At 64.4% G+C, this 111152-nt stretch carries 109 protein-coding genes, 5 tRNA genes and 1 pseudogene (2 of these 115 only partly in view); 43 read left to right on the top strand and 72 right to left on the bottom strand.

Annotated features, from left to right (window positions below; all coding sequences use genetic code 11):
* Together CIT39_RS17205 and CIT39_RS17200 are read left to right on the top strand one after the other, a co-directional pair.
* Positions 1-95, top strand: the 3' portion of a protein-coding gene (locus CIT39_RS17205; RefSeq protein WP_094974186.1) for a bifunctional 2-C-methyl-D-erythritol 4-phosphate cytidylyltransferase/2-C-methyl-D-erythritol 2,4-cyclodiphosphate synthase. It extends 1087 nt beyond the left edge of the window; 95 of the gene's 1182 nt are visible here — the last part of the coding sequence; its start codon lies off the left edge, out of view; its stop codon occupies positions 93-95.
* A 4-nt stretch (positions 96-99) separates the two neighbouring features.
* The gene (locus tag CIT39_RS17200; protein WP_094974187.1) at positions 100-711 is read left to right on the top strand and encodes a CinA family protein; all 612 of its coding nucleotides are present in this window, start codon (positions 100-102) and stop codon (positions 709-711) included.
* A gap of 5 nt (positions 712-716) precedes the next feature.
* Here CIT39_RS17200 and CIT39_RS17195 read toward each other — a convergent pair whose 3' ends face one another.
* On the bottom strand, positions 717-1496 hold the full coding sequence (locus CIT39_RS17195; RefSeq protein WP_094974188.1) for a mechanosensitive ion channel family protein: 780 nt from the start codon (positions 1494-1496) through the stop codon (positions 717-719).
* Between the two features lie 940 nt (positions 1497-2436).
* Between CIT39_RS17195 and CIT39_RS17190 the strand changes: the two genes are divergently transcribed.
* From CIT39_RS17190 to CIT39_RS17165, 6 genes are read left to right on the top strand one after another with little or no spacing between them, the layout of a single operon-like run.
* A complete protein-coding gene (locus CIT39_RS17190) occupies positions 2437-3144 on the top strand; it encodes a c-type cytochrome (protein ID WP_094974189.1) in 708 nt (235 codons plus the stop codon).
* Positions 3145-3155: 11 nt separating this feature from the next.
* The gene (locus CIT39_RS17185; protein WP_414645250.1) at positions 3156-4406 is read left to right on the top strand and encodes a c-type cytochrome; all 1251 of its coding nucleotides are present in this window, start codon (positions 3156-3158) and stop codon (positions 4404-4406) included.
* A 9-nt stretch (positions 4407-4415) separates the two neighbouring features.
* The gene (locus tag CIT39_RS17180) at positions 4416-4592 is read left to right on the top strand and encodes a hypothetical protein (RefSeq protein ID WP_162848654.1); all 177 of its coding nucleotides are present in this window, start codon (positions 4416-4418) and stop codon (positions 4590-4592) included.
* Positions 4589-5155 (top strand): cupredoxin domain-containing protein, encoded by a 567-nt coding sequence (locus CIT39_RS17175; RefSeq protein WP_094974191.1) that lies wholly within the window; start codon positions 4589-4591, stop codon positions 5153-5155. Before CIT39_RS17180 ends, CIT39_RS17175 begins: the two co-directional genes overlap by 4 nt.
* Positions 5142-6764 (top strand): b(o/a)3-type cytochrome-c oxidase subunit 1, encoded by a 1623-nt coding sequence (locus tag CIT39_RS17170; RefSeq protein WP_094974192.1) that lies wholly within the window; start codon positions 5142-5144, stop codon positions 6762-6764. Before CIT39_RS17175 ends, CIT39_RS17170 begins: the two co-directional genes overlap by 14 nt.
* Entirely contained in the window at positions 6764-7579 is an 816-nt protein-coding gene (locus tag CIT39_RS17165) for a c-type cytochrome (RefSeq protein ID WP_162308542.1), read from the top strand. The genes CIT39_RS17170 and CIT39_RS17165 overlap by 1 nt, the downstream gene beginning before the upstream one ends.
* A 162-nt stretch (positions 7580-7741) precedes the next feature.
* On the opposite strand, the gene CIT39_RS17160 is transcribed toward CIT39_RS17165, so the two are convergent.
* Together CIT39_RS17160 and lipA are read right to left on the bottom strand one after the other, a co-directional pair.
* Positions 7742-8212, bottom strand: a complete 471-nt coding sequence (locus CIT39_RS17160; RefSeq protein ID WP_094974194.1) for a type II toxin-antitoxin system RatA family toxin — start codon at positions 8210-8212, stop codon at positions 7742-7744.
* Positions 8213-8230: 18 nt separating this feature from the next.
* A complete protein-coding gene (lipA, locus tag CIT39_RS17155) occupies positions 8231-9187 on the bottom strand; it encodes a lipoyl synthase (protein ID WP_094974195.1) in 957 nt (318 codons plus the stop codon).
* A gap of 130 nt (positions 9188-9317) precedes the next feature.
* On the opposite strand from lipA, the gene CIT39_RS17150 reads away from it, so the two are divergent.
* Entirely contained in the window at positions 9318-9920 is a 603-nt protein-coding gene (locus CIT39_RS17150) for a DNA-3-methyladenine glycosylase (protein ID WP_094974196.1), read from the top strand.
* A gap of 2 nt (positions 9921-9922) precedes the next feature.
* Here CIT39_RS17150 and CIT39_RS17145 read toward each other — a convergent pair whose 3' ends face one another.
* The 12 genes from CIT39_RS17145 to CIT39_RS17090 form a co-directional block, all read right to left on the bottom strand.
* Positions 9923-12799 (bottom strand): valine--tRNA ligase, encoded by a 2877-nt coding sequence (locus CIT39_RS17145; protein WP_094974197.1) that lies wholly within the window; start codon positions 12797-12799, stop codon positions 9923-9925.
* 124 nt (positions 12800-12923) lie between these two features.
* Complete coding sequence (locus CIT39_RS17140; RefSeq protein ID WP_162308541.1) at positions 12924-13694, bottom strand: PopZ family protein; 771 nt, start codon at positions 13692-13694, stop codon at positions 12924-12926.
* A 303-nt stretch (positions 13695-13997) separates the two neighbouring features.
* The gene (locus tag CIT39_RS17135) at positions 13998-15383 is read right to left on the bottom strand and encodes a TolC family outer membrane protein (RefSeq protein ID WP_094974199.1); all 1386 of its coding nucleotides are present in this window, start codon (positions 15381-15383) and stop codon (positions 13998-14000) included.
* A gap of 206 nt (positions 15384-15589) precedes the next feature.
* Positions 15590-16252, bottom strand: coding sequence for a protein-L-isoaspartate O-methyltransferase family protein (locus CIT39_RS17130; RefSeq protein WP_094974200.1), 663 nt, complete (start codon positions 16250-16252; stop codon positions 15590-15592).
* Positions 16253-16388: 136 nt separating this feature from the next.
* Positions 16389-16562, bottom strand: coding sequence for a hypothetical protein (locus CIT39_RS17125; RefSeq protein ID WP_094974201.1), 174 nt, complete (start codon positions 16560-16562; stop codon positions 16389-16391).
* A gap of 217 nt (positions 16563-16779) precedes the next feature.
* Positions 16780-16854 (bottom strand) — tRNA-Asn (locus CIT39_RS17120).
* A 247-nt stretch (positions 16855-17101) separates the two neighbouring features.
* The gene (locus CIT39_RS17115; protein ID WP_094974202.1) at positions 17102-17485 is read right to left on the bottom strand and encodes a RidA family protein; all 384 of its coding nucleotides are present in this window, start codon (positions 17483-17485) and stop codon (positions 17102-17104) included.
* Between the two features lie 14 nt (positions 17486-17499).
* On the bottom strand, positions 17500-19833 hold the full coding sequence (locus tag CIT39_RS17110; RefSeq protein ID WP_162308899.1) for an acetamidase/formamidase family protein: 2334 nt from the start codon (positions 19831-19833) through the stop codon (positions 17500-17502).
* A gap of 134 nt (positions 19834-19967) precedes the next feature.
* Positions 19968-21209, bottom strand: a complete 1242-nt coding sequence (locus tag CIT39_RS17105) for an acetamidase/formamidase family protein (protein WP_094974204.1) — start codon at positions 21207-21209, stop codon at positions 19968-19970.
* A 58-nt stretch (positions 21210-21267) separates the two neighbouring features.
* Positions 21268-22890, bottom strand: a complete 1623-nt coding sequence (locus CIT39_RS17100; RefSeq protein ID WP_094974205.1) for an amino acid ABC transporter permease/ATP-binding protein — start codon at positions 22888-22890, stop codon at positions 21268-21270.
* A 194-nt stretch (positions 22891-23084) separates the two neighbouring features.
* A complete protein-coding gene (locus CIT39_RS17095; RefSeq protein WP_094974206.1) occupies positions 23085-24002 on the bottom strand; it encodes an ABC transporter substrate-binding protein in 918 nt (305 codons plus the stop codon).
* Positions 24003-24408: 406 nt separating this feature from the next.
* A complete protein-coding gene (locus tag CIT39_RS17090) occupies positions 24409-24669 on the bottom strand; it encodes a hypothetical protein (RefSeq protein WP_094974207.1) in 261 nt (86 codons plus the stop codon).
* Between the two features lie 260 nt (positions 24670-24929).
* Between CIT39_RS17090 and CIT39_RS17085 the strand changes: the two genes are divergently transcribed.
* Positions 24930-25139: a hypothetical protein gene (locus CIT39_RS17085; protein ID WP_094974208.1), complete on the top strand. Its 210-nt coding sequence runs from the start codon at positions 24930-24932 to the stop codon at positions 25137-25139.
* A gap of 81 nt (positions 25140-25220) precedes the next feature.
* Here the strand turns inward: CIT39_RS17085 and CIT39_RS17080 are convergent, their stop codons facing one another.
* The 9 genes from CIT39_RS17080 to CIT39_RS17040 all read right to left on the bottom strand — a co-directional run bounded on the left by CIT39_RS17080 (position 25221) and on the right by CIT39_RS17040 (position 36900).
* Complete coding sequence (locus tag CIT39_RS17080) at positions 25221-25367, bottom strand: hypothetical protein (RefSeq protein WP_162848653.1); 147 nt, start codon at positions 25365-25367, stop codon at positions 25221-25223.
* Between the two features lie 188 nt (positions 25368-25555).
* Positions 25556-25629, bottom strand: a tRNA-Cys gene (locus tag CIT39_RS17075).
* Between the two features lie 314 nt (positions 25630-25943).
* On the bottom strand, positions 25944-26273 hold the full coding sequence (locus tag CIT39_RS17070) for a hypothetical protein (protein WP_244607598.1): 330 nt from the start codon (positions 26271-26273) through the stop codon (positions 25944-25946).
* Between the two features lie 176 nt (positions 26274-26449).
* On the bottom strand, positions 26450-27181 hold the full coding sequence (locus CIT39_RS17065; protein WP_094974210.1) for a tRNA-uridine aminocarboxypropyltransferase: 732 nt from the start codon (positions 27179-27181) through the stop codon (positions 26450-26452).
* Positions 27182-27218: 37 nt separating this feature from the next.
* A complete protein-coding gene (locus CIT39_RS17060; protein WP_094974211.1) occupies positions 27219-30323 on the bottom strand; it encodes an efflux RND transporter permease subunit in 3105 nt (1034 codons plus the stop codon).
* Entirely contained in the window at positions 30323-33472 is a 3150-nt protein-coding gene (locus CIT39_RS17055) for an efflux RND transporter permease subunit (protein WP_094974212.1), read from the bottom strand. Before CIT39_RS17055 ends, CIT39_RS17060 begins: the two co-directional genes overlap by 1 nt.
* Positions 33473-33515: 43 nt before the next feature.
* Positions 33516-34913 (bottom strand): efflux RND transporter periplasmic adaptor subunit, encoded by a 1398-nt coding sequence (locus tag CIT39_RS17050; RefSeq protein WP_094974213.1) that lies wholly within the window; start codon positions 34911-34913, stop codon positions 33516-33518.
* Positions 34903-36390: an efflux transporter outer membrane subunit gene (locus CIT39_RS17045; RefSeq protein WP_094974214.1), complete on the bottom strand. Its 1488-nt coding sequence runs from the start codon at positions 36388-36390 to the stop codon at positions 34903-34905. Before CIT39_RS17045 ends, CIT39_RS17050 begins: the two co-directional genes overlap by 11 nt.
* Before the next feature lie 234 nt (positions 36391-36624).
* Positions 36625-36900 (bottom strand): hypothetical protein, encoded by a 276-nt coding sequence (locus tag CIT39_RS17040; protein WP_140479576.1) that lies wholly within the window; start codon positions 36898-36900, stop codon positions 36625-36627.
* 213 nt (positions 36901-37113) lie between these two features.
* Here CIT39_RS17040 and CIT39_RS17035 point away from each other — a divergent pair, with 213 nt between their 5' ends.
* A complete protein-coding gene (locus tag CIT39_RS17035; RefSeq protein ID WP_094974215.1) occupies positions 37114-38148 on the top strand; it encodes a cysteine synthase A in 1035 nt (344 codons plus the stop codon).
* 31 nt (positions 38149-38179) lie between these two features.
* Here the strand turns inward: CIT39_RS17035 and CIT39_RS17030 are convergent, their stop codons facing one another.
* The 8 genes from CIT39_RS17030 to CIT39_RS16995 form a co-directional block, all read right to left on the bottom strand.
* The gene (locus tag CIT39_RS17030) at positions 38180-38608 is read right to left on the bottom strand and encodes a DUF805 domain-containing protein (protein WP_181955157.1); all 429 of its coding nucleotides are present in this window, start codon (positions 38606-38608) and stop codon (positions 38180-38182) included.
* 136 nt (positions 38609-38744) lie between these two features.
* The gene (locus CIT39_RS17025) at positions 38745-40985 is read right to left on the bottom strand and encodes an O-linked N-acetylglucosamine transferase, SPINDLY family protein (protein ID WP_162308540.1); all 2241 of its coding nucleotides are present in this window, start codon (positions 40983-40985) and stop codon (positions 38745-38747) included.
* Between the two features lie 113 nt (positions 40986-41098).
* A complete protein-coding gene (locus CIT39_RS17020; protein WP_162308539.1) occupies positions 41099-43372 on the bottom strand; it encodes an O-linked N-acetylglucosamine transferase, SPINDLY family protein in 2274 nt (757 codons plus the stop codon).
* Between the two features lie 116 nt (positions 43373-43488).
* A complete protein-coding gene (locus CIT39_RS17015; protein ID WP_162308538.1) occupies positions 43489-45729 on the bottom strand; it encodes an O-linked N-acetylglucosamine transferase, SPINDLY family protein in 2241 nt (746 codons plus the stop codon).
* A 100-nt stretch (positions 45730-45829) separates the two neighbouring features.
* Positions 45830-46567, bottom strand: coding sequence for an amino acid ABC transporter ATP-binding protein (locus CIT39_RS17010; RefSeq protein ID WP_094974216.1), 738 nt, complete (start codon positions 46565-46567; stop codon positions 45830-45832).
* Positions 46568-46578: 11 nt separating this feature from the next.
* Entirely contained in the window at positions 46579-48099 is a 1521-nt protein-coding gene (locus CIT39_RS17005) for an amino acid ABC transporter permease (protein ID WP_094974217.1), read from the bottom strand.
* Positions 48096-49301, bottom strand: a complete 1206-nt coding sequence (locus CIT39_RS17000; RefSeq protein ID WP_094974218.1) for an amino acid ABC transporter permease — start codon at positions 49299-49301, stop codon at positions 48096-48098. The genes CIT39_RS17005 and CIT39_RS17000 overlap by 4 nt, the downstream gene beginning before the upstream one ends.
* A gap of 25 nt (positions 49302-49326) precedes the next feature.
* On the bottom strand, positions 49327-50343 hold the full coding sequence (locus CIT39_RS16995; protein WP_094974219.1) for an amino acid ABC transporter substrate-binding protein: 1017 nt from the start codon (positions 50341-50343) through the stop codon (positions 49327-49329).
* A gap of 389 nt (positions 50344-50732) precedes the next feature.
* Here CIT39_RS16995 and metC point away from each other — a divergent pair, with 389 nt between their 5' ends.
* Positions 50733-51917, top strand: a complete 1185-nt coding sequence (gene metC / locus CIT39_RS16990) for a cystathionine beta-lyase (protein WP_094974220.1) — start codon at positions 50733-50735, stop codon at positions 51915-51917.
* A 155-nt stretch (positions 51918-52072) separates the two neighbouring features.
* On the top strand, positions 52073-53764 hold the full coding sequence (locus CIT39_RS16985; protein ID WP_094974221.1) for a Na/Pi cotransporter family protein: 1692 nt from the start codon (positions 52073-52075) through the stop codon (positions 53762-53764).
* Between the two features lie 45 nt (positions 53765-53809).
* Here CIT39_RS16985 and CIT39_RS16980 read toward each other — a convergent pair whose 3' ends face one another.
* From CIT39_RS16980 to CIT39_RS16945, 8 genes are all read right to left on the bottom strand, one after another.
* Positions 53810-54670, bottom strand: coding sequence for a DMT family transporter (locus tag CIT39_RS16980; RefSeq protein ID WP_094974222.1), 861 nt, complete (start codon positions 54668-54670; stop codon positions 53810-53812).
* Between the two features lie 69 nt (positions 54671-54739).
* Positions 54740-55276 carry a TetR/AcrR family transcriptional regulator gene (locus tag CIT39_RS16975; RefSeq protein ID WP_244607597.1) on the bottom strand — a complete coding sequence of 179 codons (537 nt, stop codon included), beginning with the start codon at positions 55274-55276 and terminating at the stop codon, positions 54740-54742.
* A gap of 172 nt (positions 55277-55448) precedes the next feature.
* The gene (locus CIT39_RS16970; protein ID WP_094974224.1) at positions 55449-55787 is read right to left on the bottom strand and encodes a lipid-A-disaccharide synthase N-terminal domain-containing protein; all 339 of its coding nucleotides are present in this window, start codon (positions 55785-55787) and stop codon (positions 55449-55451) included.
* A complete protein-coding gene (locus CIT39_RS16965) occupies positions 55784-56542 on the bottom strand; it encodes a glycosyltransferase family 2 protein (protein WP_094974225.1) in 759 nt (252 codons plus the stop codon). Before CIT39_RS16965 ends, CIT39_RS16970 begins: the two co-directional genes overlap by 4 nt.
* A gap of 43 nt (positions 56543-56585) precedes the next feature.
* Positions 56586-57431, bottom strand: coding sequence for a phosphatase PAP2 family protein (locus CIT39_RS16960; RefSeq protein ID WP_094974226.1), 846 nt, complete (start codon positions 57429-57431; stop codon positions 56586-56588).
* 1 nt (position 57432) lies between these two features.
* Complete coding sequence (locus tag CIT39_RS16955; RefSeq protein ID WP_094974227.1) at positions 57433-59175, bottom strand: ArnT family glycosyltransferase; 1743 nt, start codon at positions 59173-59175, stop codon at positions 57433-57435.
* A 50-nt stretch (positions 59176-59225) separates the two neighbouring features.
* Positions 59226-61337, bottom strand: coding sequence for a penicillin-binding protein 1C (pbpC, locus tag CIT39_RS16950; protein ID WP_094974228.1), 2112 nt, complete (start codon positions 61335-61337; stop codon positions 59226-59228).
* A gap of 99 nt (positions 61338-61436) precedes the next feature.
* Positions 61437-66641, bottom strand: coding sequence for an alpha-2-macroglobulin family protein (locus tag CIT39_RS16945; RefSeq protein WP_094974229.1), 5205 nt, complete (start codon positions 66639-66641; stop codon positions 61437-61439).
* 405 nt (positions 66642-67046) lie between these two features.
* On the opposite strand from CIT39_RS16945, the gene CIT39_RS16940 reads away from it, so the two are divergent.
* Positions 67047-67123: transfer RNA gene (locus tag CIT39_RS16940), tRNA-Arg, on the top strand.
* Between the two features lie 141 nt (positions 67124-67264).
* Positions 67265-67492 (top strand): hypothetical protein, encoded by a 228-nt coding sequence (locus CIT39_RS16935; RefSeq protein ID WP_244607596.1) that lies wholly within the window; start codon positions 67265-67267, stop codon positions 67490-67492.
* A gap of 33 nt (positions 67493-67525) precedes the next feature.
* Here CIT39_RS16935 and CIT39_RS16930 read toward each other — a convergent pair whose 3' ends face one another.
* A complete protein-coding gene (locus CIT39_RS16930; protein WP_094974231.1) occupies positions 67526-68812 on the bottom strand; it encodes a hypothetical protein in 1287 nt (428 codons plus the stop codon).
* Between the two features lie 116 nt (positions 68813-68928).
* Between CIT39_RS16930 and CIT39_RS16925 the strand changes: the two genes are divergently transcribed.
* Complete coding sequence (locus tag CIT39_RS16925; RefSeq protein WP_018323146.1) at positions 68929-69156, top strand: DUF2171 domain-containing protein; 228 nt, start codon at positions 68929-68931, stop codon at positions 69154-69156.
* A gap of 134 nt (positions 69157-69290) precedes the next feature.
* Here CIT39_RS16925 and CIT39_RS16920 read toward each other — a convergent pair whose 3' ends face one another.
* Complete coding sequence (locus CIT39_RS16920; RefSeq protein ID WP_094974232.1) at positions 69291-69509, bottom strand: hypothetical protein; 219 nt, start codon at positions 69507-69509, stop codon at positions 69291-69293.
* Positions 69510-70201: 692 nt separating this feature from the next.
* On the opposite strand from CIT39_RS16920, the gene CIT39_RS16915 reads away from it, so the two are divergent.
* The gene (locus tag CIT39_RS16915) at positions 70202-70375 is read left to right on the top strand and encodes a hypothetical protein (RefSeq protein WP_155526023.1); all 174 of its coding nucleotides are present in this window, start codon (positions 70202-70204) and stop codon (positions 70373-70375) included.
* A 344-nt stretch (positions 70376-70719) separates the two neighbouring features.
* Here the strand turns inward: CIT39_RS16915 and CIT39_RS16910 are convergent, their stop codons facing one another.
* From CIT39_RS16910 to CIT39_RS16900, 3 genes are all read right to left on the bottom strand, one after another.
* The gene (locus CIT39_RS16910; protein ID WP_162308537.1) at positions 70720-71487 is read right to left on the bottom strand and encodes a hypothetical protein; all 768 of its coding nucleotides are present in this window, start codon (positions 71485-71487) and stop codon (positions 70720-70722) included.
* 175 nt (positions 71488-71662) lie between these two features.
* Positions 71663-71905: a hypothetical protein gene (locus CIT39_RS16905; protein WP_094974235.1), complete on the bottom strand. Its 243-nt coding sequence runs from the start codon at positions 71903-71905 to the stop codon at positions 71663-71665.
* A 79-nt stretch (positions 71906-71984) separates the two neighbouring features.
* Complete coding sequence (locus CIT39_RS16900; RefSeq protein WP_094974236.1) at positions 71985-72221, bottom strand: hypothetical protein; 237 nt, start codon at positions 72219-72221, stop codon at positions 71985-71987.
* A gap of 266 nt (positions 72222-72487) precedes the next feature.
* Between CIT39_RS16900 and CIT39_RS16895 the strand changes: the two genes are divergently transcribed.
* Positions 72488-72835, top strand: coding sequence for a DUF6481 family protein (locus tag CIT39_RS16895; protein WP_094974237.1), 348 nt, complete (start codon positions 72488-72490; stop codon positions 72833-72835).
* Between the two features lie 137 nt (positions 72836-72972).
* Here the strand turns inward: CIT39_RS16895 and CIT39_RS16890 are convergent, their stop codons facing one another.
* Positions 72973-73215: a pentapeptide MXKDX repeat protein gene (locus CIT39_RS16890; protein WP_094974238.1), complete on the bottom strand. Its 243-nt coding sequence runs from the start codon at positions 73213-73215 to the stop codon at positions 72973-72975.
* Between the two features lie 335 nt (positions 73216-73550).
* Here CIT39_RS16890 and CIT39_RS16885 point away from each other — a divergent pair, with 335 nt between their 5' ends.
* The 3 genes from CIT39_RS16885 to CIT39_RS16875 are packed head-to-tail and all read left to right on the top strand — an operon-like array spanning position 73551 to position 76479.
* Positions 73551-74573: a TRAP transporter substrate-binding protein gene (locus CIT39_RS16885; protein ID WP_094974239.1), complete on the top strand. Its 1023-nt coding sequence runs from the start codon at positions 73551-73553 to the stop codon at positions 74571-74573.
* Positions 74570-75124: a TRAP transporter small permease gene (locus tag CIT39_RS16880; protein WP_094974240.1), complete on the top strand. Its 555-nt coding sequence runs from the start codon at positions 74570-74572 to the stop codon at positions 75122-75124. Before CIT39_RS16885 ends, CIT39_RS16880 begins: the two co-directional genes overlap by 4 nt.
* Positions 75121-76479: a TRAP transporter large permease gene (locus CIT39_RS16875; protein WP_094974241.1), complete on the top strand. Its 1359-nt coding sequence runs from the start codon at positions 75121-75123 to the stop codon at positions 76477-76479. The genes CIT39_RS16880 and CIT39_RS16875 overlap by 4 nt, the downstream gene beginning before the upstream one ends.
* Positions 76480-76497: 18 nt before the next feature.
* On the opposite strand, the gene CIT39_RS16870 is transcribed toward CIT39_RS16875, so the two are convergent.
* From CIT39_RS16870 to CIT39_RS16855, 4 genes are read right to left on the bottom strand one after another with little or no spacing between them, the layout of a single operon-like run.
* Positions 76498-77409, bottom strand: coding sequence for a hydroxymethylglutaryl-CoA lyase (locus CIT39_RS16870; RefSeq protein WP_094974242.1), 912 nt, complete (start codon positions 77407-77409; stop codon positions 76498-76500).
* 15 nt (positions 77410-77424) lie between these two features.
* Entirely contained in the window at positions 77425-79428 is a 2004-nt protein-coding gene (locus CIT39_RS16865) for an acetyl/propionyl/methylcrotonyl-CoA carboxylase subunit alpha (protein ID WP_162308536.1), read from the bottom strand.
* A 4-nt stretch (positions 79429-79432) separates the two neighbouring features.
* On the bottom strand, positions 79433-81037 hold the full coding sequence (locus tag CIT39_RS16860; protein ID WP_094974244.1) for a carboxyl transferase domain-containing protein: 1605 nt from the start codon (positions 81035-81037) through the stop codon (positions 79433-79435).
* Between the two features lie 24 nt (positions 81038-81061).
* On the bottom strand, positions 81062-82234 hold the full coding sequence (locus CIT39_RS16855) for an isovaleryl-CoA dehydrogenase (protein ID WP_162308535.1): 1173 nt from the start codon (positions 82232-82234) through the stop codon (positions 81062-81064).
* Between the two features lie 120 nt (positions 82235-82354).
* Here CIT39_RS16855 and CIT39_RS16850 point away from each other — a divergent pair, with 120 nt between their 5' ends.
* The gene (locus tag CIT39_RS16850; RefSeq protein WP_094974245.1) at positions 82355-83383 is read left to right on the top strand and encodes an AraC family transcriptional regulator; all 1029 of its coding nucleotides are present in this window, start codon (positions 82355-82357) and stop codon (positions 83381-83383) included.
* 98 nt (positions 83384-83481) lie between these two features.
* On the opposite strand, the gene CIT39_RS16845 is transcribed toward CIT39_RS16850, so the two are convergent.
* The 4 genes from CIT39_RS16845 to CIT39_RS16830 all read right to left on the bottom strand — a co-directional run bounded on the left by CIT39_RS16845 (position 83482) and on the right by CIT39_RS16830 (position 85314).
* A complete protein-coding gene (locus tag CIT39_RS16845; protein ID WP_094974246.1) occupies positions 83482-83778 on the bottom strand; it encodes a DUF3551 domain-containing protein in 297 nt (98 codons plus the stop codon).
* Between the two features lie 217 nt (positions 83779-83995).
* Entirely contained in the window at positions 83996-84487 is a 492-nt protein-coding gene (locus CIT39_RS16840; protein ID WP_094974247.1) for an Lrp/AsnC family transcriptional regulator, read from the bottom strand.
* A gap of 187 nt (positions 84488-84674) precedes the next feature.
* Entirely contained in the window at positions 84675-84905 is a 231-nt protein-coding gene (locus CIT39_RS16835; RefSeq protein ID WP_244607595.1) for a hypothetical protein, read from the bottom strand.
* Between the two features lie 103 nt (positions 84906-85008).
* Positions 85009-85314: an ETC complex I subunit gene (locus tag CIT39_RS16830; RefSeq protein ID WP_094974248.1), complete on the bottom strand. Its 306-nt coding sequence runs from the start codon at positions 85312-85314 to the stop codon at positions 85009-85011.
* A 253-nt stretch (positions 85315-85567) separates the two neighbouring features.
* Between CIT39_RS16830 and CIT39_RS16825 the strand changes: the two genes are divergently transcribed.
* Together CIT39_RS16825 and CIT39_RS16820 are read left to right on the top strand one after the other, a co-directional pair.
* A complete protein-coding gene (locus tag CIT39_RS16825; protein ID WP_094974249.1) occupies positions 85568-86743 on the top strand; it encodes an OpgC domain-containing protein in 1176 nt (391 codons plus the stop codon).
* A 168-nt stretch (positions 86744-86911) separates the two neighbouring features.
* Positions 86912-87310 (top strand): translational machinery protein, encoded by a 399-nt coding sequence (locus CIT39_RS16820; RefSeq protein ID WP_162308534.1) that lies wholly within the window; start codon positions 86912-86914, stop codon positions 87308-87310.
* Between the two features lie 88 nt (positions 87311-87398).
* On the opposite strand, the gene CIT39_RS16815 is transcribed toward CIT39_RS16820, so the two are convergent.
* Entirely contained in the window at positions 87399-87593 is a 195-nt protein-coding gene (locus CIT39_RS16815; protein ID WP_094974251.1) for a hypothetical protein, read from the bottom strand.
* 429 nt (positions 87594-88022) lie between these two features.
* On the opposite strand from CIT39_RS16815, the gene CIT39_RS16810 reads away from it, so the two are divergent.
* The gene (locus tag CIT39_RS16810; RefSeq protein ID WP_155526022.1) at positions 88023-88163 is read left to right on the top strand and encodes a hypothetical protein; all 141 of its coding nucleotides are present in this window, start codon (positions 88023-88025) and stop codon (positions 88161-88163) included.
* A gap of 88 nt (positions 88164-88251) precedes the next feature.
* Here the strand turns inward: CIT39_RS16810 and CIT39_RS16805 are convergent, their stop codons facing one another.
* The 5 genes from CIT39_RS16805 to CIT39_RS16785 form a co-directional block, all read right to left on the bottom strand.
* On the bottom strand, positions 88252-88626 hold the full coding sequence (locus CIT39_RS16805; protein WP_094974261.1) for a hypothetical protein: 375 nt from the start codon (positions 88624-88626) through the stop codon (positions 88252-88254).
* 201 nt (positions 88627-88827) lie between these two features.
* Positions 88828-88904, bottom strand: a tRNA-Pro gene (locus CIT39_RS16800).
* Between the two features lie 62 nt (positions 88905-88966).
* On the bottom strand, positions 88967-89452 hold the full coding sequence (locus tag CIT39_RS16795; protein WP_094974252.1) for a DUF192 domain-containing protein: 486 nt from the start codon (positions 89450-89452) through the stop codon (positions 88967-88969).
* Positions 89453-89587: 135 nt separating this feature from the next.
* A complete protein-coding gene (locus CIT39_RS16790; protein ID WP_162308533.1) occupies positions 89588-90250 on the bottom strand; it encodes a cold-shock protein in 663 nt (220 codons plus the stop codon).
* Between the two features lie 198 nt (positions 90251-90448).
* The gene (locus tag CIT39_RS16785) at positions 90449-91210 is read right to left on the bottom strand and encodes an SIR2 family NAD-dependent protein deacylase (RefSeq protein ID WP_162308532.1); all 762 of its coding nucleotides are present in this window, start codon (positions 91208-91210) and stop codon (positions 90449-90451) included.
* Between the two features lie 239 nt (positions 91211-91449).
* Between CIT39_RS16785 and CIT39_RS16780 the strand changes: the two genes are divergently transcribed.
* Positions 91450-91614: a hypothetical protein gene (locus CIT39_RS16780; RefSeq protein ID WP_162848652.1), complete on the top strand. Its 165-nt coding sequence runs from the start codon at positions 91450-91452 to the stop codon at positions 91612-91614.
* Between the two features lie 68 nt (positions 91615-91682).
* Here CIT39_RS16780 and CIT39_RS16775 read toward each other — a convergent pair whose 3' ends face one another.
* On the bottom strand, positions 91683-91973 hold the full coding sequence (locus CIT39_RS16775) for a hypothetical protein (protein WP_094974263.1): 291 nt from the start codon (positions 91971-91973) through the stop codon (positions 91683-91685).
* Positions 91974-92014: 41 nt separating this feature from the next.
* Here CIT39_RS16775 and CIT39_RS16770 point away from each other — a divergent pair, with 41 nt between their 5' ends.
* Entirely contained in the window at positions 92015-92485 is a 471-nt protein-coding gene (locus CIT39_RS16770; protein WP_244607594.1) for a hypothetical protein, read from the top strand.
* 88 nt (positions 92486-92573) lie between these two features.
* Complete coding sequence (locus CIT39_RS16765; protein WP_256471481.1) at positions 92574-92699, top strand: hypothetical protein; 126 nt, start codon at positions 92574-92576, stop codon at positions 92697-92699.
* A gap of 15 nt (positions 92700-92714) precedes the next feature.
* On the opposite strand, the gene CIT39_RS16760 is transcribed toward CIT39_RS16765, so the two are convergent.
* The 4 genes from CIT39_RS16760 to CIT39_RS16745 all read right to left on the bottom strand — a co-directional run bounded on the left by CIT39_RS16760 (position 92715) and on the right by CIT39_RS16745 (position 94831).
* Complete coding sequence (locus CIT39_RS16760) at positions 92715-92912, bottom strand: hypothetical protein (RefSeq protein ID WP_094974265.1); 198 nt, start codon at positions 92910-92912, stop codon at positions 92715-92717.
* A 321-nt stretch (positions 92913-93233) separates the two neighbouring features.
* The gene (locus CIT39_RS16755; RefSeq protein ID WP_162848651.1) at positions 93234-93380 is read right to left on the bottom strand and encodes a hypothetical protein; all 147 of its coding nucleotides are present in this window, start codon (positions 93378-93380) and stop codon (positions 93234-93236) included.
* 558 nt (positions 93381-93938) lie between these two features.
* Complete coding sequence (locus CIT39_RS16750; RefSeq protein ID WP_162848650.1) at positions 93939-94076, bottom strand: hypothetical protein; 138 nt, start codon at positions 94074-94076, stop codon at positions 93939-93941.
* A gap of 458 nt (positions 94077-94534) precedes the next feature.
* Positions 94535-94831, bottom strand: a complete 297-nt coding sequence (locus CIT39_RS16745; RefSeq protein ID WP_094896974.1) for an HU family DNA-binding protein — start codon at positions 94829-94831, stop codon at positions 94535-94537.
* A gap of 350 nt (positions 94832-95181) precedes the next feature.
* Here CIT39_RS16745 and CIT39_RS16740 point away from each other — a divergent pair, with 350 nt between their 5' ends.
* From CIT39_RS16740 to CIT39_RS16730, 3 genes are all read left to right on the top strand, one after another.
* A complete protein-coding gene (locus CIT39_RS16740) occupies positions 95182-95673 on the top strand; it encodes a hypothetical protein (RefSeq protein ID WP_094974267.1) in 492 nt (163 codons plus the stop codon).
* 112 nt (positions 95674-95785) lie between these two features.
* Positions 95786-96088: a hypothetical protein gene (locus CIT39_RS16735; RefSeq protein WP_094974268.1), complete on the top strand. Its 303-nt coding sequence runs from the start codon at positions 95786-95788 to the stop codon at positions 96086-96088.
* 238 nt (positions 96089-96326) lie between these two features.
* Positions 96327-96599 (top strand): hypothetical protein, encoded by a 273-nt coding sequence (locus CIT39_RS16730; protein WP_094974269.1) that lies wholly within the window; start codon positions 96327-96329, stop codon positions 96597-96599.
* A 176-nt stretch (positions 96600-96775) separates the two neighbouring features.
* Here CIT39_RS16730 and CIT39_RS16725 read toward each other — a convergent pair whose 3' ends face one another.
* Both CIT39_RS16725 and CIT39_RS16720 read right to left on the bottom strand, forming a co-directional pair.
* A complete protein-coding gene (locus tag CIT39_RS16725) occupies positions 96776-96940 on the bottom strand; it encodes a hypothetical protein (RefSeq protein ID WP_155526021.1) in 165 nt (54 codons plus the stop codon).
* Between the two features lie 104 nt (positions 96941-97044).
* Positions 97045-97323 carry a hypothetical protein gene (locus tag CIT39_RS16720; RefSeq protein ID WP_140479522.1) on the bottom strand — a complete coding sequence of 93 codons (279 nt, stop codon included), beginning with the start codon at positions 97321-97323 and terminating at the stop codon, positions 97045-97047.
* Between the two features lie 70 nt (positions 97324-97393).
* Here CIT39_RS16720 and CIT39_RS16715 point away from each other — a divergent pair, with 70 nt between their 5' ends.
* The 4 genes and pseudogenes from CIT39_RS16715 (at position 97394) to CIT39_RS16700 (ending at position 100547) form a co-directional block, all read left to right on the top strand.
* On the top strand, positions 97394-97702 hold the full coding sequence (locus tag CIT39_RS16715; protein WP_094974270.1) for a type II toxin-antitoxin system RelB/DinJ family antitoxin: 309 nt from the start codon (positions 97394-97396) through the stop codon (positions 97700-97702).
* Positions 97699-97991, top strand: a pseudogene (locus tag CIT39_RS16710) (type II toxin-antitoxin system RelE/ParE family toxin). Before CIT39_RS16715 ends, CIT39_RS16710 begins: the two are co-directional and overlap by 4 nt.
* Before the next feature lie 1161 nt (positions 97992-99152).
* Positions 99153-99605, top strand: coding sequence for a VOC family protein (locus CIT39_RS16705; RefSeq protein ID WP_094974271.1), 453 nt, complete (start codon positions 99153-99155; stop codon positions 99603-99605).
* 303 nt (positions 99606-99908) lie between these two features.
* The gene (locus CIT39_RS16700) at positions 99909-100547 is read left to right on the top strand and encodes a glutathione S-transferase family protein (protein WP_094974725.1); all 639 of its coding nucleotides are present in this window, start codon (positions 99909-99911) and stop codon (positions 100545-100547) included.
* Positions 100548-100674: 127 nt separating this feature from the next.
* Here the strand turns inward: CIT39_RS16700 and CIT39_RS16695 are convergent, their stop codons facing one another.
* From CIT39_RS16695 to CIT39_RS16685, 3 genes are read right to left on the bottom strand one after another with little or no spacing between them, the layout of a single operon-like run.
* Positions 100675-100842 (bottom strand): hypothetical protein, encoded by a 168-nt coding sequence (locus CIT39_RS16695; protein ID WP_094974272.1) that lies wholly within the window; start codon positions 100840-100842, stop codon positions 100675-100677.
* Positions 100843-100847: 5 nt separating this feature from the next.
* Positions 100848-101093 carry a hypothetical protein gene (locus CIT39_RS16690; RefSeq protein WP_094974273.1) on the bottom strand — a complete coding sequence of 82 codons (246 nt, stop codon included), beginning with the start codon at positions 101091-101093 and terminating at the stop codon, positions 100848-100850.
* A gap of 56 nt (positions 101094-101149) precedes the next feature.
* A complete protein-coding gene (locus CIT39_RS16685; RefSeq protein ID WP_094974274.1) occupies positions 101150-101404 on the bottom strand; it encodes a PilZ domain-containing protein in 255 nt (84 codons plus the stop codon).
* Positions 101405-101625: 221 nt separating this feature from the next.
* Here CIT39_RS16685 and CIT39_RS16680 point away from each other — a divergent pair.
* A tRNA-Glu gene (locus CIT39_RS16680) sits at positions 101626-101700 on the top strand.
* 18 nt (positions 101701-101718) lie between these two features.
* On the opposite strand, the gene CIT39_RS16675 is transcribed toward CIT39_RS16680, so the two are convergent.
* Complete coding sequence (locus CIT39_RS16675) at positions 101719-103383, bottom strand: hypothetical protein (RefSeq protein ID WP_148667317.1); 1665 nt, start codon at positions 103381-103383, stop codon at positions 101719-101721.
* 5 nt (positions 103384-103388) lie between these two features.
* Positions 103389-104840 carry a glycosyltransferase gene (locus CIT39_RS16670; RefSeq protein ID WP_094974276.1) on the bottom strand — a complete coding sequence of 484 codons (1452 nt, stop codon included), beginning with the start codon at positions 104838-104840 and terminating at the stop codon, positions 103389-103391.
* A 386-nt stretch (positions 104841-105226) separates the two neighbouring features.
* Between CIT39_RS16670 and CIT39_RS16665 the strand changes: the two genes are divergently transcribed.
* The 7 genes from CIT39_RS16665 to CIT39_RS16635 all read left to right on the top strand — a co-directional run.
* Complete coding sequence (locus tag CIT39_RS16665) at positions 105227-105901, top strand: hypothetical protein (RefSeq protein ID WP_162308531.1); 675 nt, start codon at positions 105227-105229, stop codon at positions 105899-105901.
* A 222-nt stretch (positions 105902-106123) separates the two neighbouring features.
* Positions 106124-106750 (top strand): PilZ domain-containing protein, encoded by a 627-nt coding sequence (locus tag CIT39_RS16660; protein WP_094974277.1) that lies wholly within the window; start codon positions 106124-106126, stop codon positions 106748-106750.
* A 122-nt stretch (positions 106751-106872) separates the two neighbouring features.
* On the top strand, positions 106873-107880 hold the full coding sequence (locus tag CIT39_RS16655; protein WP_094974278.1) for an acyl-CoA desaturase: 1008 nt from the start codon (positions 106873-106875) through the stop codon (positions 107878-107880).
* Between the two features lie 137 nt (positions 107881-108017).
* Positions 108018-108281, top strand: a complete 264-nt coding sequence (locus CIT39_RS16650) for a hypothetical protein (protein ID WP_162308530.1) — start codon at positions 108018-108020, stop codon at positions 108279-108281.
* Positions 108282-108776: 495 nt separating this feature from the next.
* Positions 108777-109817, top strand: coding sequence for a PrsW family intramembrane metalloprotease (locus tag CIT39_RS16645; protein WP_094974279.1), 1041 nt, complete (start codon positions 108777-108779; stop codon positions 109815-109817).
* 69 nt (positions 109818-109886) lie between these two features.
* Entirely contained in the window at positions 109887-110465 is a 579-nt protein-coding gene (locus tag CIT39_RS16640) for an HdeD family acid-resistance protein (protein WP_094974280.1), read from the top strand.
* A gap of 233 nt (positions 110466-110698) precedes the next feature.
* A protein-coding gene (locus CIT39_RS16635) for a 3-deoxy-7-phosphoheptulonate synthase (protein WP_094974281.1) crosses the window boundary here: on the top strand, positions 110699-111152 show its beginning. It continues 632 nt past the right edge of the window; only the first 454 of its 1086 coding nucleotides appear in the window; it begins with the start codon at positions 110699-110701; the stop codon falls past the right edge of the window.

The raw sequence follows: 111152 nt of genomic DNA, 5'->3' as shown, positions 1-111152 counted from the left end.
AGGCGACCACCAGCGAGCGGCTCGGCTTCACCGGCCGCGAGGAAGGCATCGCCGCCACCGCCAGCGCCACCATCCGCCTGCCCTGGAGCGCGTAAGGCCATGGCCGGCAGCGACGCACGTGCCCTCTCCCGCTCGCTGCTCGACCTCTGCCGGATGCGCAAGCTGACGATCGCCACGGCTGAATCCTGCACCGGCGGCCTCGTCGCGGGCGCGCTGACCGACATCCCCGGATCGTCTGACGTGATCGACCGTGGCTTCGTCACCTATTCCAACGATGCCAAGCGCGCGATGCTCGGGGTCGAAGCCGGCACGCTTGCCAATTTCGGCGCCGTCAGCAAGGAGACCGCGACCGCGATGGCGGTCGGTGCGCTGGAGCGCGCCGATGTCGATCTCGCCGTTGCCATCACCGGCATTGCCGGCCCGGGCGGCGCGACGCCCGGCAAGCCGGTCGGTCTCGTGCACTTCGCCGCCGCGGCGCGCGACGGCCGCATCATCCACCGCGAGCACCGGTTTGGTGCGATCGGCCGCAGCGCCGTACGTGCCCGCTCGGTGGTCGAGGCGCTGCGCATGCTGATGGATCTGGCCCGCGGCCCGCAGGCGCAGGCCAAGCCGAAACGCGCCGCCGCAGTAACCCGCCTGCGCCCACGCGTGACCCGCTCGCCCCGCCGGCATGTCGCCAAACGACGGCCCCCGCGCGCGCCGCGCGGTTGAGCGCCTCAGGCTGCCGCCAACAGCGCGCTCGCGTGGTCGAGCACGCACTGCTTGACCGCAGCGGCCTCAGAGGGTTTCGCCTTCGCGCTGACGGTCAATTCCAGGATCGGCGCCGCGGGATTGCCGACATCGAGGACCTTCGTGACGGAGACGCTCGGTTGCGCCTGAGCGTCGATGCGGGAATCGTTGCGCAGCTCCCTCAGAATGCGATCCGCGAGCGCATTGGCCGCACTGGCCGGGACGGGAAACGCCACCTTGACCTCGCCCGTGCCGGGATAGACGCTGTGATTGACGATCGCCGCGCCCCACACCTGTCCGTTCGGCAACAGGATCTGCGTGTTGTCGGCCGCGACCAGTTCGGTCATGAACAGCGACAACGACCTCACCTTGCCGGCCTTGCCGGCCACCTCGACATCGTCACCGATGCGGAAGGGCCGGAACAGCAGCAGCATCACGCCTGCGGCGAGATTGGAGAGCGTGCCCTGTAGCGCCAGACCGATGGCGAGCGATGTCGCGCCCAGCACGGCAACCAGGCTCGCGGTCTGGATGCCGAACAGCTGAAGCACGGCGATGCCGACCACCGCCAGCACGCCGTAACGGACGAGGCTGCCCACGAACAGCGTCACCAGCGGGTCGACGCGGTGCGTGACGCTCAACAGGCGCGTGACGAAGCGCTGCATGGCGCCGGAAAGATACCAGCCGACGGCGAGCAGGAGGATCGCGTAAAGCGCGTTCAAGCCATACAGGACGAGCGAGGCCTTCAGCGTGTCGAAATTGATGGTCATGGCGGCTCCAACCCGGACGACCCGTTGCAAACTCGCTGCGGCGCGAATTGATCCCGAAGGGAACACGGTCCCCCAGGGCGGATTAGCGCGGCGTAGTCCGCCACATCTCCCTTCGCGGCGAACAGTGGCGGATACGCCTTCGGCTCATCCGCCCCACGGCCACAACTCCTTGTGTTGCTCATCGGGCAAAACACGCCAGCCGTAGGGCAAGACACCGGCGCAAAAATATTCGCCTTTACAGAAATTCGGCTTTATCGCATTATGCCGCCACCTCACCCCGGTCAGAGGGGCGTATCGCGATCGTCACGAAACGTGGGGTGAGCCGTGGTGGACGCTCGTCACATCGGCGCGAAAGGCATCGCAGGGCGGGCAACCGTGAGCGACAGCCAATCGCGCACACGACCGGTGTGATCTGCGTACGGCAAAACCGTGTCGTCCTGACGCCCGGGGTCTGTGCGTCAAGTCTTGCGGTGATGTGTGTTGCCCGACCGGGTGCGCATGTCAGCGATCTGCAAGGCGACGGGGGCAATAGTGCATCGCTCCCCGGGGAGAGCTCGGCATAAGCCGTAAACCCACTGCGCAGGGAAGGCCGGGTTGTCCTGGCTACACCTGTATGCCGCTGTGCAGCTTCTTGTCACGCAGGATTCGCACAGTGGACCGCGGGTGCCAGCCGGCACCCGGTCTTCCCTGCGCCCTCTGACAAAAGAGGGTGCCGAGATGAAGCAAGACTCGGACGGAACCTGTCGCGAGACTGCAGGGTTATGCCCAGTTTTCCAAAAAGCACGCAAGTTTGTCGAATTCGATCGAAATCGCAACGCACACGGCGCGACCAAATGCCTTCGCTCGTGTCCGATCTTGCGCGAGAATATATTGGCGCAATAATGCCGCTCTACGTTGTGATCCGGAATCAACCGGACCAGCCCAGTGGAGGGCGACGAAATTGTTCGCTCGCGCCGCGACTTCAGTCGCCGTGATCATCACCTTGGCCGCCCTTGATGGTGCGGCCGCACAAACGGCGAGCCAGCCGCCTGATACGATGGCGGCACGGGTCGAGGCCTGCACACCCTGTCACGGCAACAAGGGCGAAGGCACCAGCGACGTCTATTTCCCGCGGCTTGCCGGCAAGCCGGCCGGCTATCTCTACAACCAGTTGCTCGCTTTTCGCAGCGGCCGCCGCAAATACCCGCCGATGAACTATCTGCTGGAGTTTCTGCCTGATCCCTATCTCGAGGCGATGGCGGAATATTTCGCCGGCGAGCATCCGCCGCTGCCGCAGCCGGCTCCGAGCGAGGTCAGCAAGGACGTGCTGGCGCTGGGCGAGCAGCTCGCCACCAGCGGCGATGCCGGCCGCAACATTCCGGCCTGCGTCAGCTGTCACGGCCCGGGACTCGCAGGCATGCAACCCGGCATCCCCGGTCTGCTCGGCTTGCGCGCCAATTACATCAGCGCCCAGCTCGGCGCTTGGCGCTACGGCACCCGCACGGCGAAGTCGCCCGACTGCATGCAGCTTGTCGCCGGCCATCTGACCGAGGCCGACGTCACCGCAGTCGCAGCCTGGCTTGCGACACGCCCGGCCCCCGCAAACCCTGCTCCCGTCCCGAAAGGCACCTACGCGCTGCCGTTCGGCTGCGGCAGCCAGCCCAACTGACGAGGCGGATGATGGGCTTGAAACTGCCGATCGGTCTCCTTGTTCTTGCCGCGTTCACGACGGCTGCGCAGGCGCAGGACAAGACCTCGAATAATGCCAACGACATCATCGCGCGCGGCGAATATCTGGCGCGAGCCGGCGACTGCACGGCGTGCCACACCGCGCCGGAGGGCCGCCTGTTCGCCGGCGGCCGTGCCATGCCGACGCCATTCGGTACGCTCTACACCTCCAACATCACGCCGGACCCGGACACTGGAATCGGCAAGTGGAGCGCCGACGATTTCTACAAGACCATGCACAGCGGCCGCTTTCCGGACGGCGGGCTGATCTATCCGGCGATGCCGTTTGCGTCCTACACCAAGGTCACGCGCGCCGACAGCGACGCGATCTACGCCTATCTGCGCGTGATCGCCCCGGTGAGCCAGAAGAACAAGCCGCACGAGCTGCGCTTTCCCTACGACAACCGGCAGCTCATCCTGGGATGGCGCACGCTGTTCTTCAGCGAGGGCGAGTTCAAGCCCGATCCGAAGAAATCGGCGGAATGGAATCGCGGCGCTTATCTGGTCGAAGGCCTCGGCCATTGCGGCATGTGCCATTCGCCAATCAACGCGCTCGGCGGCACCTCGCAATCGGATGCCTTCAAGGGCGGCCTGATCCCGATGCAGAACTGGTACGCGCCCTCGCTCACGTCGAACCGGGAGGCCGGGCTCGGCGACTGGAGCATCAAGGACATCACCGACCTGCTCCAGACCGGCGTCTCCATGCGCGGCGTGGTCTACGGCCCGATGGCCGAGGTCGTGCACAACAGCCTGCAATATCTCAACGACGAGGACACGCGCGCCATGGCAGTGTACCTCAAGGGCATCGCCGAGGGTTCGTCGCCGCCGGCGGCAGCTACAGCGCTGCCGACTACCGAAAGCAGCCTGCTGATCAGTCTCGGCAAGACCGTCTACGACAAGCATTGCGCGAGCTGTCATGGCACGCAGGGCGAAGGCAAGCCGCCGCACTGGCCGCCGCTCGCCAACAACCAGTCGATCGAGATGCAGTCGGCGGTCAACCCGATCCGCATGGTGCTCAATGGCGGCTATCCGCCGGGCACCAAGGGCAACCCGATGCCCTACGGCATGCCGCCGTTCGCAGGTCTGTTGTCCGACAACGAGATCGCCGCCGTCGTCTCCTACATCCGCACTGCCTGGGGAAATCGCGGCACGCCGGTCTCGGCGCGCGAGGCCAACGAGCTGCGCTCCGCACCGCTGAACTGAGAGGCCCGCATGTTCAACTCCGATCCGCCGACCAGCCCGGCGACAGCCGACCAGGCCGTCGAGGAGGTCGTCGCGCAGGGCCCGTCCGGTGCGATCGTGCTCGCCGGCATCGCCACGGCCTGCGTGGTCGCGATGTGGTTCGCCTTTTATCTGTTCGTGTTCCTGCCGCGCGGATCGCTGCAATGAGCACAGGGGAAACGCATCACGCCAGCGCCGAGGTCGCGGCCCGGGTCGAGCGGCGCTGGGCCACCATCGCCGTGATCATCGTCGTGATGATGGCGGGGCTCGCGGCCTTCGCCGGCATCCATCGCGCGACCATGCCGCAGCCGCGCGTCGAGACCATCGACCCGTCGCGCATTCATCTCTCGGGCGAGTTCGTCGAGAGCAATCTCGGCAGTGTGCTCGAGGCCAACGGCACCGTGACCGTGCGCGCGATCGGCCAGCAATATTCCTTCACGCCGGCCTGCATCGTGGTTCCCGCCGACACGCCGATCACGCTGCGGGCCACCAGCGCCGACGTCGTGCATGGCATCCTGATCCAGGCCACCAACGTCAACACCATGCTGGTGCCGGGCTATATCTCCGAGCAGCTGATGCGCTTCACCAGGACCGGCGACTATCTGATGCCCTGCCAGGAGTTTTGCAGCTTCGGCCATGAGGGCATGTGGGGCAAGGTCAAGGTGATCGACAAGGCCGAATTCGCCGATCGCGCGAAGGGTGGCGGGAGGCTGAGCTGTGTTGGTCAATAGGAAGCTCATCCTCGCCCATTTCTGGCTGGCCTTCGCCGTATTCGGCATCGCGCTCACGCTCGGCGCCTGGCAGATGTTCATCCGCAGCCCGATCGGCACCTGGCTGTCCAATCCCGAGCTCTATTACCGGTCGCTGACCGCGCACGGCACGGTGATGGGCTACGTCTTCCCGACGCTGGTCGCGATGGGCTTCGGCTACGCCATCAGTGAAGCCGCGCTGCAGCAGCGCCTGGTCGGCGTGCGCTGGGCCTGGACCGGCTTCTGGTTGATCGTGATCGGCAGCATCATGGCGGTGATCCCGATCGCGCTCGGCCGCGCCTCGGTGCTCTACACGTTTTACCCGCCGCTGATCGGTAACGTTTTCTATTATCTCGGCGTCGTCCTAGTCGTGGTCGGCTCGTGGATCTGGGTCGCGCTGATGTCGGTCAATCTGCGCGTCTGGCGCAAGGCCCATCCCGGCGCCCCGGTGCCGCTCGCCATGTTCGCCAATGTTGCGGGTTCGTACTTGTGGGCATGGACCGCGGTCGGCGCCGCGCTCGAGCTGCTGCTGCAGATCATTCCCGTCGCGGCCGGCCTGAAAAGCACTATCGATGCCGGCCTCGCCCGGGTGTTCTTCTCCTGGACGCTGCACGCCATCGTCTATTTCTGGCTGATGCCGACCTACATCGCCTATTACACCATCGTGCCGCGCGCGATCGGCGGCCGGGTCTATTCCGACAGCATGGCGCGGATCTCCTTCATCCTGTTCCTGGTGGTAGCGATGCCGATCGGCATGCATCACACCTTCGCCGACCCGCAGGTCGGTGCCGGCTTCAAGTTCATCCATTCCGCCTTCACGGCACTGGTCGCGCTGCCGACGCTGCTGACTGTGTTCACGATCTGCGCCTCGGTCGAGATCGCGGCGCGGCTGCGCGGCGGCCGCGGCATGTTCGGCTGGATCAGGGCCCTGCCCTGGGACAATCCGATGATGCTGGCGCTGGCGTTCTCGTTCGTCATGCTCGGCTTTGGCGGCGCCGGTGGCCTCATCAACATGAGCTATCAGCTCGATGCGTCGATCCACAACACGCAGTGGATCACCGGCCACTTCCACCTGATCTTCGGCGGCGCCATCGTGATCATGTATTTCGCCATCGCCTATGATCTGTGGCCGCACTTGACGGGACGCGAGCTGATCGATGTCAGGCTGATCCGGACCCAGCTCTGGCTGTGGTTCATCGGCATGATCGTCACGACGTTCCCGTGGCACTGGGTCGGCATTCTGGGCATGCCGCGCCGCATGGCCTATTTCGACTTCGGCGATCCCGCGATCGCGCCGCAGGCACTCTCCGTCACCCTGTCGGCGATCGGCGGCTTCATCCTGCTGGCGTCGGGCATCATGTTCATCGTCATCCTGGCGCGTGGCATGCGTACGTCCAAGATTGACGCCGGTCCCTACCGCTTCGCGCTGGCCGTGCATCAGCCGGCGACCGTGCCGGTCGCGCTCAACACCCACGCGCTGTGGGTCGCGTTGATGATCGGTCTCACGCTGACCAATTACGGCTATCCGATCCTGAATCTGGCGCTGAGTTCGGGCACCTCGGTGCCGGCCGTCTATGTGGGAGCGCAGTGATGAGCACGCGCGACCTCTTCACCCTCCGCAACGGCCATTTCAGGATTGGCGTCGGCATCACCGCCGCGATCCTGATCGTGACGGCGATTGCGGGCTTCATCGTGCTGCCCTTCGCGCAGCCCTGGGTGCAATTCGCTAATGTCTGGGACGCGATCTGCAGTGCCGCCGGCGTGCCGCAGCGGGCGGCCAGTGTGACGGCGCCCGAACAGGCAAAACGATTGTCGGAGGTCGTGCTGACCTCGAATACGTTGTCGCGCCCGAGCCAGGAAGCGATTGGCCGCGGCGCGACGCTGGCGCAGCGCTGCGCGATCTGTCATGGCCCGACCGGCGTCAGCCGCGCGGACTCGCCCAATCTCGCCGGCCAATATGCGGCCGTGATCTACAAACAGCTGCACGATTTCCGCTCCGGCGCACGCACCAATGCCGTGATGTCGCCGTTCGCGGTCAACCTGACCGACGAGGAGATCGCCGATCTCTCCAACTATTACGCCTATCTGCCGCGGCTTCCGGCCTATCATCCGACACCGCAACTGCCGAAGCCCAACATCGTCATCTACGGCGCGCCGATGCGTGGCATCGCCCCCTGCGGCGCCTGCCATGGCAGCCTCGACAACAAGACTGGCAGCCCGTGGTTGGAAGGGCAATCCGAGGCCTACATGAAGGCTCAGCTCCACGCCTTCGCCTCCGGTGAACGGCGCAACGACATCAGCCAGCAGATGCGCAACATCGCGCGCGCAATGACGCCGCAGGAGATCGAGGCGGCCGCGGCGTATTATGCCTCGCAGCCGCCGGACGTGGTGAAGGCGGTGGATTGAAGTGGGGAGCTCGTGCCGCGGACGCAGCGCAGCGCTCCTTCAACGGTGCGCTGCAGAGCCGGGGCCCATCCATCCAGGCGAGGAGACTGCGGCCATGGGCCCCGGCTCTGCGCAGCAACACTCCGCGTTGCACCGCGTCCGGGACACGAGAGTTGCCACTGGTTACGACGACGCCAGCTTTGGCCGCCCGTAAATCGCGTCCGCCCGCTTTTCGAACGCGGTCGAGAACCGCGCGAAGGCGGCATCGAACATCGAGCCCATCAGCAGCGCCAGCATGCGGCTCTTGAACTCGTAGGCGAGGTAGAACCCGACGTCGCAGACGCCCTCGCCCTTGGGCTCGAACGTCCAGCGATTCTCGAGATTGCTGAACGGACCTTGCAGATATTCGACCAGGATCGTCAGGTTGGCACGGTCGAGGCTCACGCGGCTGGTGAAGGATTCCCTGACCAGCTTGAACGACACCGTCATGTCGGCGACCAGCACCTCGGTGCCGTCGGGCTTCGCCATGCGCTGGCGCACCTTCAGCGCGCTGCACAGCGGCACGAATTCCGGATAGCGCTCGACGTCGGCGACCAGATCGAACATCTCGGAGGCGCTGTGATTGACACGGCGCTTGCTCGAAAATTTGGGCATGGTGACTCAGATGGCGGTTCAGCGGGCGCTGGCGGCCCGCGCGGCCTTCAGTCTCGCAAAATCCTCGCCGGCATGATGCGACGAGCGCGTGAGCGGGCTCGCCGACACCATCAGGAATCCCTTGGTATAGGCGACCTTTTCGTAGGAGGCGAACTCGTCCGGCGGCACGTAGCGCATCACGGCGTGGTGCTTGCGGGTCGGTTGCAGATACTGGCCGATGGTGAGGAAATCGACGTCGGCCGAGCGCAGATCGTCCATCACCTGCTGCACCTCGTGGCGCTCCTCGCCGAGGCCGACCATGATGCCGGACTTGGTGAAGATGGTGGGATCGAGCTCCTTGACCCGCTGCAACAGCCGGATCGAATGGAAATAGCGCGCGCCCGGCCGCACCGTCAGATAGCGCGACGGCACGGTCTCGAGATTGTGGTTGAAGACGTCGGGCTTGGCGGCAACGACCACCTCGAGCGCCCCCTCCTTGCGCAGGAAGTCGGGCGTCAGGATCTCGATCGTGGTCGAGGGGCACGCGGTGCGGATTGCGCGGATGGTCTCGGCAAAATGCTCGGCGCCGCCATCGGCGAGATCGTCGCGGTCGACAGAAGTGATGACCACGTGGGCAAGGCCGAGCTTGGCCACGGCCTCCGCGACGTTCCGCGGCTCGGCCGCATCCAGCGCGTTCGGCAGGCCGGTCTTGACGTTGCAGAAGGCGCAGGCCCGGGTGCAGGTGTCACCCATGATCATAAAGGTTGCGTGCTTTTTGTCCCAGCACTCGCCGATATTCGGGCAGCCCGCCTCCTCGCACACCGTGTGCAGGCCGTTCGACCGGACGATATTGCGGGTGTCGGCATAACCGCGGGTGTTGGGCGCGCGCACGCGAATCCAGTCCGGCTTCGGCGGCGAAGCGGAGTCGGGACGATTCACCTTTTCAGGGTGACGCGGGCGCAGCGGGTTCGTGATGGTATCGACAATAACGACCATGGTCTGTCCGGTCTGTTCAGGTCCTACCTAGTCTGTCTGCCTGCCTGCCGCAACCCGGCTCGCGCCGCTTCAGGGAACATGGCAGATATGGGCAATATCCTGCTCTGTTCTCAAGCGATTCTCACCTCGAATGGCTCCAGTATCGAAGACTTCCACACCACGGCTCGGCAAGGTCCTGAAGCGAGCCTTTTTCGATCGCGACGTCCGCGAGGTCGCGCCGGACCTGATCGGTGCGACCATGCTGGTAGACGGCGTCGGCGGCCTCATCGTCGAGGTCGAGGCCTATCATCATACCGAACCGGCGGCGCATTCCTTCAACGGGCCGACGCCGCGGAACCAGATCATGTTCGGCCCGCCCGGCTATGCCTATGTCTACCGCTCCTACGGCATCCATTGGTGCGTCAACTTCGTTTGCGAGGAGGCTGGCTCAGCGGCCGCCGTGCTGATCCGCGCGCTGGAGCCGACACATGGCTTGGCGGCGATGCGCCGCCGCCGCCATCTCCAGGATGTGCACGCGCTGTGCTCGGGCCCGGGCAAGCTGACCGAGGCGCTCGGCATCACCATCGCCCACAACACCCTGCCCCTCGATCGACCGCCGATCGCGCTGCATGCGCGGACGGAAGACGTCGAGGTGGTGGCCGGCATCCGGATCGGCATCACCAAGGCGATCGAGCTGCCCTGGCGCTATGGCGTCAGGGGCTCGAAGTTTCTGAGCAAGCCGTTTCCGAAATAGGCTTACGAGGCCTGCTTCAGCCGCTCCAGCGCCTCGAGCAGCTTGGCCTTGCGGGCCATCGCGGCCTCACGCTTTTCGCGCTCCTCCTCGACGACCTCCTCGGCCGCGTTGGCGACGAATTTCTCGTTCGCAAGCTTGGACTCGGCGCGCTTGATATCGGCGTCGGCCTTGCCGATCTCCTTGTCGAGACGCGTGCGCTCGGCGGCGACGTCGATCACGCCCTTGAGCGGCAGCGAGGCGACTTCGCCACGCACGAGCAGCTGAACGGCTCCGTCGGGAGCGTGGTCGGCGAACGAGATGTCCGACAACCGGGCCATGCGCTTGACGACATCGGTCCAGCGCGGCGCGCGCTCCCTGGTTTCAGTCGAGGCGCCCACCAGCACCAGCGCTGTCAGCGTCGCCGGCGGGATGTTCATCTCGGCGCGCACCGAGCGGATCTGCGTCACGAGGTCGATCACCCAGCCGATCTCGGCTTCCGCCTTGGGATCGCTGAAGTCGGCATGGTCGAAGATCGGCAGCACCCAGGCCGGCGAGACGAGCGGATCGGTCGCCCCTGTCGTCGCAGCCAGCATCGCAAGCTGCTCGGGCGTCGGAGCGGCCGGTTTCAGCGGCCATTGCGCCAGCGCGAGCAGGCCGTCGCGCTTCGCTGTGACTTCCCACAGCTCTTCGGTGATGAAGGGCATGAAAGGATGCAGCAGCTTCAGGATCTCGTCGCGCGCCCAGGCGACCATGGCGCGGGTCTCGTCCTTGGCCGGGCTGTCGGGGCCGAGCAGCACGGGTTTTGCGAGCTCGACATACCAGTCGCAATAGACGTTCCAGACGAAGCGGTAGATCGCGCCTGCCGCGTCGTTGAAGCGATAGGCTTCGATGGCCTCGGTCACCTCGCGCGTGGTGTGCGCGCTCTCATGCGCGATCCAGCGGTTCAGCGTCTCCTTGGCCTTCGCCGGCTCGAAACCGTCGGGCACGGCGCAATGGTTCATCTCGGCGAAGCGCGACGCATTCCACAGCTTGGTCGCGAAATTGCGGTAGCCCTCGACACGGCTGGTGGCGAGCTTGATGTCGCGCCCCTGCGCCGCCATCGCGGCCAGCGTGAAGCGCAGCGCGTCCGCGCCGTATTCGTCGATCAGGTTGAGCGGATCGATGACGTTGCCCTTCGACTTCGACATCTTGGCGCCCTTCTCGTCGCGGACGAGGGCGTGGATGTAGATGGTCGAGAACGGCACCTCCTTCATGAAGTGCAGGCCCATCATCATCATGCGGGCGACCCAGAAGAAGATGATATCGAAGCCGGTCACCAGCGCATTGGTCGGATAATAGCGCTGCACCTCGGGCGCGTCCGCGGGCCAGCCGAGCGTCGAGAATGGCCACAGCGCCGAAGAGAACCAAGTGTCGAGCACGTCCTCGTCGCGGGTGATGAAGCCTTCGCGCTTGTTGCGGTCGAGCGCCATCTCACGGCCCTGCTCGGCCGTGATGACTTCCTGCTCGACGTAATAGCCGAGCGCGTGGCTGACGGCCTCCTCCTCGGTCTCGGCGACGAACACCTTGCCGTCCGGACCGTACCAGGCCGGGATCTGGTGGCCCCACCAGAGCTGGCGCGAGATGCACCAGGGCTGGATGTTCTCCATCCACTCGAAATAGGTTTTTTCCCAGTTTTTCGGCACGAAATTCGTCTCGCCCGAACGCACCGCCGCGATCGCGGGCTTTGCCAGCGTCTTGGCATCGACATACCATTGGTCGGTCAGGTACGGCTCGATCACGCTGTTGGAGCGGTCGCCGTGCGGCACCATGTGGGTGTGCGGCTCGATCCGCTCGACGAAGCCGAACGATTCCAGCCGCTCGACGATACGCTTGCGCGCGACGAAGCGGTCGACCTTGTGGAATTCCTCGGCGAACTGCGCAGCACCTTCCGGCAGGTCGCGCAGATAGTCCTCGTTGTCGACGAGATCGAGACAACCTTCCCGGTCGATCACGCTGATGCGGGCGAGGCCGTGGCGATTGCCGACCTCGAAATCGTTGAAGTCGTGCGCCGGCGTGATCTTGACCGCGCCCGAGCCCTTTTCCGGATCGGAATAGTCGTCTGCGACGATCGCAATCTTGCGGCCGACCAGCGGCAGGATCACGTTTTTGCCGACCAGCTTCAGATAGCGCTCGTCCTCCGGATGCACGGCAACGCCGGTATCGCCGAGCATGGTCTCGGGGCGCGTGGTGGCGACGACGATGAAGCTCGAGGGATCCTCGGGGCTGAATGTTTTGCCTTCGATAGGGTAGCGCAGATACCAGAGGTGGCCCTTGACCTCGGTCTGCTGCACTTCGAGATCCGAGATCGCGGTGAGCAGCTTGGTGTCCCAGTTCACCAGCCGCTTGTCCTTGTAGATCAGGCCGTCACGGTGCAGCTCGACGAACACCTTGACGACGGCCTTCGAGAGGCCCTCGTCCATGGTGAAGCGCTCGCGAGACCAGTCGCAGGAGGCGCCGAGCCGCTTGAGCTGGTTGATGATGGTGTCGCCGCTCTCGGCCTTCCACTGCCAGACCCGCTCCAGAAACTTCTCGCGGCCCATCTCGCGGCGGCCGGGCTGCTGGCGCTCCATCAGCTGCCGCTCGACCACCATCTGGGTGGCGATGCCGGCATGGTCGGTGCCGGGCTGCCACAGCACGTCACGCCCGCGCATGCGCTCGAACCGGCACAGGATGTCCTGCAGCGTGTTGTTGAGGGCATGGCCCATGTGCAGCGAGCCCGTCACGTTCGGCGGCGGGATCACGATGGTAAAGGGCACGGCATCGCGGCGGTCGGGACGGCCGGCCTTGAACGCAAGGCTGTCCTCCCACACCACGGACATGCGGGCTTCGATATCGGCGGGCTGGTAATTTTTCTCGATCATGGGCGCTAGAAAGCCGCGTGCGCGGGTCAAGTCAACGGGAAGCTCAGCGGCAGCGGCTTTCCGGCCCGATCCGCAGGCCGAATATGCCGCAGGAGCAGGGCTTTATCGGGGCCGCAGGGCCGTGTCAGCGGCCGCCGCGCGAGACCCGCTCAATTTCGGCCTTCACGATGCGTTCAACCATGCCCGGCAGATTGTCGTCGAGCCAGGATTTCAGCATCGGACGCAGCATCTCCTTGACCAGATCCTCCAGCGTCCGCGCATTGCTGCTGAGCACCGTATGGGCCAGGGAATTGAAGGCGGATTCGACCGCCGAGACCGTCGATTGCGCCAGGATCGGCTGCTGCGGCGGCACCGGGGGCGCGTCGAAGTCCACCGGCGCGTAGGACGGCGGCGGCGTCGGGCGCGGCGGCGATTCGGCGAATTCGAGATCGTCGCGCGGCTCGACCTTGCGGAAGCTCGGCGGCGGCGGAGGCGGCGTCGGGTCCATCGCCATCTCGTCGGTCAGTTCGAGCACGTCGGCCTCAGGCTCCGGCTCAGGCTCAGGCTCGGGTTCCGGCGCGCGGACCTCGGGCGCAGGCGTGGCCGCGTCAAGCCCTGCCAGCAGCGCGTCGATATCGTCCTGGTTGTTTGACGCATCCGCCGCAGGGGCAGCTGGCGGAGGCGGAGCAGGCTTTGCGGCGGGGGCTGGTGCGAGCTTCTCGGCGGCCGGTTTGGCGGCTGCGACCTTGGACGGCGGAATGTCGTTCATGACCTGCGGCTTTGGCGCAGCCGCGGCCGGCGCTGGCTTGGCGGCTTCTGCCGGCGGCGGCTTGGCTTCATCGTCGGCAATGATGCGCCGGATCGAGGCCAGAATCTCCTCCATCGAGGGTTCTGTGACCTTTGCAGGCTGCGTCATCTCCGACTCCACATCATCAACGCCCTCGCATGCGTTGTTTTACACCAAGCACGACGGGATTGGCCGGTTCCGGATGGGTGGCCCGACATTTTCGTCGCGGCAGCCCGACTTGTCCCCAGATCACGGCTCAACGTACAGCGGTGCGCCCCTGCCCCCGGTACTCAAGCTTTACGCACGCAGCATCAATGCGAGCCGAATCGACCCGCATCGTCTTGCCAAGGCTATGTCAGGGAATTTGACGATTGCAAGCAAAGCGCTGGTCGGCCTCGTCTCATCGCGAGGCCGACCGGACGCCTACGGGTGTTAGCGCCCGTCAGGCGTACGCACGCCGGCCCAGCTGTCGCGGACCTGCTGGTAGTGAACGCTCGGATCGTAAATCGTGGTCGCAAGGCCCAGGACCTGCGGCGCCAGACGGCCGACGGCAGCCAGCACCTGATAGGAAGCGACGACGCGGTCGTGCTGCGCGGTCACCAGCGCGACGCGCGCATTGACCAGCGCCTGCTGCGCGTTGAGCACGTCGAGCGTGGTGCGCTGACCGGCCTTGGCCTCTTCACGAACGCCGTTCAGCGCGATCTCGGACGCCGTCACCTGCGCCTGCGCCGACTGCACCTGCGCCTTGCCGGCCTGCAACGACCCCCACCACTGCACCACGGTCGCACGGGTCTGGTCGCGCGTGGTTTCGAGGTTGAGACGCTGCTGCGCCAGGTTTTCCTTGGACTGGCGGATCAACGCATATTCTGAGCCGCCCTGATAGATCGGCACCGAAAGCTGAGCAGTCGCGGCGGCGTTGAAGGATCGCAACTGAATGATGGACTGTTCGTTGGCCTGCGTGGCCGATGCCTGGATCGTAAGCGTTGGCAGCAACGCACCTTCGGCGACCTTGACCTGCAAATAGTTGACGTCGATGCCGTACATGGCGGCGGTGACGTTGGGATGCTCAATCAAGCCGAGCTCCACTGCGGCGGCGAGCGACGGGGGCAGGAAACGATCGACCGGCGAGCCTGGCGCAAGGTTTGTCGGCTCATTGCCGATGATGCGGCGATAAGTGGCACGGGTCGTGTTGAGATTCGCTTCAGCAGTCAGCGCCTGCGTCCTGCCGGCTGCCAGCTGTGCTTCCGATTGTGCGACGTCGGTGCGCGTCACTTCGCCGACATTGAAGCGGTCACGAGTCTGCTTGAGCGTCTGCTCGAGCACCCGAACGTTGCTGCGCTGGACTTCGAGCGTGGCCGAGTCGCGCAGATAGTCCATGTAAGTCGTGGCGGCTTGGAGAAGGACGCTTTGATCGAGGCTGCGCAGCGCTTCGCGCGAGCCGGACACCTGACTCTCCGCGGCGCGTGTCCGGTTGGCAGTCTGGTTACCGTTGTAGAGCGTCTGGGAAGCGGTGATTCCAACGCTGCGAGGCATGGTGGTTCCATGGATCGCGTTGGTACCCACGCCACTCTGGAGGTCCTGATATTGATAGCCACCGCTCGCCGTGAGCGAGGCCCGGGGCCGATAGCCGGACAGGGCCTGAGGCACGTTTTCGTCGGTCGAGCGCACTTGGGCGCGCTGTGCGTTGAGCTGCGGATTGTTCTGATAGGCGCGCACCAGCGCGGACTCGATCGTATCCGCCAAGGCAGGCGTCGGCCCGGCAAGCGCGAGCAGCAGGACCGAAACCGCAGCTCCGGTGAAGAGCTTCACCCCATGCATCCCAAAATTTCCGTTCATTCTAGCGCCCGGCTCGTGCCCGCGAGCTGGGTTACCATCTACCGAGTGGAGTCGTTGCCCCGCCGCAACATAGGATGCGAATCGGCGCGACGGAACTACCTCAGCGTAGTTCCCGGTGGAAACTCTTAACGTGCAGCATCCCGGCCACACTTCTGATTCAGAACGGGATTTTAACGGGCTTTGGGCCGTCAGAAGACGAAGGCGGCAGCCCGTGCCAGCCCGGGAAGGACCGGGGCGGCGGCGTCGAACAGGGCCCGATGGCCGAATTCGCCGTGGGTATGGGTCACGATCATCGCCCGCGGCGGCCTGGATTCGGCGGACACCCCCACCAGACGCCCGCCCTCCTTCAGCTGCCCGAGCAGCGCTTCCGGCGTCACCTCAGTCGCGCCATTGAGGATGATCACGTCGTAGGGAGCGGCGGACGGATCGCCTTCGGCGCAGGCCGCGGCCTTACAGGTGACGTTGGCAAGGTTCAGCGCAGCCAGGGCGGCCTTGGCCTTCGCAGCCAAAGCCGAATCGCATTCGGTCGCGGTCACCTGCCGCGCGAGCTTGGCGGTCAGTGCGGCGAGGTAGCCCGTGGCGCAGCCGACCACCAGCACGTTGTCGCCCTCGCCGATCTCGGCGGCCTGGAGCAGCTTGCCGGTCAACTGCGGCTTGATCAGGAAGCGCTTGGCTTCGCCCTCGCTCACATCGAGGTCGAGATCGAGATAGGCAAGCGCCTGCCGGTCGGCCGGCACAAAGGCCTCGCGCGGAACCACGAGCATGGCATCGAGAACACGACGATCTGTGACGTCATTGGTGCGCACCTGGCCATCGACCATTTTAAGGCGCGCGGTCGAGAAACCGGACATTTGCGGACCCTGCAAGGCGGACGACGCCGCGGACGAAATTCGCGGCATCTTTGGAGCATGCACGGCCAAAACGCAACACGGCCGTTAGCCTGCGGGACTAGGCTTCGGCTTCTTATCGCCTCGGGGGCGGGCGGGATTATTCGATCGCTACCGCCAGGCGACCGATCAGGGCGGCGACCTCGTCCAGCCGTGCCGAATCGGGCGTCTCGACCGCTCGCGCCAGACAGGCCAGGCATTCGTCGTCGCTCAGCTCGGGAATCTCGGCCGGAAGAATCGAGGGGGCCATATGGTCGACCTGGACGTCTGGCATGGGAATCAGCTCCGTTAAGATCCGGCTATCGCGAAGCTCGATTTCAATTGAGTCGATTTGGCGCCGTCCGCATGGCGTGACGGGGCCACTCCACAACACATCTGCTTGAATGCGATTCCCGGCCGCGATCGCGCAAAGCGTCGTTCAGAAGGCACGGCAACGAGATCGCGCATCGCGCGAGGGCGCAACCGTAAACTGTTGAATGTGCGGTAGAATTTGGCTCCCCGGGCTGGATTCGAACCAGCGACCATCCGATTAACAGTCGGATGCTCTACCGCTGAGCTACCGAGGAAAAGGCGAACCAGTCGTTCGCGCGCGGCTGCGTATAACAAAGCCGCTTGCGCTTGCAAAGGACGAATTCGTCATCATCCGCAACGCGCCGGAGGGAGGTTGGGATGCTCCCTCCTCCGGACCATCCCGGCCGAGGGCTACTCCGCGAGGAACGAGGTCGTCTTGGTGCCGGGATCGTAGCGCAGCCGCAGCGCGGTCATCTTGCAGAGGTTGCGGATCGCGCTTCGCTAATCCACCCCACGCTGCTATCACGACCGCCGACAGACCAGATCGATCTCGATCAATGCGTCATACGCCAAGCCAGTGACACCGACGCAGGTCCGGGCTGGCAGGCGGTCCGGCGGAAAGTACGTGCGGTAGGTCTCGTTCATCGCCGCATAATCTTCCTTGAAACGCGTCAGATAGATCCGCGTCATCACGACGTGCTCGAGGCCGAGATCGAGGCCTGCCAAGACGATCTTCAAGTTCTCCATCACTGCGCGGGTCTGCGCGACGATGCCCTCGGGCAACTCGCCCGGCGCTTGCGGCGTGTCCGGCATCTGGCCGGTGACGAAGACGAAGCCATCGGTCTCCACGGCGTGGCTGAAGGGTGCGACCGGCTTTGGGCCGCCGCTGATCATGTGGAATTTCACCAAAAATGTCCTTGTTAAGGTGCGTCCTGAAACAGGCGCTTGCTGAGGATGGCGTGCACGCCCCAATTGCCGTCGACGACTTGCGTGACGCCGAAATCGACGGCGGCCGACATCAGCGCGATCGCCTCGTCCTCGCTGAGGCCTTTGACGTTCATCAGGAAGCGCCGCATCTTCCGGAATGCGTCCTTCATGGCGAGATCGAGCGACGACTTCGCGTAGACCTCGCTCTGCCCCTGGGCGCCGAACTCCGCGAGGTAGTTCGGATGGCTGAAGCCGGTCAGCACCCAATCGGTTGCAGTCTCGATGAGGGGATAAGACAGATCGGCGAAGGGCTGTCCGGCGAGATCGGCCTTCTTGTGCAGGATCACCTCGAAGGTGCCGGTCATCGAGCATTCGATCGCGGTGCCGCTGAGTTCGCCGTCGCCCTGGGTGGCATGGGGATCGCCGACCGACAACAGCGCGCCGGGAACCGAAACCGGAAGATAGACCGTCGCCCCCTTCCCCAGCCGCCAATTGTCGAGATTGCCGCCGAAATAGGAGGGTGGCACGGAGTCGATGAAATCCACCTCGCGCGGGGCCACCGCGATCACGCCGAAATGCGGCCGCAAGGGAATCTTGATCCCATCGAGCACGGCATGCCGGCGCTTCACCGTGCCGGGCGCCACGGGAACTCCGGGATAATCATAGGCCGCGTGCACCACCCCGAACGGATCGGTTTGCGGTTCCCAGCGGTAGGAATAGAGCGCGCGGGCGTGCGGCGCGTCGATGTCGTCGAAGATCTCATAGATCGTCACGACCTCGCGCGGCTTCGGACCCGCGAGAAACTCGTTGTAGTGATATCCCCACCAAGCTGCGACGGAGGAGCCGAACACGCGGCCTGAATGTTTGGGATGACGGCTCGCGCGCGGCACCATGTCGAGAATCCGCACCTCCAGCACGTCGCCGGGCTGGGCGTCCTTCACTGCCACGGGACCGGTGCAGATGTGCACGCCAAAGCCTTCGCCAGCGCCGCGTCCGAACACGCTGGCATCCATCGGACCCGCGCCGCGGCGATCCACGTTCTTCCTGGCCTTAGTCCAGCCGAACACGCTTTCAGCGGCGACATCGCCCGCGATCATCAACTCGGGGTCGTCGGAGGCGTGCTGGGTCAGCGTCTCGATGGTGACGGTATCGCCCGAGGCGATCTCGAGTTGCGGCTGCAGCGAGCGGCTGAAATAGCCCCAGTGAACACGGTTGGCTTCGATCGGGAGATGATGGTGCTTGCGACCCTCAGCTCTCGGCTCGTCGAAGTCGGCGAGGCAGACATTGCTGCGCGCCTCCGTCCCCGTCTGATGCGCGCGGAGCTGTGCCAGCGCGTCCTGCGGCCAGCCGCGCTGACCGATGATTCCGTGCTGTGCCGTCGCGCGCTCCGCCTCCTGCTGGCGAAACTCGCGCGGCGGCAGGCCGAAGCGATGGCGGAAGGCGCGGCTGAAATGCGCGGAGTCGCCAAAGCCGTAGGCGTAGGCGATCTCCGAGATCGAACGATGCGCCTCGGTCGGATTGGACAGGTCGGCCCAGGCGCGCTGAAGCCGCCGCTCGCGAACGTAGTGGGTGAAATTGTCGCCGACCGTCTCGAACAGTTTCTGCAAATAGCGTTCGGAAATGCCCTCGGCTTGCGCCACGCGGGCCGGCACCAGATCGGGATCGTCGAGGCGACGCTCGATGATCTGGCAGATCCGGTGCAGCAGCGCAGACTGCGCCGCGCTTGATCCGGGATCGGAGGTCGACGCCGCCAGCTGATGCGCGAGCGTCAGGAGAAGATCGACGAGCGACTGCGCGAGCGAATTCCATTCGGCGTCACTCAGCGTGTCGAGCGTGCGCGCGGCCGCGTCCAGCAGGCGCGAGAACACGTCGGCAAAGCCGGTGGTCGGCACGACCCGGGCCTCGCCGAGCCGCGGCTTGCCCGAAAGGCGCCCGTGCAGTGCTTCGGACGTCACCGACAGCACGATGGCGCGCATGTCGCGCTGGAACACGATGCTCCAATCGCCGCTGCGCGGCAGCAGCACGAGGTGGCCGACGGGAACGATACGATGACTGCCGGCGCTTTTCAGCACCATGCCGTCCTCGACCGGCATCAGAGCGATGGGCAGGTCCTCGTTCGCTCGCGAGAGCGGACCAACGCTCTGCGCGCCCGCAGCCATGCGCGTCAATGCGACGCCTGCGGCGTGCCGGTGCGAGGCGGTCGCGTGTCCGTCGAACAGGCCGTGACCACCCGCGGGTTGCAGGCCGACCGCAGCCAGCACGTCCCGCCAGGCATCGGGCCGGTCGTCTTGCGCGTAGGACTCGCTCGTGAACGGGCGGAAGCTCATCGGATCGACCCAGATTGCAGTCGATCGAAGCAACCTCCGTGCCAGACGTGCGCGGTCATCGGTCGCAGCGACGGGCCGCAGATGCGGGTTCTCCTTCACGCCTTCATCCCGAATATCGAATACACATCAATGCATTAGTCGCACCGAAAAATGTTCTTCCGGATCGTGCCATGGACGCCCCAATTGGCGTCGACGACCTGGGTGACGCCGAAATCGGCGCCGACCGACAGCAGCGAGATCGCCTCGTCCTCGCTGAGACCGTGCACTGTCATCAGAAACCGACGGAGTTTTCTGAACGCATCGCGCATCGCACGGTCGAGACTCGCGTGATTGGCAATCTCGGTTTGCGCATCTGCGCCGAGCGCGGCGAGATAGTTCGGATAGGTAAAGCCGTAGAACGACCAGGCATGATCGGTCTCGAGCATGGGGTGGTCGAGGCCTTCGAGGCTGGTGCCGGCCAGATCGGCCTTCTTGTGCAGGATGAACTCGAAGTCGCCGGTCAACGAGGTCTCGATCGCGGTGCCGCCGAGCTCGCTGTCGCCTTGCGCGGCATGGGGATCGCCGACTGAGAAATACGCGCCTGGGACGGCGACCGGATAAAACATCCGCGCGCCCTTGCCGATGCGCCAGTCGTCGATGTTGCCGCCGGTATAGCTTGGCGGGATCGAGCTGACGAAATCGGCTTCCGATGGCGCAAGGCCCATGGTGCCGAAGTGCAACCGCGCCGGCACCTTCACGCTCGAGAGGATGTTCTCGCGCTTCCTGATGGTGGCGTGGTCCACGCGCACGCCGGGATAGTCGATGGTCGGATGCACGATGCCGTCGGGGTCGGTCTGCGGCGTCCAGACGTAATTGTAGACGGCCTTCGCGTAGGGCTCGCCGGAGGTGTCGAGCTCGAAAATGGTGACGACCTCGCGCGGCTTCGGCTCCTCGATGAGGTCGTGGTAGTGAAAGCCCCAGTTCGCTGCGACGTTGGAACCGAAGCAACGGCCGGCGTGGCAGGCACTGCAGCTCGGCCGGGGCCGGACGTCGAGGATGCGCACTTCGAGAATATCGCCGGGCTCAGCGCCTTCGATTGCGACCGGACCGGTGAGGAGATGCACGCCGATCCCCTCGCCTGCGCCGCGGATGAACGGGCCCTCGACGGGGCCGGAGCCGCGGCGCGCCACCGCCTTGTGCTCCCGGGTCCACTGGAACACGCTCTCGGCGCCCGGATCGCCCTGGATCATGCGCTCGTAATCGTCATTCGCATGATGCGTGAGCGTCTCGATCGTAGCGCGATCTCCAGAACGCAGCGTCAGGGCCGGTGCGACCGCCTTGGAGAAATAGCCCCAGTGAACGGTCTTCGGCGAAACCGGCAGCGTGACATGCTTCATGACTTCAACTCTTCTGACTTGGCCTGTTCGGGAGTCGTGAATCTTGCGGCGGCGGCGCTCATCGCACCGCCTCCGGCGTCTTGTCGGCTTCCATCACGTTGAGGAAACGCGCCGTCAGCGGATTGCGGGGATTGGAGAGCACCTCGTGCGCCGGCCCCTCCTCGATGATCGCGCCCCCGCTGAGGAACGCGACGCGGTCGGCGACCTCGTCGGCGAAGCGGATCTGGTGCGTCGAGATGATCATCGTGAGGCCGTCGTCGATGGCAAGGCGGCGGATTACCTCCAGCACTTCGTTGACGAGCTCGGGATCTAGCGCGGAGGTCGGTTCGTCGAGCAGCAGCACGCTCGGGTTCGGAGCGAGCGCGCGGGCGATGGCCACACGCTGCTGCTGGCCGCCCGAGAGATGCCGGGGCAGCGCGTCGGCGCGATGCGAGAGACCGACGCGGTCGAGCAGCTCGGTGGCGCGGCGGTCGGCATCGATGCGGGTCATGCCGTGCACCCAGCGCAGGGGGCCGGCGACGTTCTCCTTGGCCGACAGATGCGCGAACAGATTGAACTGCTGGAACACCATGCCGACGCCGACGCTGGCGCGCTCATCGGCGATGGCGCGCGGCGACAGCCGCTTGCCGTTATCGTCGAAGCCGAGGCGGCGGCCGCCGACGCGCACGGTGCCGGCGTCCCAGTTTTCAAGATGGTTGATGCAGCGAAGCAGCGTGCTCTTGCCGGAGCCGCTGGGACCGAGCAGCGCAACGACCTCCCCGACCCGCACCGTGAGGTCGAGGCCGCCGAGCACTTTTTGCGCGCCATAACTCTTGGTGAGGTCCTTGGTCTCGACCGCGATGTTGTTGCGCGCGATCGTCGCCGCACGCCGGGTGCGCTCCTCACGGGTCAACGCCAGCGGCGGTGTCTCGGCAGGCTCGGCCTGCACGGGTTCGGGATCGGCGACGGTCGTCTCGGCCAATTCGACCTTGGTGGTGAGGTCAACACGACGCCACGGCAGATAATCGGCGAGCTTGCGCTCGCGGCGCGTGGTGCGGTCGAGATCGAGCCACCATTCGACCACAAGCTGGATGACGCTGATGGCGAAGGTCAGCACGAGGTACAGCAAGCCTGAGGCGAAGAAGATCGAGAAAAAGTCGAAGGTCGAGGACGCCAGCTGCGTCGAGCGCAGGGTCAGCTCCTGCACCGCGACGACGGAAGCGAGCGAGGAATTCTTCAGGGCGCTGACGGCCTCGTTGCCGAAGGCCGGGATCATGGTGCGGATGGCCTGCGGCGCGATCACCCGGCGCATCAGCACCGACGGCGTCATGCCGAGCGCCTGCCCCGCCGTTACCTGGCCGCGGTCGACGCCGAGCACGCCGGCGCGCAGCATCTCCGCGATGAACGGCGCCTCGTTGCAGGCGAGCGCGAGGCCGGCGGCCAGCACCGCCGGCAGCTTGATGCCGATATGCGGCAGCGCGTCGTAGGCGAACACCATCTGCAGGATCAGGGGCGTGCCGCGGAAGATCACGGTGTAGGCCCTGGCGATTGCCGCAAGGAGCCAGAAGCGCGAGAGCTGCATGCCGGCAAGGATCAATCCGAGGATCAATCCGCCGCCGAGCCCGAGGGCGGTCACCTCGAGGGTGAGCTCGATGCCCTCAAGCAGATACGGCATGCTCAGATAGTGGAGGAACAGCGACATCAGCCAGCCGTCATGAGAGCGGGATCAGGTTTGGTCGAAGGCGGTGGATGGGCTGATCACCTCTCCCTTAGGGAGAGGTCGGATCGCGTCGTTCGATGCGATCCGGGCGAGGGTTACGCTTGCACCGAGTTTGCCGCGCCCCCTCACCCGGCGTTTCGCGCCGAGCTCTCCCCGTCGGGAGAGGTGAGCCGCACTCAATCGGCGGTCAGGATGTCCGGCTCCTTGAAGTTGTTCACGTCGAGCCCGTGCTTCTTCAGAAGCTCCATATGCGTGCCGGCCTTCTGCACCTCGATCAGCGCAGCCAGCACGGCGTCGCGGAATTTCGGCTTGTCCTTGGGCACGGCGATGCCGACGGAATACGGGATCGTCACCGCGATCGCCTTCTCCAGCTTGTCCGGATAGGCCTTCACCGCGCTGTCGACGGTGTTGACGTCGTTGACATAGGTGTCGGCACGGCCGGCGAGGATCGCCTGGATGCAGTTGGCGTTGTTGTCGTAGAGCTGGATGGTCGGCTCCGCCTTGCCGGCCTTCTTGCACTCGGGGATCAGGGCCTGGATCAGGGGCACCTCGACATAGCCGGTGTTTTCGGCGGCAGCCGCGCCGCACATCGACATGTTGATGCCGTTGATGCCCTTCGGATTGCCCTTGGCGACCAGCACACCGTCGAACACCTTCGAGTAGGTGATGAAGTCGGCCGCCTTGGCACGCTCCTTGGTGGCATAGATGTCGGAGATGACGATGTCGGCCTGGCCCGCGGCCAATGTGGTCAGCAGTGCCGCGAATGTCACCGGCTTGTAGGTCAGCTTGAAGCCGAGGCATTCACCGATGGCCTCGCCGAGATCGATGTCGAAGCCGATATATTTGCTGGGATTCTTCGGATCGATCGTCTCATAGCCCGGCGTGTGCGGATTGATAGCGTTGACGAGCGTCTTGCCCTTCCAGTCCGGATATTTCTCCTGGAGCGCGGCACAGGCGGCGGGCGCCGCGGCCTGTGCGCTCAGCGGTGCTGCGGCTACCAGGCCAAGGACGACGCTGGCGCCGAGCGCGAGCTTGCGCAAAGGCGTTGCGCGCGCCGTTCCCCGCCGCGCCTGGGGCAATACCCGTCTCTCCATGTCCCGCTCCTTCGAATTGTCATGGCAAAGGCCATGTTCCAGATCTCAGAAGCGAGCTTAGGGGGAGAGCCAGCGGGAAAGCTTGTCCGCGGGCGTACAAAAAATTGGATGGAGGGGGCCTGCGATTTGGGCAGGCGTCTGCCCAAAAACTGCTCGGGCGCGAATTGGCGCGATACGCAATTGTCGAATTCGGGGGGAATCAATGGTTTCGATTGAGAGAGATCTGCACGATCAAAGCCTCACACAGTGAGGCCGCTTGACCGAGATAAGACGGGCGCTGGACGCATCTGCCCGCCGACGCCGCGATATCCACAGCCTGTCCGCAGCATATCCACAGGCCGGCTACGCCGGATTCGCCAGCCCTCGCGAGGCACTTGCTGCGCACAAATCCACCGAGCCAGCCATGTCAGCCGCCGGCCTGATCGAACACGCTGCGGCAAGCCTCGCTCAAGCTTGAGCGGTTACGCCGCAGGCAGGCCGTGATGGCGCGGACATTGGGGATCTCGCCGGCGCAGAGCCGGTAGACATCGGGCGTGCAGGCCCGGCGCTGTTCGGCCGTCCCCTGCCCGTGGGCGGCGGAGGCAAACAGCGTCAGGAACAGCCCGACCGTGGAGGCGCGGCGCGCCCGGCTCTTCACACCCGCAAACCGCAAGAACCTCGCCTTCATGACCAGTCTCCCGTTCCGCCCTGCTCGCTCCGGCCTGCATTGGCCGGTATGCCAATGGGTTAAGAGAAATAAACCGCTGAGGATGTGATCTCTTTCACACTGCCTGCGCAGCGGAGGAACCTAGAGTTTCGGCGGGGATTTTTAGAAATCGCTAACCAATCGGGGCCCGATCGCCGGATCGTTAAAATGCGAACGATCGGCTCAACCGGGTAACAAACCGGCTTTGCGACATTGCGCCGTCCGCGTTCTGCGAGGGTGCGATGAGAAGCGAAGCCGAATTCAATCTGCTGCTGGATGCCGTCCGGGACGCCATGGTCGTTGAAGATTTTGCGCCCGCGCCGGAGGAGGAGTTCGTGCCACGCTCGTGGAGTTTTGACGCGACGTCCGGGAGAACTCCGATGGCCGCCAATGACAACGAGGGCGCCTGGCCCCTCCTGCCGTTCCCCGACGGCTGGTATGCGGCCTGCTGAGGCTGCTATCATTGTGAGCCGTAGCGGCCGCCTCGCCGGCGTTTTGCCGTAGGCGCTGTGGGAAAGCCGGCGCCGCGACGATCAGGTCTCGACGCGTTCCTCGCCATCCTGCGGCACCCGGTCGGGTGCGGCCGATGGAAAGATGCTGTCATAGATCGCACGGGCCTCACGGATGAGACGAGCCCGCTCCAGCTCGGATTTCGGGACAAATCGGACGATGTCGCCCACGGGTGCTCCAGCGCTCGTTGATGTCAGTCGCATCACTTCGCAGATGCGAAGTGTATGCCAACGGGCGTGAATCCAGGGTTTCCAGCGCCCCCCGGGCAAATCCGGGGGCACCAAGAGGCGAGCCTCGCCGGCGCACCCAACGGAATACGGTCAGAACTGAGTTCCGCTGAAAAATCAGATATTTATGATGGAGGCCACGTCGGGACTCGAACCCGAGTAAACGGTTTTGCAGACCGGCGCGTAACCACTCCGCCACGTGGCCCCGTAAGGGCGGACCAATATAGGGGATCAACGGGTTAGGCAACCGCCTTTGCCCGATTTTGGCCGGAGGCCGCCCCTAAAGCGCAATGAGATCCGGATGCATCCTCATCGCGCTTTAGCTCGTTGTTTGCGCATGATCTCTTCCGAAAACCGCTTCGCACTTTTCCGGATCATGCCTTAGCGGGGACCTTCGCACCGCTACGCGTTCCTCGCGCCGGACCCGAGCCAGATATTGCGCGAGAATCGTATCGGTTACCCCGGCCGCGATGATCCGCCCCTGCTCCAGCAAAATCGCCCGGTTGCAGGTGCTCTGGATCAGCTCGATGTCATGCGAGGCGAGCACCAGGATGCCGGCGCGGGCGACGATCTCATCGAGCCGCTGCCGCGCGCGCTGTCCTCGGTCCAGATGATCGGCGTGAGAAAGAAGACGAATTGCAGGCCACTGACGATCGCCGAACCAATGTCGCGGAAACGCACGCAGAGCATGCCGAGCGCGACCGAGCCGCCGAGCAGCGCGAGGAACAGGATCGCAAAGCCGGGCAGCGCGAGCGGCATGCTCCAGTGCAGCGGCCAGGACATCACGACGTAGAGCAACACGACGATGACCAGATGATGCGCGAAGATGCGCACGTTGCGCGTGATCATCTGGAGGACATGAACGATCAGCGGCGCCGGCACCGCCGTGATGAGATGGCCGGACGCTACGAAGACGTTGGAGCCCTCCTGCAGCGTCGTGGCTAGATGGCGACCTGTGCCGCCGACGGTCTCTAGACGCCCGCGCCTCGCGGTGCAATCGACCGTACAGATGAGTTCGGCCGAAGTCAGGCCCGTTTGCGCCGCCGGAAGTCGCGCCGGCCCTTCGGGGCAGGTTTGGGCGCCAGTTCCGGCATCTCGGCCTGGACCTCGCGGTAGCGTGTTAACAGCCGTTCGAAACTGGCGTTCAGGGTTTCCGCGATGTCGGGACGCCGCTCGAGGCCGGCAAGAATCGTTGCCGCGGCCTCGATGGTCGAAAGCCCGTCCTTGCGCGGCTCCTTGCGCAGACGCCCATAGCGCGAGGGGTGCGCGGGGTTGAGGATCACGCGCTGGCACTTGAGCATCCAGGGATTGCGCCACCACAGCGCCTTGGCCTGGCTCCAGGTGCCGTCGAGCAGCACGATGCCTTCGAGCTTGCCGAGGATGGCGCGCTGGTTGTCCGCGACCTCGCCCTTGCGGTTGAGCGCAACGACCTCGGCTGCCGCTTCAAGATCGGCGGCACGGGCCGAACCGAGATAAAGCACGGCCCAGTGCGAAGCGTTCTCGACGTGATGGCCCAGCGCCTTGGACAGGCTCGGCCAGGACAGGCCGACCCGCACCGTCGCCTTGGCGAAATGCCCGGCAAGCAGGCGCGCTGTGCCGAGCGCCCTGTCCTGCTCCTGCGGGTGCTGCAGGATCAGGAGCGACAGCCGATTTTCAATCGGCGTGATGCTGTCGCAGATGCACAGCGGCATCGGCTTCTGGCAACGCGGGCACTCAGGAATCGGCTCGGCCGCGGCTGGATCTGGTGGGTTCGACATGGGCGCCGCTATACGCTTGATGCGGCGCTTCAACAACCTATTCCGCCGGCGCAGGCACCGGACGCGGCTCCGACCGCCGCCGCAGGCGGTCGATCAGCAGGTAGATCACGGGCGTGGTGTAGAGCGTCAGGATCTGCGAGACGAACAGACCGCCGATGATGGTGATGCCGAGCGGACGGCGCAGCTCCGTGCCGGGGCCGGTCGCCACCACGAGCGGAATGCCGGCGAACAGCGCCGCCATGGTCGTCATCAGGATCGGGCGGAAGCGCGCCTGGCAGGCCTCGAAGATCGCCTCCGCCGAGGACAGGCCGCGCTGGCGTTCGGCGTCGAGCGCGAAATCCACCATCATGATGCCGTTCTTCTTGACGATGCCGATCAAGAGGATGATGCCGACGAAGGCGATCACCGTCAGCGGCGTATTGGTGAGCTGCAGGGCGAGCAGCGCACCCAACCCGGCCGAGGGCAGCGTCGAGATGATCGTGAGCGGATGGGCGAGGCTCTCATAGAGCACCCCGAGCACGATATACATCGCCACCAGCGCGCCGAGGATCAGCAGCGGCTGGCGGCCGCTGGTCTTGGCGAAGTCGCCGGCATTGCCGTCGAAGCTGCCGCGGATGCCTTCGGGCATGTGCAGCTCTTCCACCGCGCGCTGGATGTTTTGCGTCGCCGCCTGGAGCTGCACGTCCGGCAGCAGGTTGAAGGACACGGTGGTCGAGGGAAACGACTGCGAATGATAGACTGCGAGCGCGGCCAGCCCGCGCGTCGCATGCACCACGGCCGACAGCGGCACCTGCGCATCGCCCGCGCCGGCAACATAGATGCGCTCGAGGTTGGAGGGATCGACCTGGAATTTCGGATTGATCTCCAGCACGGTCATGTACTGGTTGCGCTGGGTGTAGATGATCGAGATCTGCCGCTGCGAGAACGCGTTGTTCAGCGCGTTGTCGATATCCTGAACCCTGACACCGAGCGCCGAGGCCTTCTGGCGATCGATCGTGAGCGTGAGCTGGAGGCCGCCGGGATCGCGATCGCTGGAGACGTCGGTGATACCCTCGACGCTTTCCATGCGCTTGGCGACAATCGGAGCCCATTTCTGGAGCAAACCGAGGTCGGTGCTGGTCAGCGTGTACTGGTAGTCGGAGTCGCTCTGCCGCCCGCCGGCGCGCACATCCTGGGCGGCGAACATGAAGAGGCGGATGCCGGGCACCGGGAACAATGCGCGCCGCAGGCGATCGATCACGACCTGCGTCGAAACGTGATCGCGCTCCTCTGGCGGCTTCAGGCTGATGAACATGGTGCCGCGGTTCGAGGTTGCGCCGCCCGGCCCGCCTCCGCCGCCGACCGTCGAGCCGATGCCGGCCACCGCCGGATCCTGCATGACGATGTCGGCGAGCCGCTGCTGAAGGCTAAGCATAGACTGGAACGAGATGTCCGCGGAGGCGCGCGTCGCGCCGATGACGAAGCCGGAATCGTCGGTCGGAAAATAGCCCTTGGGGACCTTGATGTAGAGCATCACCGTCAGCCCGATCGTGGCGAAGAACACCAGCAGCGTCAGCAGCGGGAATTCCAGTACGGTACGCAGGGTGCGGGCATAGAATGCGACGATTCGCGACAGCGATCCCTCGATGATGCGATCGAACAGCGTCGCGGTGCCGGACGTGGTTTGCCGGATGTAATGGGCGCAGATCATCGGCGTGACCGTCAGCGACACCAGCGTCGACACCACGATCGCGAAGGTCAGCGTCAGCGAAAATTCGCGTAGCAGACGGCCGACAATGCCGTCCATGAAGATCAACGGCGTGAACGCCGCGATCAGCGACAGGCTGATCGAGACCACGGTGAAGCCGATCTGCCTGGCGCCCTCGATCGCCGCCAGGAACGGCCGCATGCCGTGCTCGAGATTGCGGTACATGTTCTCGATCATGACGATGGCGTCGTCGACCACGAATCCGACCGAGATCGCCAGCGCCATCAGCGACAGATTGTCGATCGAGAAGCCCGCGACCCACATGCCGGCGCAGGTGCCGGCCAGCGCCAGCGGCACCGAGATGCCAGCCGCGATCGTCGGCGTCAGACGGCGCAGGAACACGAACACCACGACCATCACCAGGATGGCAGTCGCCAGCAGCGTCCATTGCATGTCCATGACGCTGGCGCGGATCGTGCTGGTGCGGTCGACCAGGGTGGAGACGTCCACGCCGGCCGGAATCCACTGCTTCAGCTCGGGGATCAGCGCCTTCACCCGGTCGACGGTATCGATGACGTTGGCGTCGCCCTGTTTGGTGATCTGGATCAGCACCGCCGGCTGCTTGTTGAACCACGCGATCGAACGGGCATTGCGGACGCCATCCTCGATCTCGGCGACGTCGGACAGCCGCAGGAAACTGCCGTTCGCGCTCTTGATGATGATGTCCCGGAATTCCTTGGCCGTGCGCATCTGCTTGTTTAGCGACAGCGTCTCACTCTGGCGCTCGCCGTTGAAGATGCCGACGGGGCCGAGCGGATTGGCGTTGATGATGGCAGTCCGGACGTCGTCGGTGGCGATGCCGGCGTTCGACAGCGCCACAGGATTGAGCTGGATCCGCACCGCCGGCTGGTCCGCGCCGCTGATCGTCACGTTGCCGACGCCGGGGACCTGGGAGATGCGCTGGGCCAGCACGGTGTCGGCGACATCGTAGATCGCGCTCGCCGCAAGGGTCTTCGAGGTCAGCGCCAATACGAAGACGGGCGCTCCGGCGGTGTTGGCCTTGCGGAAGCGCGGCAGCGCCGGCAGGTCGCTCGGCAGGTCGACCAGCGATGCGTTGATCGCCGCCTGCACGTCGCGCGCGGCCTTGTCGATGTTGCGGCCGATGTCGAACTGGAGCTGGATGTTGGTGGTGCCCAGCGACGACGTCGATGTGATCTGGTTGATGCCGGCAATCTCGCCGAGCCGCCGCTCCAACGGCGAAGCCACGGTCGCCGCCATCACGGATGGATCGGCGCCCGGCCGGCTGGCCGAGACGAAGATGGCGGGAAAATCGACGTTCGGGACCGAGGCGACGGGAAGGAAATCGTAGGCCACGACACCCAGCAGGAACAACCCGATCGACAGCAGCGTGGTCGCGACCGGGCGGCGGATGAAGGGTTCCGAGATCGATGCCATCACTGCATCCCCTCGGTCGCGCCCGCGACCGGCGGACCTCCCGGCTCGGCCGGCGGCAGCGCCCGCTCGAGGCGGCGGTTGATGCGGTCGAGCGCGAGGTAGATCACGGGCGTGGTGTAGAGCGTCAGCAACTGGCTCAGCAACAGGCCGCCGATGATGGAGATGCCGAGCGGGAAGCGCAGCTCGGCGCCGGTGCCGCTCTCGATTGCGAGCGGCAGCGCACCGAACAGCGCTGCCAGCGTCGTCATCATGATCGGTCGAAAGCGCAAAAGGCACGCCTGCACGATCGCTTCCTGCGGCGACATGCCCTGCCCGCGCTCGGCTTCGAGCGCGAAGTCGATCATCATGATCGCGTTCTTCTTGACGATGCCCATCAGCAGGATGATGCCGATCAGGCCGATCACCGAGAGGTCCTGCCCGCACAGCATCAGCGCAAGGATGGCGCCGACGCCGGCCGAGGGCAGCGTCGAGAGGATCGTGATCGGGTGGATGTAACTCTCATAGAGCACGCCCAGCACGATGTAGATCGTGATCACGGCGGCGAGCAGCAGCCATGGCTGTCCTGCCAGCGCCTTGGCGAATTCGGCGGCGTCGCCGGAATAAACGCCGACGATGCTGTTGGGCATTGCGATACGGGTCTCGATCGTCTTGACCGCTTCGACGGCATCGCCGAGCGCTGCGCCCGGCGCCAGGTTGAAGCTGAGGGAGATCGCGGGGAATTGCGCCTGATGGGAGATCGCCAGCGGCGCAGTGGTGCGCTTCAGCGTCGCCACGGCCGACAGCGGCACCTGCGCGTTGGGCGTGCCTGCGGTCGCGCTCGCGGCCCCCGGCAGATAGAGCTTCGACAGGATCGAGGGATCGCGCTGGTACATCGGCAGCGCCTCCAGCACCACGCGGTACTGGTTGGCCTGGCCGTAGATGGTCGAGATCTGTCGCTGTGCGAAGGCGTCGTTCAGCGTGTCGGTGATGCCTTGCAGGCTGACGCCGAGCTGGCCGGCGCGGGTGCGGTCGACATCGAGCTGCGCGCGCAGGCCGCCTTCCTGCGCCTCCGAGGAGACATCGCGGAACAATGGATCGCGCCGCATCTCCGCGACCAGCTTGCGCGCCCATTCCGACACCAGCGCCGCATCCGTGCCGGTCAACGTGTACTGGTACTGCGAGCGGCTCGACTGGGTCGAGATCTGCACGTCCTGCACCGGCTGGAAATAGACGGTCATTCCGGGGATGCCGGATACCCTCTCCTTCAGCCGGACAATGACCGCGCTGACATCGTCGCGCCGCTCGCCGCGCGGCTTCAGCGACATGACGAGGCGGCCGACATTCGTAGTCGGGTTGACCGAGCCCGCCCCGATGACCGACACCACCCCGGTCACATCAGGATCGGCCTTGATGGCATCGGCAACCTCGGTCTGCCGCTTCCGCATCTCCGCAAACGACACGTCGGGCCCCGCCTCCGTCACCGCCGTGATCGAGGCGGTGTCCTGAAGCGGCAGGAAGCCTTTTGGCGCGACGACGTAGAGGACGAGAGTCGCGACCAGCGTGGCGAAGGTCACGACCAGCGTCGTGCGCTGGTGCTGCAACACCACCAGCAGCGTACGGTGGTAGGCCTCGACGGTGCGGTCGATGAAACGGCTGATGGCGGCGAGGCCCGGCACCGCCAGCTCCTCATGCGCGTGCTTGAGCAGCCGCGAGCACATCATCGGCGTCAGCGTCAGCGAGACCACGGCCGAGGTCACGACCGCGATCGTCAGTGTCAGCGCGAATTCGCGGAACATTCGCCCGACGAGGCCTGACATGAACAGCAGCGGGATGAACACCGCGATCAGCGATACCGTCAGCGAGATCACGGTGAAGCCGATCTCGCTGGCGCCCTTCAGCGAGGCCTCCATCGCGCTGTCGCCGTTCTCCATGTGGCGGACGATGTTCTCGATCATCACGATGGCGTCGTCGACGACGAAGCCGGTGCCGATCGTCAGCGCCATCAGCGACAGATTGTCGAGGCTGAAGCCGGCGAAATACATGATGCCGAAGCTGGTGATCAGCGACAGCGGCAGTGCCACGCCGGCGATCAGGGTCGCCCGCAGCGAGCGCAGGAACAGCAGCACCACCAGCGTCACCAGCACGACACTGAGGACCAGCGTGAACTGCACGTCGTGGACCGAAGCGCGGATGGTCACGGTGCGGTCGGAGACGATAGTGAGGTTCACGCCGGCCGGGATCGCGCGCTGCACCTTGGGGATTTCGGCGCGGATCTGGCTAACGACGTCGATGACATTGGCGCCGGGCTGGCGCTGGATGTCGATGATGACGGCGGGCGTGCCCTGGTACCAGCCGCCGGTGCGGTCGTTCTCCAGGCCGTCGACGATCTGCGCGACATCGGCGATGGTGACCGGCGAGCCGTTGCGGTAGGCGATGATGATGGGCTTGTAGGCGTCGGCGGCGGCGATCTGGTCGTTGGCCGCGATGATGTAGGCCTGCTGGGCGCCGTCGAGCGAGCCTTTCGGCCCGGAGACATTGGCATTGGCGATCGCAGTGCGCAGATCTTCCATGGCAATGCCGTAGGCGGCGAGCCGCGCCAGGTCCGCCTGGATGCGTACGGCCGGCTTCAGACCGCCCAGCACCGAGACGCGCCCGACGCCGGAAATCTGGCTCAGCCGCTGCGCCAGCAGCGTATCCGCGATGTCGCTCATGGCCCGCAGCGAGATGGTGTCGGAGCGCAGCGCCAGCGTCATCACCGGAGCGTCCGCCGGGTTCACCTTGGCGTAGGTCGGCGGATAAGGCAGCGTCTTGGGCAGCACGCCCGCCGCGGCGTTGATCGCGGCCTGCACGTCCTGGGTCGCGCCGTCGATGTCGCGGTTGAGATCGAACTGCAGCGATATCTGGCTGACGCCGAAGGAGCTGGTCGAATTCATCGCCGACAGCGAAGGGATCTGGCCGAGCTGCCGCTCCAGGGGCGCTGTGATCAGCGAGGCGATCACGTCGGGGCTCGCGCCCGGAAGCTGCGTCGTCACCTGCACGGTCGGGAAATCGACCTGCGGCAGCGCCGAGACCGGCAGCGCGAAATAGCCCAGCAGCCCGCCGATCAGAAGCGCGATGCCAAGCAGCGAGGTCGCGATGGGACGACGGATGAAGGGTTCGGAGACACCCATGGGATCTGCCTGCCGCGTCAAGCGGCTGTTGTCGGGATCGGGATCATGGTTGTTTGGCTCCACTTCCCGATGCACCAGGCCCTGGTGCCGGCCCGGTCTGTCCCTTCTGGTCACCCTCGCTGCTCCTGCGCTTGGCGCGGAACTCGCTGTCCTTACCTTGTCCGTCCTTTTGGCCTTCCTTGGCACCGTCCTTCTTCTGGCCGTCCGGACCGCGCGTGCGCTTGCGGGGCGCGAGATCGGCCGACGGGGTCTGGTCATCGCGGCCGATGACCACCTTCGAGCCGTCGGACAGATTGGCAAAGCCCGTGGTCACGACCCTGTCGTTCGCCGACAGGCCGCTCGCGATGACAGCATCATGCTCGTTTTGCTGGGTCACCGTCACGGGTTTGGCCGAGACCAGATTATCCTCGCCGATGACGTAGCTGAACGTCCCGATCGGGCCGCGCTGTACGGCCGACGTCGGCACCACCAGCGCCTGCATCAGCGTCTCGACCTTGAGGCGAACGTTCACGAACTGGCCCGGCCAGAGCTGGTAGTTGGCGTTGGGAAATTCCGCCTTGAGCTTGAGCGTGCCGGTGGTCTGGTCGACCTGGTTGTCGATGCCGGTGAGCTTGCCGGTGTCGATCACCGTGACGCCGTCGTTGCCGAACACATCGACTGCGAGCGGACCCTTGGCGGCCGCGGCGTTGACGCGCATGATCTGTTGCTGCGGCAAGCTGAACCACACCGCGATCGGCTGCAATTGCGTGATCACCACGAGCCCCGTGGTGTCGGAGGCGTGGACGATGTTGCCCTGGTCGACCTGGCGCAGACCGGCCCGACCGGAGATCGGCGCCACGATCTTGGTATAGCTCAGCGTCGCCGCCGCGTTGTCGATCGCGGCCTGGTCGGCCTTGACCAGCGCCTCGGTCTGCGCGACCAGCGCGCGCTGGGTGTCGGCCTGCTGCTTGGAGCCGGCATTGGAGGCAGCGAGCTGCTCATACCGTGTCAGGTCGATGCGCTGGTTGGCGAGCTGGGCCTGATCCTGCGCCTTCTTGGCGACCGCCTGATCGTAGGTGGCCTGGTAGAGCGCGGGATCGATCTCGCCTAGCACGTCGCCCTTCTTGACGTCCTGCCCTTCCGTAAAATTCACGGCGATGAGCTTGCCGTCGACCTGCGAGCGCACGGTCACGGTGTTGAGCGCACGGATCGCGCCGACGCCGTCGAGATAGACAGGAACATCCTGGATGCGCGGCGTCGCCGCCAGCACCGGAACCGGCAGATCGGGCCGCTGGTTGCGGCCGTTCGCCTGCTGCGGCTGCTGATGCCAGACGGTCCAGCCGTAATAGCCGAGCCCGCCGAGGATCGCGAGCGTGATCAGGGTCATGATGAAGCCGCGGCCGCGCGATTTCTTCGCCGTCCCCTGCTCTACGCCTTGCTTGCTATCAGGCTTAAAGAGCATTGACCGGTTTCTCCATGCGCGGCTCCCAGCCACCGCCGAGCGCCTGATACAGGCTGACGATGGCGAGAAGCCGCGCGAGTTGGGCCTGCCACAGCGTGTCTTCCGCCTGGAACAGGGTCAGTTGAGTGTTGAGCACGGTCACGATATCGGCAGTGCCGGCGCGCAATTGCTGCTCGGAGAGATCGAAGGCGCGGCGCGAGGCGGCAACGACATCACGCTGCAACTGCAGCCTGATCGTGGTCTGCTTGATCGAGAACAGCGCGTTGTCGACGTCGGCAAAGGACTGAATGATCGTCTTGCGATAGGTCTGGAGCAACTCGTCCTGCCGCGCCTTGGCGAACTCGAAATTGCCAAGGATCCTGCCGCCGTCGAAGATCGGTTGCGTAGCGCTGCCGACGAGCTGGAAGAAGGCCGCATGGGGCTGGAACAGCGAGACCAGGGCCGAGCTCTGATAGCCGCCATTGCCGGTGAGCTGGATGGTCGGAAAGAACTGCGCGCGGGCGTTGCCGATATTCGCCGTCGCCGAGGCGAGCTGCGCCTCCTGCCGGCGAATATCCGGCCGCTGCGTCAGCAGCTCCGACGGCAGGCCGGGTGTCACACGCGGGATCGCGATCCGGTCCAGCGAGCCGCCAAGCACGCGCACGCTTTCCGACGGGCGCGAGACCAGCACGGCGAGCGCGTTGACGTTCTGGTCGAGCGTCTGGCGCAGCGGCGGCACCAGGGCCTTCTGGTTGGCAAGCACGCTCTCCTGCTGGGCGACGTCGAGATCGGTGCCGGTGCCGGCCTTGCGCCGCTCCCTCACGGCATCGAGGATGCGCTGCGCGCTCGCAATGTTGCGCTGTGAAGTCCTGATGCGGTCCTGCGAGGACAACACCTGGAAATAGGCATTGGCAACGGCTGCGAGCGTCGTCAGCGCGACGGTGTCGCGGTCAAAGCGGTTGGCGTTCGCCGTCTCCTCAGCCGTCTGCAGCGCATCCCGGTTCTGACCCCAGAAGTCGAGCTGGTAGCTCGCGCTCAGCGATGCCTGGTAGTTGACCACCTCGCGGCCGCCATTGGTAAGCCCTGAAGCGGAGGAGCCGGAGGTGCGCGAATAGGCCTCCTGCCCGGTGCCGGACAAGCTCGGCAGCAGCGCCGCGCCCGCCTGCCGGGCCTGGGCGTCAGCCTGGACGATGCGCGCCACTGCGGCGGCGATGTCGAGATTGACGGTCTGCGCCTCCTCCATCAACTGCGTCAGCTCCGCGGAGCGGAAGCTGCGCCACCAATCCAGCGACGGCGGCGCGTCCGCCTTCCCGGCATATTTGTACTGCGCGGGAACATCGAGGGCGGGATCGGGAAGATCCTGGGTCAGCACGCAAGCGCCGGAACCGACGGCGAGGCACACCACCGCAAGCCAGCGCGCCGCGCGCAGCGTCGTCCGGGATGCAGAACCTTCAGACCGCTGCACGGCGATCCCAGGAACATCCTGTGTCACATCCATCCCCCGCGGGGCAGATCGAACCGCCGCGCAGCCGGATTAACCGATTCGCGGCGGGACAGTCGGGGGTCTTTGGACAACTCATTCACAGGCGGCGTTGCTTTCTGCGGAACCTCAAAAATCATACTAGCCGGGCGCCGAACTGCGGGACAGTCCCGCAGTTGCGAAATGGCCACGCAAACGAAGTGGAACGAACCACCTTAAATTCAAAAGGTCGTTGTCTTGCAGCTATTTTTCTCATTTTGAAATATTGAGATGCCCAATCAAGCTTACCAAGATTTCATGTGATATTGCTGCCACAGCGACACCTGGGCCTTTTCCGTCCGAACGCACCGTGCCGCTTCGGTCGCGCTCACTGGCCGAGTCATCCCACAAGCCCGTCAATCGCCGAGAGAAGGCCGTTCTTCGGGCAGATTTGATTTCGGCCATCCAGGCGCCATCTACAGCCATCGATGGCGGGAAGTCCCGCTCTTGGCAAAAATTGGTCGCGAGGAGGCGGATGACGACTGTCATCTTCCCTGGCCGGACGGAGCGCGGGCATTTCCTCCTCCCGATGTCCCGGCTTGCGGCCGAGCGCATCGTCGTCGGGCGCGTCTCTCAGGAATATCGTTGTTTGAGCAGAGGTTTCGCTCGGTTTCGCCGCAGCGCAAAAGCCTTCCCCTTTGGCCTCCCAGGCACTACGTTCTGGCCAACCAGATCAACCCCCTTGGTAGCGATTTCCCCGACATGATCATTCGAAACGACGTTGTCGAAGCCATCGGCAACACCCCGCTCATCAAGCTGAAGCGCGCCTCGGAATTGACCGGCTGCACCATTCTCGGCAAGGCCGAGTTCATGAATCCCGGCCAGTCGGTGAAGGATCGCGCCGGCAAATGGATGATCCTCGAAGCCGAGAAGCGCGGCGAGCTCAAGCCCGGCGGTCTTGTGGTGGAATCGACCGCCGGCAATACCGGCATTGGCCTTGCGGTCGTCGCGAGCGCGCGCGGCTATCGCACCCTGATCGTGATCCCGGAGACGCAGAGCCAGGAGAAGAAGGACTTTCTGAAGCTGTGCGGCGCCGAGCTGCTGGAATCGCCGGCACTGCCCTACTCCAATCCCAACAACTACCAGCATGTCGGCCGCCGCCTCGCCGACGAGTTGCGCAAGACCGAACCTAATGGCGTGCTATTCGCGGACCAGTGGAACAATCTCGACAATGCCAAGGCGCATTACGAGTCGACGGGACCCGAAATCTGGCAGCAGACCGGCGGCACGGTCGACGGTTTCGTCTGCTCGGTCGGCAGCGGCGGCACGCTCGCCGGCACCAGTCGCTACCTCAAGGAGAAGAACAAGAACATTCGTATCGCCTGTGCAGACCCGCACGGCGCCGGCATGTACGAATACTTCAGGACCGGCAGTGCCAAGGCGACGCCGGGCAGCTCGATCACCGAGGGCATCGGCCTCAACCGGGCGACCGCGATCGTCGAGACCGCGAAGGTCGATGACGCCTATCTCATTCCCGATGCCGAAGCCGTCGGCGTGATCTACGAGCTGCTGCAGCACGAGGGCCTGTGCCTCGGCGGCTCCACCGGTGTCAACGTCGTGGGCGCCATGCGCCTCGCCAGGCAGCTCGGACCCGGCAAGACGATCGTCACCGTGCTGTGCGATTCCGGCAGCCGTTATCAGTCGAAGCTGTTCAACGCGGACTTCATGCGCGCCAAGAACCTGCCCGTGCCGGAATGGCTCGAGAAGCGCAGCAACATCAAGCTGCCGTTCGTCTAGAAAGTCGAACGGCACCTCATCTCGTCGTGCTTCAGGCGTGATCGTCGCCGCTCGGCCAGAACAACAGCGCCAGCGTCAGCACGAGATTGGCGATGCCGCCGACGATCGTGCCGGTATGATCCTGGCCGACCGCATAGGCGGGAAACCGCGTCGCGACGACATAGTCGACGATCATGAGCGCGATCCAGGCCGGGACCACGCAAACCGGGTCCCACCCGATGTCCCGGAAGCGCATCGAGTAAAGCGTCACGGTCGCCAGCGCGAAGAATGCGATCGCTGCGATCATCCCCCAACTCTTCAGGAGATCCGCGGGACGAACATTGGCCGGCGTGATGTCGCGCAGCACGGACATCGCGACAGCAAAGCAGATCGCGGTCGTCACCACCGCAAGCACGATCGTGGCTAGGAAGAACTGCAAGCGTCCCAACCGGGTATTGAGGCCGAATACGAGGTCGAGCATTGGCACACCCTTTTGGTGCCACATGCGCCCAAACAGCTTTCGGACCGGTGAAGCGGGCTGCTGCAAGCAGCCTCATGGTTTCCGGACGACTAAGCCGGTCCCGGCAATGCGCGGCTTTTGTCCCGGGCAGGCAGCATCACGCCCCCTCGCCGCCCTTCGAAGCCGCGGCGCAATAGTCGCGCCAGAACTGGCGATAGCCCTCCTCGACCCCGCGCGTGTAGATCTCGACATTGCCGGCGGGCGAACCTGCGATCAGAGCCGGCAATCCCGCGCGCAACTTCGCCAGATGCTCGGGCTGCGAGGCAAATTTGCGAGCGATCTCGACATAACCATCGTCATCCTCGGCGACCCAGTCGCCGAGACCGACGGCGGTCACGATGGAGGCGCCGGCACGCGAGGAGGCGCCGTGGCCGAGCTTGGCGACGACGGGAACGCCCGCATAGAGGGATTCCCAGGTGCTGACGCCGCCATTCTGCGGAAATGGATCGAGCGAAATATCGACTTGCGCGAAGGCTCGCAGATGCTCTTTGCGCTCGGTCGAGCCCAGGCAGGTGATGTTCTCTTCGGCAATGCCTTGGGCCATGAACCGCGCGAGCAGACCATCGCGCAGCATGGGATCGTCAAGCTGCGTGTGCTTGATGATGATCTTCGATCCGGGCACCTCCCGCATCACCCTGGACCACACGCGGATGACCTCATCCGATATCTTGGAGATGCGATTAAAGACGCCAAACGTCACGTGGCCGTTGCGGAGCATGGGAAGCTCCGAAGCGCAAACATCCAGGATCGGATCGATCGTGATCAGGCACGGCAGATCGTAGACCCTTTCGGCCAGCAGATGACGGGCCGATTCCGGAATGAAGATCGGATCGGCGAGCACGTAGTCCATGGTCTGAAGGCCGGTGCCCGTGGCATGTCCGAAGCCCGTGACCTGGATCGGGGCCGGCTTGCGGGCGAACACCGGGAGCCTGTTGCCGGTCGTATGCCCTGACACGTCGATCAGGATATCGACCTTGTCGGCCTCGATACGGTCGGCCAGTTCATCGTCCGAAAGCTGCCGGGCGTCGACCCAGACATCCGCCGACGATTTGAACTTTGCAGTCATTTCATCTCGGACCGGCGAGCAGGAATAGCAGACGATCTCGAACTTGGCGTGGTCATGGTGGCGCAGCACCGGTAACAGGCCGAACGCCGCCGAGTGGTACCAGAACTCGGCCGCGACATAGCCGACCACGATCCGCCTGTCGGGATCGAGCTGCCGGGGCGCGAGCTTTCTCCGTGGCAATCTGGCGCCGACCGCATCCCACCAGGATTTGCGTGCCGCCTGCTGGACCGCGAAATCGGCCTCCGAGAGAAAGTCCAGAAAATAGATCTTCCGCGCGATCAGCTCCGGCTGGTCCGGCGCGATTGCGAGGGCGGCGTCGAGATGTTCGATCGCAGCCGCGACCTCGCCCTGGTTGGCGAAGCAGGAACTCAGCAGCGCCAACGCGATTGCCGAGCGCGGATTTTCCTCGAGCAACGCCGTGCAGGCCAGAATCGCCTGCGCCGTATTCCCCATGCTCAGCGCGACTTCTGCCTTTCCCCGCAGGGCCACTTCAAGCTTTGGTGACAGCGCAAGCGCTGCGTCAAAATCCGCTGCCGCCTGTTCCGGCCGCGACAGCGCAAGATTGAGCCGTCCACGGTGCGCGAGGAGCTTCGCCGAACCTGGCCTGATCGCGAACGCCGCTGCGAGCGCGGCTTCCGCCTCGTCATAATGCTTGAGCTCGATCCCGACCACGCCCTTGCCGATAAGCGCTTCGGCGTGACGCGGCTGAAACAACAGAGCGCGCTCGAAACTCTGCTTGGCGCGGTCTAATCGGCCCAGCGCCAGCTCGGCCAGACCACGATTGCAGAGCGCATCGGCGTTGTCGGGCTTCAGAGCGATGGCGCGGTCATACAGTTCGATGGCTTGCTCCGGCAGGTTCATCTGGAGCAAGGCGTTGCCGAGGCCTGCCAAGGCCGGCGGAAAATTCGGCTTCAGTGCGATCGCCCTTTCCTGACACGCGCGGGCGGCCTCGAATTTCTGAAGCGACAGCTGGACAGCGGCGAGATTGTGATGCGCCTCGTGCGAACGCGGATCGATTGCGATCGCGCGCTCAAGCAGGTGTTGCGCCTCGACGAGACGCCCGCCTTGTTGCACGCTCAAGCCGAGCAGATGCGTGGCGTCGAAATGATCCGGAACGGCCTGCACGATCTGGCGGCAGAGCGCCTCGCTCTCCGCATATCTGCCTTGGCCATAAGCGCTCGCCGCGGCGGAGATGATGGCATCGGCCTGCTTCTTCAACTTCTTCTGCAATCGCGCATTCTGGAATGCGCGCGCGCCGGCGCTGCTTTGCAAAGTGTTTCTCCGGGAGATGGCCCGGGACGAGTCTAACTGATTCGCGCGGGCCGGCCGGTCGGCGGGACCGGAAATCCTTCCGGGCTATTCCGGGGCTCGCCGCAGGATCCGGCTCAGGAGCCGCTAGGTGCTGTCCCGCCTACCGCAGCGTCGTTGCTCTTCTCCGCGGCGCCAGCACAATAGTCGCGCCAGAACTGACGGTACCCCGCCTCGAGCTCGCGCGTGTAGATCTCGACATTGCCGGCGGGCGAGGCTGCGATCTGAGCCGGTAATCCCGCCCGCAACTTCGCCAGATACTCGGGCTGCGAGGCGAACTTGCGGGCGATCTCGACGTAGCCGTCGTCATCCTCGGCGACCCAGTCGCCGAGACCGACAGCGGCTACGATCGAGCCACCGGCACGCGAGGATGCTCCAATGCCGAGCTTGGCGACGACCGGAACGCCCTTGTAGAGGGATTCCCAAGTGCTGATGCCGCCGTTTTGTGGGAACGTGTCGAGGGAAATATCGATCTGATCAAAGGCCTTCAGATGGTCGTCGCGCGAGGTGGTGCCGAGACAGGTGATGTTCTCCTCCGCGATGCCCTGCGCGATGAAGCGTGCGACCAAGCTGTCGCGCAGCAAGGGATCATCGAGCAAACCATGCTTGAGGACGATCTTCGATCCCGGCACCTCCCGCATGATGCGCGACCACACACGAATGGCATCATCCGAGATCTTGTAGATGCGGTTGAACACGCCGAAGGTGACATAGCCGTTGCGGAGCATCGGCAGCTCGGAGGGCTGCTGATTGGTGACGGGCTCCATCGTGATCAGGCATGGCAGATCGTAGATCTTTTCCGGAAACAAATGCCGAGCCGATGGCGGAATGAAAATGGAATCCGCGAGCACATAGTCCATGGTCTGCATGCCCGTGCCCGTCGCGTGTCCGAAGCCCGTGGCCTGGATCGGGGCCGGCTTCCGCGCGAAACACTGCAGCCGGTTGCCGGTCGTGTGGCCGGACACGTCGATCAGGATGTCGACATTGTCCGCCTGAATGCGATCGGCGAGCTCGTCGTCCGACATCTGCCAGGCGTTCACCCAGACGTCCGCCAACTCCTTGAACTTGGCGGTGTACTCGTCCTCTCCCGGCCAGGAATAATAGCAGATGATCTCAAACTTGGTGTGATCATGGTTGCGCAGCACGGGCAGCAGGGTGAGTCCCGCCGAGTGCTGCCTGAATTCAGCGGCGACATAACCGACCACGATCCGTTTGTCCGGATCGAGCGGCCGCTTGGGCAACGTCCTTTGCGGAATCTTCGAACCGATCGCATCCCACCAGGACTTTCGCACCGCCTGCTGGACCGCGAAATCGGCGTCCGCGAGGTAGTCCAGCAAGAAGATCTTGCCCCTGATCGCGTCTCCGTAATCCGGTCGGAGCGCAAGCGCGCGATCGAGATATTGGATCGCGGAGTCCATGTCTCCCTGGTTCGAATAAGCGAATCCCATCAGCGCCAACCCCATCTCGGAGCGCGGATTTCGCTCGATCAAGGTCGTCGCGGCCCCCATCGCCTGCGCGGTCCTTCCCATGACGAGGCAGACCTGGGCCTTGCCCCGAAGGGCCAGTTCGAGCTTGGGCGAAATCGCAAGCGCCGCATCGAAATCAGCAAGCGCGGGCTCCAGGCGCTGCAGCTCGTAACTGAGCCGCCCGCGCTGGGCCAGGATCCTCGGCGCGCCAGGCTTGATCGCGAGCGCCGTGGCGAACTTGGCTGCCGCCTCCTCGTGGTGCCGCAGCTCCATGCTGACCATGCCGCTGCCGACGATGGCCTCAGCGTGACGCGGCTGAAACAGCAGGGCGCGATCGAAACTCTCCTTGGCGCGCATGATCTGCCCGAGCACGATCTCGACCATGCCGCGATTGCAGAGGGCATCGGCATAATTCGGTTTGATCTTGATGGCGCGCTCGTGCATCTCGAGCGCCTTTTCGTAGAACCCCAGATGCATCAGCGTGTTGCCGAGATTGGTCAACGCCACCGCGAAATTCGGCTTCAGCGCGATCGCCCTCTCCTGGCACCGGCGCGCCTCCTCGTAATTGCCGAGGTCGAAATGCACGGTGGCGAGGTTGTTATGGGCATCGTGCAGGCGCGGATCGAGCGCGATCACGCGCTCCAGCAGCTGCTGCGCCTCCTCCAGGCGCCGGCCGTCATGGGCGCACATGCCGAGCAGGTGCAGGGCATCGACATGATCCGGAAGGGCTTTCAGGATCTCGCGGCACAGCGCCTCGGTCTCGGCATAGCGGCCTTGGCCATAGGCGTTCGCCGCAGCGGCGATGACGGCGTCGGCCTGCTTCAACAACTTCTTCTGCAATCGCGCATTCTGGAATGCGCGCGCGCCGCCGCCGCTGTTCTGCAAGGTGTCTCTCCGGAGGATGCCCTCAGACGAGTCTAACTGATTCTCAGCCCCGGCCGGCCGGCCGGTGACCCGACTTGCAGCGACTCCGGGATTTCCCGGAGGCGGCGCAAGGTCGGCTACCCCACCTCGCCGCGTTCCGAGGCGCCGGCACAGTAGTCATGCCAGAACCGGCGATAGGCCGCTTCGACCTCACGCGTGTAAAGTTCGACGTTGCCGGCGGGCGAGGCTGCGATCCGAGCCGGCAGATCCGCCCGCAATTTGGCCAGACGAGCGGGCTGCGTCGCATATTTGCACGCGATCGCGGCGTAGCCGTCATCATCTTCGGCGACCCAGTCGTCGAGGCCGACGGCCGCCACGATCGAGCCGCCAGCACGCGCCGAAGAGCCGTTGCCGAGCTTGGCGACGACCGGAACGCCCGCATAGAGGGATTCCCAGGTGCTGATGCCGCCATTTTGCGGAAAGGTGTCGAGCGAGATGTCGACTTGCGCAAAGGCCAGCAGATGCTCGTGGCGCGTGGTCGAGCCAAGGCAGGTGATATTGTCCTCGGCAATGCCCTGGGCCACGAAGCGTGCGACCAGGCCGTCGCGCAGCAAGGGATCGTCGAGCAGCCCGTGCTTGATGATGATCTTCGATCCCGGCACCTCCCGCATGAGGCGCGACCACACACGGATCGCGTCGTCCGATATTTTGTAGATGCGGTTGAACACGCCGAAGGTGACGTGGCCATTCCGGAGCATGGGAAGCTCCGAAGGCGGCACGTCCAGAATGGGATGGATCGTGATCAGGCACGGCAGATCATGGACCTTTTCGGCCAGCAAATGCCGCGCCGCTTGCGGGATGAAGACTGGATCGGCGAGCACGTAATCCATGGTCTGAAGGCCCGTGCCCGTGGCGTGTCCGAAACCCGTGACCTGGATCGGGGCCGGCTTGCGGGCAAATACCGGGAGCCTGTTGCCGGCCGTATGCCCGGACACGTCGATCAGGATGTCGATCCTGTCCGCCTGGATGCGATCGGCCAGTTCGTCGTCCGAAAGCTGCGCGGCCTCGACCCAGACGTCCGCGAGAAGCTTGAATCGCTCGGTGATCTCGTCCTGCAACGGCCAACAGGAATAGCAGACGATCTCGAACCTCGTGTGATCGTGATGGCGCAGCACCGGCAACAGCGCGAACGCTGCCGAGTGGTTCCTGAATTCCGAGGCGACATATCCGACGACGATCCGCCTGTCGGGATCGAGCTCCCGGGGCGGCAGCGTCCGTTGCGGCAGTCCGGCGCCGATCGCATCCCACCAGGATTTTCGCGCCGCCTGCTGGACCGCGAAGTCGGCCTCGGGCCAATAATCCAAGATGAATATCTTGCGTGCGATGGCATCTGCATAGTCAGGCGTGATCTCGAGTGCCGCGTCGAGGTGCTCGAGCGCGGTGGCGACGTTTCCCTGGTTCGCATAGCAGGCGCCGAGCAGCACGATGGCGTAATCCGACCGCGGATTGTCTTCGAGCAGGGTCTTGACGGCCGCGATCGCCTGCGTCGTGTTCCCCAGCAGAAGGTTGACCTGCGCCTTGCCACGCAGCGCAAGCTCGAGCCGTGGCGATTGGGCCAGCGCCGCATCGAAGTCCGCCGCCGCCTGTGCCAGCCTGTGCAGATCGAAATTGAGCCGTCCGCGCTGCGCCAGTATCCGCGGTGAACCCGGCTTGATCGCGAGCCCTGCTGCGAGGGCGGCTTCCGCCTCCTCGTAGTGCCGGAGCGCGATGCACACCATGCCCTTGCCGGCGATCGCTTCCGCATGACGCGGTTGAAACGAGAGGGCGCGATCGAAACTGTCCTTGGCGCGTTCGGACCGGCCGATCATCAGCTCCGCCATGCCACGGTTGCAGAAGGCATCGGCATAGTCTGGCCGCAGCCTGATAGCGCGTTCGTGCAGTCCGATCGCCTGCTCGCCGAGGCCAATGTTCAGGAGCGTATTGCCGAGATTGGTCAAGGTGATCGGACAATTCGGCTTCAACGCAAGGGCCTTTTCCTGGCATGCACGCGCGTCCTGGAATTTCTGAAGGTCGAAATACACGGCGCCGAGATTGCCATGGGCATCGGGCGAGCGCGGATCGAGGGCAATCGCGCGCTCGAACAGCTGTTGCGCCTCCTCAAGCCGCCCGCGCTCATAGGCTCGCAGGCCGAGCAAATGCGTGGCGTGGAAATGATCCGGAACCTCCTCCACGATCCCGCGGCAGAGCGTCTCGGCCTCCGCAAGTCGGCCCTGCCGGAGAGCCTCGACCGCGAGGGACATGACGGCGTCCGCCTGCTTCCTCAACTTCTTCTGCAATCGCGCATTCTGGTATGCGCGCGCGCCGACACTGCTCTGCAAGGTCTCTCTCCGGAGGATGGTCCGAAAAGAGGCAAATCTGATTCGCTGGTGCCAGGCTGGCGGGTCAGTCAGGCCGGCGCGGCCCCGGGATGGCAGCTGCTCAGCGCAGGATCTGGCTCAAGAACAGCTTCGTGCGGGCGTGCTGGGGCGCCGCAAAGAACTCGTTCGGCGTGTTGGCCTCGATGATCTGGCCGGCGTCCATGAAGACCACGCGGTTGGCGACCTCGCGGGCAAACCCCATTTCATGGGTGACGACCAGCATGGTCATGCCTTCCTCGGCAAGGTCCACCATGGTGTCCAGCACCTCCTTGACCATCTCGGGATCGAGCGCCGAGGTCGGCTCGTCGAACAGCATGACCTTCGGGTTCATGGTCAGTGCCCGCGCGATCGCGACGCGCTGCTGCTGGCCGCCGGACATCTGCCCAGGGAACTTGTTGGCCTGATGCGGGATCTTGACCCGCTCCAGGAACTTCATCGCGTTGATCTCGGCGTCCTTCTTCGGGATGTTCCGCACCCAGATCGGCGCCAGCGTGCAGTTCTCCAGCACGGTCAGATGCGGGAACAGGTTGAAGCTCTGGAACACCATGCCGACCTCGCGACGTACTGCGTCGACGTGCTTGAGGTTTGGCCCGAGCGCGATGCCATCGACGACGATCTCGCCCTCCTGGAACTCCTCCAGCGCGTTGATGCAGCGGATCAAGGTCGACTTGCCGGAGCCCGAGGGCCCGCAGATCACGATGCGCTCGCCCTTCTCGACCGCGAGGTCGATGTCACGCAGCACGTGAAAATCGCCGTACCATTTGTTGAGGCCGGAAATCTTGACGATGGGGTCGGACATGGTGACCTCGATCAGTTGCGACGGTGGGCGTTGAGGCGATGCTCGACGAACAGCGAGTAGCGCGACATTCCAAAGCAGAAGATGAAATAGATGATACCGGCGAAAGCGAAGCCGGTGAACGCGGTCGACGGCGTCGACCATTTCGGGTCCGAGAACGAGGCCCTGAGCGAGCCCAGCAGGTCGAACAGCGCCACGATCGAGACCAGCGAAGTGTCCTTGAACAGCGAGATGAAGCTGTTGACGAGGTTCGGAATGACGTGGCGCAGGGCCTGCGGCAGCACGATCAGCGAGGTCGTCTTCCACCAGGACAGGCCCAAGGCTGCGGCCGCCTCGCCCTGCCCGCGCGGGATCGCTGCGAGCCCGCCGCGGACGTTCTCGGCCTGGTAGGCGCCCGTGAACAACGCGATGCCGATTAGCGCGCGGACGAGGCCGTCGACGGTGAAATTGCCGGGCAGGAACAGCGGCAGCATGTAGGTGGCGAAGAACAGCACGGTGATCAGCGGCACGCCGCGCCAGAACTCGATGAAGGCGATCGAGAATATCCGGATTAGCGGAATGGTGGAGCGGCGGCCGAGCGCCAGCGCGATGCCGATCGGCAGCGAGGTGACGATGCCGGTGACGGAGACCACCAGCGTTACCAGGAGGCCGCCCCACAAATTCGTCGTCACGACCGGCAGTCCACCGCGATCGAGCCCCATCAGCTTGATCACGAGGGCGATGGCGAAGAAGGTCGCGATACTCGAGGCGAGCGCGCGCCAACCGGTACGCAGGCCGCCGCCGAGGCCGAAGGCGATCAACGAGACGATGACGGTCGTCACGGCGAAATCGCCCCAGACCGGCTGGCCCGCCCCCTGGATCTGATCGCGCAGCCAGGTCAGCGGGAGGATCAGCCAGGAGATCGCCACGCCGACCAGCACGATAAGATTCCCGACCACCCAGAACAACGGCGCGACGGCGGATGTCTTGCTGACACCGAGCACGGCCTGCCCGGCGCCGATGATGCTGTCGTCGAACAATTCCAGCACGCCGGCGGTCCAGCTGAGGCCGAAGCCCTTGATACCGCCACCGTGCAGCAGAAAGAACGCGACCACAGGAAATGCGAAGAAGAACAGGCCGGCGTTGAGCCCTTTCGCCGGCAGACGCGGTACGAGCAGCGGCACCAGCAGGGCCACCGCCAGGATGAAGGTGAGGTCGACCCGCCAGCGCTCGGCCTCGGGATAAAAGCCGTAGATCAGCTGCGGCAGCTTGGCCTGGATGTAGGGCCAGCAGGCGCCGACCGCAAAGCCGGCATTCTCCGTGAGGCATGCTGCGCGGTCCTTGCCGCTCCAGACCGCATCGACCATCAGGAACTTGACCGCGGGAATGATGGTGAACCACAACAGCAAGACGCCCACGATCGTGAGCAGGATGTTGGTCGGCGAGTTGAACAGGCGCGTGCGCATCAGCCCGACGAAGCCCGTGGTCTTCACCGGCGCCGGACGTTCGGTGAGCAGATCCTTCCGGACGAAGCTGCTCGAGGCGATGTCGCTCATGCGCCCAGACTCCGGCTGACGCGCCAACCGTAGACGCTCATGATCGCGCTGGTGAGCAGCGAGATCAGGAGATAGATGCCCATGGTCATGGCGATGATCTCGATCGCCTGCCCGGTCTGGCTCAGCGACGTGCCGGCGAACACCGAGACGAGGTCGGGGTAGCCGATCGCGACCGCCAGCGACGAGTTCTTGGTGAGATTGAGGTACTGGTTGGTCAGCGGCGGCACGATGACGCGCATGGCCTGCGGCACGACGACCAGCCGGAGCGTGGCGCCGCGGCTGAGACCGAGCGAGGCCCCCGCCTCCATCTGCCCCTTGTGGACGGACAGGATTCCGGCGCGCACGATCTCGGCGATGAAGGCAGCGGTATAGGTCGACAGCGCCAGCGTCAGCGCCACGAATTCCGGGATGATCCGCGAGCCGCCAGCGAAGTTGAAACCCTTGAGTTGCGGCAGTTCGAAGGTGAACGGCAAGCCGAACACCAGCATGGTGGCGAGCGGGAGTCCGACCAGCAAACCCAGCACAGTGGGCCAGATCCGGATCATTCGCCCTTCCTGAAATAGCGCGCGCCGCGCATGGAAGCGCAGGGCGAGTGACGCGACGACGCCGAGCGCCAGCATCGCCAGGAATGGCTCCAGGCCGCTCCCGCCGATCGGGCTTGGAATGACGAGGCCGCGATTGCTGATGAAGGCGATGCCGAGCAGCGAGATGCTCTGGCGCGGATTGGGCAAGGCCGCGAGAACCGCGAGGTACCAGAACAGGATCTGGAACAGCACCGGCAGGTTACGGATGATCTCGACATAGATCTCGCCGACGCGCGACAACAGCCAATTGGGCGAGAGCCGGCACAACGCGACGACGAAGCCGATCAGTGTGGCGAAGACGATGCCCACCACGGAGACCACGAGCGTGTTCAGGAGCCCGACCACGAACACGCGCAGGAACGTGTCCGAGCCGGTATAGGAAATCAGGGTCTGGTTGACGTCGAAGCCGGCATTGTTCCTGAGGAAGCCGAAGCCGGCGGCAATATGCTGGTTCTCCAGATTTGCGCGGGCATTGGAGACGATCTCATAGCCGATCCAGCCCAGAATCCCCGCGAAGGCAAACTGGACGGCAACGCCGTTCCAGCCTGCCTTTCCGCCCAGAATGCGCCTGATCTTCAGGGCGATCTGGGGCGGCGGATTTCGGGCCTCGGTGCTCATGCCGCTGCCAGCGGGTCAGAGGCGATCAGCGGATCGGCGGCGCGTACTGAAGACCGCCCTTGTTCCAGAGATTGTTGAGACCGCGATTGATGGCGAGCGGCGAGCCCGCGCCGACATTGCGATCGAACACTTCGCCGTAATTGCCGACCGCCTTCACGATCCGCACCACCCAGTCCTTGGTCAGGCCGAGCTGTTCGCCGAAATTGCCGTCGGTGCCGAGGACGCGCTTTAACTCCGGATTTTCCAGCTTCGCTTTCTCATCGACGTTCTTCGAGGTCACGCCAAGCTCTTCGGCGGTGACCATCGCGAACAGCGTCCACTTCACGATGTCGAACCATTGGTCGTCGCCATGACGCACCATGGGGCCGAGCGGCTCCTTCGAGATGATCTCGGGAAGCACCATGTGGTCGTTGGGATTGGCAAGTTTGAGACGGTTGGCGTACAGGCCCGACTGGTCGGTGGTGAAGACGTCGCAGCGTCCGGCCTCGTAGGCCTTGACCGTTTCGTCGTTGGTGCCGAACGCGATCACCTCATACTTCATGTTGTTGGCCTTGAAGTAGTCGGCCAGATTCTGCTCGGTGGTGGTGCCGGTCTGCACGCAGACCGAGGCGCTGTTGAGCTCGAGCGCCGAATTCACCTTGAGCGACTTCTTCACCATGAAGCCCTGCCCGTCATAATAGGTCACACCGGTGAAGTTGGCGCCCAGCGAGGTATCGCGCGAGATGGTCCAGGTGGTGTTGCGTGAGAGCACGTCGATCTCGCCGGATTGCAGCGCGGTGAAGCGGTCCTTGGCGGACAGCGGCACATACTTGACCTTGGTCGGATCGTTGAAGATCGCTCCGGCGATCGCGCGGCAAACGTCGACGTCGAGGCCGGTCCAGTTGCCCTTGTCGTCGGGCGAGGAGAAGCCCGGCAAGCCCTGGCTGACGCCGCAGGACAGCATGCCCCGGTCCTTGATGGTCTTGAGCGTTTGCGCATCGGCGGCTTGGGCGCAGAGGCCGGCGGCGAGAGCAAGGGTGAGAGCCAGGGTTACGCGTTTCATGGGCTTTGGGCCTTTCAAAGTCGTCTCAAGGATCGTTGTCTCAGGATCATCGCTGCCAGGGCCAGGCGTATCAAGGCCAGCCCTGCAAGAGTCATGCTGGAAAACCTTGCCGAACACCCGCCGATCCCGGGAGGCCATACCTTAATCCCCGCCGCAGCGCCCGCCGATATGGCTGTGGCGCAAGGTCCGGTCAGACGATGGACGAAGGTCGCGGCAGGCCCCTCAACATGCGGCGACTGAATAGCACCTGCGCATCACAGAACGACTGGCGTGCCGGGTCAAGGGGTTGACGGGAGTCTTCTGTGTTCTGTTATTAACGACAGCGGCCACCGGCCGGCCTGCAGGGCGCCTCTCGCGTCCGGCGGAAACGCGGTTTTGAAAGCAGACGCATGGATTCCTCGCACCCGTCCCAGCAGCATGCCGAGACCCGGCTGGTCACCTCCGGCCGCGACACCAAGGCGCAGAAGGGGTTCGTCAATCCGCCGGTCTTTCACGGGTCGACCGTGCTCTACCCGACCGCCGAGGATCTGCACGCCCATCGCGGCGAGTTTACCTATGGCCGCCACGGTTCCCCCACCACCAAGGCATTCCAGGAAACGCTGATGGCGCTGGAGGGACCGCAATGCGCCGGCGTCGGCATCGTCCCGTCGGGGCTCTCGGCGATCTCCACCACCCTGCTCTCGGTGTTGAAGGCTGGCGACCATATCCTGGTCATCGACAACGTCTACCGGCCCTCGCGCAATTTCTGCAACGGCATGCTCGCCCGCTTTGGCGTCGAGACCACCTATTTCGATCCGTTGATCGGCGCCGGTATCGACAAGCTGTTCAAGCCGAACACCCGCGCTGTGCTGGTGGAGGCCCCGGGCTCGCAGTCGTTCGAGATGCCGGACATTCGCGCCATCGCCGAGGTTACGCATGGGCGCGGCGCGCTCGTCATCGACGACAACACCTGGGCGACGCCGCTCTATCACCGCTCGCTCGAACAGGGCGTCGACATCAGCATGCAGGCCGCGACCAAATATATCGGCGGCCATTCCGACATCATGTTCGGCACGATCTCGGCCAACGCCAAGGCCTGGCCGCAGATTGCGGAAGGCATCCGTCTGCTCGGCGTCTGCGCCGGTCCCGACGATGTCTTCCTCGCGCTGCGCGGCCTGCGCACGCTGTCGGTGCGGCTGGCGCAGCATCACCGCTCCGGGCTCGACATGGCGCGATGGCTCGCTGCTAGACCCGAGGTCGCGCGCGTGCTGCACCCGGGGCTCGAGACCGATCCCGGCCACGCGATCTGGAAGCGCGACTTCACCGGCGCCTCCGGCCTGTTCAGCATCGTGCTGAAGCCAGCGCCGCAGAAGGCCGTCGACACCATGCTCAACACGCTCAAGCTGTTCGGCATGGGTTTTTCATGGGGCGGATTCGAAAGCCTCGCGATTCCCTTCGATTGCGACGCCTATCGCACCGCGACCAAGTGGTCGCCCGGCGGCCCGACGCTGCGTCTGCACATCGGGCTCGAGAGCGTCGATGATCTCAAGGCCGATCTCGATCGCGGCTTCGCTGCCTTCAAGGCGGCAATGTGAGCTTGCTCACAAGGCACAACGCCTGCGGACGCGCCAACGCGCGCCACGGGAACGTGCAGCTGGCGCAAACGTTAACGCTGATGCGCCAACAAAAGGTTTGAACCTCAAGCATTTGGCGCTAGCCTCACCAATCGACTCCAATCCGGACACGGAGCATGGGAACGTTGGTTCTGCTCGATCTGATGGGCGGCGTTGCGCTGTTGCTGTGGGGCCTGCACATGGTCCACAGCGGGATCCTGCGCGCCTTCGGTCCTGACCTCAGGCGGCTGCTCGGCAAGGCGCTGAGCAACCGCCTCAGTGCTTTCGCTGCCGGTCTCGGCCTCACCGCACTGCTCCAGAGCAGCACCGCGACCGCCTTGATCACGAGCTCGTTCGCCGCCGAAGGTCTCGTCAGTCTCGCTGCCGCGCTCGCCATCATGCTCGGGGCCAATGTCGGCACGACACTGATCGTGCAGGTGCTATCGTTCAACATCGCAGCCGTTGCGCCGGTGCTGTTCGTGCTCGGCCTCGTCGCCTTCCGCTCCGGCCCGCGATCGCGGATCAAGGACATCGGCCGCGTCTGCATCGGCCTCGGCCTGATGCTGCTCTCGCTGCACATCCTGCTCGACACGCTGGCGCCGGCGGAGAACGCACCGGGCGTCCGGATCGTGATGTCGGCCATCACGGGCGATCCCATACTGTGCATCGTCATTGCCACCCTCGTCACATGGGCCGTGCATTCGAGCGTCGCCAGCGTGCTGCTGATCATGTCGCTGGCCTATTCGCAATTCATTACGCCTGAGGCGGCGCTGGCGCTGGTGCTCGGTGCCAATCTCGGCAGCGCCATCAATCCCGTGTTCGAGGGTGCCAAGCGTGACGATCCCGCGAGCTATCGCTTGCCGGTCGGCAATCTCGTCAACCGCGTCGTCGGCATCGCCCTCGTCCTGCCCTTCCTCGGCACGATCGCCGAGCACATGCATGCCTGGCAGCCCGATCTCGCCAGGATGACGGCGGCGTTCCACATCGCCTTCAACGTCGGCACGGCCGTCGTCTTCATCGGCCTGCTCGACACCATGTCGCGCCTGCTGACCCGCCTCTTGCCGGATCGCGTGCAGGAGGCCGACCCGGCCCGCCCGCGCTATCTCGACGAGACCGCGCTGGAGACGCCGTCCCTGGCGCTCGCCGACGCCTCTCGCGAGACGTTGCGGATGGGCGATCTCGTCGAAGTCATGCTGCGCAAGGTGATGGCGGCGATGATGACGGGCGACCGGGCGCTGGTCGACCAGGTCACCAAGATGGACAATCTCGTCGACGGTCTCGACGAGGCTATCAAGCTCTACGTGACCAAGCTGATGCGGGGCAGCCTCGACGAGAGCGAAGGACGGCGCGCAATGGAGATCATCTCCTTCGCCATCAACCTCGAGCATATCGGCGACATCATCGACAAGAGCCTGAGCGAACTCGCCACCAAGAAGATCAAGCGGCGCTTCCAGTTCTCGGCGGAAGGGGCGGACGAGCTCGCCGCCTTCCACAAGCGCACGATGGACTCACTGCGGATCGCCTTCGGCGTCTTCATGTCGGGTGACGCCAACGAGGCGCGCAAGCTGCTGGTGGAGAAAACCGCGCTGCGCAACACCGAGCTCGCCGCGGTCGAGCGGCATCTCGACCGCCTGCGCGAGGGCCGTCCCGAAACCATCGAAACGACCTCGCTGCATCTGGACGTGCTGCGCGACCTCCGGCGCATCCACTCGCACATCTGCTCGGTCGCCTATCCCGTGCTGGATGCGGCCGGCGAGCCTTATCGCCGGACCCAGGCGGAGACAGCTGCCCTGCCCGCCTCAGGCGCTGCGTCGGCAGTGCCGCGCTAGGCGGCCGGGCGCCGACTGAAGTCGGCACGACACGATGCCCGACGATCAGGCTGGTTGGGCGCGTGGGCGCACCTGCGTCATGGCGACGCCCGAGATCGCGAGCAACCCGCCGGCGATCAGCTTTGGGCTTATGCGTTCGTCGAGGAAGATGACGCTGGAAGTCAATGCGAACACCGGCAGCAGCAGACCGAAGGGCGCGACGCGCACCATCGAGCAACGGGCGATCAGCCAGAACCAAAGGCCAAACCCAACAATTCCGCCGATGAAGATTGTGTAGGCGAGCGCCAGCCAGCCGCGTTCGTCTGCCGTGACAAGGCTCGCCATTTGTCCGGATTCGAGCAGCAACGACATCAGCATGACCTGCGGCACCGTGAGGAGCGACGACCAGCCCATCAACATCAGGGGATCAAAAGGGCCATAGCGCTTCGTCAAGACGTTGGACACCGCAAATGCGAAGGCTGCCCCGACCACAAGCAGCAGCGGAAGCGCGTTTTCCGACACGCCAGGCCCCGCTGCCAGCACGATCACACCGATGAAGGCAAGTACCACGCCGGCGGACGTAGTTAGAGACGGCCTCTCCGCGAGCAGCGGCCAGGCCAACAAGACGGTGAAAGGTGCGGCGAGCTGATATGCGACGGCTGACATGCTTCCCGAGCCGAGCCCGAGACCAACGTAGAACAGGCCGAAGTTCAATCCACCAAGGAAAAGCGAAATGGCTGCGACAGGTCCGAGCTGCCTGCGCCTCGGCCTTTCGACGAACGGAACGAGCAACAGCGCGATTGCCAGAAAGCGCAGTGCGAGGAAGAACAGAGGCGGAAACTCCCCCACGCCCACTTTGATGACCACGAATTGATAACCCCAGAGCAAAGGAACGACCACCGCGCAGACAATCTGCATGGCGGACATGGCATCTTTATCTTCAAGACCATTTGGTCCAGATATAGGCCTGCGCACGGGGGAAACGTCCATGGTTGTCTACCTGATGAAGCGGTCGAGAAGAGCGTCGACGGTGGCTTGCGAAATGATCCGTGTCGGCGCCGTCTTACCGACCACCCGCAGGCCCTCGACGAAACAGACGAGAATTCGCGCGGCACTCGAAGGCTCGACACCATCGGCCAGTTGGCCCGCTGCCTTCGCACGGGAAAATGCACCAGCCACCCGAGTCTCCATGGCTTTGAAAAAGCTCTCGATGCGACGATCAACCTCGACGTCACGGCCAGCCAGTTCCATGGCTGTGGCTACCAGCAGGCATCCGCGCCGGCCATTAGCACCGCTGTTGCGGTCGACGTAGCCGGCAAGGTAGGCCCTTAGGCCCTCGACCGGCTCTCTGCGGTGGTCGAGTTCGGTATCCATCCGCGTCAAGGCAATGGCAATGTATCGATCGAGCGCACGCAAGAACAGCGAGTGCTTGTCACCAAAAGCGGCGTAAAGGCTGCCACGCGAGAGTTTCGTCGCACGAAGCAGGTCCGGCAGCGCCGTGGCGTGATAGCCGAGCGACCAGAATACATTCATCGCGCGTTCGACAGCGGCTTCCGTGTCGAAACTCCGGGGGCGGCCACGGGGCAGCTGTACTGGGGCGGGACGACGCATGGTGATATATGAACCAATCGGTCGTGAAATAGCAAGAGTTGATTAGGCCACATATTCCACAGTTTTAGGAGAAGTCCCGGAGGCTGGTTGGGGTTCAGCGCTCCTGCGTCTTCGACGCCTTGCTGCGATTCTTGATGATCAGCATGATGTTGCGGATGTAGATCACCGTCGCGAGCGATTGTCCGAGGATGATGACCGGCTCGCGCTTCACGACGCCGTAGACCAGCGTCATCAGCCCGCCGCCCATCGAGCAGAACCAGAACGCCATCGGCACCACGCTGTTGCCGGCGCGCTCGCTCGCGATCCACTGCACCAGGAAGCGCGCGGTGAAGAACAGCTGCGCGACGAGGCCGAACGCCAGCCAGAAGTCGAACTTGGCGACGAAGACGTCGTAGAGATAGTTGCTCAGCGCCTGACCGTATTGGATGATCATGCGTTCACCTCAGTCACTTCCGGGGTCGGCTTCTTGCGGCGGATCAGCCACCACACCCCGGCAAGATCCATGATGCCGATCCACAGCCGGTCGAAGAAGCCGTAATTCGACACGCCCGAATGGCGCGGCCGGTCGATCACGTCGACATAGGCGATGTCGTAGCCTTCGCGCCGGACCAGCGCCGGCAGGAACCGATGCAGCCCGTCGAAATAGGGCATCATCAGGAAGACCTCGCGGCGGAATGCCTTCAGCCCGCAGCCGGTATCCCGCGTGCCGTCCTTCAGGATGGAGTTGCGGACGCCGTTGGCGACGCGCGACTGGAATTTCTTGAAGCCGGTATCCTTGCGCCCGACGCGCTGCCCCGCGGCGAGGCCGACGCGCCCTGCCCCCTTCTCGACCGCCGAAATCAGGTCGGGCAGGAAGGCCGGATTGTTCTGACCGTCGCCATCGAGCGTCGCCACGATCGCGCCGCGCGCCGCGCGCACGCCGCTGCGCACCGCCGCGGATTGGCCGCCTGATCTGGCATGGCGAAGCTGACGCAGATTGTCTCGCTGCGCCATGATTGCTGCGAGGCGTTCGCCGGTCGCATCGGTCGAGCCATCGTTGATGTAGATGATCTCATAGGCCCAGCGGCCATCGAGCGCCGCGCCGATCTCCGCGATCAGCGGCGCGATGTTGTCGGCTTCGTTGCGCACGGGAACGACGATGGAAACCGAAGGCTGGGGCGTCGACAATTCAGAGCTCGTGGTTGGCATTGGCCAGCGACATGGAACCGAGGGCTCCCGCAGGCAGCCGCTTTTATGGGGCGGATGCCCCGTGGGCAACCCTTTTGAGGCGGGTCGAGACCGGCCCCGCAAGCGGCACGATGGTGCCGTCGGCGCGGATGGCAAAGCCCAGCCGCCGGGCCGCGAACCAGTAGCGGACCGCCATGGCGCCGACCATGCCGACCAGCGCGCCGGCCACGACGTCGCTCGGGTGGTGCGCCAGCAGCACCAGCCTGGTCAGCAGGATCACGATTGCGTAAGTGAACATGAACACGCGCAGCCGCGGCCAGAGTGCGGAGACCGCAAATGCCAGGGCGAACGCCGCGATCGCATGCCCCGACGGCAGGCTGGCATGAGCCCCCGTTCCCTCGAACGGGACGAAATTGAAGGGGTTGGCTGTTCCACCGACGAATGGACGCCCCCGGCCGATGACGTATTTCAGGACCTCGCCGACGAGCGCCGACAGAGCCACCGATAGAAACAGGTACTGCAAGCGGGTGCCGAGTCCGAGCAGCAGCGTACGGCGCGTATCGCGAAGCCCAGCCGCAAAAAGCGCCACGATCACCAATGCCGCCCCCAGCGCCGACAGCACATACTCGTCCTTGCCGAAATCGGTGAGGATGCGGATCGGCCACAGGCTCGGCGTGCCGCGCGCCGGCATCAGCTGGATCTCGGTCTGGTCGAACGCGACCATCAGCGCAATGACCAGTGCTGCGCCCGCCGCGCTGAGCCACAGCGAATGCCGCGCCAGTTTTCGCGCGGCCTCTGCGCGGCGTGAATGCGAGGGCGTGCGAACCAGCTGCGCCAGCGCGCGGCCCGACACGGTAAGCAACTGCGCGGGATAGCCCGAACCCAGATCGGGGCTGGTCAGGGTCGGCATCCTATTCGGTGCCTTCCGAGCGGAAGATCGAGATCGAGATCGCGCGTCCCTGCGAGAAATTGTAGCCGTCGATGCGGGTGCCGACCTTGTAGCGCAGCCCGATCGCCTCGGCACGCTGAACGAAGTTCCGCTCCGAACGCTGCTCGATCAGCGCGAAGCGGCAGCTGCCCTGCCGCAGGAAATCCGCCGCGCCCGAGCCGTCCGTGAGCACGGTCTGGGTACCCGTCAGGAACACCAGGCTCGGCTCGTGATAGCCGGCAGCAGCAGCCTTCGGTCCGACGCAGGTGACGTTGCGCAGCGCCCGCGCGATTTCGATGCTCGGAAACAGCGGCGTCAGCGACGGCAGCACGATGCCGTACACCACAACCGCCAGCATCAGGGCCGCGACCAGCGCATTGAGCAGCGAGCGCTCGGCGCGGTTGTTGTCGTAGAGCCACCAGGCGAACAGGCCGAAGATCAGCGCCGCCGCGATGAACGGCCAGGCCACGAAAGCCGGCTGCCGCGTCAGCATCACCGCACCCACCACCGCGGTGATCGAGGCGGCCGCGGGGATCGCGAACCACCAGGCCGAACCGCGCATCAGCCAGGAGCGCGACAGCACGCGTCGCTCCACGGCGCCGGCGGTGAGGATGGCGATCGCCGGATAGAGCGGCAGCACGTAATGCGGCAGCTTGGTCAGGACCGCCTCGAACACGATCCAGGACGGGATCAGCCAGGCCAGCAGGAACTGCGCGCCGGGCTCACGCCGGGCCCGCCACACCGCGGGCGCCGCCATCGCCGCCAGCGGCGCGCCCGGCCAGAACGTGATCCAGAACAGCGCGAGGTACAATCCGGGCGGCGCGCCGTGGGATTCCTGGGCGCCGATCTTGCTGAGCATGTCGCCGCCGACGGAGTCCGCAAAGAAGGCATCGCCCGCGCGCCAGAAGATCGCGATGAACCAGGGCAGCACCAGCACCAGCATCCACATCAGACCCCAGACCGGACGCAGCTTCCACAGCCAGGAGGAATCCCGGTCCTGGATCGCCAGCGCGACGATGGTCAGGCCTGCGAACATCAGGATCAGCGGGCCCTTGATCAGGATGCCCACCGCCAGCGCGGTCCAGAAGATCGCGGGCCAACTCCAGGGTGGATGAGTCTCGTCCTCGGCGCGCTGCCACGACAGATAGGCGCGCGCCATCGCGCCCATCGCGGCGACCACGCAGAGCAGCAGCATCGCGTCGGTCTTGGCGAGCCGAGCCTCGACGCCGAGCAGCACCGAGGCGCACATCATCAGCGCCGCCAGCACCGCGGCGCGGCGCGTGACGAAGCCGAGCGCGGCCCAATAGGTCATGAGCACGGCGCCGATCGCGCCGATCAGCGACGGAATCCGGTAGACCCAGATCCGCAATTCGGCCTTGGGCAGCTTCAACGCCGAGGCGATCTCAACCGCCGCCGATTGCAGCCAGTAAATGCCGACCGGCTTCTTGTAGCGGACGTCCTCCTGGAAGCGGATGTCGACATAGTCGCCGCTCTCGACCATCTGCTTGGTGGCCTGGGCGAACCTCGCCTCGTCGCGATCGACCGGCGGGATCGTGAAGAAGCCCGGCAGGAACAACAGCAGTGCGCACACCAGCAGGAAGGCAACGGCGCGGGTATGGCTGGCCGTGACGACGTCGAGCATGCTCACGAGCCGGCTGCCCGGATTCGCGGACGATTTCGGCTCGCGGGGCGCTCCAAAACGGGGGGTAGGATAGGTCTCGGCCATTGGTTCCGCTTACGCCGAAACCGCCATCGCCACAACCGCTTGAGGCGGGGTCATTGAATTCGAATGACGACTGTGTCCGCGGCGCCCGTGGCATCGATCACGGTGAGCCGCGCAAAGCCGGGACCGGGTGGATCGATCAGGCGTTGGCGGCGGCCGTCGATCTCGCCGAGCGCCGTACCGTTAACCATGACGGTCATGGGCAGCACCCCACCGGCGACCTTGACCGGCATCGCGGCGCTCTCCTGCCCCCCGGAGCGATCGACATCGATCCGCGAGCCGTTCAGCGGAAACTGGATGTGCAGCGCCTGCTCGCGGCCCGTTCGCACCAGCTCTCCCACCGGCCGGAACCGTTTCAGTGGCAACGGCAGCTTGGCATTGCTGGCAACCAGGGTTCCCCTTGGCGGCTTCGGCAACGCGGTTAACGTCTTGCCGGTGCGGGCGAAGGCGTCGAACAGGATCGGTGCGGCGGCGACGCGGCCGATCAGGCCCGGAACCGGCGCGCCGTCCGGACGGCCGACCCAGACGCCGATGGTCATCCGGCCGTCGAACCCGACCGACCAGGCGTCACGATAGCCGTAGGAGGTGCCGGTCTTGAAGGCGATGCGGTTGTGTGCGGCATTCTCCGGTGGCGGCGTCCCCAGCAACACGTTGCCGACCTGCCAGGCCGCGACCTGATCCAGCAACCGAAGCGGCTCCCGGTCGTCCTTGTCCGCCATCACCTCGCGCAACGGCTTGGAGGTGCCGAGCCGGGCGAAGCCGGTGTAGAGCTGGGCGAGATCCTGCAGCGTCACGCCGACGCCGCCGAGCCCCATGGCGAGCCCCGGCGCTTCGTCCTTGGGCAGAACCAGATTGCCGCCGGCCTGCCGCAGCCGCGAGGCCAGCCGGCTGGAGCCGACGCGATCGAGCAGCACGATTGCGGGCACGTTCAGCGAGAGTTGCAGCGCCTTCCTCACCGGCACCGTACCCTGGAAGGTCATGTCGAAATTCTCGGGCGCGTAGGAGCCGAAGCGGACCGGCCGGTCGTCGATCAGGCTCTCCGGATGAACGAAGCCGTCCTCGAAGGCGAGCCCGTAGATGAAGGGCTTCAGCGTCGAGCCCGGCGAGCGGATCGCGCGGGTCATGTCGACCTGCCCTGCCCGGCTCTCGTCGAAATAATCGGCCGACCCGACACGCGCCAGCACGTCGCCGCTCTCATTGTCGACCACGATGATGCCGACCGAAATGTTCGGACCGAGCGCAATCGCGCGATCGCGGGCCAGCGGCTCCAGCATCTTCTGCAGGTTCGCATCCAGCGTCAGCTTGATGACCGCCGTGTCCTTGACCGTCGACAGCGCGGTGTCGGAGGCATGAGGCGCCAGGATCGGCATCGGCTTGCGCAGCTTCGGCACGGGCACGGCCTTGGCCTGCCTGGCGTCGTCCGCGCTGACCACATGCTCCTCGACCATGCGGTCGAGCACGCGGTCGCGCGCCTTGCGTGCGGCCTCGGGATGGCGGTCGAGGCGGCGCCTCTCCGGCGATTGCGGCAGCGCGACCAGCAGCGCGGCCTCGGCCAGCGACAGCCGCTTCGGCTCCTTGCCAAGATAGCCGATCGAGGCGGCGCGGATGCCTTCGAGATTGCCGCCGTAGGGCGCCAGCGCAAGATAGAGATCGAGAATCTGGTCCTTGCTCATGCTGCGCTCGATCTCGACCGCACGAACCATCTGCCGCAGCTTGGCGTAGAGCGAGCGGTGCCGCCGCGGCTCCATCAGCCGCGCCAGCTGCATGCTGATGGTCGAGCCGCCCGACACGATGTGGCCGCGTGTCGCGAGCTGCAGGACGGCACGCCCGAGCGCCAGCGGGTCGAGACCGTTATGCGCGTAGAAGCGCTGGTCCTCATAGGCGAACAGCAGTTTCAGATAGGTCGGATCGACGTTGGATTTGGCATCGACCGGCAACCGCCAGCGACCGTCCGGCATCGCATAGGCGCGCAGCAGCTTGCCGTTGCGGTCGACGATGGTGGTGGAGACGTGCCGGGCTTCGTCGAGCGGGAGAGGTCCGAGGGAGTAAACCCAGCCGACGAAGGTGCAAATGGCGATGATGAAGGTGAGAGCAGTTGCCGAGAGAAGGCGAAGAGCGATCCGCCCTCTGTGCCCGTCGCGGCCGGGCTTGTCCCGGCCATCCACGCTCTTAACTCCGGCCCCAAAGTCCGTGGATGCCCGGGACAAGCCCGGGCATGACGACGGAGAATTTGGCTCGTTCAGAGCGTCACTCATCCTCGTTACTCACTTCGCCGCCCGCACCTCGACCGTCCCCGTGCCCGTCCGACCGTAGCGCGAGGGATTGTACATGTCCTCGACATAGGCCTGGGGCAGCACGTATTTGCCGGGAGACACCACGCGCACGATATAGGCGACGGTGAAGACCGACTTGGAGTCCGCGGCGCGATCGACCGCGGCGGTGAAGCGGTCGTCGCGGAACTCGGTGTCCTCAGGCTCCTCGCCGTCCTCGATCCAGTCCAGCGTGCCGCTGTCGCCCGACGACACCAGCCTCGGGTTGTCGATCTCGAGGCCCGCCGGCAGATAGTCGGACACCATGATGTGGCCGTACTCGGGCTTGGCCTCGGTGATCTTCAGCACCACCGCAAAGCGCTGGTTCTGCTTGACCTTGCTGATGTCGGCCGGCTTGCCGTCGAGCGTGAAGTAATTGCGCTCGATCTTGAAACCGTTGGACGCTGCCGGCTCCGGCGTCACCGGCGAGCCCGACACCGAGATCACCGCCTGCACGGGCGCGTCGCCGGTGTTGGTGATCTTCAGCGGCTTGCCCTCCAGCGTCGCAGCCTTGTAGCTGCGGTAGAGCGCGGTCTTGACCGGCTGGCCGTCCACGTCCATGGACAGGTTCTCCTTGGCCAGCGCGCGCGCCGCCAGCACCAGCCACGCATTCTCCTGCGTGGAGGTGTAAGGCGTAAGCCCGCGCGCGGTCTCGACCCGGGACACCGCCTGCGTCAGCGTCGCCTTCGGCGCGTTGCCTTCGCTGGCCAGCGACACCAGAGCCGCGGCATCGCGAAGCTGCGAGCCGTAGTCGGTGCGGCCGAACTCCAGGACGGGCTTTGGCGCGAGGCTGTCGAGCGCGGCACCATAGACCCGCTCGGCGCGGTTGCGGTCGCCGACAAGAGCGAGCGCCGCCGCGAGCTGCGACTTCGCGATCGGGGTCGCGAGGTTGTTCAGCTTGGTGTCGGCGAGATAGCGAAGATCGCCGATCGGCGCCGCGCCGTTGCGGGCGAGCACGTAGAGGCCGTAAGCGAGATCGCGCCCGCCGTCCTTCTCCGGCTCGTTGCCGTTGACGACGGAGTTTCTGACACGGTCGAGCGCGTTCTTGAACAGCACGTCCGGCACCACAAAGCCCTTTTCGCGGGCACGGGTCAGGAAGTCCGTCACGTAGGCATCGAGCCAGGCATCGTCGCCACCGGCCGACCAGAGGCCGAACGAGCCGTTCGAACCCTGACGGGCCAACAGCCGCTCGATCGCATCGCGGATGCGCTGATCGACTTCGGTGTCCATGGCCAGGTGGGCACCGGCCGCGAGGTCGTTGACATAGAGCAGCGGCATGGCGCGGCTCGTGATCTGCTCCGAGCAGCCATAGGGATAGCGATCGAGCGCTTTGAGGATCGTCGCGGCGTCGAGCGCGGTCGACAGGCTGGCCGAGACCGAGACGGTGCCGGTGCCCGGCACAAGGTCGGAGAACATGTCCGAGGTCAGCGTCAGGCTCTCGCCCTTCGCCAGCGTCCGGATCGAGCGCCGCGCCAGCACCTGCGTCGCCGCCTTGATGTCGAACGCGTAATGGCGCGCCAGCGTCAGGCCGTTCGGCCCCTTGATGTCGACGTCGAGCGTCGCCTGCCCCGCCGCGGTCGCGTCGATCGCGAGCGCGAAGGAGTTGCGCTGCTTGGCGGCGAGCTTGACCGTGGTCGCGGGGTTGCCGGTCATCTTCACCGGGCCACCGGTCTTCACGTTGATGACGTAGTCGCCGGCCTGGCCCTCGACATTGTCGATCTCGAGATTGACCGTGCCGTGATCGCCATTGAGCAGGAAGCGCGGCAGGGTCGTGGTCAGCACCACGGGGTCGCGGATCACGACATCGGTGTTGGCACGGCCAAGCTTGGTCGCGGTCCACGCCACTGCCATCACGCGCGCGGTGCCGGCGAACTCCGGAATGTCGAAGCTGACTTCCGCTGTGCCGTCAGCGCCGACCGTCACGATGCCCGAATAGAGCGCGAGCGGCTTTTGTGTGGGCGGCGAGCCCTGCAGCTCCGCCGCACCGGCGTCACCGCCGGACTTGATCTGGCCGCGCGTGCCCGACATGCCGTCGATCAGCTGCCCATAGAGATCGCGGATCTCGGCGCTCAGACGGCGCTGGCCGAGATAATAATCGTCCGGCGCCGGCGGCTTGTAATTGGTGAGGTTGAGGATGCCGACATCGACCGCAGCGATGACGATCTTGGCGTCCTCGCCCGGATTGAGCCCGTCGAGCTTGACCGGGATCTTCAACGCCGCGTTCGGCCGGATCAGCGCCAGCGGCGACAGCTTCACCTGCAAGGTGCGGGTCTGCTTGTCGATGCCGAACCATTTCAGGCCGATCGCCCGGCCCGGCATGCGCTGGGCCGCCGCGTCGAGCGGACGGCGCAGCGTCGCCACCACGTAAGCGCCCGTGCCCCAGTCCTTGCCGACCGGGAGCCTCACCTGGGCGGTGCCTTCCTTGACGTCGATAGTCTGGGTCGTCAGCAGGCGGTCGCCGAGCACATTTATGGTGAGCTTGCCGGCGCTGCGGACATTGACCGACACGGTCATGGTGTCGCCGGAGGAATATTGCGGCTTGTCGATCGAGGTCTCCAGCAGGTCCGGCGTGTCGGCGCTGCCGTCGGAATACCAGCCGACGTCGAACTGCACCGAAGTCACCGGGCCATCGGCATCGTTCGACTTCACGTCGAGGCGGTAGCGGCCGGGTTGGGGGTTGAACGAAATCCGCGCCGGCTTGTCGGCCGCAATGGTCACGTCACCGTCGGCGACGCGCGAGGTCGACTTGACCGGCTCGTACTCCCAGTAATTGTTCTGGCGATACCATTGGTAGCGCGACTCCATCTTCAGGAGTTCGTAGCGCAGGCCGTCGCGGTGCAGTTTCTCGCCCTCGGGCGAGACGAACAGAACGTCGAACTCGGCCTTGTCGCCCTCGGCGACGTTCTTAGCGCCGAACAGCGGCTTGACGCCGATCTGCGCCGCACTGGGCGCCACCGGCAGCACGATCTTGCGCTCGACGGCGCGGCCGCCGGTCTCGACCATGCGCACGAAGATCTGCGCCTCCTGCGGACGGGTCGAGGCCGGCTGCTTGTCCAGCGTCACCGGGAAGGTCGCAACGCCATTGGCGTCGGCCTCGGGCAGGTTCTCCAGCGGCGTACGTTCGTTCGAGGTGGTTTCCTCGTCGGCAACGCCGAACTGATAGCCGGCAAAGCCCGGCCGCTCGGCCGCGGGCGCGACCAGCATATCGCCTTCGAGCTGCAGGCCCGAGGCCGGCGCGCCATAGAGGAAATGGCCGTCCGCCTTAAGCTCCACTGGAGCGTTAGCTTTGATCAGCTTGTCCTTGGCGGACAAGTCGAATTCGATCCGATCAGGAACGTAGTCCTCGACCATGAAGGTGGTCTCGCCGACCGAGGAGCCCTTCGGATCGGTGAAGGCACGCGCCCGCCACGTCCCGGTCGGCACCGCCGAATTGAGCGGCACTGACAGCGTACGGCCGCCCGCGCCCTGGTCGGCGAGCACGGCGCGTCGGTATTCGACGCCGTCGGGACGCTCGATCACCATCGTCAGCGGCCCGCCGCTGACGGCATTGCCCTGCCCGTCGCGCAACAGCGCGGTGAGATAGACGGTCTCGCTGGAGCGGTAGACGCCGCGCTCGGCATAGACAAAGGCATCGGCGCCTGCGGGCACCGCGCGGCCGGAGACGCCGCGATCGGACAGATCGAAGGCAGAGGATTTCAGGCTGAGGAAGGCATAATCCGCCTTCTCGCCGGTGACCGTCAGCATCGCCGGCGACAAGCCGCCCTCGCCGCGCGCAAGGCCCGCCTCGAACAGCACATGGCCGCTGTCGTCGGTCTTGCGGGTCGCCAGGATCTCGTTGTTGCGGGCAACCAGCCGCACCTCGGCCTTGCCGACCGGATCGGTCGAGGCCAGCGAGTTGACGAACACGTGGATGCCGTCATTGCCGGAATAGGCGGCGACGCCGAGATCGGAGACGATGAACCATTGCGTGGCGAGCTGATAATCGTCGTCCGAGCCCGGGCCCTTGGCGGCGGCCGTCATCACGTAGACGCCGGGCTGGAGCTCGCCGAGCGCCTGGTCGACCGGGAATGCCGTGGTGACGTCCTGGTTCAGCGTCATCGCGGTGGCGAGCTCGCCGGTCCAGACCTTCACGCCGCGCTCGTCGCCGAGATCGGAGAGCTGGTATTTCGACAGCGTCTTCTGGAAATCGCTATCGACCACCGTGTTGATCAGATTGCGGTCACCGATCCGGAAGACGTTGATATTGACCGCGGGCGTGTTGACGCTGACCACGGGAATGCCGCGCTGGCCGGTTCGGGGCAGCACATAGGCCCGGCTGGTGAAGCGCACGAACGGCTTGCGGTCGCGTACATAGACGTTGAACTCGGCCGATTTCGGCAGCCCCTCCTTCACCGTGGACGGCAGGCCGGCGCGCAGATTGATGTTGTAGCGCTCGCCATGCTTCAGCCCGTCGACGCAGAGCTGCTTGCCTTCGGCCGAGAGCGCCGGCTTGTCCTGCCCCGCCAACGCCAGGTACGGCGCGAAGTCGGTGCGCTTGGCCAACTCCTCGGAGAACTGGAAGCAGGCGCGCGGGCTCGCCGAGTCCGAGTCCACGGTATAGTCGAGCAGCCGGAAGCCGTGCTCGTCGCGCATCTTCTCATATTGGCCGCGGACGTCGGCGACCTCGCGCATGTCGAGCGACAGCCGCAGTGAATCCAGCGCCGGCCGCCACAGCTTGCGCTCCGACAGCGACTTGCCGAGCACCGCGAGCGCGTCGGCCTCCTCGCCCGGATTGCCGGCGCGCAGATAGGCGATGTAGGCCGCGGTCGAGGCGCGCTCCAGCAGGAAGGTCTGCTCGCTCGAGTTCTTCGGCGATATCTGGAAGATGACCTTGGCGAGCCGCAGCCAATTGCCGGCGTCCTCGGGCGTGGTCGCCGCGATCTGACCGAGGACCGACAGGCCGGTACGATAATCGTTGCGCCGGAAGGCGGCGTCGGCGTCCGTCTTGAGCGTCGCGTTGGTCTTGGCGACGGGCCCCGCCTCGCTCTTGATCTGGGCCTCGAGCTTGATCGCGGAATCGGCGAGGTCGTCCCGCTTGAACGCCTTGTCGGCGGCATGCGCTGCGCCGAGGCCGAGTGCCAGCGTGGCGCAGATTGTGACGGCGCGAACAAGACCGATCATGATGGACTCCCGGAAGTCGCGGACAGCCGCCCGCAGGCAGCATGAAATGCGCGGAAAGGTGACGGACTCAAGGCGATGGAACCAAAGGTGCAAATCGTCGCATTCGCCATGGAAAGGCAAGCCCAGAGGAGACCGATCAAGATACCGCCGCTCACGCCGTCCTGATGGCGCAGCAATACCCGACCCGTCGACCGGCAGCCACATCCCGGAAGCTGGCCAGCGTTCCCGGCGATGTAATCCATCGTCCAGTCCGCTGCCGCTCAACCCGGCACCCTGACATGCCACCGTCTCGCTTTGTCGCGGCTCTGAGCAAAACGGTTCGGTTCAGACTTGGCGAAAGACGATATTTTTCATATTTGGCATGGTAGATGAACAGCCAGCCTCGCCTCTGGGGCGGCTCAAGACGGTCCCGTAGCTCAACTGGATAGAGCATCAGATTTCTACTCTGAGGGTTGCAGGTTCGATTCCTGCCGGGATCGCCAGCCCCATTCTAATCCACCGCCCTTCACGAACGCGTGGGTAACCATACGCCGGCCTTTGATCGGCGCCGATCAGTCCTATGTATGCGCCGGGCGAATTGCGCCCGGTTAAGGACTCCGATGCTTCCAGCCGAATGGACGAGAATGGCCATCGCATCTGCGGTGGCAATCGTCGCGATGTCGTATCTGGCAATTGACGCAGGCGTTGTGAACACCAGCGTGGTCACGAGGCCTATCAAGGTGGCTCAAGCATCGATCATTGGCGCCGCCATGGGCGAGCATCAGCTTTCCTTCGCCGTTCAGGAGTGGGCGCGTCCCAGCCGCGACAACGACGAAAAGCCTGCCCTGGAGCATTGCCTGGCGATCGACTGATCGAGGCGTCCTCTGTCGCGCAAGCGACGATATTCATCCTCCGCCACCTCTCGATTGACGAACCTGCCACCACCGCGCAATGGCCGCGGTGAGATCGTCCCACACCTGCGTCGGCAGGTCGGATACCGCCACGCGGACGCTGTACTGGTCCGTGGTCGCGTCGTGAAACCATTCGGTCGCGGCAAAGTCGAAACCGAAGCTGCCGGCATGACGAATCGGGAGGCCCTCGGCACGCAGTTCGTTGCTCATGTCCTCAGCGGCCTGCCGCGCGCTCGCCTCGTCGAGAGGGCGACTGCCTCGCAAGGTGACGTAGAGACCATGGGCGAAGTGGAGTTCCGCCGAGAGCGCCGGGAGCCTTGCTGCAAAATAGCGGGCCGTGCTTCGGCCGTTGCGCAGGATCGCCGCGACACGCCGCTTCGTGAGGTCCCGGTAGGCCGCGCTGCCGACAAAGGGCGGGAAATGCGCCGGCAAGGCCGCGCCGCCGAGCAGTCGCACCGCGTTGCGGGTTTCGGCTTCAAGACGTCTCCATTCAGGCCGCCCTGCCCGCTGCCGGTCATCATTCCCCTGCACGAAAACCGCCGAGCCGAGGCGGCCATATTCAGCCCCGAGCGAGTCGAGCTTGTTGTGGCTTCGCACCAGTACCAACGGAATGCCGCAGCGCCAGGCCCAGCTCAGGACACGCCGGATCCGGCCCGAGCTGCCCGCGAAGCATGTCGTATCGAACAGCACGAAATCGAGACCAGAGCCGTCGCTTCGGACCGCCGCCTCGAAAGCACCGGCGAGGGAGCAGGAATCCAGTAACAGAATCTTCGGCGAGTTCGCCGAAGCGAACGCATCGCCCAGCGGCAGACTCAAAGCCACGAGCCGCAGATGAGGAACAAGGCCCCGGATCAGCTCCAGCGTCTCGCCATAGGAGCCGGGAAGCACCAGCAAATCAGCCTTCTCGACGATTTGCGCGGAGGCGAGCAGCACGGCGGAGATCGCAGCCATGCCTGAGGCCGTATAGACCGCCGCGCTTATGCAGCCGCCATCGAACTCATAGAAGGAAGGACCGCGCACCGTGAGATCGGCCCGCTGGTAATCGTAATGGAATTCGAAGGGCCCGCTGACGGGATCGGCGGCGTGCGACCAGGCAGTTTCCGTTGCCTTCCACGCCTGCAGCTCGTGCTCTGCCCTGAGCGCCGCAGTGATCTGGAATTTGGACCCGACGACCTCGTCGACTGATCGCGGAGGCGCCAGATCCAGCGGTTTTGTCAGGCAGTCGTTCAACAGCCTGAGTTCCCTGTGCTTCCGTTCGAGATAGGCCTGAATGGTCTCCATGCGCGTCTTGGGCAGATCCGAGAGGACGTCAACGCGTGGAGATCGCCTTGGGTCCAACGCGCGCCCGCTGCAACGAACGTCGATCCTGGCCGTTGAGACGGTGCAAGGAGGACATCATGTCTGAGATCAGAGAGCACATGAAAATCATCGGCAAGGACGGCGCACATGTCGGCACAGTCGACCGCGTCGAGGGCAACCGCATCAAGCTGACGCGGAAGGACAGCCCGGAAGGTCACAAGGACCATCATCATTACATCGACACGAAATATGTCGGCGCCGTCGAAGGCGATGTCGTCAAGCTTTCAATGAATGCCGATGCGGTCCCGAAGACGGAAGCCGCCTGAGCATTGAGCCCCTTCGGGGGCCTCTTGTTTGTTCACGATCCGACTCCGCTTCGTTCCAAAAGCACGCATCGTAATCGCAAAATCGGCGCTGCCGATGTCTTAACGTTGCGTTTCGTCGGATCGGATCGGATCGGTCACGTAGCCATCGACACGAGCATCGGTCGCAAGCGGTAGGCGTCGATCGCGGCGTTCGACAACAGCAGCCTGCGCCGCTCCCCTCGCAGCATCAACCTGTCGATCCGGTTCAGGATGAAGCGAGCGGAGTCCTCGCGCTCGCCTGTGAGCAAGCCGGATCGGTCCAGATATTTCCAGGCGATGTCGAAGGACTGTGCGCGTAACTCGGGGTCGGTCATGGACGGCCAACGTCCGCGAGGAACGGAGGTTCCTGTTCGAGCGGGAGCAAGCCGAGCCGCCCCGCGCAACGCCAGGCCTGTCGAGCACGGCACAACAAAATGCGCAGCGGCTCGGAACGAGATCACGACCGGCACGTTGGATGGCATGAAATCAGGTGGTGCCGACCTCCCTGCCCCGGTCGGCTTTGAAGGGCCCCGTGCTTGTCCCCCAAGCACGGGGCTTTCTCATCGAGATCAACCGTCTGACCCGATCTCGGCCCGCATCGTTGACGCGACAATCCCCTGCGAATGCCCTCAGTCCGCCCGCTCATCGCGACGATCGCGGGCCAGTTCGTGCCAGGCCAGGGCCAATTGGATCAGCCGCTGCCGGTCGGCGCCTTCCGATGCTGCGGCCCGCTTCATTGCGGCCTCCGCTTCGTGCTGTGGGTCGTACTTGATACACATGAGACCGAACTCTAGCCGGCCATCTGGACAAGCACATGGCAATTTCGTCCGTATGATTGCGGGGTAACGTCCGCGTCTGCCGGACTGCGGCAATCGCGCCGGCACGATTGCCTCGCTATGCGCATGCGCCGATTGCGAAGCCATTCGGCTGGGCTTCTTCCAGGAGATCTGTGAATTGGGTCACAGTCTGCGACCTGTATCTCGGTTAAACCGTGTTTCGACGCTCCCGGCAGCACGTGGAGGCATCGATGGTATTTCCCGTCATGACGCAAGACGCAGCAGCTCCGGCCAACGTCCCGACGCAACGACAAAGGACCGACCTGCTCGGTATCGCCTATCTCGGGACCATCGGCATCGTGATGCTGGCCTGGATCACCGGCCTCGTCTGGGGCGCGATTGCGTTCTTCAACTGGCTGGTGTGACGCCGCGCGATCCGCCGCGTTGGCGGCAGGGCTCGCACCGCTTTAGAACAGGCAGTGCACCACCTGCCCCAGCTTGATCCCGCCGCAAACGATCATGGCCCAAAGCGCCAAGCTGATCTGGATTGCATCCAGCATGTCCCACGTCCCCGCGAATCGCTTTCCCAACTTTTTTCTTTTGAGAATCGCGTGAAGCGGCGCCGGGAGCCAGTGCTTTTTTCAGGCAGTTGTTGTGCGCCGCCGAACGCCGCCCCGAGATACGCATCCAGACAATCGGTTGACAGCACCAGAATAAAAAGAGGCGGGCAATTCGCCCGCCTCTTTCAGCTCAGGATGCGAGCAGTGCCTTAGCGGCACGCCCGCGGATCGGTCGGCACGTACTGCCCGTCCGGATAGCGGTAGTAGCAATTGCCTTGTGACCAGTAGTAGCCCGGCTGGGATGCGGCGGTGGCACCGGCGATGGCTCCGGTCGCGCCGCCGAGAACCGCGCCCGCGGCAGCCCCGGTCGCGTTGCCCGAGATCAGTCCACCCAGCACGCCGCCGACGATGGCGCCGCCCAGCGCGCTCGCGCCGGGATCGGCCGGCGGCGGAGGTGGCGGTGCATAGGCGACCGGAGGCGGCGGCGGGGCATAGGCCACCGGCACGTCGTCGTAATACTCTTCAGAGATGTAGCCGGGCGGACCAGCCATCCGTTGCGGATAATAATACCAGACACCGCCAACGTCCCACCACCAGCCGGAGCGGCCGTTGTGGACTTCGTGGCGCCAGCGCCCGCCGTCCCAGGAGCGATTGCCACGATAGGCATGTCCGCCCCAGTCGCGCGTCGGAGCGGGACCGCGGGCGACATAACGTCCCGGCGGCGGACCGCCGGCGCCGTGCGGACCGGGACCCGCATGGGGCTGGCCACCGGGCCGCGGCGCGGGCCGGGCCGCCTGCTGCGGCGGGCTCTTGCGGATGTTCTGACTGTCCGGAGGCGGTGCCCCTGCGCCCGGGCGGGCCGGAGGCTGGCCGGCGTCCCTCGGTGGCCTGGCGTCCTGGGCCTGCGCCGAAAGCGCGAGCAACGACATGGCCGAAACCAAGGGAATGATGATCTTCATGCGGCTGGACGCACTCATGCGTGCTTGACCCCCTACTTTCTCGATTGCCGTGGTGCCTGGCGCAACAGACGATTCGAATCGCGCTTGGCTTGATGCCGGCTGATATAGCTGCCCCGCTTGGTCGGCTAAGTCGCGTTACAAATGATTAAGATCACGGCATTTTTTCGGCTCGACGGGCCGTGGTGGAGCGCTTCTAGCGGGCCGGCTCGATCACGTTGCAATTGCGTCGCCCGGACATCAGGCAGTCCTGCATCTTGCTGGCCGCGGTAAGGTCCCGCGCGAGCCACCAGCCGACACCGAGGATCAGGATCGCGATGATCAAGCCGGCGACCGCGCCGCGGCGGCTATCACCGGATTGAGGCTTCGGCCGGGATTTCGCCTTCTCGCCCTGTTCGGGCTTGGACTCGAGCTTGGACTCGGGCTTAAACGTGGGCATGGCTACCTACCGCGCGGGCGAGCCGGCTTACCACCTCTGCGACGTCCCGTCACATCCCGATCAGCCCAGATCGTCAGGTTCAGCCCCGGGTCGCCCGGATCGCATCCTTGCGCGAGGTTTCGACCGCGGGGATCGCCTGCTGGAGCCGCGGTGCACAGGTGGTGAGCACGAGCGCGGTCTGGGTGCATTCCCAGTCGGCCCCCAGGACGGTACTTTCGATCGGCTGCGGACGGGCGAGCAGCAGCACCGTGCCGGCCATTGCTGCCACCGCGACGGCGATTGCGAGCGCCTTCAGGCTCAGTCTGGAGATCGTCATGCCCGTGCTCCGCGTTCCGTAGCGGGCGAACGCTAGGCGCCGCTCCGCGTGCCCCTTATGAGGGACATCACAATTCGGCAGTTTTTCGGGGCTACGAGAGATCGTCGGGGGAGCGATTTTTCGTCTACCTGATCGGCTGCGATTATGGGTGGCGTCGCGACGCGCGGCGATGTAAACGCTTCTGCGTCGCGTGGCGCCTGCTATGCCCAGCCGACGTACCAACCGCAGTGATGTAGGATCGGAAGCGAGGAAGACAAGGCTCGTCGATGAGTGGATTTAGGGAACCAGGCTTCTCCGACCGACAAAAGGCGGCACAGGAAGCACGCAAAAACCTTTTGAACAAATTCAAGTCGCAGCCGGGACCGGATGATCCAGCGGTTGTGGCGAAGCGTGCCGAGCGCGAGGCCCTCGCGGCCAAGCGTGCCGAGGCAAAGGCTGCGCGCGAGGCGGAAAAGGCCGAGCAGAAGCGCCTTGCAGAAGAAGCTGCCGCGCTCGAGGCCGCACGGATCGCCCGCGAAGCCGAAGAAGCCCTCGCAAAGGCGGCTGAAGCCGAGGCCGAGCAGAAGGCAAGGCGAGACGCCCGTTACGCCGCGCGCAAGGCGAAGCGCAAGTAACATCCGCAACTAACGTTTGAATTTGAGCTGACACATGATTGCGGGGCGGCCCACGTGACCGCCCCGGAATTTTGCCGTTCCGGTTGTTTCAAGCGCGTGTTTGGCTTTGCGTAAACACCCGTGACGAGGACCGAAGATCAGTGCTTCTTCATCATCCCGTCGTCTTTCTTCATCCCGTCCTTCGACATCGTATCCTTCTTCATGCCGTCGTCCTTGGACATGGTGTCCTTCTTCATGCCGTCCTTGGCCATGGTGTCCTTTTTCATCATGCCGTCATCCTTGCCCATCTTGTCCTGGGCAAAGGCGGCCGGTGCGAGCGCGAGACCGAGCGAGAGGGCGGCAGCGGAGACGCCGAGCACGATGCGGGTACGAATGGTCATGAGCGAAATTCCCTTCAGGATGGAGTTTGTCAGCGACGGACGCCGCTATTCAGTCTCGACGGATTGAAGCCCTGCGTTGTTACGGCCTCGCCGATAAATTTCTGGAGGCGCCGCCGTTCATCGCAATCACGTCCGCGCGAGCCGCACTGATTGCGAACGGCCCAAGTGCTGCAGCGCAGCACGACCACTCCTTGCCCCGGCAATCGGTCTCGAACTATCAGATGAGAGAATATCGGGTGAAAGACCGGCTAGGATGGGCCTACGCACCGGTCACATGACCTGCCCACATCACGCCAACAAGAACCGTTCGAAGAAACGCTCAAGGGGATTACACCATGCTCACGCGCCGCCATCTGCTCGCGACCGCCGTCACTGCACCCGCCATCCTCCGCTTCGGCATCGGCACCGCGCATGCCGCGACCACGCTGAAGATCTCGCATCAATTCCCGGGCGGCACGATAGACAAGGGTGATTTCCGGGACCGGCTCTGCCGCATGTTCGCTGCCGAGGTCGCCAAGCGCAGCAACGGCGACATCGCCGCCGAGATCTATCCGAACTCTTCGCTGATCAAGACCAACGCGCAGTTCTCCGCGATGCGCAAGGGCGCGCTCGACATCAGCCTCTATCCGATGCCCTACGCCGGCGGCGAGCTGCCGGAGACCAATATCGGTCTGATGCCCGGCCTCGTGACCACCTACGACCAGGGCCTGCGCTGGAAAAAGGAGCCGGTCGGCAAGGCGCTGACCGACTTCCTCGCCGACAAGGGCATCATCCTGCTCACCTGGGTTTGGCAGGCCGGCGGCGTCGCCAGCCGCTCCAGGCCGATCGTCGCGCCGGAAGACGCCAAGGGCCTCAAGGTTCGCGGCGGCTCGCGCGAGATGGACATGGTGCTGCAGACCGCCGGCGCATCGGTGCTGTCGGTGCCCTCGAACGAGATCTATGCGGCAATGCAGACCGGCGCCTGCGATGCCGGCATCACCTCCTCCACCAGCCTGATCTCGTTCCGACTGGAAGAGGTCGCGAAGTCGCTGACCTCAGGGGCCGGCGCATCCTACTGGTTCATGCTCGAGCCGCTGATGATGTCGAAGGCGATCTTCGACAAGCTGCCGAAGAATCAGCAGGACATCCTGCTCGCGGTCGGCACCGAGCTCGAAGCCTTCGGCCGCAAGGGCGCGCAAGACGACGACGTCGAGGTCGCCAAGGTCTACGAGAAGGCCGGCGCCAAGGTCTCGGCGCTCGATGCCGCGACCGTCGGCAAGTGGCGCGACATCGCCCGCGACACCGCCTGGAAGGACTACAGCGCCAAGACCGCGACCGCCGCAAACCTGCTCAAGCTCGCGATCGACGTCGCGGCATGAGCCACGGTCCGATTTCGGATCGTGACGTACACGCGAACGCTGCCGCAAGGACAGGCCCTGCGGCGGCGATCGATCGCGGTCTCGCCATCCTCAACAACATCATCGTCGTGTTCGCCGCGATCGCGCTGGTCGCGGCCTGCGCCATCCTGAGCTACAGCGTCCTTAGCCGTGCCCTGTTCAAGGCCGCCAATTACTGGCAGGACGAGGCCGCCGTGTTCCTGCTCGTCGGCGCGACCTTCATGACCGCCGCCTATGTGCAGCAGAACCGCGGCCATATCGGCATCGAGGCCTTTGTCGGCCTCTTGTCGCCGCTGGCGAACAAGATCCGGCTCTGGCTGGTCGATGCCGTCACGTTCCTGTTCTGCGCCTTCTTCACCTGGAAATCCTGGACGCTGGCCCATGAGGCCTATGTCGACGGCCAGGTATCGAACTCGATGTGGTCGCCGCCGCTCGCCATCCCCTATTCGCTAATGGCGCTCGGAATGAGCCTGCTCTGCATCCAGATCCTCGTGCAGCTTGCGCTGCCCTTCACCGGAGCCAAGCGTTCATGAGCGTGTTCGGTATCGGCGTTGCCTACGGCGTTGCGACGCTGCTCGTAATGTTCTCGGGCATGCCGATCGCGTTCGCGCTCGGTGCGGTCGCGATCGTGTTCATGGGCATTTACATGCCCACAGCGTCCCTCGATACGGTGACGCAGAACGTCTACGAGGAGATGGCCTCGATCACGCTGTTGTCGATCCCGCTCTTCATCCTGAAGGGCGCGGCGATCGGCAAGTCGCGCGCGGGCCAGGATCTCTATTCGGCTCTGCATGCCTGGCTGCACCGCGTGCCCGGCGGCCTCGGCGTCGCCAACGTGTTCGCCTGTGCGCTGTTCGCGGCGATGGCGGGCTCTTCGCCCGCGACCTGCTCGGCGATCGGCTCGGCCGGCATCCCCGAGATGCGCAAGCGCGGCTATTCCGGCGGCTTCGCGGCCGGCATCATCGCCGCCGGCGGCACGCTCGGCATTCTGCTGCCGCCTTCGATCACCATGATCCTGTTCGCGGTCGCGGCGGAAAAATCGCTCGGACGGCTGTTCCTCGCCGGCATCGGGCCGGGCCTGCTGCTGGTCTCGCTGTTCGGCGCCTACGCGGTGTTCCGCTTCCGCCGGGAATATGCCGCCGCTGAAGCCATCTACAAAAACGGCGGCCCGGAAGCGGCGATCCTCGCCCGCGACGAATACACGCTCGCCGAACGCTTCAGCGTGCTGCCGCGCGTGATCCCGTTCGTGCTGCTGCTCACCGGCGTCATGATCGCGCTCTATGGCGGCTACGCCACCCCGTCAGAGACCGCCGGGCTCGGCGGCCTGCTTGCACTGGCGCTGATCGCGGCGATCTACAGCGTTTGGCGGCCGAGCGACCTCGCGCCGATCATGAAGTCGACGATCCGGGAATCGACCATGCTGATGATGATCATCGGCATGTCGCTGCTTTATTCCTACGTGATGAGCTATCTGCACATCTCGCAGTCGGTCGCCGAATCCATCGTCGCGATGCACCTGCCGCGCTGGGAGCTGCTGTTCGCGATCCTCGTCATGGTGGTCGTGCTCGGCTTCTTCCTTCCGCCGGTCTCGATCATCCTGATGACGGCGCCGATCATCCTGCCTCCGTTACGTGCCGCCAATTTCGACATCATCTGGTTCGGCGTGGTCATGACCATCGTGATGGAGATGGGACTGATCCATCCCCCGGTCGGCCTCAACATCTTCGTCATCCGCAACGTCGCACCGGACATTCCCCTGCGCGAGGTGATCTGGGGCACGCTCCCGTTCGTGCTGCTGATGATGCTCGCGGTGCTGCTGCTGTGTTTCGTGCCGGAGATCTCGACCGGGCTGCCCGATCTGGTGATGGGGCCAGACGGGAGCAGGTGACGGTGCAATGACGGAGAGTTAGGAAACAGCCTGCTTCTTCTTCGCATTCAGCGCGGACGCCACCCGGCTCACGGGCGCCTTGCCCAGCACACCGCTCATCCCGTTCGTGGCCGCAAGCAGCTTCTCCATGTCGACCCCGGTCCTGACGCCCATGCCCTCGAGCATGTAGACGACGTCCTCGGTCGCGACATTGCCGGTCGCGCCGGGGGCGTAGGGACAGCCGCCGAGGCCGCCGGCGGCGGCATCGATGACGCTCACGCCCTCCTCCAGGCCGGCATAGAGGTTGGCCAGCGCCTGCCCGTAGGTGTCGTGGAAATGCATTGCGAGCCTGGCTGCGGGTACGTTGGCGGCAACCGCGCGCAGCATCTCCTTGGCCTTGGTTGGCGTGCCGACGCCGATGGTGTCGCCGAGCGAAACCTCGTAGCAGCCGAGATCCCACAGCGTATTGGCGAGATCGGCGACGGCCTTCGGCTTGATCTCGCCGTCGAACGGGCAGCCCAGCACGCAGGAGATATAGCCGCGCACCGGCACGCCGTCCGCCTTGGCACGTGCCAGCACCGGCTTGAACCGGTCGATGGATTCCGCGACCGTGCAGTTGATGTTGGCGCGCGAAAACCCCTCGGAGGCCGCGGCGAACACCGAGACCACTTTCGCGCCAGCGGCGCGCGCGGCATCATAGCCCTTCTCGTTCGGCACCAGCACGTGGAACTCGGCGCCCGTCAAATGGGCGACGCCGCGCAGCACGGCATCCGAGCTCGCCATTTGCGGGATCGCCTTGGGCGAGACGAAGGCGCCGACCTCGACGGTCGTCAGGCCGGCTGCGACCAGCGCCTCGACAAAGTCGATGCGGGCCTCGACGCTGACCGGAATCTTCTCGTTCTGGAGCCCGTCGCGCGGCCCCATTTCGATGATGCGAACCTCGTCGCTCATCTCACTCTCCCCAAGTCATTCTTCCGAAGGCTCGACCACCGCGAGTTCGACGCCCTCCTGCACGATGTCGCCGACCTTGCACTTGATGGACTTCAGCACGCCGGCATAGGGCGCGCGCAGTGTCTGCTCCATCTTCATCACTTCCAGCGTCAGGATGGGCGCGCCCTTGTCGAGCTTCGCCCCCTCCTCGGCCAGCACGGCGACGACGGTGCCCGGCAGCGGCGCTGCGATCTTGTCCTCGCCGGTCTGCTCTTCGGTCTCGCCGCCGAACGGGTCGACCCAGTGCAGGTCGAAGCGGCCGTTACGCGTGCGCAAGTAAAGCTCGTGGCCGGTGATGACCGCGGCGACCGACGATTTGACGCCGTCAAGCGTCAGGTCGAAGCCGCCGTCCTTGGCTACGGTCGCGAACGCCAATTCGCGCTCGCCGATGACCAGCGTCGACGGTCCGCTGCCGTAGTTCAGCACGACCTTCTGCTCCGGCCCGTGCCCGACGCGAAAGGCGAAGCTGCGTTGCCGGCGGCCGACCGGCTGCCAGCCGAAGGTCTGCCATGGCGAATTCGCCTCGCTTTGAGCGGCCCGCTGCTCGTCGTTGATGACAGCAGCCACCGCCGCGCAGAGCTCGAGCTCGCCCGGCACCGGCGCCGCCTGTGTCAGCACGGCCAGTTCGCGCTCGATGAAACCGGTGTCGATCGCATTGGTCCGCACCTTCGGATGCGTCATCAGCGCCGACAGGAACGGGATGTTGGTGACGATGCCGCGAACGTCGGACTCTTCCAGCCCCCGGTTCAACCGTTCGATCGCGACATCCCGCGTCGGCGCCCACGCGATCATCTTTGCGAGCATGGCGTCGTAATACGGCGAGACACTATCACCCTCGCGATAGCCGGCATCGATGCGCAAGCCCCCGCCTTCCGCCGGCAAGCGCCAGGTCGAAATCCTGCCGACCGACGGCATGAAATTCTTGGTCGGGTTCTCGGCATAGACGCGCGCCTCGACGGCGTGGCCGTTGAGCCGAATCTCGTCCTGCTTCAGCGGCAGCGGCTCGCCGAAGGCGACGCGCAATTGCCATTCGACCAGATCGATCCCCGTGATCAACTCGGTCACGGGGTGTTCGACCTGGAGACGGGTGTTCATCTCGATGAAGAATACGTCCTTGCCGTCGGAGACGAACTCGATGGTGCCGGCGCCGACATAGTTCACGGCGCCCGCCGCCTTTCGCGCGGCGGCGCAGACAGTCTCGCGCTGGGCAGCGTTGAGCGTCGGCGACGGCGCCTCCTCGATCACCTTCTGATGGCGGCGCTGCAACGTGCATTCGCGCTCGAACAGCGACAGCAGATTGCCGTGGCTGTCGCCGACGATCTGCACCTCGATATGCCGGGGGTTGTCGACATATTTCTCGATCAGCATGCGGTCGTCGCCGAACGCGGCCTTGGCCTCGCGCTTGGCGCTGACGATCGCTGCCGCAAGCTCGTCGGCCGAGCGCACGATGCGCATGCCGCGACCGCCGCCGCCGGCGGAGGCCTTCACCAGGATGGGGAAGCCGACCTTGTCGGCCGCCTTCGCCAGCGTCGCGTCGTCCTGGGCCTCGCCGTGATAGCCGGGTACCAGCGGCACGCCCGCTTTCTCCATCAGCGCTTTCGAGCCGGACTTGGAGCCCATCGCATTCATCATCCCGGCGGTCGGGCCGACGAACACGAGCCCAGCATCGTAGCAGGCCTGCGCGAACTCGGCGTTCTCCGACAGGAAGCCATAGCCGGGATGCACGGCCTCGGCGCCGGTCTTGCGGGCGGCCCCGATCAGCCGCTCGACGTTGAGGTAGCTGTCGCGGGCCCGTGCGGGCCCGAGCAGCACGGCTTCATCCGCGAGCGCGACATGCATCGCGTCGCGGTCGGCCTCGGAATAGACCGCGACGGTGCGCAGGCCCATGGCGCGGGCGGTGCGGATGACACGGCACGCGATCTCGCCGCGGTTGGCGATCAGGAGGGTGCGAAAACGCCGGTAGAGCTTTGATCGGTCCATCGCATCACATCCTGAACAGGCCGAATTTCGTGGGCTCAATCGGCGCATTCGACGCCGCCGAGAGGCCAAGGCCGAGCACGAGGCGCGTGTCGGCGGGGTCGATCACGCCGTCGTCCCACAGCCGCGCGGTGGCGTAATAAGGATGCCCCTGGCTCTCATATTGCGCGCGGATCGGCTCGCGGAATTTGTCTTCGTCTTCCTTCGACCAGTGATCGCCCTTGGCCTCGATATTGTCGCGGCGGACCTGGCTCAGCACCATCGAGGCCTGTTCGCCGCCCATCACCGAGATGCGCGCGTTCGGCCACATCCAGAGAAAGCGCGGCGAATAAGCCCGGCCGCACATGCCGTAATTGCCGGCACCGTAGGAGCCGCCGATCACCACGGTGAATTTCGGCACCGAGGCGGTCGCGACCGCCGTGACCAGCTTGGCGCCGTCGCGCGCAATGCCGCCCGCCTCGTATTTCTTGCCGACCATGAAGCCGGTGATGTTCTGCAGGAACACCAGGGGAATGCCGCGCTGGCAGCACAGCTCGATGAAATGAGCGCCCTTCAGCGAGCTCTCGCTGAACAGGATGCCGTTGTTGGCGATGATACCGACCGGATAGCCCCAGATGTGGGCGAAGCCGCACACCAGAGTCGTGCCGTAAAGCTTTTTGAATTCGTCGAACTCGGAGCCGTCCACGACGCGGGCGATGATGTCGCGCACGTCGAACGGCTTGCGGCCGTCGACCGGCACCACGCCGTAGATCTCCTCCGCCGCGTACAGCGGATCGCGCGGCTTGTGCATGTTGAGGTTCGGCCGCATCGAAGGCTTCAGCGTGCCGACGATGCGCCGGGCGATGCCGATCGCATGGGCATCGTTCTGGGCGTAATGGTCCGTGACGCCCGACTGCCGCGAATGCACGTCGGCGCCGCCGAGCTCTTCCGCGCTGACGACCTCGCCGGTCGCGGCCTTTACCAGCGGCGGGCCGCCGAGGAAGATGGTGCCCTGGTTGCGCACGATGATGCTCTCATCCGACATCGCCGGGACATAGGCGCCGCCGGCTGTGCATGAGCCCATCACGATCGCGACCTGCGGAATGCCCTGAGAGGACATCTGCGCCTGGTTGTAGAAGATGCGGCCGAAATGCCGCTCGTCCGGAAATATCTCGTCCTGCAGCGGCAGGAAGGCGCCGCCGGAATCGACCATGTAGACGCAAGGAAGATTGTTCTGCCGCGCCACGTCCTGCGCGCGCAGATGCTTTTTCACGGTCATGGGGTAATAGGTGCCGCCCTTGATGGTGGCATCGTTGGCGACGATCACGCATTCGCGACCGGCAACGCGCCCTACCCCCGTCACGACGCTGGCCGAATGCACGTCACCACCATAGAGGCCGTAAGCCGCCAGCGGCGACAGCTCCAGGAACGAGGTACCGGGATCGACCAGGAGATCGACCCGCTGGCGCGCCAGCATCTTGCCGCGCGAGGTGTGGCGGTTGCGCGAGACCTCGCCGCCGCCGCCGGCGACCTGACTGAGCTTTTCACGCAAGTCCGCGACAAGCGAGCGCATGGCCTCGGAGTTACGCGCAAAGTCTGACGAAGACGGATCGATGCTGGAATGGAGCGGCATGTTGGTTCCAATGAGGTGAAGGTTTTAAGCCGTCTCGGACATCAGTTCGCGGCCGATCAGCATGCGGCGAACTTCGGACGTCCCCGCGCCGATCTCGTACAGTTTCGCGTCGCGCCACAGGCGGCCCACAGGGAATTCGCTGGTATAGCCGACGCCGCCAAGCGCCTGGATCGCCTCGCCCGCCATCCACGTTGCCTTCTCCGCGGAATAGAGGATCGCAGCCGCTGCGTCTTTGCGCAAGCTGCGGGCGTGGTCGGCGCGGTCGCAGGCGCGGCCCACCGCATAGACGTAAGCGCGCGTGGCTTGCCAGGTCGCGTACATGTCGGCGAGCTTGCCCTGCATCAGCTGGAAATCGCCGATCGGCTGGCCGAACTGCTTCCGCTCGTGCATGTAGGGCACGACCGCGTCCATGCAGGCCGCCATGATGCCGAGCGGGCCGCCCGACAGCACCGTGCGCTCATAGTCGAGGCCGGACATCAGCACCTTGACGCCCTCGCCCACCTTGCCGAGCACGTTCTCCTCCGGCACCTCGCACTCGTCGAAGAACAACGGATAGGTGTTGGAGCCGCGCATGCCGAGCTTGTCGAGATGTTGGCCGTGGGTAAACCCCTTGAAACCCTTCTCGATCAGGAAAGCGGTCATGCCGCGCGGACCGGCCGCCGGATCGGTCTTGGCGTAGACGACGAGCACGTCGGCGTCGCCGCCATTGGTGATCCACATCTTCGAGCCATTGAGCACGTAGCGATCGCCGCGCTTGTCGGCGCGCAGCTTCATCGAGACAACGTCGGAGCCGGCACCCGGCTCCGACATCGCGAGTGCGCCGACATAATCGCCGGAGATCAGCTTCGGCAGATAGCGCTGGCGTTGCGCGTCGTTGCCGTTGCGGCGGATCTGGTTGACGCAGAGGTTGGAATGGGCCCCGTAAGACAGGCCGACGGCCGCAGAGCCGCGCGAAACCTCCTCCATGGCGACGATGTGGGCGAGATAGCCCATGTTCGAGCCGCCATATTGCTCCGGCGCGGTCATGCCGAGCAGGCCGAGATCGCCGAGGCGCTTCCAGAGGTCCGCCGGGAACAGATTGGCCTTTTCGATCTCGGCCGCCCGCGGCGTGATCTCCGCCTCCACGAAGGCGCGCAGCGTGTCGCGCAGCAGGCTGATGTCTTCGCCCAGATCGAAATCGATGCTCGGGATGTTCAAGGCGATTCCTCCGTATTTTGGGGACCGAACCTAGCGGGGTCAGAGCCCTCTTGCGGTCGAAAAGGTTGCATTTCCCGCCAAACTTGGCGAGGATTTTCCCGGAGTTCCCAAAGGTTCGCAATGCCTTTTCAAGCCGCAACCGCAATCCCGCGCCGTGCCGTCACCCCGGCCGCCTTCGTCCGGGGCGTGGTTGCCGCCTATGCGCGATACGGGCGGGATCCGGCCGAGGCGTTGCAGCGGGGGCAGGTCGCGCCAGACCTCGTCAATTCTCCGGATGGGCGGGTAACCGCCGCCCAGTTCGAGGCCCTGGCGGGCCATGCCATGCGCGAGCTGGACGACGAGGCGCTCGGCTGGTTTTCGCGCCGCCTGCCCTTCGGCACCTACGGCATGCTGTGCCGCGCCTCGATCACGGCGCCGACGCTGGAGGTGGCGCTCAAGCGCTGGTGCCGGCATCATCGCCTGCTCACCGAGGACGTGCTGCTCGATCTCGAGGTCGGCGAGGAGACCGCTTTGGTGTCCATCCGGGAGCTGCACGATCTTGGGCCGCTGCGTGAATTCTGCCTGGTCACCCTGCTCCGCTACGTGCTCGGCTTCTCCTGCTGGGCCGTCGATTCCAGGATCGCGTTGCGCGCCGCGGAGTTTCCGTATCCCGAGCCTCACCACGTCTCGGTCTACCCGACCATCTTTTGTCGTAGCATCTGCTTCGACGCGGACCGCGCAGCGATCACCTTCGACAAGCATTATCTCTCGCTGCCGCTGACGCGCAGCGCCGCCGATCTCGACAACATGCTCAAGGGCGCGCTCAGGCTGACCGTGCTGCCCTATCGGCGCGACCGGCTGCTGGTCGAGCGTGTTCGCCGCGTGCTGCGCAGCGCGCGTGGACGCAGCCTCGGTGCCGAGGATGTCGCAAGTGAACTGGCGCTCTCCACCCGTACCATGCATCGGCGCCTGCGCGAGGAAGCCACCTCGCTGCGTGAGCTCAAGGAAGAGACGAAGTTCGAACTGGCAAAACAGGAGCTGATGCGCGGCCGCACGCCAATCAAACGCATCGCGGAGATCTCCGGCTTTCGCAACGAAAAGAGCTTTTCCCGCGCGTTCCGCAGCTGGACCGGCGCGAGCCCGCGCGAATTTCGCGGCCGTTACCGGTGAGGCGCGAGCCAGCGGCACCTTGCGCGTCCATCATGGATGGCGGCCCCGAGATGGATCCCGGAGGCCGCTACGTCCCTGAGCCGGTCCAGATTGCAACGTCAGTTCGAGTTGGTCTGCCCACCCGGTCGGAGCTTGCGCGATTGCGACCGCTTGGGCTGATAGGCCAATGCATCGTTCGAGGTCTTCGCGCCAGCGCTCTGCGAGCAAATGCCGCCGATGCCGCCGGCCGCGGCCCGGCAGGCTTCCATCGTCGGATAGCCGCAGCCGTGAGCGGCCTGGGCACCGTTGGTGATGCAGTACTCCTCCGCCTGCGCGGCCGGCGCAGCCATGATGAGGAACGCAGATGCAAACAGCATCGCAGCGGATGCGACAAACGTTTTCGAGATCGATGTCATGGTGTCTTTCCTGCTAAAGGGTCCCACAAAGGAGGCCTCGGCATGCCAACACGCTGAGGTTCGCACCTCGCATCTAGGCGGCACACGAGAACCGGCAATCACGGCTCCCCGCATTGCAGGGCTTCCCGGTTCACATGTCACAGTTACGTGACTTACTAATGTATAATAATTCGGATTACCGATATTTCGGTTGTCGCCGGGGGAGTGTTCGGATTCCCTATCCTGCAGTCGCCGCGACGACCTCCTGCAACGGCAGCGGCACGTCCTTTGCGACGCCGAGCACCGGGAAGCTCCGGACGTTCTTCACGTCAGGCATCGCTGCGAAATGCAGCAGCTGCTGGCGCATGCTCTCGACGCTCGGCGCCACGCATTTGAGGAGATAATCGGTGTCGCCAGAAATCCGCCAGCACTGCTGGATGCGCGGGATCGCGGCAATCGAGCTCTCGAACGCCTCGAGCACCGGTTGCGCCTGGCTGCCAAGCTGGATCGAGACGAACGACACCACCTCATACCCGAGCCGCCGCTCGTCGATGACGGCTCGCACCGCCCGGATCACGCCGCGGCTGAACAGCGATTTCAGCCGGCGCAGGCAGTTCGGCGCCGACACGCCGACGCGCAGCGCCAGCTCGTTGTTGCGGATACGCCCGTCCTGCTGCAGCTCGGATAAGATCTTCAGATCGATGCCATCGAGCTGGTCCCGCCCGGCCATCCCCCCACCTCGCCCTTGATCTGGTCACGGGAGGCAGCGAAGCACGAGGCGGAATTGGCGCCAAGGGCTTTCCAGGACATCGGCGGAACAGTTCGGCTCAGCTGTCGACACCAGGCGCGCATAGAGATGCTGCCGACCGCTGCGCTTCCGGAATGCGCCGGCAAATCGCGGCCTGGCTATAGGGCGCTTATTCGCGGCTGGCTTCGCGCGCCGCAAGGCGCTTCCGGAAAGCTATGGTGCCATCCGCAAAGCTGGCGACGCAGTTATGCCCCCTTGCAAAATTGCGCAAACGCCCAACGGCTACATCATTCTCGCCAATCAGGCGCTCGTAATCGCCTCGCGGCAGATCGTGAATGGCGCCCTCCTCGAGGCCATTCAACATGACCTCAAGCTCGGGCAGCGTGAAGTTGCGCCGCATCTTTGACCCTTCCGCCAAATGCCGGCCCATATAAGCCCGGCCTCACGCGGTAGAGTTGATGCACGTCAACCGAAACCGGGGCGTCTCTGGCTCGGTCAGCCCCTCAATGCGTCCAGGGCTCGCCGCGGCGGAACGAGAAATTATCGGCATAGGCGACCGGCCGGCGGATCGAATCCTGGGGCTCGATGACCTGGTAGGCGATGCCCTTGCGCTCGCAATAGGCGACCGCCTCTTCCTTGCTGTGGAAGTGCAGCGTGATCTGCTGCTTCATGTCGCCGGACGAGGTCCAGCCCATCAGCGGCTCGACCGAACGGGGCTGCTCCGGCTCGTAGTCGAGCTGCCATTCCTTCGTCTTGGACCGGCCGGATTGCATCGCGTTCTTGGCGGGCTTGAAAATGCGTGCGGTCATGGGTGATCCGGGCCTCTTCGTCTTTTCGTTCGATTTCGGTGCGTCACGGTGGCAGTTGGTGGAAACCGCGGGCATAGTATAGAGACACCGGTCGGGAACTGATCGGTGATTCCGGCCCTGGCACCCTCCCCGACGGTATAGTCATTATGCTGCACCGTGACAATTGCGTACCCGCCTTCCGCGCCGGGGTCCCGCCCGGCGGCACCACCTCGCCGACCTCGGCGTATCCGTCCCCTTCGAGAGCTTCCGTCGCATGGCCTTCCTGAACATCAACGCCACGCTTCCTGAAAAAGGCCGTGACCTCCGGCTCGACCTGTTTCGCGGCGTCGCGAACTGGGCGATCTTCCTCGACCACATTCCCGACAACGTCGTGAACTGGGTGACGACGCGCAACTACGGCTTTTCCGACGCCGCCGACCTGTTCGTGTTCATCTCCGGCTATACCGCCTCGTTCGTCTATGCCCGGATGATGCTGGACCGCGGCTTCCTGGTCGGCGCCACCAGGTTGACCAAGCGGGTCTGGCAACTCTACGTCGCCCACATCATCCTATTCGTGATCTATATCGCCTCGATCAGCTATCTGGCGCTGCGTTTCGGCGATAGCGAGATGATCAACGAGTTCAACGTCGCCGGCCTCGTGGACAACGCCACCGAGACGCTGCGCCAGGGCTTGTTCCTGCGCTTCAAGCCGCTCAATCTCGACGTGCTGCCGCTCTACATCGTGCTGATGGGCCTGTTTCCGCCGGTGCTCTGGTTCATGCTGCGCAAGCCCGATTTGACGATGGGGCTGTCGATCGTGCTGTGGCTGACGGCGCGCCATTTCGGCTGGAATTTGACCGCCTATCCGGCCGGCCAGTGGTACTTCAACCCGTATTGCTGGCAGGTGCTGTTCGTGTTCGGCGCCTGGTGTGCGATGGGCGGCGCGCGGCGTTCGATGGGTTTGATCAATGCGCCGGTCACGCTGTGGCTGTGCCTCGGTTACATGCTGTTCGCGCTGGTGATGACCATGGCCGGCCGCTTCCCGGCCTTGGGCGGGCTGTTCCCGGAGTGGCTGTTCTCGGCCTTCAACCCGAACGACAAGACCAACCTCGCGCCCTACCGCTTCCTGCATTTCGTCGTGATCGTGATCCTGGTGATCCGCTTCGTGCCCAAGGAATGGCCGGGGCTGGAATGGAAGGTGTTCGATCCCCTGATCGTCTGCGGCCAGCAATCGCTCGCCGTGTTCTGCGTCGGCGTGTTCCTGTCCTTCGTCGGCCATTTCGAGCTGTCGATGAGCTCCGGCTCGCTGCTCGCACAGATCTTCGTCAGCATCGCCGGCATCGCGATCATGACGACGGTGGCCTATTACATTTCGTGGTCGAAGAAGCAGGACAAGCCGCTCAAGCCACCGCCACCCAAGCCTGCGGCAGCCGCGACGAAGGCGGCCTGAGCCGGGAACGCCTGCCGGTTGCAGCGCCCCCTTCAATCGCCATCGGCGCAGATCGATTGACAAAGACTGGTTGACTTGGGTCAACCAGAGGCGGTGGCGGCCGGCCTAGTGTCGTCATGACACGCGCTGCCGCACCGGCGGCCTCCTCTCGGACAAGGCCAAAAGCACATGCCCTCTCATTTTCACGCCGTGGTATGGATCGACCATTCGCAGGCCAGGATCTTCCATCTCGGCTTGAGCGGCTCGGACGAAATCACGTTGCATCCGCAACTGGCGACGCGTCACCTTCATCACAAGGCCAACGCAATCGGCAGCGGCCATGCCGCCCCTGACAAGGCGTTCTACGGCGAGGTGACCAAAGCCCTGGCCGATGCCGGTGAGATCCTCATCATCGGTCCGGCCAGCGCAAAGACGGAGCTTGCCAGCCACATTCGCGCGAGCGCACCCGATATCGCCAAGCGGATTGCCGCGGTGGAAGCCGCCGATCATCCCTCGGACGCCGAAATCGTCGCCTATGCGAAACGTCACTTCAAGCTGCCGCTGCCGCGTGTGCAGGCGCCGGGATAGGCTGGGGAAAACGACACGCGGGCTGGGGCCGCACGGCCTCAGCAATAGCCCAGGGCGCCATGATGGCTCATACCGAGCTCATCGCGCTTCAGGCGGCTTCTTCGCCATCGAACTCAGTGAATTTCTTGTAGATCCAGTCGCGGCCGTCGTGGCGGCGCCAGACCTTGCCGACCACGAGCTGTCCGTTGATCGAGCGGCGGGGCACGATCACGGTCCAGAGGTGCCAGATCTCGCTCCAGCTCGATTGCGGACCGGTGGTTTTGAAGTTGCGATCTAAGGACATGACGCAGAACTCACAGGATACGCGCGCTGCGACGAACCGTCACCGTGTCTGAGCACGAAGTTCAGGCAGCCCATCGCGAGCCGGAATCGATCTGATAACGATCGCCGAAGCGGCCGCAACAACCGCTCGTCCTTAACCTAACCGGTCAACCTTACCTCTCCCGGCCTGGAGCCGAGATCGGTTGAAAGCCGCCGCCGAATTACCTAGAATGCACGCACGATTTGAGAATGACCGCGCCATCTGGGCGCGTAGCTAATTGATTGAGCTGACGTCCGATTTTGTAAGTTGAATTTCGAGACGATTCGTCAGGGCGACCACAATGAATTTGCAATGTGAACGTCTGCGCCTGGCGCTGGCATCGACACCTCCTGTGCCAATCGCGAGGACGTCAGCGCAACAGCCGAAAGCCGCCAACGACAACCACGGGATATGGCCGCTGCTGCCATTCCCGCTCGGCTGGTACGCTTCCAGCTGATCGGCCGGATCCCAAAAAGCGACACGAAAAAACGAGACCTGGAAAAGCGCAACGCCGCGCAAGCGGAATATCATCGCTTGGCGGCGTCCGTTTAGACATTGGGCGCTGAAATCCCCAACATACATATGTCTATGGCGACAGCCAAAGGTTCGATGAAGCCTTGGTTATTCTGACCGGGGTCCCTCAGAAGCCGGCGCTGGACGCCGTCTGGCCGCTGCCTTGAAGCCCGCCTTGCGCGTTGTAGGTCTGTCCCGACTGACTGCCCTGACCGTCTTGCGCGCTCGCCGAAGTCTGCACCTCGGTGGTACCGTCGGAGTAGGTAATCGTCGTGGTGGTGACCCCGTCGAGGGTGATGGAGACCTCGCTGACAATGGTCTTGGCCGAGCCGCCGCCACCCGATCCCGCGCTGCCGCCCGCCGATTGCGAGGACGACGTCTCCGACGTCGACGATGCCGCCGATGCCGCCGACGTCGTGGAAGCCGTGGAAGCCGGCGTCGTGGCGGCCGAAGGGGACGACGTCACCGTTGCACTGGCCGAAGCAATCGCACTGATCGACATGAAGACCTCGCCCTGGACCAGATATCGGGCGTCGCGTCGATCGCGCGCCCTCTCCTTCAACGCGGCGGGCGGTCGAAGCAGGCGCTGGATTTGCGCCCCTCGGCCGGATCTCCGAGCCTGACGCACAAGCGGTGGCGCGCCGGGCAACATGCTGCCCGGGTCGAAATCTCGAAGAAAATGAAAGGGATTCAACCCCGGGACTGGTCGGGGCAGCTGGATTCGAACCAACGACCTGCAGTACCCAAAACTGCCGCGCTACCAGGCTGCGCTATACCCCGAATGTCCGGCGAGCCCGTCGATACACGCTTCCAAAGCGGCCAGCAAGGCTGACCGGCGGGTCTTATTTGCTGCCGAACAGCGGATGGCCGACGCGGTCGCCGGGCCGGATGCCGTATTTCTGCGCCGTTCCCGCCACCACCTCCAGCACGGCCCGGGCAGGCCCGCGGGACGAGATGATCTTGGTCGACATCGGCTCGGTATTCTCGGCGATGCGCAGGATGCGGCCGTCGGCACCGATGAAGATCATGTCCAGCGAGACATAGGTGTTCTTCATCCACATCGACACCTCCTGCTCGGGATTGAAGTCGAACAGCATGCCTTTGCCGTCCGCCAGCTCCTTGCGGTACATCAGACCGGTCCGTTTCTCCTCCTCGGTCGTCGCCACCTCCACCGAGAACACCTGCACGCCGTTCTTGGTGACGATCTCGAGCGGCTGGAAGCTGGCGGCGCTGACGGGCGCGCCGGCAACCGCACAGCCGGCGATGACGAGGACGGCGGCAAGCCAGCCCTTCAGAGCGGACCAGACAGCCTTACGATCAGGATTCATGGGGGCACTCGAGGCGTGGGACTGGACCAGTCCTTACGCGGCAGTCGCCGGAAAATCCAGAGCCGCACCGGCCTGCCAGCGCGCCCTTGCTCACGATTGCGGGAAATGAAAGCCAGAGCCCGAGATGCGTCGCGCTTAGTGCGACTGCAATCCCGGCGAACCGGTCTCGGGATGGATCTCGGCCGCCATCATGCCCTTGGAGCCGGGCCCGAAGCGGACCAGGACATATTGACCGGGCCTGAGCTCGGTCATGCCGAAGCGGCGCAGCGTCTCCATGTGGACGAAGATGTCGGGCGTGCCCTCGCCGCAGGTCAGGAAGCCGAAGCCGCGCAGCCGGTTGAACCATTTGACCTGGGCCCGTTCCAGCCCGCTGGTCGCGGTGACCGTGACATGGGTGCGCGGCGGCAGCATCTGCGCCGGATGGATCGCGGTCGACTCGTCCATCGAGACCACGCGGAACGCCTGGTAACCTTTGGCGCGCTGGATGCACTCGACGACGATGCGGGCACCCTCATAAGCGGTCTGGAAGCCGTCGCGCCTAAGCACGGTAACGTGCAGGAGCACGTCCGGCCAGCCGTTGTCGGGAACGATGAAGCCGTAGCCTTTGGAGGCGTCGAACCATTTGATGACGCCGTGGACTTCGACGAGATTGGCGCTGGCCTCCCCCAACCCGCTGAACGGACTGAGCGCGCTGTCGCGACCGGCACCGCCGTGTTCGCCCGGCGCGATCCGCCCGGGCGAGACTCCCTGCCCGGGAACCCCGAGCTTCTTGGACTCAAATCCGTCCGACGACCCCATAACCCCGGACCCCACACTGCCATGCAACCCGCCACATCGGCGGGGCTCGAATCACGCGTCTTAAGAGAATGTTCTCAATTGGACGCGACGCGAATCTTTCGACTCAAAAGATAACACTCCCGGTTGCGAGGCATAGACAAAAAAGAGATTCGGCGGAACCTATGAACAGCTTGCACAGCCGCGAATCAAACTGACGCCTCAATTGGCGACAAAGGGCCCGAGCGCTTCGCCGATGTCGTCGTGGATGACGAGGTCGGCAATGTCGTCCTGTTCGGTCGGCTCGCGGTTGATGATCACCAGACGGGCACCGGCGTTCTTCGCCATCATCGGAAAGCCCGCCGCGGGCCAAACCACGAGCGAGGAACCGATCGCGATGAAGAGATCGCAGGCTTGCGACAGCGCGGTCGCGCGCTGCATTTCATCGTCGGGCATCATCTGGCCGAAGGAGATCGTGGCGGTCTTCACCGGTTCGTCGCAGGCAGTGCAGTTGGGCGCGAGGCCATCGCCGTCGAAGCGATGCCTCACCCAATCGAGCGGGTAGGCCTGCCCGCATCCGATGCAGCGCGCGTAAGTGGTGTTGCCGTGGAGTTCAATCACGTGCTCGCCGGCGAAGCCGGAGGCCTGGTGCAGATTGTCGATGTTCTGGGTGATGACGGCGGGAACCTTGCCGGCGCGGTACAGCGAGGCCAGCGCGCGATGGCCGCGGCCGGGCTTCGCCGCAGCGAACACCTCCTCCATCGCAAAACGGCGGCGCCAGGATTCGTCCCGCGCCTCCTGGCTCGCGACAAACTCGTCGAACGGGATCGGACGGTTGCGCGTCCAGATTCCGCCCGGCGAGCGGAAGTCGGGAATGCCGCATTCGGTCGAAATGCCGGCGCCGGTGAACGGCACGATGACCCTCGCCTCGGCGATCATCTCGCCGAGCCGTTCAACGCCGCTCTGAAGATCCGATGCAATCAATCGCAACTCCCGATTCGTTTTGCCTGACAGCAACGAGCGCAAGCGACAAGATTGCTGACGCTCTTATCAAGAGCTAACGCGATGCGCTCGGCAATTTTTTCCGACCCGCGCATATCACAATCCTGCAATGCCTCCTCCCCATTGACGCCCCATTCGGGAGCATCAATGGATGTGTCAATGCGACTCAAGATGATGCGGCGGCAGTGCTTGGGTTCAGTAGCAAACTCGAGGGGATGGCTATGACCGAAGACGAAGAACGCAAAGCCCGTGAGCGCGACGAGATCGCCGCCCGTGTCGCCGCCTTCCGTGCCACGCAGGAAAAATTCAAACGCGAACGCGATGAGTATTTCGTGTCGACCTTGGAGAACGCCCGCAAGGTCGAACGGCCCTCGCTCTGGCCGTAACACGCCTCCCGATCAATGCGCATGAAAAAAGCCCGGAGCATCGCTCCGGGCTTTTCGTTTGAGAATGGCTACCAATGGCGCCAATGGTGATGGTGCCGGTAGTACGGTCCGCCGCCGTAATAGGCGTAGGGTCCCGGTCCGTAGTAGCCGGGGCCGCCATAATAGCCGTAGCGGGGGCCATATCCGTATCCGTAGGGCTGAGACGCTGCGACGGCGCCCGCGGTGATCGCGCCGGCCGCAAGGCCGAATGCGAGGCCCGGGCCGATGCCGCGCCCGCGCGCTTCGGCAGGCACAGGGGCCGCGACCGCGGTAACGCCGACGGCTGCAACCGTGGCCAGGACTGCCAGTGTTTTCTTCATGCTTCTCCTCCTTCGCGTCTTGCCGAGATAACGACGAGCGCGTGCGATGGTTGCGCAGCGGCGCGGAACCGGGCGGGACAAAAACATTCGATACGGCCGGAACCAAATCGCCGGCCGCGGATTGCCTCGTCAAGTGCGTGAGCCTCCGCTATCCGGTTGAGGCGACGGCACCGAGACCCCGTCAGCATCTCCGCGATGCCGGCGGGGTTTTCAATTTCACGGGAGCAGATGGCAGCAGACGAAGATTGCTGCCAGCGGGGCGAACGACCGAGGAGGAGAGTTTGCCGTTATCCGCTTTGCTGGCCCGTATCCGCAGGCTGGTTCCCCGATCCGACGATCGGCACTACGACGAGATCGTTCGCAACTTCGGCGTCGGCACGCTGCACCCGCCGCCGACGCCGATGAGCGATGGCGAGCTGGCGCGGGCGATCGCCGAGTTCCTGAAACAACAGCCGTCGAGCGAATCCGTCGCGACCCTCGGCCGCCGGCTCGACCCCTCCTCTCCGCTTTGAGTTCTCTTTGCGTTTTCGTACAGGAGCATGAAACCAGAATTGCGCGCGGCCGTTGATGCCGTCTTCAGGCAAATCAGAAGAGGCCGACATGCCCGTGTGGCTGGAAGTATTGCTCAATTTGTCCGGCTATGCCGGCTTCGTGGCGCTCGCCTCGCACGGCGGAGCATCAGCCTCCGTGCGTACCGACGAGCATATCTGTGGCGACGGGCGCTAGCGGGCATGTCGCGCTCTAGTTGGCGTGCGCTGGCTGGCCCGCCGTGCGTACCAGCCGGTCGGCCTTGACCGCGACGCGCGTGTCCTCGAACTGCGGCCGCAGCGAGAAGCTGATCAGCACGAAAGCGAGACAGAACAGCGTGCCGACGATCGCGACGCGCCGGTAGGTGTGGCGGTCGCCCTGGTAAAAGGACGGCTCTGAAAAAGGCGTCATGGCAAAATTGCTTCTTGGCAAAGGTCGTTTCTTGCTTGTCCTTGCCAGACACCTACCGCAACGAGCGCCAGGCGCAACGCGATTGGGCTTTTAACCTAACCGAATAGGGTTATCGGTTTCGGCGCAAACTCTCGTTAGGAATTGATGGAAGTCTCCCATCGATGAGCAGCGATGGGTCTTGCGTGAAGCTGAGACTTGCCGCGCTCCACCCGACTGGCTTTGTTCCAGCTTCGACACCATTTCGTTCTCGAAGAACGAATCGGAATCGAAGAAATCGGCGCGGACCAGGTCTTAACAAAGCGTGCGTGCGCGACGATCCGATCACGTCGCGTCGGGAGACGATGCATCGGGAGATTTCGATCCCGGTGGCGGCACTTGCGGCACCGACGGCTTGCCTTTGCGCAAGCGCGGGTGCCGATCGTACCAGAACACTTTCGCGATCTCGGCGAGAAACCAGCACGCATTCATGTCGCTCTCCCTCGCCTCACCGCTTACGGAGGAGGCGAGGACGCGACTGTGCGAAGCATCACGCTGTCTCGTTATGATACGCGCGACACCGTCGCCGCCGGCAGGCACAACATGTTCTGCATCCGACTCCATTTCGTTCTCGAAGAACGAATCGGAGTCGGAAAAATCAGCGCGAATCGATTCCTAACGATCGATGAAAGCGCGCGCCGCGATCTCTTGAGCGGCGGCACTCGGCACAATCTTCGGCGGCAGGAATTTCGAGACGACCGCGAACACGATGACGATCTCACGGCAAGGTTCGCATCGAAAGCTGTTGGTGGAAGTCGCCATCATCGGCTTGGCGCATCGCGGGCATGTCATGCAGGCCGAACGCTGACGGCACATCTTCGTTCCTGAAGCATCAGCGGCGAATGCTTGCGCCGCAGCGCCGCCCCACCAAGGCGACCTTCAAAATGCTCGCCCCGTTGCGGCTGCGACAACCGTCCGATCAAGCGCGAGCGGTCCGATTGAGGCCGCACTTGCCGTGTGCCCGATGTCGTCGGCGTCCACCGGCGCAGGTCAAGCCGCCCGCTTCGCTCTGCTCTTCTCCGAAAAGCATTCCAGGATCTGGATGCGCAGCTCTTCCGCTGCCGGGCCCTCGAGCTTCCGGAGCTCGTTCCAGAGCCTGATCACTTCGCGCTGCTTTTCGACGGTCATGAGTCACCTCCCAAGCGGTCCTAAGGTGGCTCACTAGAACAAAATAGGAACAAAAAGTCTAGTCCCCGGCGCGCGATTTCCCGGCATGTCGCATTGAACCTTTTCAACGCCCCGTGGACCCATGGAAGCTGGGGATTTCAGCGCCCAGTCATATCGCAGCGCCGCGGTGGACGAACATATTCCGTCATCGCGGCGCTGTTGCTTTTTGGGTTTTCAACTTTAAGTTAGTAATAAGGCTGGCGGCCAGGCGCTGAAAATCCCAACGCCGTCAGCCCGAAGAGCCCCGTGCGAAAGCGCGGGGTTTTTCTTTCGAGCCGTGTCGGGCTGGAATGGCGCGGCGGGCTCTGCGGTTCGTCCCGATCGTCATGGTGATGTTCGGGACCGCAATCGCCGAGCACCGTCTTGTCTTCAGTCCTCGCGTTGCGGCATCACCCGGCCGCAACGATATCGCCGGCGCCTTAGACGGCGTCCTTGGCGACCTTCAGCGGCGAAGCCTTCACCGACTTGCTGGCGGGCTTGGCCGCGAACTGCATCGGCTCCTTGGTGAAGGGATTGACGCCCATGCGGGCTTCGGTCGCCGGCTTGTTCACGACCGACATCTTCGCGAAGCCGGGAATGACGAACTCACCGGACTCGTTGAGCTCCTTGTAGCCGACCGTGGCCATGTACTCGATCACAGACTTCACGTCGTTCTTCGAAAGCTGCGTGCCCTCGGCAATTGCATCAATCAATTGGGTCTTCGTCATCTTCGCCATGTCTGAATTCCTTTGAAGGGGTGCGCGCGAATACTCTGTTGTGACGCGGCCGGACCGCGGAGGCGCGCTTCTGATTCATGCCCGAGGTCATGAAGTGACGGGCTTAGAGCCTATCAAGGGCAAAAACGCAAGCAGGGCTTCTGCGGGGTTCCCGACTTCCTGTGCAAGGTGCCGCAGGGACACGCAATTTCCCTTTGAACCATTTTGCAGCTGGCGCGTCATATCATTGAAGTCCCCAAGCTTCACCCCACCAGAAAGCCCCGCTTCCCCCAGGCGGGGTTTTCGCTTTTGGGTCATGGCAGAACGCTCCTTCTGCCTGTAATGGTCTGAAAGTTTTCCAAGGGGTGTTCATGAAGGTCGCTATCGTCATCGCAGGCTTGATCGTCGTTGCCGTCGCAGCCCTCGTTGCGATCCAGCCCAGCTTCCTGAAGCCTGCCTCCCTCGCCCTGGTGAAAAAATCCGACATCTTCGGCTTTTCGCCCGGAATGACATTCGACGAGACCAGCAAGCTCGTCAGTCAACGCCGCTATCTCTGCCGCCGAGGCCACGACTCCTACACCTTCGACTGCGACATCAACGGCGCCAAGGTTTCGGTCGACAGCGACGAGACCGACGCCAGGCACAAAATCTGGCGGGTCAAGGCGGAGTTGAACAATCCGGGGGCACAGGACGCTGCCGTCAAATCGATCTCCGACCAGTTCAACGCGGAAGCCATCAGGGAGCGCGAGGGATGGACATGGATCGTCGGCCGCGGGCTCAAGCTGAGCTATGACGGCCTCGCCTTGAACCTCGTCGACGAGGCCGCCGAGGCGCGGCTTCGCAACAAGGAAGTAAAGCGCTAGAGCCTGAAGTCACCTCGTCGTGAAACCTGTGGCCCGGCACGCCTTGTTGACACTTCAGTAACCCAACGCCGCCAAGCTCCATTCAGTCTCGTTGCGTTGGAGTAACCCCACAGTGCTGGATTTTGAAGAGCTGCGTGAACTCGCGGCTGATGTTCGTGTCTTCGTCGACGTCGCCGAGGACAAGGCCGAAGCGCTCAGAGCCGTCATCGCGGCCTATGACGTGGTGCTGGCGATCTTCCCCACCGAGGAAGGCATGGGCCTTCATGTCATCAAGGGCAGCCAGATCCTGGACACGATTGCAAACTCGAGGACCCATGCGGTCTACAGCCATACGGCGATCGCAGTCCCCGACCTGCAACACGCCCAGGCGCTCAAGCTGCTGACGGCCCCGGTCGAGCAACGGATTGCGGCCTAAGCTGCATCCCAAGAAAGCGAGCCGCCGTCTTCCTCGTACGAACGCGAACTCGTACGAACGCGAAACGCGTTCGCACGCGGATTTCGCATCAACGACATCTCAGCGCGATGACGATTCATCCTCATCGCATCGCGCCCGAGCTGGAACCCTCTTCAGAAATAACTTTCCCCTCGATGGCCCGATTTAGGAACAGGACTTCCGCCCTCCAGTTGGTTCATGCAAGCAACAGGAGTTCACAATGAAGAAGTTCATGATCGCTACCGCCGCCCTCGGTCTGATGTGCGGCTCTGCTTTTGCGCAGAGCGGAACCGGTCCTGCGCCGCAGTCCAACAACATGCAGAAACCCGGCATGACCAACACGGACAAGGGCTCGATGCACAACAGCACGACCGGCATGAGCAATGACGGCATGAACAAGGGTGGAATGGTGAAGCCCGACGCCTCCGGCCAGGGCGGCTCAGGCCCGGGCAGCGACCAGGGCGGCACGAAGACCCGCAGCAACATGAAGTAAGCCGGCGTCCTGCCCGGCTCACGTTCCGGCCGCGTCGTTCTCCACAGAACGGCGCGGTCGTCTCATGCCGACGCTTCAGACGGCGTTGCCGTTCGAGTCGCGAGACAAGGCAACCGCATCCCAGGATCAACGAGGCGAGAAGCTCGCCTGTCGCGATGCCTTACGACCCGCGCTCGTCAGTGCCCCAACAACAAGACCGCAAAACCGATCACGATACAGCCAAGGCCGAAGATCGCGGTCACGATCTCGACGACGCTTTCCAGGCCGAAGAACCTGACGATTGCGCTCCATGCGGCAGACAGGAGCATATCCACGATAGCGCTGATCAAGGCCTGGAGCATACGAATGAGTCGCGCCTGTCCTCACCGGAGTTCAGTGACATCGGATTAAATACGTCCGCGGGTCACTACCAGGTGTTGGGATCGTCAACCGCATGTACAGGCGATCACGCAAAACCCTTGCGGTAGCTGCGCACGATCGTAAGCCGGTATTCTTCTGCGGACGAAGCCGCCCTTGCCGGCTTTTCCAGCTTGGTGCTTTTGCTTTGGCATCGTTCGAACTCATCGCGTTTTTCTCGTTTTGCGATGTCGTCCTGAGCCCTTGTCTCCAACGACTCCCCGGCTTCGGGGCATTGCTTGTTGTCTCCGCGAGCAATCGAATGACGCAACGCGGTGAGCGCTCTGGCAATTCGTAATTCCGTAATTGGGGTCGATCCCCACGCCATGATGACCGCCCGCCCTTGCGCTTGTCATTCGATTGAATTACATTGCCGTCGAGGATCCCAGGAGGCGCCTATGGCCGCAAATGCCCTTGTCCAGACCCGCATCGACGCGAAAGTCCGTGATCGCGCATCTGCTGTGCTTGAGGGTATGGGGCTGACGGTATCGGACGCGGTACGCATCCTGCTGACCCGGACCGCCAACGAGGGCGCGCTGCCGCTCGAACTCGTCACGAACAGCAAGGCTCACGACGCCTGGTTTCGCGCGAAGGTTCTGGAAGCGTTGAACGACACACGGCCCGATACCTCTGACGAACAGGCCGACGCGCATTTCGCCGAGCGGCGCGCGGCGGCCCGACGCAGAACGGATGAACTGGAGTCGTGAACCTCGTCTGGTCTGCCTTCGCGATGTCGGACCGCGACGGCATCTTCACTCACATCGAGGCCGAAAATCCTCGGGCGGCCATCGCGCTCGACGAACGTATCGCCGCGGCTGCGCGTCGACTTGTCGAGTTTCCGGAAAGTGGGCGTCCCGGCCGTGTCGCCGGCACACGCGAGCTCGTCATTGTCGGCACACCGTATGTCGCGGCCTATACCGTAACGGAAGCTTGATCCGGATATTGCGCATCCTGCACGGCGCCCAGCAATGGCCCGATGAGCTTCCGGAAGATTGAGCCTGCAAGCCGCATGGGCTGCGACTTCAATTACGGGGACAGCCCTCGCCGTAACTCGTAAATCGAATGAGCGCGTAGGATGGGTTGTGCGAAGCGAAACCCATCGAGGACCTTGTTGCGCGACGAAATATGATGGGTATCGCAAGTGCTCTACCCATCCTACGAGCTATTTGTATTGGGTCGAATTATTCCGGAGGTGAGCCCGGGCAGTGCGACACCCGACGAACTGAGCTGGCTCCACGACATGAAATAGATTGCAAGGGCAAATAGATGGCAAGGGCGCGAACTCCTGACCGGGACCCAGTGAGCTATCTTCTGAAGAAGGCACCCACCATGAAGGGTCTAAGTCCGACAGTTGCGCCGTCAGATCGAGGGGCGGTTTGCTGACGAGATGAGGGCACGAATTAATACCTTTGACGAATTCAAAAAGTATAGGTCGCACCGCCGCTAGCTCACTTGTGCAGAATAGTTAGGACGCTCACCCCGACCTGAACCAAGAACTTCCAGTTGCGGGAAACGAAGCGGCGGACTTTCGAAAGGGTCTTCACAGGCAAGCTCCATCGTGGCGCGAAACGACACCGCGCAGGATTGACAGGGTGCCTGGGGAGAGCGAAAATCTATGGTGTTCGGTCGGAGACCTTCGGGACTCCTCCAGGCGTCGGGTGGTGTTTGTCGAGAACACCATCCGACTCCGAACATGGGGTAGAACGTGACTTCGGCGCAAGAGTCCGCTGCATTACCTCCCCACCTGTGAACAGCTTCCACATTTTCAGGAATTCCGCCGGCACGTCATAGGTTTGGGCTGGGGAAAAGTTTTGCTTGGGTGATTCGCGGTGTGTGCATAAGCCAAGTTTCCGGTGGATACGTCCTCTCATTTATCAACCTGCACCTGATGCGAGACGAATCTCCGAGGGAGTTACTGACGCTCGCCGCCTACGGCGACCTCCTTCCCCGCTGATAGACTTATCTCCACGGAGAGGTCAGCGGCGGCGGAGACACGGGGCGTGTTGAGGCCGTGCGGGCCGCCCGGAGTGAAGACAGAACGCATGGCACGCAGTTGGCACGTAACCACCTGCCCCTAATGGATTTTACTGCTATTCATTGCCTCCGGCCGCCTCCTGCGCCTGACAAGCAACAAACGTTCTTAAGGAGTTCACTGAAATGCGATACCTCCACACCATGCTGCGCGTGCGCAATCTCGATGTCGCGCTGAAATTCTATGTCGATGCTTTCGGGTTGAAGGAGGTGCGGCGGATCGAGAACGACAAGGGGCGGTTCACACTGGTGTTCCTGTGCTCGTCGGACGATCTCGATGCGCTGAAGAAGCAACCGCAAACGCGCGGCGCGCCGCTGGTCGAGCTGACCTGGAATTGGGACGAGGAGAAATATGGCGAGGACCGCTTCTTCGGCCATCTCGCCTACGAGGTCGACGACATCTACGCGACCTGCGAGAAGCTACAGAAGGCCGGCGTCACCATCAACCGCCCGCCACGCGACGGCAACATGGCCTTCGTCCGCTCGCCGGATCTGCACTCAATCGAGCTGTTGCAGAAGGGCGAGCCGAAGCCGCCGCAGGAGCCCTGGGCATCGATGCCCAACACCGGCCATTGGTAGGCGCAAAACGCTGGAACAAGCCCTCGCCGCCCGCGTTCACTCTCCGACAATTCAATTGGAGGAGGACATCATGGGACGCGGAATTCTGTTGTGGATGCTGGGCGTGCCGATTCCGGTCATCATTCTGTTGTGGCTGTTCTTCGGCCGCTGAGCGACGGATTAGACTGGCCGGGTTGGTTTGCAACGAAGCTCCGCCTCGGGCGGAGCTTTTTGCATGAGGGCGCGCCGCAATCGCCCATCGCGCGTTTCAGGAAATTCCGCTATCACCCGCGGCAAGCGACAAAGCCGCGGGGGAGACGCTTCATGCCGGACACCAAGCTCACGATCTGGGGCCGCGCCAATTCGGTCAACGTGCAGAAGGTGCTGTGGTGCCTGACCGAGCTTGCCCTTCCCTATGAGCGCATCGACGCCGGCATGAGTTACGGCCGGACCCGCGAGACCGATTATCTCGCGATGAACCCCAATGCGCGGATCCCGACTCTGGTCGAGGGCGATTTCGTGCTGTGGGAGTCCAATTCCATCATGCGCTATCTCTGCCTCGCGCATGGCAGCGGCACGCCGATCTACCCGGAGGCGCCGAAGAGCCGCGCCTCCGTCGATCGCTGGCTCGACTGGACGCTGTCGACCGTGCAGCCGGTCGACCGCCCGGTGTTCTGGGGCATCGTGCGCACGGCGCCCGCCGAGCGCGACATGATCCAGGTGCAGCGCGATGCCGATGCCGCCGCCGAGGTCTGGGCGATCGCCGACCGCCTGCTCTCTTCACGCCGCTTCATGGAAGGCGATGCGTTCACGCTCGCCGACATCGCGCTCGGCTCCTATGCGCGGCGTTGGCTCGGTGTCGAGGGCATCACCCGGCCGGCCCAGCCGCATCTAACGCGCTGGCTCGCCGAGCTCGGCCAACGGCCCGGATTTGCGCAACATGTCGCACCGCCGATGTCGTGAGCCGGGCAGCGCTGTGCAAGCTGCGGCGAGAGCGCGATGATTCAGCGTTTCGGCGCAATCCTTGGGCGTCACCTCAGCACTTGACGGCTACTGTGCATGGGGTTGTTTTCGCGTTTTTTGTTTTGGCTCAGCGCCAGCCCCGCTCGACCAGCAGCACGCAGACGATCAGCACCAAGGTCACCACAGCGGTCGCCAGCCGTGCCGTCCAGCTCAGGCCGCGGCCGACCCACCACAGCAGCGCGCAATACATCAGCACGGGGACGACGAGGTCGAGGCGCAGCAGATCCTGAGGCATCGGCTCTAGCGCCTCACGGTGGTGTCGATGCTGATCGAGCCGCCGATCTTCACGCAGGTGCCGGTGCCCTCGACCATGACGAAGCGCGGACCGTAATTGGCGCAGGAGCCGGCTTGGGCCTTCCCGGCCGCGCCCTTCAGCGGCAGCGCCTTGCCGGCCTGCGGCCGCTCATTGGGCGGAAGACGAAGGGCCTCCGTCGCCACGGCGGGTGTGGCCAGCAACGAGATCAGGGTGAGGAGCGGCGCGCGCATGACCGCGTTCTAGCCCGGAGCTGCGCCGCGCGCCATCGGGGCGGCCGCGGCTGCGATCAGATGAACTTGATGCCGGCGGATTTGCCGCGGCGCCAGACCACCTGGCAGCTCCGCCCGGTGCGCGCATCGCGTGCGAAGGCGAGCCGAATCACGCCAGGGAGCTGGCTCGCGTCCTCGTCCAGCGTGATCTTCGCGCCGGAATCCGAGATGTCCTGAACCAGGCACTGCCGCGCGGCGAAGCCGCCGTCGAGCGTGATCCAGGCTTGCCGCGACAGCAGCTTGCGGGCTGCGCGCTTTTTCGGCGGTGGCATTGGAAATCTCCCCTCCCAGCGCTACGCAGGGAACCCTAAGAAACCGTTGCGTTCGCCTCCGAATGATCCGGGTCCGGCGCTGTCCACTGCCGGCGAAAAGACCGTTCCTGAACGGCTTGCCCGGAGCCAGAAAGGCAACTATACGTTCGCCCGCTGCAAGCCGCCGGGCCCTGTTCGGCGGCCAGTGGCCATGCCGGCAAAATCGGCGGGGCCCTGTGTTTGCTCCCTTCGTCTATCGGTTAGGACGCCACCCTTTCACGGTGGAGAGAGCGGTTCGATTCCGCTAGGGAGCGCCAGGCAGCCCGGTTTCCCCCTCACCTCTGCTCCAGAAAGCTGCTGCGCACCTTCGCGCAGGCGAGCCCGACGGTATAGACGTGGGTCCCCTCGATCACGCAATGGTCCGGGTTGAGCGCCAACAGTCCGATCGAACTTTCGGCATCGAGCACCACTGCCGAGCGGACGATGATGCAGGGATAGTCCGCCCCGAGCTTGGCGTAGCTGTACGGTCGAAAGTTGTTCTTCAGGACATGCGTATAGCCGTTGTGGTCCAGCAGCGGGACCCTGAAAGCGCTCGCATACGCCGCGGAAAACCTGTCCCGCATCGGCTGGTCGCCCCAGAGCTGCAGCGTCATGTCCCAGCCGTGATTCATGTCGTTCTCAGGCGCGCGCACGAACATGCCGGAGACGTTGGCGCAGGCGGGACCTGCCGCGACCACGGCCTTCGAGAGCCGGGCCCCGATCGCGTTCAAGTGAGACGCCTGCAGCGCTGCGGCGCGGGCGTCGACCAGCGTCATCGCGCTCATGGCGGCACACAGGCCGCCCGCAAGCAGGCTGAGCGCGACCGGAGGGACAGCCGGGACCAGCCGTCGGACCTGCACCACGATCAGGACCAGCACACCGCCGGTCAGGACCCACGGCGCCATCATGTAATGCAGCGCATAATGCTTCGACGTCGCCACGAGATGGGCTGCATGGATGAGGACGGCGGCACCGAGCGTCAGGCTGACCGGATCGCGCCAGCTCCGGCGCCCGATCCACCAAGCCAGCGCCACGGCCGCCGCTGCAACGTACACGCCGAACACGAGCGGCGCGGCATTGATGATCTCGGCCATGTTCGACCAGAACATTCCGAAATCAATGAAACCGGGCTCGCCCTCGCCGTAATTTCCCTTGTGGGTGGCGATTTGCACGAGCCATCCGAACCCGCGCGTGATCGTTCCCGGATTGAAGATCAGGCTGAAGCCAATGAAGCCGATCGCCCCGGTGATCGCGGCGGCGACGAACGCGCGCCTGTTTCGCAGCAGACACACGGCGAACAGCGCCTGCGGCAGATAGAGATATTTCGTCGAGAACCCGAGCGCGAAGATGGCTCCGCATACGATGCCGAGACCCGTCGACGGCGGATGCGCATCGAGCGTGGCCTTGATCACGATCGCCATGCCGAACAGCGCGAACGCTGCCATCAGGCTTTCCGGCGCAAGCACCATCTGGAAGTGAAATGCGTCCGCGTGCACGAACGCGCCGGCCTGAAACAGCATCGCAGCGATCGCGGAGTGCGTCGTCCGGCCGACGATGATCCCGCCGGCCAGCAGCGCGGCCGTGAGCACCAGCGCTTCGCCGGCTCGCGCCGCCCATGTGATCGCGTCGTAACGTTCGAGCCCGAACGCGACGATGTCCCCGGCCCTGGCGAGCAGGGCCCAGCCCCGGACGATCAGTTCGACGAGCAGCGTCGTCGTCGTTCCCGGATGATCGAATTTCAACGAGCCGTATCCCGCCGCCGCCACCAGCCCGTTCATGGTGTACGCCGATTCCGGATCGACCTGGACGCCCCAGACGGCCTGGTAGGTCGAATAGAGCAGCGTCGCCGCCAGATACAGCGACGGCGCAATGAGGATCAGCAGTATTCTGATCCTTCCACTCACACGCGCGTCGGGAAAGCAGCAATCGTCCGGCATCATCGTCGTTGAACCGTGGTTCACGCGCTTTAGATCGCCTTGATCTTGAGGAAGGCGAAAGCCACCATCTTCAGCAGCATCCAGCCATGGCGAAACCTGGAGATCTGGGTTTCACCATACGTGCGCGCGGCATAGCGGATCGGAAGATCCACGGATTTCAGGTTGAGCTTCGATGCGCCGAAGATCAGGTCGAAGTCGCCGAACGGATCGAAATCACCGAAATAGGCCTTGCCGGCCTTCAAGCGCTGATAATCGCTGCGGCGCAGGACCTTGGTGCCACACAGGGTATCGGTATAGCGCTGATTGAGCAGCCAGGAGAACAGATAGGAAAATATCTTGTTGGCGATCAGATTGAGGAAGCGCATCGCGCCATCGTCCATGGGATAGACCAGGCGGGATCCATTGACGAACTCGCCCTTGCCCGCCAGCAGCGCCTCGACGAATTTCGGAATCTGCTCCGGCGGCATGGTCAGGTCGGCGTCGAGAATGATCAGCACGTCGCCGCGCGCCGCGTCGAACGCGGTGAAGACGGCGTCGGCCTTGCCCTTGCCGGGCTGGCGCATCACCTTGATGTCCTTGGAGGGATACGCCTGCCTGACCCGCTCCATCTCCTCGAAGGTGCCGTCCTGGCTGTGGCCTTCGATGAAGATGATCTCGATGTCGCAGCAGAAGTCGGGAATTCGCAGGACCGCGGGCTCGATATTACCGCGCTCGTTGCGCGCCGGGACGACGACGGTGGCCGAGGCGAACTCTTCCCTCGCCCTGCGGATCGACCGTGCGACCAGATAATGCCGAAGCGCCAATTGGCGGATTCCCGGCAGCACGCTGACGAAACGATTGAGAAAACGCCCGAGCCCGAACATCCGCACCGGCGAGAGCACGCGCTGCTCCGACTTCACCGGATCGAAATCCGCAAGCCTGGCAAGGCTGCGCAGGTCGGACGGCGACAGCACGTTCTGGTCCGGGTGCGGCATCCGCAGGCCGACGAATTCGGCGAGTTTCAGCAGGGGGTACCACAGATGCGAGAAGTACCCGATCACCAGCCGCGTATCCCGCGTGCAGAACGGATGCAGCTGGGCGATGAACTTCTGACAATCCTCCATCGAACCGATCGTATCGAGGACGAGGATGTAGTCGAACGGACCTTGCAGCGCATCGAGCGTCGCGGGGTCCTCGACATCGCCTTCGACGAAAGTGAGACCGGCGTGGCGCTGCCGCGCGATCGCGATTTGCTTGCGACAGAAATCGACCCCGACACCGTGTGATGGCGCGAGACTCGCGAGCGTATCGCCAATGCCGCAGCCGATGTCGAGGACGCGACTTCCCGGCGGAATCAGGAACCGGAGATAGCGTTCATCCTCGTCGTGAAAAAAGCTGTTCTTCGCGCGCCATGCCACCCGGTCCGTGGCGATACGGTCGGCGTGATCGAGAATGCCTGCCTTCCGCGGCGACGGGCAGCCGGACGTTACCGTCACGTCCATGGCAGGACGCAGGTTTCATTGAGCCTGCCCGAACTGAAATTGACTACAAAATCCAACACCGCGGCGCGCGACGCCGCAGCCACAAAAATAGACATCAATAGGGTCCCCCAGACCTGCCGGTACTCAAGCGCAACTGTGGGGCGAGATCAACAAGAAGATCATGACCAAGCATTGCCGCCGGACGCGGAGCACCTTCGGCAGGAACGCGAAATCACCCCCTGCGGATTGCTGAAATCCGCCGCCAACTCGCCCTCGGCCCTGGGCGACAAGCGGCAATATCCGTCACCCCGCATGAACCTCCCCGGCCCTTGCCTCCGACCAACGTCCGGAAGGAACCGCCTCGCTCGCCGCGATGGCGTCACGGATTGAAGGATCTGGTTCGGCTTATGGAGCAGCGTAAGTCGACCCCGGAAGGCCACTCCGGCACCCCCGCGATGACGACCACGCCACCGGCATGGATGCGCCGTACGGCGCCATATTCGCCGGACCGGCGCGCCAAAATGCTGGAGCATCTGGCACGCGCCAGATCGCTTCCGCAGCCGCAGCCAGAATTTGCTCCGGCCGCACCTGGGCTGCCGGGCCGGAGCGCCAAGGATATTCTCGGCGATCTCATCGGCTACGCCGTCGTGTTCGGTATCCTCGCTTTGCTCTTCCAGTCGCGCATTCCGCTCTATCTCGGCGCGTTCGTCGTCCTGACCGACGCCGATCGCATCGAAAGCGCACTGGCTACGATCGGTATCCGCTTCGAGCCCGAAACGATCGGCCCCGACATCGTCAAGCGCTCCGCATTCTTGTTCGGCTGGTTCGCGTTGCTTGCCGCCTTGAAAGGCTCCGTCCCGGCCTGGCTCGCGCCATGGATGCCTTCCGCCGAGTCATGGTCTTTCATCGCCGGTATCGCACTCCTGCTCGCCATCGTCGAAGCACTCACGGCGCTGGCGATGCGGCGTGCATTGCCGCCGCTGGGATTGGAGATCAGCCGGAACGGCCTGACATGGACGACGATCCAGCTCGTCCTGGCCGTGGGCACGCTGGCTTTGCTGGTGCTGTTCGGATTTCTCTAGGTGCCGCAGCGCCTCGTTGCTTCACTGAGCTACCGAGCCCTCAATAACGAGTTTGTGAGACGGCCTGAAGCCTAACGGGTCTTTTTGCCGCGTATTCCGCTACGCCACCGAGGCGCGCATTTACCGGAAATTTACCCCTGCTCCTGAGTGCCGGTATCATTCACTTAGAATTTGGCCTCTACCGTGGAATTACGGAAATAATCCGAAACACGATTGGCCCGCATGTCCGTCGCAGAGTTCCTCAGGCAACGAGCAGTGGAAGTCACGGTCAGCGGCAGCTACTCGCTGTCCCGCTGGTACGATTGCGAGGGCAAGCTGCGCAGCTTCGCCTGCCGCACCAAGCGCGTTTCGCCCTTCCGGATGATCGTGGACGTGCCTGTCGTCGGCAAGGTCGGAGAGCGCCTCACCTCCTATTTCCAGGATTTCGGCGAATTCCAGTGCACGATCAGCGCGACGCTGAAGTCGGGTTTCCTGATGGAGCTCGACATGACGCGGGCGCGGCGAGCCTGGATGTCGGAAAAGCTCACCTGGCTCGAAAAGAAGCAGAAGGACGACAGCGTCAGGGAACTGCGGCGCGACGCACGTTTCGTTCCGCAGGTCTCGCACACCGTCCTGACGCTCGCCGATGGCCACACCTATTCCTGCTTCATCATCGACGTCTCCACGGCGGGGGTGGCGATCTCCTGCGAGTACGACCCACCGGTGGGAACCCCGCTTGCCGTCGGCGCCTGCGTCGGGCGGGTCATCCGCAAATTCGACAACGGCTTTGCGGTCAAATTCGCCGAAAAGCAGCCGCGGGACGACCTCGTCCGCCTCATCGTGCGCTCGCCGCTGCAGCAGTCGGCCTGAAGCCGGCCCGACCGATTTTAACCTTTTCTTAACTAAATACTGGAGATGGCATCGCTCGCGCGGTAGGGTGTGGCTCAGCACGTCCGCAATCACTGCGGGCCCCGAGGATCGGAAGTCCTGGAATGTCCATCGCCGACGCCGAGTTCGCCCCGGCAGAGATCGCGCCGAACGCACCCGCTACGTCCAAACCGCAGCTTCCACCCGGCGTCGTCACCGAAGGACCGCTGGTTCAGGCCAAGCTGCGCGAGAGCTATCTCCTGCTCGGCATCCTCTATGTTGGCGCGGTCGCCGGCATCGTCTGGGCCGTGACGCAAGGCGTCGGCAAGGTCGAGCTGTTCACATTCGCCTGGATGTTCGCGCTGACGACATTCGGCATCGGCGCCGGCATGCACCGCCTGTTCGTCCATCGCAGCTTCCGCACCGGCCCGATCATGCGCGTGTTCTTCTGCGCCATCGCCCAGATGGCGATCCAGGGATCGATCGCGAAATGGGTCGCCAACCACCGCCGCCATCATCTCTACGCCGATGACGTCGGCGATCCCCACAGCCCGCAATTCGACGGCTTCGGCAATCGCTATGTCAGCGCGCTCAAGGGCTTCCTGCACGCCCAGGGCAGCTGGGTGTTCGACCAGGCGACCACCGACAACGAATACTACGCCAAGGACATCCTCGCCGATCCGATCGCGATGTTCTTCGTGCACACGCGCTGGGTCTGGTACGGGATGTCGGCCGTCTTCATTCCCGGCGTGATCGGCTACACCTTCGGCGGCGTGCACGGCATGATCGGCTGCGTGCTGTTCTCCGGCCTGCTCCGCGCCTATCTGCTGATCCTCACCAGCCAGCTCACCGGCTCGGTCTGCCACGCCTACGGCTATCGCCGCTTCGAGGTCGAGGACGCCTCGACCAACGAATTCGTGACCACGATCCTCACCTTCGGCGAGGGGCTGCACAACAACCATCACCGCTTCCCGCGGGACGCCTACATCTCGCACGCCTGGTGGGAGATCGATCTCAACGGCCTGATCATCCTGGGCATGGAGAAGATCGGCCTCGTCCACGACGTCTTCCACGCCTCGCACCGTCAGCTGGAGCGGGCGGCCGAAGCAGAGGCAGCCTCGACGGCGCGCTGAATCGGCAGGCAGCGGCCACCGCCACGCCGTCTTGCCTCCGCATCGCTGCCCTATCGCGGCCCCATTGCGGGATCAGCTTTTGAACGTCCGTGCCTTGGGGCCGGACGTCATTTGCAGACTTGCGATCGGGGGACCGAATGGCAGTCACGATTGATAAGATCACAGTCGACAAGATCACTTGGGACAGGGTCGGCCGGGTCACCGAGCCCGGACGCTACATGTACACGTTCGGCTGGCTCACCATCACCGCCGGCGATCTGGAGATCTGGAAGCTTTACCCGCAGGCCGCGTTCACGCTGCTGACGCAGCCGGGCGAGGCTGACGCATCCCTTGGCGAGGAATTCCATCTCGGCGCCTTCGACGTCGCTCCCGGGGCGCCGCCGCCGTTCACCACGCACTGAAGGCGGAAAACGCCGGCCGTTCCGGAACGGATGGCACGGGCGTTGCTTTATCAACGCCATGATACACATCCCCGCCGTGGACCAGGCCTTCCTGCTGTTGCTCATCGTCTTCTGCCTCGGTACGTGCCTCGTGCGCGTCTTTTGGGAGCTGGAGCAGACGCGGACGCGCCGGATCGCCTCACCGCCCCGTCAGGGACCAACGAAGCGCAGCTAGCTGGCCTCCCTCGCGCACGGCTGCGTGGTGAATCGAAGAAATTTGCGCACGTCCTTGATCCAGCTTGCCAATCGCATCCCGACCTCGGTCGGGCTGTCGTTGCCGCGGATGACGAACGGGTGCTGTCATGCGATTGATTACGCGTGTATTTTGTCCCCACGGGCGACTGCAGATGAACGGAAGCGATCACGTTCATTAAGCGAGCCGACAGCAAGGGCATGACAGATGGTCGCATCGGTCAATGTAGATAAGCGGATCAAGGGAACCTATTTTCGGCGCCGATGTACCTGATTGAAGCATTGCCCACCGTCATCGGAACGGCCGCCATCGCCCCGGCGCTGCTGATGCTGTGGCTTGTCATCGCCGCCGAAGAGCGCCCGGGCCCGCCGGCCCAGGTCTGGACCGCGTTCCTGTTAGGAGCGGCCAGCATTTCGCTGCTGGGCCTCGCCCGCGCGCCCTTCGCCAAGATGGTCGCAGCCCCCGATGACCCCTGGGCGGCCCTCGCCATGCATTCGATCTTCGGCGTCGCGCTGCCCGAGGAAGCCGTCAAGGTGATCGCCATCGTGGTGATCTCCTCGGCCAAGCGGCGGACCTTCGCCAATCCGATGGATACCGTGGTCTACGGTGCCGCGGTCGGCCTCGGCTTCGCCGCTTACGAGAACCTGGCTTATCTGGTTCAGCACGCCGAGATGTGGCGCTCGTTGGCCGCCTTGCGCAGCGTGCTGACCGTGCCGTTCCACGGCGCGCTCGGCATCATCGCGGGCGCTTACCTGACGATCGCGCGCGCCGGGACGGCACTCGGCGCGAACCGCCACCATCGCGACTGGGCCCGCCTCTCCAGCCGCCTGCTGATGCTCGCCGGCCCGCTCGCGCTGCATTCGGCCTTCGACTTTCCGCTGCTGACCCTGCAAAGAATGCCCGACCTCGATCCGACGCTCCGGATGTGGCTCGGCGCCGCCAGCCTCCTGATCGGCTTCAGCTCGATCGCCTTCGCGATCCGCCTGGTTCGGCGCGTCGCCCGCCACCACGCCCCCCGGACCGACGTCGCGCGGGAGCGGCTCAGCCAGCTCCGCCGGATGTGGGCGCTGCTGCTTGCCGGCGGCGGAGTCGGCTTTCTCGGCCTCGCCTTCGTGCTGACCTCGATCCATCACTGGCTCATCGACCCCGAGCGCAATCTGACACTGGCCCTGATCCCCATCGGTTTCGTCTCGATCCTGCTCGGCCTGGCGCTTCTGATTGCCACAACGGCGATCTATGTTCTCGGCCGCAACCGCATCCGCACCACCGCGGAAGGTTTTTCCTCGGCGCCCGGCGGCGGGTGAGCCGCGGGATGGCAAGCGCGCCGCGCGCATACTAGATTGAGCGCTGACCTTTCGACCTGGAGCCTGCCGATGACGTCGCCCGAAGATTTTTCACGGCTGCAATCCATGATGGGCCGGACGGTCAAGGCCCACTGGAAGGCCTTCCTGTTCGAGGGCATCCTGCTCGTCATTCTCGGCGTCGCGGCGCTGATCCTGCCGCCGCTCGCCAGCCTTGCGATCGCGATCTTCCTCGGCTGGATGTTCCTGATCAGCGGTATCGGCGGGCTGATCGTGACTTATTGGGCGCGCAGCACGCCGGGATTCTGGTGGTCGCTGATTTCGGCTGCGCTTGCCGTGCTTGCCGGCCTGCTGCTGCTGGCCCGGCCGATGCAGGCCGTGCTGACGCTGACCATCGTGGTCGGCGCCTACTTCCTGGCCGAGGGCGTCGCCACCATCATGTACGCGCTGGAGCACCGCCGCGAGCTCAGCGGCCGCTGGTCGTGGCTTCTGATCTCGGGTCTCGTCGACATCGCGATCTCCTTCATGGTGATCACGGGACTGCCGAGCTCGGCGGAATGGGCCATCGGCGTCCTCGTCGGTATCAACCTCCTGTTCGGCGGCGCCAGCCTGATCGGCATGGCGCTGGCGGCGCGCAACAGCAACACCTGAACCGCCTCGTCACCTGCCGCGCCGATTGGGGGGTGACAATCCGCCGATGGCGCGCTATATGCCGCTCCATGATCACCGTCGCCACCAGCTATTTTTGGTACTTTAGCTACGACAGCTCGCTGGCGGCAGGAGGATCGCGCTCAATCTGAATATTGAAGCAAACGTCCGAACAAGCCGCCAGACCTGGCGGCTTTTTTATTGGCCGGCAGGTTCGAAACAAACAGGAGCCCGCCGTGCTGAGCACGACCGACGATCTTCGTATCCGCGAACTGAAAGAGCTGAGCACGCCGGAAGAGGTGATGCGGGAAGTCCCGCGCACGCTCACCGCGACGCGCGTGGTGATGGCCGCGCGCAACGCCATCCACGCCATTCTCGCCGGCCAGGACGACCGCCTGCTGGTCGTGGTCGGCCCCTGCTCGGTGCATGACTCCAAAGCCGCGCTCGAATATGCCGAGCGACTTGCGAGCTTGCGCGAAGAGCTCGCCGACCAGCTCGAAATCGTGATGCGCGTCTATTTCGAGAAGCCGCGCACCACCGTCGGCTGGAAGGGCCTGATCAACGATCCCGATCTGGACGGCAGCTTCGACATCAACAAGGGCCTTCGGCTGGCGCGCAACGTGCTGTCGGCGGTGAACAATCTCGGCCTGCCCGCCGGCACGGAATTCCTCGACATGACGACGCCGCAAT

It is taken from the genome of Bradyrhizobium symbiodeficiens (assembly GCF_002266465.3).
In the GTDB taxonomy this organism is placed as follows: Bacteria; Pseudomonadota; Alphaproteobacteria; order Rhizobiales; family Xanthobacteraceae; genus Bradyrhizobium; species Bradyrhizobium symbiodeficiens.
This window is presented reverse-complemented; position numbering and strand designations above follow the sequence as displayed.

Excerpts from the sequence above, each read along its gene's own strand:
- CIT39_RS17200 (WP_094974187.1), top strand. The coding sequence starts at position 100 with ATGGCCGGCAGCGACGCACGTGCCCTCTCCCGCTCGCTGCTCGACCTC.
- CIT39_RS17195 (WP_094974188.1), bottom strand. The coding sequence starts at position 1,496 with ATGACCATCAATTTCGACACGCTGAAGGCCTCGCTCGTCCTGTATGGC.
- CIT39_RS17185 (WP_414645250.1), top strand. The coding sequence starts at position 3,156 with ATGGGCTTGAAACTGCCGATCGGTCTCCTTGTTCTTGCCGCGTTCACG.
- CIT39_RS17180 (WP_162848654.1), top strand. The coding sequence starts at position 4,416 with ATGTTCAACTCCGATCCGCCGACCAGCCCGGCGACAGCCGACCAGGCC.
- CIT39_RS17175 (WP_094974191.1), top strand. The coding sequence starts at position 4,589 with ATGAGCACAGGGGAAACGCATCACGCCAGCGCCGAGGTCGCGGCCCGG.
- CIT39_RS17165 (WP_162308542.1), top strand. The coding sequence starts at position 6,764 with ATGAGCACGCGCGACCTCTTCACCCTCCGCAACGGCCATTTCAGGATT.
- CIT39_RS17160 (WP_094974194.1), bottom strand. The coding sequence starts at position 8,212 with ATGCCCAAATTTTCGAGCAAGCGCCGTGTCAATCACAGCGCCTCCGAG.
- lipA (WP_094974195.1), bottom strand. The coding sequence starts at position 9,187 with ATGGTCGTTATTGTCGATACCATCACGAACCCGCTGCGCCCGCGTCAC.
- CIT39_RS17150 (WP_094974196.1), top strand. The coding sequence starts at position 9,318 with ATGGCTCCAGTATCGAAGACTTCCACACCACGGCTCGGCAAGGTCCTG.
- CIT39_RS17145 (WP_094974197.1), bottom strand. The coding sequence starts at position 12,799 with ATGATCGAGAAAAATTACCAGCCCGCCGATATCGAAGCCCGCATGTCC.
- CIT39_RS17140 (WP_162308541.1), bottom strand. The coding sequence starts at position 13,694 with ATGACGCAGCCTGCAAAGGTCACAGAACCCTCGATGGAGGAGATTCTG.
- CIT39_RS17135 (WP_094974199.1), bottom strand. The coding sequence starts at position 15,383 with ATGCATGGGGTGAAGCTCTTCACCGGAGCTGCGGTTTCGGTCCTGCTG.
- CIT39_RS17130 (WP_094974200.1), bottom strand. The coding sequence starts at position 16,252 with ATGTCCGGTTTCTCGACCGCGCGCCTTAAAATGGTCGATGGCCAGGTG.
- CIT39_RS17125 (WP_094974201.1), bottom strand. The coding sequence starts at position 16,562 with ATGCCAGACGTCCAGGTCGACCATATGGCCCCCTCGATTCTTCCGGCC.
- CIT39_RS17110 (WP_162308899.1), bottom strand. The coding sequence starts at position 19,833 with ATGAGCTTCCGCCCGTTCACGAGCGAGTCCTACGCGCAAGACGACCGG.
- CIT39_RS17105 (WP_094974204.1), bottom strand. The coding sequence starts at position 21,209 with ATGAAGCATGTCACGCTGCCGGTTTCGCCGAAGACCGTTCACTGGGGC.
- CIT39_RS17100 (WP_094974205.1), bottom strand. The coding sequence starts at position 22,890 with ATGTCGCTGTTCCTCCACTATCTGAGCATGCCGTATCTGCTTGAGGGC.
- CIT39_RS17095 (WP_094974206.1), bottom strand. The coding sequence starts at position 24,002 with ATGGAGAGACGGGTATTGCCCCAGGCGCGGCGGGGAACGGCGCGCGCA.
- CIT39_RS17090 (WP_094974207.1), bottom strand. The coding sequence starts at position 24,669 with ATGAAGGCGAGGTTCTTGCGGTTTGCGGGTGTGAAGAGCCGGGCGCGC.
- CIT39_RS17085 (WP_094974208.1), top strand. The coding sequence starts at position 24,930 with ATGAGAAGCGAAGCCGAATTCAATCTGCTGCTGGATGCCGTCCGGGAC.
- CIT39_RS17070 (WP_244607598.1), bottom strand. The coding sequence starts at position 26,273 with ATGATCACGCGCAACGTGCGCATCTTCGCGCATCATCTGGTCATCGTC.
- CIT39_RS17065 (WP_094974210.1), bottom strand. The coding sequence starts at position 27,181 with ATGTCGAACCCACCAGATCCAGCCGCGGCCGAGCCGATTCCTGAGTGC.
- CIT39_RS17060 (WP_094974211.1), bottom strand. The coding sequence starts at position 30,323 with ATGGCATCGATCTCGGAACCCTTCATCCGCCGCCCGGTCGCGACCACG.
- CIT39_RS17055 (WP_094974212.1), bottom strand. The coding sequence starts at position 33,472 with ATGGGTGTCTCCGAACCCTTCATCCGTCGTCCCATCGCGACCTCGCTG.
- CIT39_RS17050 (WP_094974213.1), bottom strand. The coding sequence starts at position 34,913 with ATGCTCTTTAAGCCTGATAGCAAGCAAGGCGTAGAGCAGGGGACGGCG.
- CIT39_RS17045 (WP_094974214.1), bottom strand. The coding sequence starts at position 36,390 with ATGGATGTGACACAGGATGTTCCTGGGATCGCCGTGCAGCGGTCTGAA.
- CIT39_RS17040 (WP_140479576.1), bottom strand. The coding sequence starts at position 36,900 with ATGACAGTCGTCATCCGCCTCCTCGCGACCAATTTTTGCCAAGAGCGG.
- CIT39_RS17035 (WP_094974215.1), top strand. The coding sequence starts at position 37,114 with ATGATCATTCGAAACGACGTTGTCGAAGCCATCGGCAACACCCCGCTC.
- CIT39_RS17030 (WP_181955157.1), bottom strand. The coding sequence starts at position 38,608 with ATGCTCGACCTCGTATTCGGCCTCAATACCCGGTTGGGACGCTTGCAG.
- CIT39_RS17010 (WP_094974216.1), bottom strand. The coding sequence starts at position 46,567 with ATGTCCGACCCCATCGTCAAGATTTCCGGCCTCAACAAATGGTACGGC.
- CIT39_RS17005 (WP_094974217.1), bottom strand. The coding sequence starts at position 48,099 with ATGAGCGACATCGCCTCGAGCAGCTTCGTCCGGAAGGATCTGCTCACC.
- CIT39_RS17000 (WP_094974218.1), bottom strand. The coding sequence starts at position 49,301 with ATGAGCACCGAGGCCCGAAATCCGCCGCCCCAGATCGCCCTGAAGATC.
- CIT39_RS16995 (WP_094974219.1), bottom strand. The coding sequence starts at position 50,343 with ATGAAACGCGTAACCCTGGCTCTCACCCTTGCTCTCGCCGCCGGCCTC.
- metC (WP_094974220.1), top strand. The coding sequence starts at position 50,733 with ATGGATTCCTCGCACCCGTCCCAGCAGCATGCCGAGACCCGGCTGGTC.
- CIT39_RS16985 (WP_094974221.1), top strand. The coding sequence starts at position 52,073 with ATGGGAACGTTGGTTCTGCTCGATCTGATGGGCGGCGTTGCGCTGTTG.
- CIT39_RS16980 (WP_094974222.1), bottom strand. The coding sequence starts at position 54,670 with ATGTCCGCCATGCAGATTGTCTGCGCGGTGGTCGTTCCTTTGCTCTGG.
- CIT39_RS16975 (WP_244607597.1), bottom strand. The coding sequence starts at position 55,276 with ATGAATGTATTCTGGTCGCTCGGCTATCACGCCACGGCGCTGCCGGAC.
- CIT39_RS16970 (WP_094974224.1), bottom strand. The coding sequence starts at position 55,787 with ATGATCATCCAATACGGTCAGGCGCTGAGCAACTATCTCTACGACGTC.
- CIT39_RS16965 (WP_094974225.1), bottom strand. The coding sequence starts at position 56,542 with ATGCCAACCACGAGCTCTGAATTGTCGACGCCCCAGCCTTCGGTTTCC.
- CIT39_RS16960 (WP_094974226.1), bottom strand. The coding sequence starts at position 57,431 with ATGCCGACCCTGACCAGCCCCGATCTGGGTTCGGGCTATCCCGCGCAG.
- CIT39_RS16955 (WP_094974227.1), bottom strand. The coding sequence starts at position 59,175 with ATGGCCGAGACCTATCCTACCCCCCGTTTTGGAGCGCCCCGCGAGCCG.
- CIT39_RS16945 (WP_094974229.1), bottom strand. The coding sequence starts at position 66,641 with ATGATCGGTCTTGTTCGCGCCGTCACAATCTGCGCCACGCTGGCACTC.
- CIT39_RS16935 (WP_244607596.1), top strand. The coding sequence starts at position 67,265 with ATGGCCATCGCATCTGCGGTGGCAATCGTCGCGATGTCGTATCTGGCA.
- CIT39_RS16930 (WP_094974231.1), bottom strand. The coding sequence starts at position 68,812 with ATGGAGACCATTCAGGCCTATCTCGAACGGAAGCACAGGGAACTCAGG.
- CIT39_RS16925 (WP_018323146.1), top strand. The coding sequence starts at position 68,929 with ATGTCTGAGATCAGAGAGCACATGAAAATCATCGGCAAGGACGGCGCA.
- CIT39_RS16920 (WP_094974232.1), bottom strand. The coding sequence starts at position 69,509 with ATGACCGACCCCGAGTTACGCGCACAGTCCTTCGACATCGCCTGGAAA.
- CIT39_RS16915 (WP_155526023.1), top strand. The coding sequence starts at position 70,202 with ATGGTATTTCCCGTCATGACGCAAGACGCAGCAGCTCCGGCCAACGTC.
- CIT39_RS16910 (WP_162308537.1), bottom strand. The coding sequence starts at position 71,487 with ATGAGTGCGTCCAGCCGCATGAAGATCATCATTCCCTTGGTTTCGGCC.
- CIT39_RS16905 (WP_094974235.1), bottom strand. The coding sequence starts at position 71,905 with ATGCCCACGTTTAAGCCCGAGTCCAAGCTCGAGTCCAAGCCCGAACAG.
- CIT39_RS16900 (WP_094974236.1), bottom strand. The coding sequence starts at position 72,221 with ATGACGATCTCCAGACTGAGCCTGAAGGCGCTCGCAATCGCCGTCGCG.
- CIT39_RS16895 (WP_094974237.1), top strand. The coding sequence starts at position 72,488 with ATGAGTGGATTTAGGGAACCAGGCTTCTCCGACCGACAAAAGGCGGCA.
- CIT39_RS16890 (WP_094974238.1), bottom strand. The coding sequence starts at position 73,215 with ATGACCATTCGTACCCGCATCGTGCTCGGCGTCTCCGCTGCCGCCCTC.
- CIT39_RS16885 (WP_094974239.1), top strand. The coding sequence starts at position 73,551 with ATGCTCACGCGCCGCCATCTGCTCGCGACCGCCGTCACTGCACCCGCC.
- CIT39_RS16880 (WP_094974240.1), top strand. The coding sequence starts at position 74,570 with ATGAGCCACGGTCCGATTTCGGATCGTGACGTACACGCGAACGCTGCC.
- CIT39_RS16875 (WP_094974241.1), top strand. The coding sequence starts at position 75,121 with ATGAGCGTGTTCGGTATCGGCGTTGCCTACGGCGTTGCGACGCTGCTC.
- CIT39_RS16870 (WP_094974242.1), bottom strand. The coding sequence starts at position 77,409 with ATGAGCGACGAGGTTCGCATCATCGAAATGGGGCCGCGCGACGGGCTC.
- CIT39_RS16865 (WP_162308536.1), bottom strand. The coding sequence starts at position 79,428 with ATGGACCGATCAAAGCTCTACCGGCGTTTTCGCACCCTCCTGATCGCC.
- CIT39_RS16860 (WP_094974244.1), bottom strand. The coding sequence starts at position 81,037 with ATGCCGCTCCATTCCAGCATCGATCCGTCTTCGTCAGACTTTGCGCGT.
- CIT39_RS16850 (WP_094974245.1), top strand. The coding sequence starts at position 82,355 with ATGCCTTTTCAAGCCGCAACCGCAATCCCGCGCCGTGCCGTCACCCCG.
- CIT39_RS16845 (WP_094974246.1), bottom strand. The coding sequence starts at position 83,778 with ATGACATCGATCTCGAAAACGTTTGTCGCATCCGCTGCGATGCTGTTT.
- CIT39_RS16840 (WP_094974247.1), bottom strand. The coding sequence starts at position 84,487 with ATGGCCGGGCGGGACCAGCTCGATGGCATCGATCTGAAGATCTTATCC.
- CIT39_RS16835 (WP_244607595.1), bottom strand. The coding sequence starts at position 84,905 with ATGCGGCGCAACTTCACGCTGCCCGAGCTTGAGGTCATGTTGAATGGC.
- CIT39_RS16830 (WP_094974248.1), bottom strand. The coding sequence starts at position 85,314 with ATGACCGCACGCATTTTCAAGCCCGCCAAGAACGCGATGCAATCCGGC.
- CIT39_RS16825 (WP_094974249.1), top strand. The coding sequence starts at position 85,568 with ATGGCCTTCCTGAACATCAACGCCACGCTTCCTGAAAAAGGCCGTGAC.
- CIT39_RS16820 (WP_162308534.1), top strand. The coding sequence starts at position 86,912 with ATGCCCTCTCATTTTCACGCCGTGGTATGGATCGACCATTCGCAGGCC.
- CIT39_RS16815 (WP_094974251.1), bottom strand. The coding sequence starts at position 87,593 with ATGTCCTTAGATCGCAACTTCAAAACCACCGGTCCGCAATCGAGCTGG.
- CIT39_RS16810 (WP_155526022.1), top strand. The coding sequence starts at position 88,023 with ATGGCCGCTGCTGCCATTCCCGCTCGGCTGGTACGCTTCCAGCTGATC.
- CIT39_RS16805 (WP_094974261.1), bottom strand. The coding sequence starts at position 88,626 with ATGTCGATCAGTGCGATTGCTTCGGCCAGTGCAACGGTGACGTCGTCC.
- CIT39_RS16795 (WP_094974252.1), bottom strand. The coding sequence starts at position 89,452 with ATGAATCCTGATCGTAAGGCTGTCTGGTCCGCTCTGAAGGGCTGGCTT.
- CIT39_RS16790 (WP_162308533.1), bottom strand. The coding sequence starts at position 90,250 with ATGGGGTCGTCGGACGGATTTGAGTCCAAGAAGCTCGGGGTTCCCGGG.
- CIT39_RS16780 (WP_162848652.1), top strand. The coding sequence starts at position 91,450 with ATGACCGAAGACGAAGAACGCAAAGCCCGTGAGCGCGACGAGATCGCC.
- CIT39_RS16775 (WP_094974263.1), bottom strand. The coding sequence starts at position 91,973 with ATGAAGAAAACACTGGCAGTCCTGGCCACGGTTGCAGCCGTCGGCGTT.
- CIT39_RS16765 (WP_256471481.1), top strand. The coding sequence starts at position 92,574 with ATGCCCGTGTGGCTGGAAGTATTGCTCAATTTGTCCGGCTATGCCGGC.
- CIT39_RS16760 (WP_094974265.1), bottom strand. The coding sequence starts at position 92,912 with ATGACGCCTTTTTCAGAGCCGTCCTTTTACCAGGGCGACCGCCACACC.
- CIT39_RS16755 (WP_162848651.1), bottom strand. The coding sequence starts at position 93,380 with ATGAATGCGTGCTGGTTTCTCGCCGAGATCGCGAAAGTGTTCTGGTAC.
- CIT39_RS16750 (WP_162848650.1), bottom strand. The coding sequence starts at position 94,076 with ATGACCGTCGAAAAGCAGCGCGAAGTGATCAGGCTCTGGAACGAGCTC.
- CIT39_RS16745 (WP_094896974.1), bottom strand. The coding sequence starts at position 94,831 with ATGGCGAAGATGACGAAGACCCAATTGATTGATGCAATTGCCGAGGGC.
- CIT39_RS16740 (WP_094974267.1), top strand. The coding sequence starts at position 95,182 with ATGAAGGTCGCTATCGTCATCGCAGGCTTGATCGTCGTTGCCGTCGCA.
- CIT39_RS16730 (WP_094974269.1), top strand. The coding sequence starts at position 96,327 with ATGAAGAAGTTCATGATCGCTACCGCCGCCCTCGGTCTGATGTGCGGC.
- CIT39_RS16725 (WP_155526021.1), bottom strand. The coding sequence starts at position 96,940 with ATGCTCCAGGCCTTGATCAGCGCTATCGTGGATATGCTCCTGTCTGCC.
- CIT39_RS16720 (WP_140479522.1), bottom strand. The coding sequence starts at position 97,323 with ATGGCGTGGGGATCGACCCCAATTACGGAATTACGAATTGCCAGAGCG.
- CIT39_RS16715 (WP_094974270.1), top strand. The coding sequence starts at position 97,394 with ATGGCCGCAAATGCCCTTGTCCAGACCCGCATCGACGCGAAAGTCCGT.
- CIT39_RS16705 (WP_094974271.1), top strand. The coding sequence starts at position 99,153 with ATGCGATACCTCCACACCATGCTGCGCGTGCGCAATCTCGATGTCGCG.
- CIT39_RS16700 (WP_094974725.1), top strand. The coding sequence starts at position 99,909 with ATGCCGGACACCAAGCTCACGATCTGGGGCCGCGCCAATTCGGTCAAC.
- CIT39_RS16695 (WP_094974272.1), bottom strand. The coding sequence starts at position 100,842 with ATGCCTCAGGATCTGCTGCGCCTCGACCTCGTCGTCCCCGTGCTGATG.
- CIT39_RS16690 (WP_094974273.1), bottom strand. The coding sequence starts at position 101,093 with ATGCGCGCGCCGCTCCTCACCCTGATCTCGTTGCTGGCCACACCCGCC.
- CIT39_RS16685 (WP_094974274.1), bottom strand. The coding sequence starts at position 101,404 with ATGCCACCGCCGAAAAAGCGCGCAGCCCGCAAGCTGCTGTCGCGGCAA.
- CIT39_RS16670 (WP_094974276.1), bottom strand. The coding sequence starts at position 104,840 with ATGGACGTGACGGTAACGTCCGGCTGCCCGTCGCCGCGGAAGGCAGGC.
- CIT39_RS16665 (WP_162308531.1), top strand. The coding sequence starts at position 105,227 with ATGGAGCAGCGTAAGTCGACCCCGGAAGGCCACTCCGGCACCCCCGCG.
- CIT39_RS16660 (WP_094974277.1), top strand. The coding sequence starts at position 106,124 with ATGTCCGTCGCAGAGTTCCTCAGGCAACGAGCAGTGGAAGTCACGGTC.
- CIT39_RS16655 (WP_094974278.1), top strand. The coding sequence starts at position 106,873 with ATGTCCATCGCCGACGCCGAGTTCGCCCCGGCAGAGATCGCGCCGAAC.
- CIT39_RS16650 (WP_162308530.1), top strand. The coding sequence starts at position 108,018 with ATGGCAGTCACGATTGATAAGATCACAGTCGACAAGATCACTTGGGAC.
- CIT39_RS16645 (WP_094974279.1), top strand. The coding sequence starts at position 108,777 with ATGTACCTGATTGAAGCATTGCCCACCGTCATCGGAACGGCCGCCATC.
- CIT39_RS16640 (WP_094974280.1), top strand. The coding sequence starts at position 109,887 with ATGACGTCGCCCGAAGATTTTTCACGGCTGCAATCCATGATGGGCCGG.